The sequence below is a fragment of the Sutcliffiella sp. NPDC057660 genome (assembly GCF_042800035.1).
Classification (GTDB): domain Bacteria; phylum Bacillota; class Bacilli; order Bacillales; family Bacillaceae_I; genus Sutcliffiella_A.
Genome location: NZ_JBHVHV010000011.1, coordinates 1 through 115,343 on the forward strand (window position 1 = coordinate 1; position 115,343 = coordinate 115,343).

Genomic DNA, 115,343 nt, shown 5'->3' on the forward strand with positions numbered 1-115,343 from the left:
AAAGGTCTGCTTCCCCTTCAATATGGACACTGAACCCGTCAGTTTCAGGACTAATAGCCACGTCAAATTTTGGACATTGTAAAACGTCATTAACACCAATAATAAGTGAAAGACTTGATCTTTTTGTTTGATATTCAAAGTGAAAGAATTTTTGTGTATTTCCGGTTTGTAATTCTTTTTGTTATTGATGGATCCTCCAGCAAGATTTTGTATGTATTCAAGTAATTCTATATCTGTGGAGGAAATTGTAATGCAGGGTCTACGATTCTCATGAGCATGCATTCTGGTTAATGTAATACTACCTCCTTCATCGATAATACCCGCAATATAGGCAGCTTCCCATTTTTCCAAAAGTAACACCCCTTCTTTTTAAATTTGTTCTTTATTGAGAATTGGAAGGTGGAAATTTATACCCTTTATAAGCTCTTTAAACCGCATAAAGGGGTAGTATGTGTTTAGTGGAACGCTTCTTTTGTATTCCCTCTTCCTAGCCTGTATACTTTTCTCAACATGAGTAAAAAAGGAGGAAAAAAACCATGAACTTCCAAAACAAAGTCGTCATCATTACCGGTGCAGCAAACGGTATCGGAAAAGGAATCGCCAAGGAATACGCAAAAAAAGGTGCAACAGTTGTACTCGCAGATATGGAGGAAAAGGCAGGAGTAGAGCTTGAACAGGAACTGAAATCACAAGGCGCGGAAGCCCTCTTCATCCAGACGGATGTCCGCAAAGAAGGGGATATTGTCCACCTCATCAACAAGACAGTGCAGCAGTATCAGAGAATAGACATCCTGATTAACAATGCAGGCATTTCAACCTTTACATCCCCGTATGAACTGACAATCGAGGATTGGGATAACGTCATCCAGACCAATCTTCGCAGTGTATTCATCGCCTCCCGCGAAGCGGCCAAAGTTATGAGGCAGAACGAAAAAGGTGGATCCATCGTTAATATTGCCTCCACGCGAGCGGCGATGTCGGAGCCGAACTCGGAGGCGTATGCTGCATCTAAAGGTGGAATTGTGGCCATCACCCATGCAATGGCTGCCTCATTCAGTCCTGATAACATCACTGTCAATGCCGTTTCACCAGGCTGGATAGAAACAGGAGATTACGAAAAGTTACGTGATGTAGATCATGAACAGCACCTCTCCAACCGTGTCGGAAAGCCTTCTGACATCGCAAGAGCTTGCCTATATCTGACTGATGGTGAGAATGATTTTGTCACTGGGGAGAATCTGACCGTAGATGGTGGGATGACCCGAAAAATGATATACGAGCATTAACCAAAAAAGAAGCTTACCGATAATCGGAAGCTTCTTTTATCTTTTATTTTTGAAGATTCAAGTCCCATGTAATACCAAATTGATCCTTTACTTTTCCGTAGCGTGCGCCCCAGAATGTGTCTTGAAGCTCCATCACGACTGTACCGTTATCGGATAAACGGTTGTACAGCGTTTGTATCTCCTCTTCATTTTCAGGCTCAATTGTCAGGGAGACTTGGTCGCCCATTGCAACGGAGTGTCCAGGGAAAGCATCGGAAAACATCAATACAAAGTCGCCTTTTTCGAATCGGGCATGCATGACAAGGTTGTCTGCTTCAGGGGGAGTAGGGAAGTCTGCTTCTCCAAATGTTTGGATTCCCACAATTTCGCCTTCGAAAACCGTTTTGTAGAACTCCAGTGCCTCTTTTGCATTTCCATTAAAAGATAAGTAAGGTGTTACTTGCTTCATTTTGAACACTCCTTAATATATTAGTTTAATCCAACACATTCATTATAAAATAAAACCTTATAATAAGTAAAGAACGTTTGTTCGTATTTATAAATATATTGAAAGCGAATACATACTTCCTTTATACTGGTAATATTCGAAACGTTTCAATAACTCTAAAATTATTTAAGGATGTGATTCCAATGGCACTTATTCAATGCAATTTCTTTTCCGAGGCCCTTCAATGCTCCACCTCGATGACTGTCATATTGCCGCAGACAACCTCCCATATCGGAGTGGAATCCAAAGCGGAGCAAAAGAAGCATTCAACCTTATATCTGCTGCATGGCTTGTCGGACGATCACACGATTTGGACCCGGTTTACTTCCATAGAAAGATATGTTGCACCTCTTGGCCTTGCAGTTGTGATGCCTGCTGCTGGAAGAAGCTTTTATACGGATATGGAAAATGGCTACGATTATTATACATATGTGAGCGAGGAGCTGCCGCAGACTGCAAGGTCGTTTTTTAATCTTTCCGAAAAAAGGGAGGATAATTTTGTTGCAGGGCTATCCATGGGAGGGTATGGTGCGCTGAAAACGGTCATGCGTAATCCAGATAAATTTGCAGCAGGGGCGAGCCTTTCGGGGTCATTGGATATTGTGGATCGGATTTCTGCTTTTCCGCGTGACTTCCAGCATATTTTTGGCGATCGTCCGATAAAAGGGAGTGATGACGACCTTTTTCATGTAGCTGAAAACTTGGCCAAGAGCGAAGGGCCGATGCCAAGATTGTACCATTGCTGTGGAACGGAGGATCATAACTACCAGGCTAATCTGAGGTTCCGGGATCATCTTGACAGATTGTCCATTGAGAGTACGTTTGAGGACGGGGCAGGTTCTCATGAATGGGGCTATTGGGATCAACAGATACAGCCGGCATTGAAATTTTTACTTGAAAAATAATGGGGAAGGCAGGTCATTTTGGTCCTGTCTTTTTACTTAGAATGGAAAATTTAACTTGTAAACTAGTAAAGATAATCTATAATGTTATATAAATTAAATGAATTAATTAAATAAAAAGGTGGAGAAGGGTTTACATGCCAATATTAGAAGCGATTCCCGATAGGATCAAACCGGCGGGTGATATGTTGTATTTTTCCAAAGCGGACATGGACGAGAATGGAAGATTTGTAGACAGTTGGCTCGCCATCACAGAAAGTCATATTTTTGTCTATGACGAGAATGGAAGCGTTATTAAATCATTGGAAATATCAGAATTGAAGGGTGCGAAACTGGATTCCTATATAGGTGGCGGCTCACTGGTAGTGGATAGCGAAGATGGTGGTATAGTTGTTGTTCGTTTTTCCGCTCCGTTGACAAGCAAGTTTACGGTTGCAGTAAAGGTGATTGAAAACCTGATAAACGGAAAGCCGTTGCCTGTTTTATCGAAAAATGACCTGCCGCGCCATTGCCCGACCTGCCAGCGCCCGCTTCAGGAAGGAACCAATGCGTGCTCGATATGTGTAGATAGAAAGAAAGTGGTCGGTCGACTGCTGGGGTACACAAAGCCTTATCGCATCAAGATGGTCTTTGCGATGGTCATGCTGATTCTGGCAACCCTTTTGGAACTTGCACCTCCATACATTACAAAAATAATTGTGGATGAGGTACTGGAGCCAAAGGACATCGGCGGAGGATTGCTTGTATTGGTGGCTCTTCTCGGTGTAACGAGCATTGTCCTTGCCCTGATGCAGATTGTCAGAGGGATGCTCGGCGTCTGGATCGGAAGCAAAGTGATGGGGGATTTGCGTAAAGAGGTCTATCAATCACTGATGCGGCTTTCCTTAAGTTATTTCGATCGCAGGCAGACGTCGCAGTTCATAGGCCGGGTAAATAGGGATGTGGAGGATACCCGTCAGTTCTTAACCGACGGTGTCCTCTGGGTAGTAGGCCAGGCACTGATGCTGGTCGCAATTCTGATTATGATGTTCAGCCTTGATTGGAAGCTGACCCTGTTCGCATTATTACCAACACCGGTTGTCATACTCTTCTCTGTCATGATCTGGCCAAGAGTCCATCAGATGTGGTACAAGCAATGGCAGGCAATCAACCGTCTGAACATGGTAGTGGGAGATACCCTGCAAGGGATACGGGTAGTAAAAGCTTTTGGACAGGAAAAACAGGAGCATTCCCGCTATATGAAGGGGAATGAAATATTGATGGCGCAGACAATTAAAACCGATGGAATGTGGCAGGGCGTATTCCCGATATTTTCTTTCATCACTGGAACAGGGATGCTGCTTGTCTGGTACTTTGGAGGCATGTCGGTTGTCAGTAACGACCTCAGTTTAGGGACCTTAATGGCATTCATCGCTTATCTTGGTATGTTTTTTGGACCGCTTCAATGGTACAACCAGATGATCACATGGGTCAGCCGCGCGATTTCATCTGCAAACCGGATTTTCGAAATCATGGATACCCCATCAGACGTGCCAGACAGCAAAAAAGCCGTCTCGGTAAAGGATTTGAAAGGAAAGGTGGAAATCTCGAATGTAACGTTCGGCTATGAGAAACATAGTCCCGTGATAAAGGATTTGAATCTCATCGTACAGCCGGGGGAAATGATCGGATTGGTCGGTCATTCGGGAGCCGGGAAATCGACCTTGATCAACCTGATCAGCCGATTCTATGATCCGACAGAAGGGACCATTTCGATTGATGGAATAGACCTGAAGGATATCAGGCAGGAAGACCTGCACAAACAGATTGGGGTGGTATTGCAGGAGACGTTCCTTTTTGATGGATCAATCTCTGACAATATTGCGTATTCCAATCAGGGTGCAACGCCAGACGAAATCATGCGGGCTGCGAAAATAGCGAATGCCCATGAGTTTATCGTGAAAATGGCTGATGGATATGAAACGCAGGTCGGCGAGCGTGGCCACCGCTTATCAGGCGGACAGAAGCAGCGGATTGCCATCGCCCGTGCCATTCTGCATGATCCACGGATTCTGATTCTCGATGAGGCTACAGCGTCAGTTGATACGGAAACCGAGCACAAGATACAGGAAGCGGTCAGCAGACTGGTGCAGGGTCGCACCACTTTCGCCATTGCACACCGCCTTTCCACATTGCGAAATGCCAATCGTCTCGTCGTGATTGACAAAGGGCAGATTGCAGAAATTGGGACACATGAAGAGCTTCTCGCTGAAAAAGGAATCTACTATAAGCTTGTGGAAGCGCAAAAGGAAATGTCGCAGATCAAAGGAGTAGAGGTTGGATGAGTGATTTATTTGAAATAACCTATATCAATCCTGGTGTTACATCCTTTACCAGAAGTGCCGGCGGAATGTTGCAGATGAAAACCGCCCGGGAGCTGTTTGCCGAGATAACGGTCAGGCGTACGTATCCGATGTCCAGACCCTACGAATACTTGTCTGTCTGGACCAAGGATGATAAGGAGATCGGAATAATCCGTGATATCGAGGAACTGGACGATAAAAGCAGGGAGGAGCTGGTGGCGGAGCTGAAACTTCGCTACGTCATTCCCGCAGTGACGCAGATCATTTCCATCAAGGAGGAGCCGGGATTGTGGTCCTTCCAAGTGAAAACGGACAGAGGCGACCTCAAGCTTCTGATGAGAAACATTCATGAGCATATCCAGATGATCGGGGTGAATAGACTGATCATAACGGACATGGAAGGCAAGCGCTGTGAAATCGAGGATATCGAATCTCTTGATGCAGCAAGCCGCAAGCAGTTGAATAAAGTCATTTAGAGGAGGAATTGGATGATTACTTTAACCGGCTTTGCAGATGAAATCTCCCCTGAACTCGACGTACAGCTTGATGTCCTGGAGTCGCAGGGGATCCGGCATCTTGAGCTCCGGAGTGTGTGGGGGACGAATGTTGCACATCTGACGGGTGAGGAACTGTTGACGATTAAGCGGACTTTGGATGCCAGAGGCTTTTCTGTCTCTTCCATTGGTTCGCCAATCGGGAAAATAGGAGTGTTGGAGAATTTTGACGTACATATGGAGGATTTCCAGCGGGTTGTGCATGCGGCTCATGTACTGGGATCCCGGTACATCCGAATCTTTTCCTTCTTTATTCCAGAGGGAGAGGACCCTGGAGATTACCGGGACGAGGTGTTGAGAAGGATGAACGAGCTTGTCCGGGTTGCAGAAGCGGAAGAAGTAGTACTGCTGCATGAAAATGAAAAGGACATTTATGGGGACAATGCAGAGCGCTGTCTAGAAATTCTTGAAAGCTGCGAATCTCCCAATCTTCGGGCAGCTTTCGACCCGGCCAACTTTGTACAATGCGGAGTGAAGCCATATACGGAGGCTTACCCATTATTGGAAAAGTATGTGGAATATATGCATGTAAAGGATGCACGGTTTGCTGATGGTCATGTGGTGCCAGCAGGTGATGGCGATGGCGAGATGAAGGCGTTGTATCAGGCGTTACTTGATCGGAATTATGCCGGATTCGCTTCCATTGAGCCTCATCTGGCGGCTGCAGGAACATTTTCGGGATTCAGTGGACCTGATTTGTTTGTCACGGCTGTCGAGCGGTTCAAGGAGCTGCTTGTGGATGTGGGGATGCCTGTGAAAAGTTCATCGAATTCGAATTGTTAGAATGATTTGGAATTCTGTTAGAATGATTGGAAAAGTTGTTAGAATCACGTCATTAATTGTTAGAATGTTCTAGAAATCTGTTAGAATCGAGTCGAAAAACACCAATCAACCTAGTAAAATTGCCGTTGTGAAAAGCAAAAAACGCCCTCAACAGAGTGAAATGAAGTAAAATCATGCTCTAAACAGTGTTTTTTGTTCAGAATATACAGTTTTTCACCTGGAATACACAAATAGCCCTACGCCGCCATAAAGATACTACCAAACCCAAAGGAGGACCAACCAATGACCCAGTCCAATACTCAATATACCCAAAACAAAGAACTGCGCTTCGCCCTCATCGGCTGCGGCTCCATCAGCGCCACACACGCTGAACAGATCCACGCTATACCAAATGCCAGATTAGTAGCAGTTGCAGACATTGAAGAGGATCGTGCCAAAACCTTAGCATCCAAATACAACACAGACTTCTACACCGACTACCAGGAGATGCTTCAAAGAGACGATATCGATATCGTCAACATCCTTACCCCGAGCGGTATGCATGCCGATATGGGAATCCATGCAGCCAAAGCCGGTAAACACATCATTACGGAAAAACCGATGGACATCTGCATGGATAAAGCAAAAGCAATGATCAAGGCGTGCAGAGATGCCGGGGTCAAGCTGTCTGTCATCTCCCAACACCGTTTCGACACGGCAACCGTCCAAGTGAAAAAGGAAATGGATGAGGGCAATTTCGGTAGCATGATCCTTGGTGAATGTGCAGTGAACTGGTATCGCACACAGGAGTATTATGACAGTGGCGAATGGCGCGGTACTTGGGCACTTGATGGCGGAGGGGCGCTGATGAACCAATCGATTCATACGATTGATCTCCTTCAATATTTGATGGGACCGGTTGAAAGTGTGTTTGCCAGAACAGCCACCCTTGCCCATGAGAGAATGGAGGTCGAGGATGTGGCGGTCGCGACGGTGACATTCAAGAACGGAGCACTTGGCACAATCGTTGGTACAACCAGTGCATTCCCTGGGTTAAGCTGCCGCCTTGAAGTTTTTGGAACGAAGGGATCCGCTGTTATTGAAAATGATCGATTGACCCACCATTTCCAGAAAACGCAAGATAGCAAGGGTGAGTGGTACAGTGGGGGCAAGGTGGAAAATCTGGCCAAGACCGGACAAACCGACAGCGGAACTGGTGCGAGTGATCCGACAGCCATCTTCGGTGGTGCACACCGCATTCAGATAGAAGATATGATGCAGGCTGTCACCTGGGATCGTGAGCCTCTTGTTAATGGAGAAGAAGGACTGAAACCGTTGGAAATAATCCTGGCCATCTATGAATCTGCCAGAACCGGGAAGTCTGTGACTCTATCAGAATAAGGAGGAACAAATAATGATCAATTTTGCCATTGTGGGAGCGGGGGCGATTGCTCCTATTTATGCAGAGGCCATCACCCTGCATCCTGAAGCCACATTAGTTGCGGTCTGTGATAAGAACCAGCAAACGGCATCAGGCTTCGTCAAACAGTATTCCACCAACAAATTCTATACAGCATACGAGGATTTGCTACAGGACTCCTCCATAGATGTGGTCTGCATCTGCACACCAAGCGGCCTGCATGCAGACATGGCCATCAAAGCCATCGAAGCCGGCAAGCATGTAATTATCGAAAAACCGCTTGCGATGACGCTTGAGGATGCGGACCGGGTAATCGCAGCGGCTAAAAAGTTCAAGGTCAAAGCCACCGTTGCTTTCCAAAAACGCTACAATAGACCGATTCTTCAAATGAGGGAGAAGCTGGAAAAAGGAAGCTTCGGAAACATGATGCATGCAACGACAGCAGTCCGCTGGTACCGGGACCAGAGCTATTATGATCAGGATCCATGGCGTGGAACTGCCGCCATGGATGGTGGTGCCCTGATGAATCAGTCCATCCATAATATCGATCTTTTAAGATGGATGATGGGTCCTGTCCGAAAGGTCTCCGGGTTTACTGCTACAAGGCGCCACACGATGGAAATGGAGGATGTCGGTGTGGCGATCCTCGAGTTCGAGAGTGGTGCGCTTGGAATCATCGAGGGCTCGACTGCGATTTATCCAACCGACCTGGAAGCATCATTAAGCCTTTTCGGCACAAAAGGAACGGCGGTTGTCGGTGGAAAATACATAGATGAGATAAAAAGCTGGCATTTCCTTCACGAGGATAATGAATTACATAAAGAAGATTCTACGTTTTCGACATCGCAAGAAGGTCACTATCCAATCATAGAGGACATGGTCAAAGCCATAAAAAATGACAAGGACCCTGCAATTTCACTCCAGGACGGAAGAAATGCTCTGGAAATCATACTAGCCATCTACGAAAGTTCAAAAACTGGTAATGCTGTAAATATAAAGTAATTATGTATATAGAAAGTAACGGAAGAAAATCTTACAAGAATCGAATCGATTCTATAAGCATTTCTTCCGTTATTTTTTGTATTTTAATCATAAAATGAATTGAGCAAACGGTTGCTCTCTCTAGGATGATTGAGAATTCCCACTATTAAAATACGTTTCGAAAATTTTCTTCAAAAATGGAATTGTAATCGGTTTCAAGGTGGAGTATAATGATTTTAGTGAAACGTATCAATTAATTGTAAGTATTCAGTCAATAGCTTTTTGAACCCAAGTGAATCTTCACTTTATTTTTTGAAAAGAAATTGAAACGTTTCGAAATTGGGAAAGGGGTTGTTGTTTCTTCTTCAATTGATGTAGTTAACCTCAGCTTCTTGTAATCTATCAGTCTAGTGGACAAGCTAACGCATTTGAGATCTAAACTTAGAAAAAAGTTTTTATCTAATAAAACAAAAAAATAAGGGGTGTATGAGATGAAATTGTTAAAACCTTGGATCGCAATTTTAACTGTTTTTATGTTAGTAGTTGGTTGCAGCAATGATGCTTCAAATGATGAGAAAAAAGACGATAAAGCTTCAGATAAAGAGCAAGTGACACTTACTTTCGCTAGCTGGGCATTAGGTACGGAAGAGGAAATGAACATCGAGCGTCTTCTAATTAAAGAATATGAAGAAGCAAACCCGAATGTGAAAATCGAAATCGATGAGAGCATCACTGGTGACTGGAACGACGCATTATCTGCAGCGGCAAGTGCTGGATCGATGCCAGATGTTTTCAATCTTGCACAGGTTCCTACAGGACTTGCTAACGACTGGTTATTGGATATCACAGATTTAACAAAAGAAGATGAAGATTATGCGAAAATCGCAGATGCGGTAAAAGAATCTGCAACATATGGTGGTAAAGTATTCGCGGTTCCAAGTGGACAGCATTTCTTAGGCTACTATGTTAATAAAGACCTTTATAACCAGGCTAACCTGGATGTTCCTGAGTATGGATTGTCTGTTGACGAATTTACAGAAGCAGTTCGCTCCATCTCGAATGTAAACAATGGTGTAGTTGGAATGAACAACCCATTTGCAATTGTTGACTGGTACCCTACTGCTGTTAGCGAGACAGCTGGCTGGTACACATACAGCGAAGATGGCTACAACCTTGATAGCAACGAATTTATCGGTGGTGTCAACTTGGCTAGCAATTTCGTAACAAACGGTTATTCTTATGAAAATCTTACTGACGAGCAAAAAGCGAACTTCAGTGGAGAAAATGGTGGGGAAGTTTGGGCACAAGGCGGTCTTGGAACTGTATGGGATGGAACTTGGGCTGTAACGAACTTTACAGATAACCTTGAATTTGAATGGGATTTCATCGGGATTCCTGGTGGAAGAACAGTTGTTGTAAACGACTTCATGGGAATCTCTAAATCTACTGAGCATGCAGAAGAGGCTTACAAATTCGCTAAATTCATGGGCTTCGGTAAAGAAGGATACATGAAACGCCTGGATGTTGCAGTTGAAAACGAAAAAGCAGTGAACAACCTTCCTGTAATCAACGACGAGGAAGTATTGGATGCTTTCTTTGAAATCCAGGATATACCTGGTCTGCGCACAGCGTATGACAACTTGGACAATGCAGTTATAGAGCCATTCAAAACGGTTCCTGGCTATGTTCAATCCAGATGGGAAGCTCCAACTGGTGTAGCGGTTGGTGACAACCCGAATGCAAACATCGCAGGTATCATTGATGCAAGTGTAAGAGGCGAAATCAAGATTGAGGATTACATTTCTCAAATCAATGAACTAGCTAACCAAAAGCTGCAAGAAGGTAAAGAAGCGATTGGTCAATAATTAAAATTTTCATAGTGAAGCGCAAAACCGGTGGGGGTGGAGTCTTGCTCCCGACCGCTTGCGCTTTTCTTATAACTGTTGAGGGGGATAAATGATATGAAACGTAAGATGTTGTTCTGGCCGCTATTACTGCTTTTATTGATTCCGAATCATATCGCTTTCGCCGATGAAAAGAATTCTCCTGAACAATTGGCCGAACAAGTCATTGAACCTAGCTATCTTTATATCCTGAAACAGTGGAAAGAAGTGGGAATCGATAACGCGTCTCCGTATGAGCGTGCTATCAGTCCCACTGATTTTTTATCCGTTCCTGAAAGTGATTTACTGCCTTTGAATGAAAGTAAGGGGTATGAGGATCAAGTTTTCTCCTGGAAAGATCAAAAATCAATCACCGTTGAAGTGGATGTAGAAGAAGAGGGTCTATATGAGCTTGGCTTTGATTATTTTCCTTTAGGAGAAGGGATTGTACCGATAGAAGGTTCCATCGAAGTGAATGGAAGCTATCCTTATTATGAAAGTCGCCGAATTCTTTTCCCGAAAGATTGGAAAAGTGCATCAACGAAGTTTGAGAAAGACCGTTTTGGAGATGAAATCATTCCAAAGCAGGTGCCCATTGAGGAATGGCATTATGTAAAAGCGGAGGATTCCAGTTATCTGCACTCAAGACCATTGAAATTCCATTTGAAAGCAGGAAAGAACACGATCAAGCTTTCCAACCTAAGAGGGGAAATGCTTCTTGGAAACGTCTATGTGGACAGTGTGGGAACGATACCTTCTTATAAAGAATACTTAGAACAAAACAAGGGTGAGCTCATAGAGGATGCAATGGTGACTATTGAAGCCGAGCATCCAACGAAGAAAAACAGTTCATTCATCAGACCTGTCAATAGACAGGATGCTTCGGTTGTTCCTTACAAAAGAGACAGCCGCCTTTTGAATGTAATCGGCGGGGAGTCCTGGGAGCAGAGTGGGCAGAGTGCAACATGGAATATTGAAGTAGAAGAAGACGGGTACTACAACATAAGTTTAAAGGTATTGCAGGAGAAGCAAACAAGTTTTCCGGTTTACCGTACAGTCATGATTAATGGAGAAATACCATTTGAAGAAGTGGAACATTACGGCTTCCAGCAGGAAAAGAACTGGAAGAACGAAACGCTGAGTGATGACAAGGGAGAAGCCTACTCGTTTTATTTGAAAAAAGGGACAAATACCCTGACCCTGAAAGTGGATGCTTCGCCAGTCAATCGAACACTCTTTGAAATCGATCAGGTTATGCAGGGTATCGAGGAGCTTTCCTTATCGATCAAACAATTAACAGGTAACAGCCAAGATCGTTCACGTGGATGGAGAATCACGGAGTACCTGCCGGATATCGAGGACCGCCTGCTAAACTGGGCAACTGCACTTGACAAGGAAAGTGAGTATTTGCTTGAGTTGAGTGAAGGACAGGAAGCAGTGGAAGTGGTGTCCTTGAACATTGCATCCGAAAGACTTCGAACGCTAGCAGAGTCACCGGATGAAATACCTTCGAGATTGACGCAGCTATCTGAGGGTTCCAGCTCTGTTGCACAGATTCTTGGAAATGCAATATTGGACTTGAAAAAACAGCCATTATTTATGGATCGAATATATATTCATGGTGACGAAAAGTTGCCAAAAGCAGAATTGGGCTTTTTTGCAAAAACGAAAGAATCTGTCTTGAAGTTCTTCCATTCCTTCCAATCGAATACGCTTGCCACTGAAGACGTGGAAGACGATGTTGTGGATATCTGGGTGAATCGACCAAGACAGTATGTGGAATTGATGCAGAACATGGCCGATCAGCAATTCACTCCTGAAACAGGGATCAAAGTGAGATTTTCGATCATGCCATCGGAGCAGAAGCTCATCCTGGCGAATGCGGCAAACAGCCAACCAGATCTTGCACTTGGAATCAGTACGTGGCTGCCATATGAATTGGCAATCCGTGGAGCTGCCTATGATCTTCGACAGTTTGATGATTTCGGTGAAACGGTCGGCCGTTTCTCACCGGGTGCATTCCTTCCGATGATCATTGATGATTCGGTTTATGCATTGCCAGAAACACAGGATTTCTTTGTACAATTCTACCGAAAAGATATTTTGAATGCATTGGATGTACCGGTACCGGATACATGGGACGATGTGGTGGAGGTTCTGCCTGAACTGCAGCGCTTCGGACTTAACTATTACACGCCTATCGCAGGTGCTGTCGCATTCAAGCCGTTCCAGGCCACTGCACCTTTCATCTATCAGAATCAAGGTGACCTGTACGTGGAGAACGGAATGGGAACATCCATTGATAGTGATGAGACCATCAAAGGCATTCAGTTCATGACAGACTTGAATACCATTTATAGTACGCCGCTTCAAGTGCCGAATTTCTATAATCATTTCCGATATTCGACCTTGCCTATCGGGGTTGCCAATTTCCAGACTTATGTCCAGCTGACCGCAGCTGCACCTGAGATCTCGGGCTGGTGGGATATTGCCCCTCATCCTGGCGTGATGCAGGAGGATGGCACCGTATCGAGATGGGCAACCGGATCAGGACAAGCCGGTATGATATTTAACGGAAGTAAAAATAAAGAGCAGGCATGGGAATTGCTTAAGTGGTGGACCTCAACTGAGATCCAGACCGATTTTGCAACAACGCTTCAAATCATGTATGGACCTTCTTATATGTGGAATACCTCCAATCTGGAAGCATTTGCACAGCTTCCATGGCCGGAAGAGCATAAAGAAGTAATCCTTGAACAATGGGAGCAATTAATGGAGGTACCTAAAACTCCTTACACGTATATGATTGAGCGTGAAATCAGTAATGTATGGAACCGTGTAGTATTTGACGGGGAAAATACACGATCTGCGGTGGATGATGCAGTGGTCACAATCGACCGCGAAATGCGCAGGAAAATGGAGGAGTTCGGTTATATGAAGGATGGCAAGATCATCAAGCCTTACCATATACCGACGATTGAACAAGTGGAAAGCTGGGTGGAAGAGAATGATGAATAAAGTCCAAAAGCATGCAGGAACTTCTATTTTTCTTGCACCATACCTTATCTTTTTCTTTACCTTTATTATAATCCCGGTCGTGGTTGCGATCTTTTTATCCTTTACGTATTTTAATGCAATTGAGATGCCGACGTTTATCGGACTCGCAAACTATGTAAGTGTGCTGACGCAGGACCAGGTGTTCATGCAAAAGGTATTGCCGAACACCCTTACCTTTGCTGTCATTGTAGGACCAGGAGGATATATCCTTTCCTTCCTGCTTGCCTGGATGCTGGCTCAGATCTCGAGAGTACCAAGAACCATTCTGGCGCTTATCATCTACTCCCCTTCCATGACAGCAGGGATAGCGATGGCGGTAGTATGGACCATCATTTTCAGTGGGGACCAGACAGGTTACCTGAACAGTCTCCTTATTACGATGGGGGTACTGTTCGAACCGATCCAATGGCTGCAATCGCCTGATCATCTAATGACGATCATGATTGTCGTGACACTTTGGGGAAGCATGGGAGTAGGATTCCTGGCGATGCTGTCAGGTGTCCTGAATATCAATAAAGAAATCTACGAAGCAGGTTATATCGATGGAATAAAAAATAGATTCCAAGAGATCATCTATATCACGATTCCATCGATGAAGCCGCAAATGTTATTCGGAGCAGTTATGGCTGTTGTAGGTACCTTCCAGGCCGGAGCTATCGGGGTTGCGCTATCAGGCGCCAACCCGACACCGCAATATGCGGGTCAGTTGATGGTCAACCACTTGGAGGACTATGGATTCATCCGATATGAGATGGGCTACGCAGCTGCCATTTCCGTTATTCTGCTGTTGGTTGTCTATATTTTCTCGAAGGTTGCCTGGCGACTATTTGGGGAGAAGGATTAGAATTACGTCTATTAATCTTTTATACGTAAGGAGTGAACGATGTGTCGGCATTTCATGGAACGAAAATTAATCCAGACAGGTTTCACCGGAGTCAGATGAAGTTCTATCTTTTTCTCATTCCGCTTGCCGTTTTTATGGCAATGCCCATAGTGTTTGTCTTTTCTCACGCATTCAAGCCGATAGACGAGCTCTTTGCCTATCCGCCCCGATTTTTCGTGGAAAAGCCAACATTTCAAAACTTTATCGATCTGATGAATAATACGAGCGCATCCGGGGTTCCGATGTCTCGTTACCTTTTTAATAGTATTGCCATTACGCTGATCGTGGTTTTCCTGACGGTATTGATCAGTACGATGGCAGGATATGCACTATCGAAAAAACGCTTCAAATTGAAGAAGACGATTTTCGAAATCAATACACTGGCGCTGATGTTCGTATCTGCAGCAGTGGTTATCCCAAGGTATTTGCTGATTGAAAAGGTCGGATTGCTTGATACCTTCGTGGTACACATCTTTCCTTTGATTGCCATGCCGATCGGGCTATTCCTGGTCAAGCAGTTCATCGATCAGATACCCAACGAACTGATAGAAGCTGCCCAGATGGATGGTGCGACAGACTTCCAGATTTTCCGGAAGATCATCATTCCGCTCGTAAAACCGGCAATTGCAACGATCGCCATCCTGTCGTTCCAGGTGGTATGGAACAATACGGAAACTTCCGAGCTATTCGTCAACAATGAAAACTTGAAAACGTTCGCCTTCTATATGTCCACCCTATCTTCTGCGACTACAGGTAATACGGTAGCGGGTCAAGGTATGGCAGCGGCGGCATCATTGATCATGTTTATTCCGAATCTGATCATCTTTATCATTCTACAAAGCCAGGTAATGAACACGATGGCGCATTCAGGTATCAAGTAAAGGGGAGGAAAGAAAATGAAGCAAATCTTCATCGGCTTACTATGTGTTTGGCTACTGATACTCTTTCCAGCACAATCCTCTGCTTCGCTTTCTGTTCCTTACAAAACGGAGACGGTTTCATCCGAGGGGGATATCATAGAAACACAGACAGCCTATATCCCTGTCAGTCTCTTTGGAAGTAACAGTGAGATTGTTAATCCAGAAGATGTTTACATTGATGAAAATAACAATGTGTATGTAGCGGATTCAGGAACGAAAAAGGTCACAAAATTCGATGAGAACGGCAAAAAGCTTTTAGAGGTCGGGGAAGGTCAGCTAGCCCAGCCGACAGGGGTGTATGTGGATCACAACCAGGAGATCTATGTAGCGGACTATAAAAATGAGAAGGTTTTCCGTTTCTCCCAGGAAGGCGAGATGATCCAGGAATATGGAAGGCCTGACTCTCCCTTGTTCGGAACAAGATCACCATATAAGCCTCAAAAAGTAACCGTGGACAAACGGGGGAACCTCTACATTATCGGGGAAGGTTCCAATAACGGTATCATCCAGATTGGGCAGGACGGCACATTCCTTGGATTCTTTGGAGTAAACCGCACCCAATCGTCCCTCATGTCTGTGGTGCAGGATGCACTTACGACAGAAGGTCAAAAGTCAAGAATGTTCCTTAAGGTTCCACCGGCGCCAACCAATATCGCCATTGATGAAAAAGGGCTGGTATTCACTGTTACAGCCGGTACAAAATTTGAAGTAATCCGAAAGCTGAATATTGCCGGGGGCAACATACTCCATTCTGACATCTCGGATACTTCCAATCTGAGAGATATTACTGTCGGGCCACTCGGAAACTTCTTTGTTCTTGAAAACAATGGCCGTATCTATGAATATGACAGCTATGGGAATCTTCTCTTCATTTTCGGGGGCAAGGATGATGGGACGAACCGTCTCGGCTTGTTCAAGGATCCAACAGGAATAAGCGTGGATAATCTTGGCCGCCTTCTTGTAACAGATCGTGAAAGAGGAACAGTTCAGATGCTCGAGCCGACCGCATTCGCGGAAATGATGCATGGAGGTATCTCCTTATATGCAGAAGGGCTCTATGTAGAAAGTGGAAAGTACTGGAGCGAGGTTCTGCGCCTGAACTCCTCCATCGGTCTTGCCCATTATGCAATGGGAGAAGCTTACTACAAGCAGCAGCAGTATGACGATGCAATGGAATCCTTTAAAATTGTCAACAGCAAATATGGGTATTCCGACTCGTTCTGGGAGATCCGGAACATCTGGATGCAGGAGCACTTGAGCAAGGTCTTCGCAGTGATCCTCGGTCTCTTTGCGATACGGGCTTCTGTCCTGTATGTGGATAAAAAGAAGGGGATTCTCACAAAGCCGCGGAAAAGATGGAAAGCGATCAAAGCCAAGACCCTGATCAGCGAGCTTCTGTTCCTTGGCAAATTCCTGAAGAAGCCTGTAGACAGCTTCTATTATGTAAAGCGGGTCAGAAAGGTATCTCTGCTTTCTGCCACTATTCTTTACTTTGTTCTATTTCTGGAATATCTCATCATGAAATATTTCACCGGCTTTATTTTCAGAGGGTCAAACGCAGACCAGATCAATTTTGCATTCGAGCTTGTGACACTCTTCCTGCCGATCCTGTTGTTCATCGTCTCCAACTATCTGGTAAGTACGATCAGTGACGGAGAAGGAAGATTCCGGGACATCTACATAGGAACCATCTATAGTTTGGCTCCCTATCTGGTGTTCATCATTCCGGTCACGCTATTATCCAATGCCTTGACTCTGAATGAAGCATTCCTCTATACCTTCTCGATGCAGGTCATGATCGGCTGGTCGCTGGTTATCCTGTTCATCATGGTAAAAGAGATACATGCCTATGAATTCTTTGAAACAGTAAGAAACATCCTGATCACGATATTCTGCATGATCATCATCGTGCTCGTGTGCTTCATCATTTACGTATTAATGGATCAAGTAGTAGACTTTGTCACAGCGATCATTCAGGAGGTGATTCTCCGTGTATAAAAAGATAATCCTGTTTTTGCTGATTGCCATGCTTCCCATCCACGTTATCGCGGATTCGCTGAAAGATAAGGAAGAACTGGATGAGATTGAAGTGGAATCCGAGCTTGGAGAAGAGACACTCCGATTTGATTCCAACCAATTTACGCAAACGGAAAAAGAGAATAAGCCGCTTCCCGAAGGAACCTTGGATGGATTTGAAAAGGTCACTGAAAACGAAGAACTGGCTCTTTACGTAAACAGGGCATCCCTTGCAATTAAAATCCAGAACAAGAGCACGGGATATATCTGGAACTCCGGATTGGATCAGCCTGAAAACTATCGACTGAACAATACATGGACAGAAATGGTCCAATCGGCCATCACGATCGATTACCTGGACCGCAAAGGAAACATGAAAACGGAAAGTATTCTGACATCCGAATCGGCTTCAGAGATCACGATGGAAGAAAACGGCTTCACTGCTGATATCGAATTCAAGAATTCGAGCATCGATGTCCAGCTGAAGGTGAGTCTCGAGGAAGACGATGTCCTAATCGAAGTCCCTGATGCAGGAATCAAGGATGGGAAGTACAACAAGATTGTTTCCATGAAAGTATACCCGTTCCTTGGAGCAGTCAATGAAGAAGATATCAGCGGCTATCTGTTCATCCCTGATGGAAGCGGCGCTTTGATGAGATTCGAAAAAAGCCCGTTCCGTTCCGACACTCCTTTCGTCGGCAACATCTATGGAACAGATGAAGGATTCACCCGTAATATCGAATCCCAGGATGACTACACCTATCCGACACAGGAAATATCCGTTCCTGTATATGGGGCGGTACATGGAGTGAAGCAAAATGGGTTCATCACCGCCATTGAAGAGGGGCAAAGTTATGGAAGCATTCTCGCTTATCCTTCCGGCGCTTCCACCGACTTTTTCTGGGTAACCTCCCAGTACCAGTACCGCTTCAGCTACTATCAGCCGACAAGTAAAAGCATGGGCGGCTTCAATGTCTATCAGGAGGAGAAGAACTCCTTTGACATCAAGCAGCGAGTCATGATTCTCGAGGATGAGGAAGCGGACTACGTAGGAATGGCAAAACGCTACCAGGAACGCCTGGTGGAGACGGGCGGCCTTGAAAAAGAAGAGGATGCCGTTGATGTCCGCCTTGAATTCCTTGGTGGAGAAACAAAAAAAGGCCTGCTTTGGGACACTGTGCTGCCAATGACAAGAGTGGACGAGATCCCAGGCTATGTTGAAGAACTGCAGAAAAATGAAGTCGACAACATGCACGTCGTCTACCGCGGCTATACTAAAGGCGGTCTGACAGGCACCCTGCCGCAGAAGTTCCCGCTCGAAGGCAAGCTTGGAAGCGATGCCGACTATGAGGAAACGATGAAGCAACTGAAGGACAAGGACATTCCTTTCTATCTCTATACAGATTTTACAAAAGCCTATGAAGGCGCATCCGGTTTCTCCGGAAGCAAGGATGTCGCGAAAAAGAAAAATGCACAGCCGATGACACAGAGAGAGTATGGCAAAATGAGCTACTATCTCAGCCCGGAAAAGACATTGGAAATTGCCAAAAAAGATCAAAAAGACTTCAAGGAGCATGGTGTAACTAACCTTGCAGTCGATACGACCGGCTATACCCTGTTCTCAGATTTCAACAAAGGGATGACAAGCACGAGAACCGATATGATCCAAACATATCAAGAAACCTTCGAGCTTTATCAGGAAGAGATGGGAGGGTTATCCTTCTATAAGCCGAACGATTATGCCTGGGCCTATATGGACCGATACCTCGATATGCCGATGTATTCTTCCAGCTATATGTTTGTGACAGATACGGTACCATTCCTGCAAATCGTCCTTAAAGGGTACAAGCCATACTATGCAAGCTTCTCTAATTTCTCGCATAACCCGACAGAGGAAGTGCTGAGAATGATCGAATTCGGGGCATACCCTTCTTTCTATCTGACGACGGAATCCTCCCAGGAGCTATTGAAAACTCCATCAAGAGGACTGTACACTTCCGAGTTTGATGTCTGGAAGGAACAAGTCATTAATCAATACAAGGCAGTGAAGGAAAGCCTTGGAGAAGTGGAAAACATGACCATCACCGATCGCATTGTCCACCAAAAGGGAGTGGTCGAAGTGGTGTATGAAAACGGCGTATCCATCATTGTCAATTACACGGAAGCACCTTTCAGCGTACAAGGTGTGGAAGTGGAAGCAACATCATTTGAAGTAGTAGAGGGGGGAAGATAAGCATGAAGCAGATGTCCATGAAATCAAAGAATACACTAACAGGCTTGATGTTTATCTCACCATGGATTTTAGGATTCCTGATTTTCACAGCGGTTCCCCTTTTCTACTCGCTGTTTCTAAGCTTTCAGCAAGTAAAAATTACGACACAGGGGATTCAGACGAAGTTTGTGAAATTCGACAACTTTGAATATGCCTTCACGGTGGATGCCCTATTTACCCAGAAGCTTCTGACCTTTTTACAGGAGCTGGTACTGTCGGTGCCAATCATCATCGTATTCTCGTTGATCATTGCACTGCTGCTCAACCAGCCGATCAAATTCAGAAACTTTTTCAGAACAATCTTTTTCCTGCCTGTTATCATTGCAAGCGGCCCGGTTATCAATGAACTGATCGCACAGGGAGTGACAAGCATCCCATCCATCAAGGAATACGCTATTTTTGAATCGATGCTTTCCTCAGAAGGGTTTTTCAGTACAGTGCTACTGTATCTGATGGACAACTTGATCATCATTCTATGGTTCTCAGGCGTCCAGTTCCTGATATTCCTGGCTGCCCTGCAAAAAATTGACCAGCAGGTATATGAAGCGGCAAAAATTGATGGCGCATCCAACTGGGAGTGCTTCTGGAAGGTGACCCTGCCAAGCATCTTCCCGATGATCGTCGTCAATACCGTCTATACCATTGTAATGTTCTCCGTCTTTTCGTTAAACCCGATTATCGAACATATCCAGACGAATATGTTCCAGATTGACACTGGCTTCGGCTATGCCTCCGCCTTGTCTTGGATTTACTTCCTACTCATTGCGGCAGCACTTGCCATTTCAGTAGGTCTGCTAACGTTCAGAGGGAAGAAAAAATATGCATAGGGGAGGGGAAGATTCATGGCAAGCTGGCTATCAACTAATCGGAAAAAAAGCATCCATCCATATGCAACGAAGCTGAAGAAAATGACATTCGGTGTCAAAGGGAATGACGGCTTTCTGTACAAGCTTTTCATCTATGGCCTTTTGGTCGGGATTGGATTTGTATACCTGTATCCGCTTTTGTATATGACATCCTATAGCTTGAAGAGCCTGGATGATATCCTGAATCCTTTGGTGAATTGGTTGCCGACACAATTGTATCTTGATAACTATGAAGCGGCCTATTCTGTCCTGAAGTTCATTCCGACCTTGCTGGAAACCTTGTATGTCACAGCGATTCCGGCCATTGTGCAGACCGCGGTATGTGCCGTGATCGGCTATGGCTTTGCCCGCTTTGACTTTCCATTCAAGCGTACGATGTTTGTGCTGGTTCTATCGACATTCATCATTCCGCCTCAAGTGACCGTCATCCCTCGTTATGTATTTTTTAACGAGCTGGGGATATTGGGAAGCATCCAGTCGTTCCTGTTCCCCGCGCTGCTTGGGCAAGGAATCAATAGCGCCATATTCATTCTGATATTCTATCAATTCTTTAAAATGCTGCCAAAGGCTTTGGAAGAAGCTGCCCAGCTTGATGGAGCAGGCTTTCTGCGCATCTTTTTCACCATTGCGCTTCCAATGGCCGGACCGGCAATCATCATTTCATTCCTTTTCTCCTTCGTATGGTATTGGAATGAAACGTATTTAGCTTCTATCTATTTCGGAAATGCCCTGACGACCTTGCCGCTCGAGCTCCAGAAGTTCGTGGCCACCTATCAGCAGATGTTCCCGCAGGAAGGGGATTCCTCTGAAATCAATGAGGGCATCAAAATGGCAGGAACCGTCATGACGATCCTTCCGATGCTGCTTGTCTATCTGGTCACACAGCGCTGGTTCGTGGAAGGTGTGGACCGTTCGGGGATTGCTGGGGAATAAAATGTTTATACCAACTTTGAACTCCCTGTTGATTTCCGTTCCAGGCAGCAGCGATCGCGGGGCGGTGCTTGAGCCTCCTCGGCTTGCCTGCGGGGTCTCAAGTCTACCGCTATCTCCCGCAGGAGTCTCATGCCTTGCACTCCAATCAACAGGGGCAACAGTTGAAGCATAACGACTTCATTGAATTTTCATTTTTCATAGTGTAAACCTTTTACTTGAAGATCATTGTTACAGATTTGTATTGATTTCAAGGTCGCTAGCTGTTGATTGGAGCAATAGGCGAAGACTCCTGCGGGAGAAGCGGAGTAGGGGAGACCCCGCAGGCGCAAGCCGAGGAGGCTCCGCACCCGCCCGCGGAAAGCGCAGCCTAGTGCGGAAATCAACAGCGGTGTTTAAAAGACTAATAAAATTATTTTCTTAACAAAGGGAAGGCGCAATTAAAATTGGGCATCGTAAAGCCTGTTATAGAAACGTTTCGACAAAATAACAGAATTTTACACAAAACATCTTAATAAATATAGGTTTATATGCATAAAAACGTTTCAGTACATGTAAGCCAAGGAGGGAACCATAATGGGGAAAGACGTAAAAGCTCTTTTAGATCAAATGACACTGGATGAAAAAATAGCACAACTCTTGCAATTGGCTACTTTTTTCTACAAAGGTGCTGCCGGAGAAGGCGAAATTACTGGTCCAATGGCCAATATGGGAATCAATGAGGACGTTGTAACAAATACCGGCTCCGTTTTGGGAGCATCAGGGGCAAAAGAGGTTCAAAACATCCAGAAAGAGCATTTGGCAGAAAACCGATTAGGTATCCCTTTGCTTATCATGGCTGACATCGTTCACGGATTTAAGACGATCTTCCCGGTACCACTCGCAATCGGGTGTTCCTGGAATATGGAGCTGGCCGAAAAAAGCGCGGAAATAGCGGCAAAGGAAGCAGCTGTATCCGGTGTTCATGTGACATTCGCTCCGATGGTGGACCTAGTTCGTGACCCGCGCTGGGGACGTGTGATGGAATCCACTGGTGAGGATCCTTACTTGAACAGCGAGTTTGCTAGAGCGTTCGTTCGAGGATTCCAAGGTCAGGACCTGACAAACGACCTTCATCGCGTAGCGGCTTGCGTGAAGCATTTCGCCGCTTATGGGGCAGCGGAAGGCGGACGTGACTATAACACGGTAAACATGTCAGAAAGACAGCTTCGTGAATCCTATCTGCCAGCATACAAGGCGGCTTTGGATGAAGGCTGTGAAATGGTGATGACGGCATTCAATACGGTGGATGGCATTCCGGCAACAGGAAACAAAAAGCTGATGAGAGAGCTTCTTCGCGAAGAATGGGGCTTTGATGGCGTCATCATTTCCGACTGGGGCGCAGTGAAGGAGCAGATCTTCCACGGTGTTGCAGCGGACGAAAAGGAATGTGCACAAAAGTCGATCGAGGCTGGTGTGGACATCGAAATGATGACCTCCTGCTATCCGAAGCATTTGAAGGAGCTTGTGGAAAGTGGGGATGTATCAGAGGAAACTATCAACGAATCCGTACTTCGAATCCTGACATTAAAAGAGAAGCTTGGACTTTTTGAAAACCCATACCGCGGGGCATCGGAGGAGCTGGAGGCGGAAGTCATCCTGTCAGAAGAGCATCGCAAGGTATCAAGGGAACTGGCGACAAAATCTTGTGTTCTATTAAAAAATGAAAATGTCCTTCCTCTGAATAAAGAGCAAAAGATTGCACTGATCGGACCGTTTGCTGCAAGTGGAGATATCATGGGCGCATGGTCGTGGCATGGCAGACAGGAAGATGCGGTTCAGCTTCAGGAGGCTTTCAAAACGAAAATGGATTCCTCCAACTTAACGATTGCACAAGGCTCCGACATAGAAACGATTACGGAAGAGCAGATCCAGGAGGCGGTAAAAGCAGCACGGGACGCAGATGTAATTGTACTGGCTGTCGGGGAGAGAGCGGATATGAGCGGAGAGGCAAAGTGCCGCGCTGACATTCGTTTACCACAGGCACAGCTTGAACTGATCGAAAGTATGAAAGAATTGCAGAAACCGATCGTTACCGTGCTTTTCAACGGTAGACCACTGGATCTTCACGGTGTGATTGATAGAGTGGATGCCTTACTTGAAGCATGGTATCCGGGGACAGAAGGTGGCGCTGCCGTTGCAGATCTGCTGTTTGGCGATGCCAACCCTTCAGGTAAACTGACGATGAGTTTCCCGTATTCCGTTGGTCAGGTTCCTGTCTATTACAACCACTTCAATACAGGCAGACCAAACAGACCGGATGCACCAGACCACTATGTGTCCAAATATCTCGATATTCCGAACGAACCGCTTCTACCATTTGGCTACGGCTTAAGCTATACAAGCTTCACATACGGTGAGATGAGGCTTGCAAATGAAACGGTAACGGCAAACGAACCGATTACAGCGTCCATTCAGGTGACCAATTCCGGTCCAATGGCTGGAGAGGAAATCGTTCAGTTTTATGTTCGGGATATTGCCGGTGAAATCGTTCGTCCGTTGAAGGAACTGAAAGGCTATCAAAAAGTATGGCTGGAGCCTGGTGAAACGAAGGAAGTCAGCTTCACGATTTCGGAAGAAGCCCTTCGCTACTACCATGCAAACCTGGCGTTTACAAGTGATAATGGGGAATTCCATGCCATGATCGGACCAAACAGCACGGAGCTCACAATTCGTTCATTCAGATTAGAAATATAGAAGAACTAAAAGGAGGACTTTCCATGCACACTCAAACTAGAAATGACGCAAAGATTAATATTCAGGCAGGAAACTATCGCTTTACGTTTTTAAACAGTGGAGATATCTTCGAGGCGACCCATAAAGAAATCATGATCAACCAATGGATGTCCAACCCGGTAGACGGAGCGCTTAACAACATTTTTTTACGCTTGCATCAAGAAGATGGGATAAAAGCATTTCCTCTTTTAGGCGTTAGATCTACAAGCAAGGTGAGCTATTCCGAATCCCGCATGGTCTGGGAAGGCACAGTGGAAAACGTATCCTATCAGGTCATCTTCCACCTATCGGACAAAGGCATCTGGTTCTGGGACGTAACGGTAGAAGGCCAAGGCCAGAAGGTTGACATTGTCTATGGACAGGATGTCGGGATCGGAAGCAAAGGCCTGATCCGGTCCAACGAATCCTATCTATCTCAATACATCGACCACAAAGTGTTTGAAGAGGAGAGCAGAGGCTATGTTGTCTGCTCCCGCCAGAACCAGCCGCAGCCGGGAGGGTTCCCTTATCTGCAGCAGGGCTCTTTGACAAAAGCGGTGGGCTATTCAACGGACGGATTCCAATTCTTTGGCCTATCCTTTAAAGAGACAAACAAGCCGGAAATCCTTTCACAAGCTTCTCTTCCGAATGAAGTGTATCAGTATGAATTCGCCTACACGGGATTGCAATCGGAAAAGGTGACACTGGACGGCAGCAAGCAGTTTGTTTTCTACGGTCTCTTCAAGGAAAACCAGGAGCAGGCGGTAACAGCACTTGAGTTTGAAGACGAAGTAGAGCAGGCATGGCAGGAGGTTCTTCCAATGGGAGCGGCTGAACTGAAGTCCCTCGAAAAAGTGAGCATCCTTCCATCTATCGGAGGAACTCTTTCTGGTGATGCTTGGACAAAAGAAGAAGTGGATGCGCATTATCCTGTCCGCCATCAGGAGGAATGGGAAGGAGATACCTTGCTTTCCTTCTTTACCGACACGCATGAGCATGTCGTGCTGAAAGAGAAGGAACAGCATGTGGAACGTCCTCATGGCCACATCATCATGTCCGGTAACAACGACGAAATGACGGAAAATGTTATCACTTCCACATTGTACATGTACGGAATTTTCAACTCCCAGCTGGTGGTTGGGAACACAAGCTTCAACAAAATGATGACCAATGCACGTAACGCCCTGAACGTAATGAAAACTTCCGGTCAGCGCATCTATGTAGAGGTGGAAGGCAGCTACAAGCTGTTGACCATGCCATCCGTGTTTGAGATCGGCTTCAACTATGCACGCTGGTTCTATAAGACAGCGGATGATACGATTGTCATCACAAACTATACAGTGGTTGATTCACCGGAAGTTCACCTGACTGTCCGTTCCGAAAAAGGGGAAGCGTACCGCTACCTTGTAACCAACCAGATCAGTATGAACAATAACGAGCTTGATAAAGATTTCGGCATGCATGTTGATGGAAAGACTCTAACCTTCCATGCAGCAGAAGGATCTGATTCGATTCATACGTATCCGAACCTCGCTTACAAGCTGACAGTTGATGGTGCAGAATTCACGGTGGAGAACGAGAGCAAGCTTGCGCAAAATGTTGTGCCAAATTCCGCATCCCTAGTGGTGCTTGAGCTTGGTGCAACTTCCGAGTGGCACATGGCGGTTCAAGGTTTGCTTCACGGAGAAGAGCTGCCATTTGTTCAACGTGACGTTTCGGCGGAAATCGATCGTTACCGTGTATTCTTTGAAAATGTCATGAATGGCTTTAAGCTTTCCAAGAATGGCGAAGCAACAGAAGAGCTGGAAAAAGTGAATGCATTGGCATGGTGGTACACCCACAATATGCTAGTCCACTACTCCGTCCCTCACGGCTTGGAGCAGTACGGCGGGGCAGCATGGGGAACTCGTGACGTATGCCAGGGGCCGACCGAATACTTCATGGCTACACAAAAATACGACAGCGTAAAGGAAATCATCAAGAAGGTCTATTCCCACCAGTACGAGGATACAGGAAACTGGCCGCAGTGGTTCATGTTCGATAAATACTTCCGTATCCAGCATGATGAAAGCCATGGCGACATCATCGTTTGGCCGTTGAAAGTCTTAAGTGACTATTTGACCATCACGAAGGACTACAGTATTCTGCAGGAGCAGGTTCCTTATACAATCCGTAAAGCCTATCAGTTCACCGAAAATACTGCAACGGTATATGAGCATGCAAAGAAAGAAATCCAGTTCATCAAGGACAACTTCCTGCATGATACGTATCTATCTTCCTACGGAGATGGGGATTGGGATGACACGCTTCAGCCTGCGAACGCACAGTTGAAGCAGTACATGGTGAGCAGCTGGACCGTTTCCTTGACCTATCAGGTGCTGAACACATTATCCAAGGCATTGGAAGAGGTGGATCAGACAGAAGCGGCTGAATTGAAACGCTTAGCGGAAGGAATCGAAAAGGACTTCAATAAATATATGCTTGGCAACGATGTGATTCCAGGATTCGTCTACATGGAGGAGCCAGGAAAGCCTGAATTGATGGTGCATCCAGAGGATACGAAAACAGGCATCCATTACCGCCTATTGCCGATGACCCGCAGCATGATCAGTGAGCTGCTGACACCGGAGCAAGCTGAAGCCCACTATAGTGTCATCAAGGAAAAACTGTTCTGCCCGGATGGAGTAAGACTGATGAACCGCCCGGCCAAATACGCAGGCGGAGTGAGCACCCACTTCAAACGTGCCGAGCAGGCTGCAAACTTCGGCCGAGAAATCGGATTGCAGTATGTACACGCCCACATTCGTTTCGTGGAAGCAATGGCGAAGATCGGCAAAACGGATGAGGTATGGAACGGCTTGAATGTCATCAACCCGATCGGCATCCAGAACGCGGTACCAAATGCGGAGCGCCGTCAAAGCAATGCATATTTCAGCTCCTCAGACGGACAATTCAATACGCGCTATGAAGCACAAGAAGGTTTTGATAAGTTACGCGACGGTTCCGTGAAGGTGAAAGGCGGATGGAGAATCTACTCTTCCGGCCCTGGAATCTACATGAACCAGCTGATCTCCAACTGCCTGGGCATCCGTCAGCACGGAGGCAATCTTGTCATCGATCCTATACTTCCCGAAAAGTTGGATGGACTGAATTTTGAATTCAAGGTGAACAGTCACGAAGTAAGCTTCGTCTACCGCCTGAACCAGGATGAGAAAAAGGTATCGGTGAACGGGCAGTCGGTCGAAGCGGCTGCGTTATCGAATAGATACCGTGAAGGTGGATTTACGATCAGTAAGTCGGTGCTTGAGAATGTGTTAACTGAAGGTAAAAACGTGATTGAGATTTTTGTTTAAAACAGAAGTAACGGCTGACCCGAAAAGCAGATTATGCTTTTCGGGTCTTTTTTTATGGCGCTATTAAAGACCGCTGTTGATTTCCGCACTAGGCGCAGCGACCCAAGGGGCGGTGCTGGAGCCTCCTCAGGCTTCGCCCTGCGGGGTCTCCAGCCTACCGCTACCTCCCGCAGGAGTCTTCGCCTATTGCTCCAATCAACAGCTAGATTCTAAAAAAATCAACACTTTAAATAACTAATCCTTTTTTACGTTTTAAACGAATTATAAAATAAAAATCGATGAATTATCCAAACTGCATGTTTTTGTTAATTGTCTCGGCTGTTCTTTTCAGTATAATTCTAGGAAAGATAGTTTTTCAGAATATTCTAAATTAACGTGAAAGGAGCGTGTGCTTATAACCGTTTTCTCTCTTTAAGTGAATGTCTTTTCTAAAGCTACAATCCCCCATTCATTAAAGGTACATTCACAAACAAGACCTGCATAATGTAGTTTCTTTATCCTTGAATAAAAAATTGTGTAATACATGGAGGTAAAAAGAATGAAATATACAATTGCATCTTATTCATTTCACGGAATGATGAACGAAGGGAAAATGGATGTTTTCGGCTACCTGGAAAGCGCCAAGTACCGTTATCACCTTAATTCAGCTGATATTTGGAACATGATGCTTGATAGTTTCGATGTAGATTACTTGAAAAAAGTGAAAGAAGCCATGGATGAGAAAGACATGTACCTTGCCAATCTCTGTGTCGATTGCGCGGAAGTTTGGGACCCGAACCCGGAAGCAAAGGAACAGTGGTATCAGAATGCACTGAAAAACTTGAAGGCGGCGGAGATCTTAGGTGCAGAGACAGTCCGGATCGACATGGGTGGCAGGGATTTGGAAATGACGGAGGAACAGTTTGAATATACCGTGATGCGATATAAGGAATATGCGAAAATTGCCCATGATTGCGGGTTTAAGATTGGTCCTGAAAACCATTGGGGAGCTTCTCGTGTACCGGAAAACATTAAGAAAGTATATGAAGCAGTAGACCATCCGTCCTTTGGAATCCTGTTGCATTTTGACAATTGGGATGTCGACAAGGAAAACGGGGATAGACTTTGTGCACAATATGCTTTCCATACCCACCTGGCTGCCTGGGTTATCCCACAATGTGAGGAGAAATTGAGGATTCTCGACTCAGTTGGATATCAGGGACATCTTGGAATCGAGCATCACTCATCAATAAATGAATACAGCCAGGTAGCATGGCAGCTTGCAACAGCCCGTAACACTTGGGAAAATATGAAAAATCAACAATTAAGAAAGATTGGTGTATAATCCTATGGGAAAAATACGAATCGGCGTTATTGGTGTCGGTATCATTGGTAAAGATCATTTGGATAAATACGCAAATGTGACCGGAGCGGAAGTTGTGGCAATCTGTGACATCAATGAAAATGAATTGAGAAAGGTATCCGAGCAATATAAAATCCCTGATACGTATATAGACTTCCGTGAGATGTTAAAAAGAGAGGACATTGACGCTATTGATGTCTGCCTGCATAACAATCTTCATGCTCCAGTGACCATAGAAGCACTGGAGGCCGGGAAGCATGTGTACTGCGAGAAACCAATTGCAGGTTCATATGTAGATGGAAAGAGGATGCTGGATGCTGCAAAAGAATACGGGAAGAAATTGCACATACAATTGAGTTTCCTCTACTTAAAAGAAACAAAAGCTGCTAAAAAGCTGATAGATGGAGGGAAGCTAGGAACCTTATACCATGCCAGGTCCACCGGTTTTAGAAGGAGAGGACGTCCATATGTAGATGGATATGGAACAAAGGAATTTCTTCAGAAGAAGATGGCTTCCGGGGGAGCTTTGTTTGACATGGGAGTCTACCGCATCTCACAACTTCTTTATATCATGAACATACCAAAAGTGAAAACCATTACCGGGAAAACGTATCTCGAACTGGATATGGATGAAAAGAGAAAACAGATCAGCGGATTCGAAGTAGAGGAATTAGGGGTGGGTTTTGTCAGGTTTGAGGGTGGAGTAACGCTGGACATCATCGAGTCCTGGGCCATTCATCTAAATGGCTTCGAAGGCAGCTATCTTGTAGGTAATGAAGGTGGTATCCAGTTCCCTGGCTACACCAACGGAGTCAGCACCCCTTTCAGCTACCACACATCAATTGAAGGGATGGATATGGACGGAACCTTTGATTTAGGGGCAGCGGACTATCGCTGGCATCAGCTTGAGGAAAATACGGATGCCTACGACTCCTCTCAGCACCATTGGATTGCAGCACTTCAAGGCAGGGTGGAACTGTTGCCAACAGCAGAAATTGCCCTTCAGACCATGCTTATCAGCGAAGGAATCTATCTCTCAAATACTTTGGAGAGAGAAGTAACGGCAGAAGAGGTCATTTCCATGTCCAAGACACAGGCTTTAGAGCCAAGCAATGTATATTGACAGTTTAGATAAAAAGAATTGTAACCGATTACAACGTGAAGTATAATAGTTTTATCGAAACGTATCAATAAGGTAATCAGTAAATATTATATATTTTTTTACAAAAGAGAGAAACGTTTCGATTTCGTTGTGGGTTCTGCAAAAGAGGGATTTTAAAGTTAGAAAAAATTCTAGTATGTTATCTACCAGTGTCTATGATCCAAAAGTGTGTGTTCGAAAAGAAAGAGAAAATGTGCAGAAAGCTCTTCGAATTTGTAAAAACAAAAGGACCATACCTCATAGGACATATTGACATCGCAGATTAGCCCGACGTTTTCGCATCCATTAGCTCAAGCATTTTCCCATAGCTTTTTGAACACCCTTTTATACCTATCAATCAAAGGGGTGCAGTTCATGAAAATGTTAAAATCCTTGGTGGCAATCTCCACCAGTATGATGCTTCTGATCGGTTGCAGTAAAGATACATCAACGGAAAAGGAATCAAATAAGAAAGAGGTAACCATTTCCTTTGCAAGCTGGGGCCTTGGTACCGAAGAAGAGCGAAACCTGGATAGAATAATGATAGAAGAGTTCGAAGCGAAATATCCTCACATAAATATCGAGATCGATGAATCAGTCATCGCGAGTGAGCAATGGAACGACGGCTTGGCAGCTGCAGCTAGTGCTAATAAAATGCCGGATGTTTTCTCGCTTGCACAGATTCCTCCTGGTATTGCAAACAATTGGCTATTGGATCTCACTGAAATGGCTGCAGACGATGAAGACTTCGCAAAAATCCCGGAAGTGGTGCGGGAATCCGCCACTTACAATGAAGTTCTTTACGCATTACCTGCTGGTCAGCAGCTATTAGGATACTATGTCAATAAAGACCTGTTCAATCAGGAAAACCTGGATGTTCCGGAAAATGGCTATAGCATCGATGAGTTTGCTGATGCGGTAAGAAGTATTACGGATATCAGCAATGGACAGGTGGGAGTAAACAACCCTAACGCCATTCTTGACTGGTATCCCGCAGCGGTAAGTGACACTCTCGGCTGGTATACATACACGGAGGAAGGGTATCACTTGGATAGCAATGAGTTTATCAACGGGTTGAATTTTGCCAACAACTTAGTCACAAACGGCTATACGTATGAATCCTTGTCGGACGAACAAAAAAGCAATTTTACAGGGGAAAATCCTGGTGAGGTTTGGACTGCCGGCGGTATGGGACTTGTATGGGATGGAACATGGGCACTCTCCTCCTTTGAGGAAAACCTGGACTTTGAATATGATTTCATCGGGATTCCAGGCGGAAGAACAGTGGTTGCCAATGACTATATGGGAATCTCCAAGACTACAAAACATGCAGAAGAAGCGTATCTTTTCACAAAATGGATGACGTTTGGAAAAGAAGGATACTTGAAACGAATTGAAGTTGCAGTAGAGGAAGAAAAGGGCTTAAACGGTCTGCCAGTTACAACAGATGAAGAGGTATTGGATGCCTACTTTGAAATTCAAGACCTTCCTGGATTGCGTATTGCTTATGAAAAACTCGACAATGGAGTAATTGAACCATTCAAATTTGTTCCAGGGTACGTACAGTCCAGATGGGAAGCTCCAACCGGGGTAGCGGTGGAAGACAATCCGAATGCCAACATCACGACGCTATTGGAAGCGGCTGTTAAAGGTCAAGTAAAGATAGAAGACTACATTTCCCAAATCAATGATTTAGCAAATCAGAAGCACCAAGAAGGAAAAGAAGCAATTGGGCAATAATTGAATTAATAGTATAAAAATGAGTGCGGCGATCGTTTCATGGTCGCCGCTTTTATTCATCTAAGATGGGAGTTTTAGAGTATGGAAAAAGTGAAGGTTGGAATTATCGGAACAGGAACAATAAGCGGCATCTATCTGGAGGCACCAAAGAAATTCTCGATTTTAGATATTGTGGCAGTTGCCGATATTGATATCGAAAGGGCTCGGGAAAAAGCAGCAGAATATCAAGTGGAAAAGGTGTATACCGTTGAGGAGATGCTCGCAGATCCTGAAATTGAAATGGTCATCAACCTGACCATTCCAAAAGCTCATGCGCAGGTAACCTTGGCTGCTTTGAATGCAGGCAAGCACGTATTTGTGGAAAAGCCTTTGACAATCGAAGTCGAAGAAGGCAAGGAGATACTTGAATTGGCTGAGAAAAAAGGCCTGAGAGTCGGATGCGCACCTGACACATTTCTTGGAGGTTCCCTGCAGACATGTCGCAAGCTGATTGATGATGGCTGGATCGGACAACCGGTTGCAGCAACAGGTTTTATGCTTGGCGCAGGTCCGGAAGGCTGGCATCCAAATCCTGATTTTTATTACCAAAAAGGCGGTGGCCCGATGTTTGATATGGGCCCATACTATATCACGGCCATGATTCATCTGCTTGGACCGATCAAACGGGTGACAGGTTCTGCTCAAATCTCATTCCCCGAACGAACCGTCACAAGAGCCGAGGACTATGGGCGCAAAATTCCGGTAGAGACGCCGACACATGTGACAGGTATTCTGGACTTTGAAAGCGGAGCGGTCGGAACCCTTATCACAAGCTTCGATGTAAAGGGCGGAACAAGTCTGCCTTGTATGGAAATCTACGGAACCCTGGGAACGTTAAGCGTACCGGACCCGAATAACTTCGGTGGGACGATCACCATCAGAAGAGCGGGGGAAAACCATTTTACGGAGGTTCCATTGGCATACGGCTACAGCGAAAACAGCAGGGGAATCGGTGCAGCGGATATGGCCCATGCCATCCGGAGTGAACGCCCACATCGCGCAAGCGGACAATTGGCACTGCAGGCGCTAGAGACGATGCATGCCATTCATGGATCCTCCCGGGACGGAAAGCATATTGCAATCCAGCATGCCTGCCAACGCCCTGCCGCATTCCCGGTAGGATTCTCCCAGGACAGACAGGACCTTTTTAATAAGTAAAATCAATATCTATTGATTATTGTAAGTGTTTACATTATGCTATAAATAAGGTATTGAAACGTTTCAAAAGAGTTGGACCCGGTAGTTTCAAAACCTGAAACTACCAGTCCACCTTGATATATAGGGGTCAGAGAAAACATATTGGAGATGTGAAGAAGATGGCAACAATCAAAGATGTTGCAAAGCTAGCTGGAGTAGCGGTCTCTACAGCTTCTTATGCACTGAATAATGTAAACAAGGTAAGCCCTGCCACCATGAAAAAGGTGCAGGAGGCCGCACGTGAACTGAACTACATGAAAAATGGATTTGCGTCCGATTTAAAGCGGACCAAGACCAATACCATTGCACTGATTCTGAAGGATCTATCCGGACCCTTCTATTCCGAACTGATAAAAGGTGTTCAAGAGGTCACCATCAGGAACGGCTATGATCTGATCGCCTGCAGCTCAGTCGGAGGCGCGCAATCCACAGCTGTTAAATTTCTGAAGGAAAAGCGCGTGGACGGCGCCATTATCCTGGCCCATAACATCAGCGACGACATCATTCTCGATTCTGCAAGAGAAGGCTTCCCAATCGTCGTTCTGGACCGGAAAATAGATCATCCATTTGTCTATCAGGTGGAAGTCGATAATATCCATGGAGGCTATTTGGCCACCGAGCACCTTATTGAAAAAGGACACCGTGAGATAGCGTTTGTCAGTGGACCGATCGATTCCCATGATAATTCGATGCGCTTTGAAGGCTATCAGGATGCGTTAAGGCATTACGGAATCCCTTATCAATCCAAATGGAAAGTGTACGGCGACTTTACACGTGAGGGCGGCTACCGTGCAACCAAGATGCTGATTGCCCAACGTGACCTGCCGCAAGCATTCTTCTATGCGAACGATGAAATGGCGATCGGAGGCCTGCAGGCATTCAAAGAAAACAAGATCAGCGTACCAAACGACATTTCCATCATCGGGTATGACGATATCCAGCTTTCCGAATACGTCAGTCCTCCTTTAACGACCATCAGGCAGCCGAAATACGAAGTCGGTGCATTGGCAGTCCATGTCGTGTTCCAGGCCTTATCCAAAGAAAAAGTCGAACAGTCCTACAAGCTGTCGACCGAACTTATTGCAAGAAATTCTGTCAAACATACGTAGAAGCCATTCTTTCTTCCGATACTTTATGGAGAAGGAAGAGGGCTTCTTTTTTGTTCAGTCTTTCTTATTCCTGTTCATTTCCTACCTGTACCATAATAGGAATAGACATGCATACTGTTAATAAAAGCCTGACAATAGGAATAAAAATGACACCTTCTCCTAATGACCGTTGAAAATAATTTTTATACTAAATCATTCCCATAAAACTGGTCCTGAGTTATTTTGGAAGGAAAAGGAATTTTACTCAAGAAGAGTTTGTATTTACACATAATTATTTCAAACCTATAATGGTAAAAGGGGATTTTTGTTTAAAAAGATTAGAAAAAGTCAAAAAAATACGGTCTTACCCGTTTTTTCTTGTATTTGTCTAGGAGTCTAGTTTTTATTTTTTGAAAATTGCCACTTTTTAGTTTTGTGGTAATTCTACTAATCTTCACATTAAATCAACACTAGATTCATAATAGGGCTATACAATAATGACTGGGAAACAATTGTTGCAAATTTCCCCTTATTACTACGTAAGACACGCTAAATCACCATGATTCAACAAAAGGGTCAATAATATTTTAGAAAATGGGAGGAAGAAAATGAAAAGACGACACAAGAGGGTTATAAGTATTGTCACATTGGTTTTCTTGATCACAAGTTTATTTGCACCAGTGGCTAATACTAACGTTAAAGCTGAAGCTGTTGTTGCTACTGATCTCATTATTTCGGAATATATTGAGGGATCCAATTCTAATAAGGTTATTGAGCTTTTTAATGGAACAGGAGAAGAGGTCGACCTCAGAGGCTATACTCTCGAACATTACAATAACGGTAATTCAGCAACAACAGGTACTACAACCACAGATAAGGTTTTAACACTAGATGGAAAGCTTGCAACTGGAGATACATACGTTATTTCTCGTGCGGATGCGCATGCTGATATTGTTGCTGTCGCGGACAAAATTGACAGTAGCACGCAAGTCATTAATTTTAACGGAAACGATCAGATTGTCCTGAAAAAAGATGGACAAGTAGTAGATTCAATTGGCCAAGTCGGTTCAGTTGAAAATGTACTAGCTGATGTTTCTCTTGTTAGAGACAGCGATGTTACAACAGGCGATACAGTCATCAACGACGCTTTTGATAAAAACACAGAATGGTCGAACCAAGGGAACAATGTTTTCACTGACCTAGGAAAACATACTTTCGGAGCTGCCGATCCTGGTGAGCCTACCGATCCAGAACCAGTTCCAACAACCACTGTTGCAGAAGCTCGCAAACTAGGCGAGAACAACACAGTAACGATTGAAGGAATTGCGACAACGAACACAGGACTTTGGGGCGGAGATTCATTCTACATGCAAGATGAAACTGCTGGAATGTTCATTTATGGAAGTCCGAAGAGTGTAAAGCCTGGTGATGAAATTAAAATTACCGGCACTTTGAAAACATATAACAATGAATTAGAAATTGTGGATATTACAAATCTAGAAATCATCTCATCCGGAAACGAACTTCCTGCCACACAAGCTGTGACAAAAGTTGATGAGAGTACACAAGGTGAATTATTAATATTTGAAAGCGTTACCATTTCTGAAATGACAAAAGATACTTATGGAACGGCTTCTTTCCAAGCGGTTTTTGAAAGTGGAGAAAAAGTAACTGTCATTCACGATAATCGTACAGGGTCCAATTATGATGAACTGATTAAGCACTACAAAGAAGGCGATAAAGTTCATCTAACAGGAATTGGATCTATTAATGATACCGGCTATCATTTAAAAACTACTGGTTTAGAAAGCTATGACTTAGTTAACAAACCAGACGTATATGCAACTCAGGCACAAGGAGTTGTAGAAGCAGGTACAAAAATCGAATTGAAATCGGGTACTGAAGGTGCTGAAATCTACTACACTACGGATGGCTCAGCTCCAAGTTCAGCTAGTACAAAATATTCGGAACCAATTGCTTTAGAAACTGGAGAAACGACCATTAAAGCAATCGCAGTTACAGATGGTACTGAGAGCGAAGTATTCAGCTTCACCTACAAAATTTTGGATACAGAAGGCATTTTTATTCATGATATCCAAGGAAAAGGACATGTTTCCGAATATAATGGATCTTCTGTGACAGATATCACAGGTGTGGTAACTCATGTCTTTGGTACAAGCAGCTTTGTCATGCAGGATGTGGAGAATGCAGATGATGATAGCGCTACATCTGAAGCAATTGAAGTATTCCTAAGAACTCATGGAGTTTCTGTTGGTGAAAAAGTTTCTGTAGATGGAACAGTTACAGAATATGGTGGGGGCGCTAACCTCTCCAGAACACAAATTACTGGAACTTCAGTAGAAAAAACAGGTACAGCCGAACTTCCAGCGCCACTTGTTGTTGGGGAAGATATCATCCCTCCAAACAAAATCATTGATAACGACAAAATGGAATCTTTTGATCCTGAAGAAGACGGCATTGATTTCTGGGAATCTGTTGAATATATGCGCCTTTCCTTCCCGGATGCTCTTGTAGTAGGACCGCCATATACAAGCGATGTTCCAATCATTGTGGAAAGCACAACAAATAATGAGTTGAACGTTATGGGTGGATTAAATATCGCAGCAGACGATTATAACCCTGAAAAAATTATGCTTGATAACGTTGGTAACAACTTTAAATCAGGCGATCAATTTGATGGAGATGTCATTGGTATCCTTTCTTATGCAAGTGCAGGCTACCAACTGGTAACAGACAAGAGCACATTGCCTGAAGTGATCCCATCCACCATTAAACCAGAAGTTACACATATTGAACCTGCAGACGACAAATTGACTGTAGCAAATTACAATATTGAAAACTTCTCTAACAACAAAGCTAATACACCAGATGAGAAAGTGGCAAGAATCGCTAACTCTTTTGTGGAAAATATGAAATCTCCTGATATTATTACGCTTGTAGAGGTTCAGGATAATGACGGCCAGACGGATTCTGGTAGTGCTGATGCATCGGAAAGCTATGAGCGCTTGATTGACGCAATCAAAGCTGCTGGTGGTCCAGAGTATGATTGGATTGATGTTGCACCTGAAAATAATACAAACGGTGGTGCACCAGGCGGAAATATCCGTGTTGGATACCTGTACAACCCTGAACGAGTGGATTTAGTTGATGCTACTAAAGGTACAGCAACTCAAGCAAACGCTTGGTCAGAAGAAGGCAACTTAACGTTAAATCCAGGGGTTATCAACCCTGAAGCATTTACAAACACACGTAAACCGATTGCGGCTGAATTTGAATTCCAAGGTGAGCGTGTCGTAGTTATCGGAACTCATCTGAATTCTAAAGGTGGAGACGAATCTCTATGGGGAGCAAGTCAACCTCCTAAATTGGGTTCAGAAGCTGAGCGACTTCAATTAGCACAAGAAATTAACAGTTTCGTTGCTGCTGGACTTGCTAAAAACCCTGCTTTAAATGTGGTTGTTGCAGGAGATATGAATGATTTTGAATTCACTCCAGTACTTAAAACATTAAAAGGCGGAGTTCTAACTAATATGGTTGATCTCGTTCCTGCCAAGGATCGTTTCTCTTACTTCTTCCAAGGAAACAACCAAGTGTTAGACCATATCTTAGTTTCTAATAATCTAGTATCAAATACAACAGTTGATATGATTCATATCAATGCGAATTTCACGGAAGCACAAGGTCAGGCATCTGATCATGACCCTGTGTTGGTACAACTTGATTTAACGGGACCAGACCTTACAATCTTCCATACGAATGACACGCATTCCGCATTGGATTTGATGCCAAGGACTATCACTAAGCTAAATGAACTTAGAGAGGTTACGCCTAATGGACTCCTTCTTCATGCAGGTGATGCATTTACCGGGACATTGTATTTCAATGAATTCCAAGGTAAAGCTGATCTAGCCATGATGAAGCTGATGGACTTTGACGCAATGACTTTTGGTAACCATGAATTTGACTTAGGTTCTTCCTCAGAAGGCCATCAAGCATTGGTTGACTTTGTTAAGGGAGCAAACTTCCCATTAATAAGTGCAAACGTTGATTTCTCAAAAGATGCAAAATTCGACGGTTTATACAATGACTCCATTGAATCAGCATATGAAAACGGAAAAATTTATGACGGTATCATTAAAGAAGTAAATGGTGAGAAAGTTGGTATCTTCGGTTTAACGACAGAAGAAACAGCGGATATCTCCAGCCCAGGCTCCATTGAATTCCAGAACTATCTGGAAGAAGCAAAAAAAGCCGTTGAATATTTAGAAGAACAAGGTGTCAATCGAATTGTCGCTTTAACGCATATCGGATATGACGACAATGCAGCAGTCGACAATGACCTAGTTCTTGCTGAAGAAGTAGAAGGCATTGACGTAATCGTAGGTGGACATAGTCATACAGCATTGAAAGAGCCGGTAGTGGTAGATAATGATGCAACACCAACCCTAATCGTTCAAACTGGTAATGCAAACAATAACCTTGGTGTTTTGAATGTTAATTTTGACAAAAATGGTGTTATTTCCACACATGATGGTCACATTATCGCAATCACGGATAAAATTGAAGAGGATCCAGAAGCGGTAGAAGTGCTTGCTCCATTTAAAGCACATGTGGATGAGGTAGCGCAAACAGAAATCGGCGTGTCTACACCTAATGCTTTAGAAAACCCACGTACAGGCGGAGACAATACGAAACCAAGTGTACGTAGAAATGAAACAATCCTTGGTAACCTGATCACTGACGGAATGCTTGCGAAAGCGAAAGATTTCACTGGCAAGGATATCATCATGGCATTGCAAAACGGTGGAGGAATCCGCGCGGCAATCAATGCAGGGGAGATCACTGTAGGAGAGGTCATGACCGTTCTTCCATTTGCCAATACACTGGCAACGATGGAGTTGACTGGTGAGGAGCTTAAAGAAGCATTTGAAATCAGTTTAGGTCAATATCCAGGGGAAAATGGCGGATTCTTACACGTAGCCGGAGGTAAAATCGAGTTTGATTCTACAAAACCTGCAGGCGAGCGCGTAAAATCCATCAAGTTTTTAAATGAAGATGGCAAATATGTAAAAGTGAAAAATAGTGAAACGTACACGATTGCAACGAATGCATTTACAGCAAAAGGCGGAGACGGCTATGACGTATTCGCAAAAGTTTATGCAGAAGGCCGTGTAACAGATCTAGGCTTATCTGATTGGGAAAACTTCCGCGACCACTTAGTAAGTGTTGGCAGCGAAGGAATCCCAACTGAAACTGAAGGCAGAATCACAGATATAAAAGGTCTATTCGACCTAACGGTTATGCATACAAATGACACACATGCAGCTTTGGAAAATATGCCGAAAACCGTTACAGCCGTAAAAGAAATCAGAGAAGAAAATCCGGATGCACTTCTACTAGACGCAGGAGATGTATTCACTGGAACGCTATATTTCAATGAGTTCAAAGGACAAGCGGAACTTGCTTTAATGAAACTGTTGGGCTATGACGCCATGACATTCGGTAACCATGAATTTGACCTAGGTTCTTCAGCAGAAGGCCATCAAGCATTGGTTGACTTTGTTAAGGGAGCAAACTTCCCATTTGTAAGTGCGAACGTTGATTTTTCAAAAAATGCGAAGTTTGATGGCCTATTCAATGACTCCATTGAAGAAGCATATGAAAATGGTGAAATCTATAATGGTATCATCAAAGAAGTGAACGGCGAGAAAGTGGGTATCTTCGGTTTAACAACAGAAGAAACAGCGGATATCTCAAGCCCAGGCTCCATAACTTTTGAAAATTATTTAGAAGAAGCAGAAAATGCAGTTGCTTCCTTAGAGGCACAAGGTGTTAACAAGATTATTGCATTAACGCATATCGGATATGACGACAATGCAGCAATCGATAATGACCTAGTTCTTGCAGAAGAAGTAGAAGGCATCGACATCATCGTCGGAGGACATAGCCATACTGCATTATCCAAACCTGTAATGGTGGATAAAGATGCAACGCCAACTGTCATCGTACAAACTGGAAACGCTAATAGCAATCTGGGTGTGCTGGACGTAAGATTCGATGAAAATGGTGTAGTAATTGAAAATGACGGACACTTAATCAAAGTCAGCGGCAAAGAAGCTGATCCAGATGCAGTAGAAGTATTGGCACCATTCAAAGCGCATGTTGATGCGAAAGCAAATGAAGAAATTGGCGTATCAACTCCAATTGAATTAGAAAACCCAAGAACAAATGGCGACAATACTAAGCCAAGTGTACGTAAAAACGAAACAATCCTGGGTAATCTGATTACCGACGGAATGCTTGCAAAGGCTAAAGACTTCGTTACTGGTAAGAATGTCATCATGGCACTGCAAAACGGTGGCGGAATCCGTGCGGCGATTGATAAAGGTCCAATCACTGTAGGTGAAGTCATCTCAGTTCTACCATTTGCCAATACTTTGGCAACGATGGATTTGACTGGTGCAGAACTTAAAGAAGCATTCGAACACAGCTTCAGCCAATATCCAGGCGAAAATGGCGGTTTCTTACACGTATCCGGAGGGATAGTAGAATTTGATTCTACTAAGCCTGCAGGCGAGCGTGTAGTGTCCATTCAATATATGGATGAGAATGGTCATTTGGTGGAAATTAAAGACGATGAAACTTACTCCATTGCTACAAATGCATTCACAGCAAAAGGCGGAGACGGTTATGACGTCTTTGCAAATGCTTATGCAGAAGGCCGGGTAACTGATTTAGGCTTATCAGATTGGGAAAACTTCCGTGAGCATTTAGTGAATATTGGAAGTGAAGGAATCCCAACTGAAATCGAAGGTAGATTTGTAGATGTAAGTTTAAATCCGGGTGAAGGACCAGGAGAAGAACCGGGAGAAGAACCGGGTGAAGAACCAGGAGAAGAGCCAGGAGAAAATCCAGGCAATAAACCGGGAGAGAATCCAGGTAATAAACCAGGAGAAAATCCAGGCAATAAACCGGGAGACAAACCAGGTAATAAACTTCCGGTTACTGCAACAAATACTTTTACGATCATTTTGACAGGATTAATGTTAGTTCTGGCTGGTGGGGTTTTATTCTTCTTTAATAAGAGAAGAAGAACTGTTTAATTGCTCACTGGTAACTATCCTGTAATAGTTGATAGGCTTTAAAAAGAAAGCAACTGACCCCTGTGGCAGTTGCTTTTTTGTTTTAGATCTTTTCCTTGTTAATTTTTCAGCATTTCAAAGAAAAAGTCGGAATTATCCTATCCAGTTCGGACATTAACATTGAAAACGCTTTTATATCCATTTATAATAGAAAAGTACTTGTTGAAACGTTTCGTAGAGCTATTTATGGAAACGTTCTCATATCGCAATTCATAGTTTGATATTTTAATAAAATCAGAAGCAGATTATATAAGAGAGGAGCAATTTTATCATGATAAAAGTAACAGTTTGGAATGAAAACCGTCATGAACAAACGAATGAAAAGGTTAGAGAGGTTTATCCGGAGGGGATTCATGGAGCGATTGCCTCATTCCTGAAAGAGGACAACTTTGAAGTAAGAACTGCAACCCTCGATGAGCCGGAGCATGGCCTGACAGAGGAAGTTCTGAACAGTACCGATGTTCTTGTATGGTGGGGACATATGGCGCATGACGATGTGAGTGATGAAATTGTGACTCGTGTGAAAAATAGAGTACTAGATGGCATGGGATTGATTGTCCTGCATTCCGGACACTTCTCCAAAATCTTCAAAACCTTGATGGGTACGACGTGTGACCTGAAATGGAGAGAAGCGGACGAGAAGGAAAGAATCTGGGTTGTATCTCCGGGTCATCCGATTGCTGAAGGCATCGGAGAGTATATCGATATTGAAAGAGAAGAAATGTATGGCGAGCACTTTGACATTCCAGATCCGGACGAGCTAGTATTCGTCAGCTGGTTCGAGGGCGGGGAAGTGTTCCGCAGCGGATGCACATACAAGCGTGGAAAAGGAAAGGTATTCTACTTCCGTCCTGGACATGAAACCTACCCGACGTACTACCACGAAAAAGTGCAAAAAGTGATCAGCAATGCCGTAAAATGGGCAAAGCCGACAGAATGCGGACCTGTGCACTACGGAAATGCAAAACCATTAGAGGAAATCAAAAGCAAATAAATAGAGCATATCACTTAGGAGGTTTCTTTTATGAAAAAATTGAGAGTTGGAGTGGTAGGCTGCGGAAGCATCGCGAAATACCGCCATTTACCTGAATACCATGCAAACCAGAATGTCGAGCTTGTAGCACTTTGCGATATCGTACAGGAGCGCGCTGAACATGCTTCCGAGCAGTATGGTGGAAAAGTATATACGGATTACAAAGAAATGATCGACCGTGAGGAATTGGATATCGTGAGTGTCTGCACACCTAACTATCTGCATGCACCTGTTTCCATCTACGCATCCAAAGCGGGAATAAACGTATTATGCGAAAAGCCGATGGCAACATCAAAAGAAGAAGCGGATGAAATGATTGCAGCGGCTAAGGAATCCGGCAAAAAGCTGATGATTGCGCACAACCAGCGCTTTGTTCCTTCCCATCAAAAAGCGAGACAGCTTATTGAAAGTGGCGAAGTAGGAAAAATCTACAGCTTCCGTACAGCTTTCGGACACCCTGGGCCTGAGGGCTGGAGTGTAGACGGCAAGGACAGCTGGTTCTTCCGTAAAGAGGAAGCGTTCATTGGTGCGATGGGTGACCTTGGTGTCCATAAATCCGACCTGATGCGCTACCTTCTTGGAGAAGAAATCGTGGAAGTGGGGGCATTCATCGAAACGTCTGCCAAACAAAACACAGATGTAGATGACACTGCTGTATGTGTACTGAAAACGGAAAACGGCATTGTTGGAACGCTTGCAGCAAGCTGGTCCTATAAAAGAGAGGACAACTCCACAATCATCTATTCGGAAAAAGCGGTATTGCGTCTAGAGGACGATCCGACTCATTCTTTGGTTGTCCAATATGCTACAGGGGAAACAGTTCGCTATGAACTAGGAAGAATTCAGAGCAACGAGAGCGGCGGCCAAACGGGATCTCAAGTGATCGACCACTTTGTGGCGAGCATCATAGAAGACACTGAAGTGCTTGTAGATGGAAACGAAGGAAAGAATTCCTTAATGGTTATCCTGGGTGCACTTGAATCAAACGAAACGAAAAAAATCGTAAATATTAAAAACGACTTGAACTAAGGGAGCGTGAACTGCAATGAAACTAGGCGTGTTTACAGTACTTTTTGCCAATAAATCATTTACGGAAATGCTGGACTATGTGAAAGGTGCAGGGCTTGATGCAGTCGAGATCGGAACGGGCTGCTACCCTGGCAACAACCATTGTCCACTTGACACACTTCTTGAAGATGAAGGTGCACGAAATGCATACATGGAGGAAATCCACTCCCGTGGCCTTCAAATCAGTGCGTTCAGCTGTCATGGCAATCCGATTTCCCCAGATGAGGCTTTTGCAAAGGATTCCCATGAAACACTATTGAAGACGATTGACCTTGCAGCACTGACAGGTGTGGAAGTAGTCAACTGCTTCTCCGGAGTTCCTGGGGACAGCGAAAATGCAAAAGCGCCAAACTGGCCGGTAGCACCTTGGCCGAACGAGTACGGTGATGTATTGAAATGGCAGTGGGAAACAAAGCTGATTCCTTATTGGAAAGAGGTTGGAAAGTACGCAGAAGAGCGCAACATCAAAATCGGCCTTGAGCTTCATGGCGGATTCCTGGTGCACACTCCTCATACGCTATTGAAGCTCCGTGAGCTGACATCTCCTGCAATCGGTGCAAACCTGGATCCGAGTCATCTCTGGTGGCAGGGAATCGATCCAGTGGCAGCGATCAAAATCCTTGGAAAAGCTGGAGCAATTCATCACTTCCATGCAAAAGACACTTATATCGATCAGGACAATGTCAACATGTACGGCTTGACCGACATGCAGCCATATGGAGAAATCCAGACTCGTGCATGGAGCTTCCGTTCTGTAGGCTGCGGCCATAGCGTCCAGGAATGGTCTGACATGATGAGCGCACTCCGCACATACGGCTATGACTATGTGGTAAGCATCGAGCACGAAGACCCAATCATGTCCATTGAAGAAGGCTTCGCCCGCGCAGTGACAAACCTTCAATCCGTATTGATCAAAGAACAACCAGCAGAATTATGGTGGGTGTAAACCTACAAAGTTGACCAGAAGGGGCACAGAGTTGCCTCTTTTGGTTAGCTATTTTTCTATAAAAATAGATATTGTTTCGGTATGATTAATTAAATTATTCAATTAATGTACTCTGTTAATCTCTAGAGTTGATTAGCTGTTGATTGGAGCAATAGGCGAAGACTCCTCGAAAATGCGAGCATTTTCTTCGTGCGATGTATCGCTGCCGCAGCCTTCCTTGTCCTGCGGGAGACAGCGGTAGGCTGGAGACCCCACAGGCGAAGCCGAGGAGGCTCCAGCACCGCCCCGCGGAAAGCGCAGCCTAGTGCGGAGATCAACAGCGGTGTTATATAGGAATAATTAACAAGAAGATACATAGGGGAGGAAAAACAGATGGCTGATTTAAAATTAGGGGTAATTGGAGCAGGAAACATTTTTCGTTATGTGCATGCACCTGCATGGAAAGACAACAAGGATGTTGAAATCGTGGCAGTTTGTGATATCGACCGCGAAAAAGCCGAAGCAGTAGCAAAAGAATTCAACATTCCTCATGTTTACACAGACTACAAGGATGTATTGGCTCATGAAGAAATCAATATTGTGGACATTTGTACACCAAACCTTTTCCACTCCGAGTATTCTGTCGCAGCACTTGAAGCAGGAAAGCATGTTCTTTGCGAAAAGCCGGATGCAGTAAGCCCGGAAGAAGCGGAAAGAATGGCAGCGGCTGCTGAAAAATCCGGAAAAACATTGATGGTCATGAGAAACAACCGTTTCAGTGCAGCATCGGGCTACATGAAGCGTTTTGTGGAAAAAGGCCATATGGGCGAAATCTACACAGGTCGCTGTGGCTGGATACGCAGAAGAGGTATTCCTGGTAAAGGCGGCTGGTTCACGACAAAAGAACTTTCCGGAGGAGGTCCGCTAATCGATCTTGGCGTTCACTTCATTGACCTTGCGATTTGGATCATGGGCAATCCAAAGCCTGTATCCGTGGTTGGGTCCACTTACACAAAATTTGCAGACACAGATTTAGCAGATTCCGTTCATAGCCAATTCGGAACAAAGCAGGACGATGGAACATTCGATGTTGAGGACCTTGCAACAGGTTTCATCCGCTTTGATAACGGAGCTAGCCTGCAGATTGAATTCAGCTGGGCTTCCAACATCGAAGAAGAGGTGAACTTCTACGAGCTTCGCGGAACAAAGGCTGGAGCAAGCTTCAAAAACGGAAAACTGAAGATATTTACGGAAGTGGAAGAAAAGCTATGGAATGTCGAGCCGGAAATCGGGAACCATCATACTGGCGACCATGCGAATAATATCAATCATTTCGTCGACGTTGTTCAAGGCAGAGCGGAAGCGATCTTCACACCAGAACAAGGTGTCGACATGATCAAGATTTTGGATGCAATCTACAAATCTGCAAAAACTGGCCATGAGGTAAGATTATAAAATCGGAGAGGCGTGAATAGGATGAAGCATAAAATTGCTGCTCAGCTTTATACAGTGCGTGACCTTTTAACAGATGATTTTCCAGGAGTGTTAAGAGAATTGAAGGAAATGGGTTATGCGGGAGTGCAGATTTCCGGAATGTTCGGCCACGATCCAAAGGAAATCGCTGCTGTGATGAAAGAGCTTGGACTGGGAGCTGCGGGGATGCATGTCGATTTGAACAGCTTGAGTAACGAGCTGCCAAGTGTTTTGGAGCAAGCTGACATTTTTGGCACTAAGGATCTGATTCTTCCTTACTTAGGGGAAGATGAAAGAACTGTTGAGAACTATATTGCGCTAAAAGCAGAGCTGAACGAGATTGCTAGAAAAGTGCAAGCGGACGGATACCGCATCAGCTACCATAACCATGACTTTGAATTCGAAACGGAGATTGACGGTGTGAATGCACTGGAATACCTGTTGGAGCCTAGTGAAGATAATCTTCTATTGGCGGAACTGGACGTATACTGGGTGAAAAAAGGCGGCAAAGAGATTGTCAGCTTTTTGGAGCCTTATGCCAACAGAATGCCAATCATCCATTTGAAGGACATGGCGAATGACGAGCAGAAATCCTTTGCAGAGGTTGGTACCGGGTCCATCGACTTTGAACCGATCTTACGCTGGGGAGAAGAGAATGGTATCGAGTGGTACGCGGTGGAACAGGATGAATGTCCGGGGAACCCGTTGGACAGCTTGAGAGTAAGTGTTAATAATTTGCATAGATTGATAGATGAGATGAAATAATTTCAATTGGGATGCCTTTGAAAGCCGGTTTTGATCCGGCTTTCGGAGGTTTTTTTAATTTTGTCCAGTTAGCTCATTGGGTTTTTTTCGGAATGCCTATTTGGGTAATAGGTTTCTCACAAGTGAAGGTTACTCAAAAAGCTCATTGTAAGAGTGATGAAGGGCATTTCGGCTGTGAGTGTTGCTCAAAAAGCTCATCATAACCTCTATGAAGGGCATTTCGGCTGTGAGTGCTGTTCAAAAAGCTCATCATAACCTCTATGAAGGGTATTTCGCCAGTTAGATTTGCTCAAAAAGCTCATCATACCAACAACCCAAAGGTGAAATCTCCATAATGTACTAAAACTCGCTTTATGCAAATAAAAAACCAGATCGTAACATCAACAGCTACGACCTGGTTTTGTCTATATACTTATCTATCAAATCTCACAACTAGCTTGTCATCCACTTTCGCATGCTTTTTCGAGGTGACAACAGTTCGATCCCCAAGCTTCTCCACCGTAAAATCATCACTCTTAGCAACCGTACGCTTCGTAACAAGACAAATCGTATCCGCACTCTGGGTCAGTCTGAACTCAATCGCATCAGCAGCTACATCGATAATCTCAGCAGTGGAATAGGCAATCGTCACATCATGATACGTCACATTGACCGGAAGCATGACGCCATCCTTGCTTTGCAATGTAATCTTTTTGCCCTCCAAGAGCTTTACACCATCATGAGTCAAATGGATGTCCTTATCAAATCCATCCAGGTTCAACAGGTGGATAAAGCGCTCGTCCCCATTGGAAACCGATGTAGAGAAAATACCATGATACTCGCAGTCATGCGTCAAACCGGCTGTTGCTCCCAGATGCTCCAATGCTTTCTTGAACAGGTCCAGGTCACAGCGATAAGCTGTTGAAAGGACGATTGCTCTTCCCTTGCCGACCTGCACATCGAATCCGCAGATCTCGTCTGTTTCGGTTACACGCATGATCGGCTGGACGTTTTCGCCAACTTTGAATGTCTGTGTAAAATACGTGCGAATTTCCGGACGTGGTGCTGCCCAGCCGTCTGCAGTCAGGGACATGTTATGACCGTGCTTGTTGAATTTTACTTCAAAAGGCTCCACGCCAAGTTCATCGGCAAGTGCTTGGAATGGCTTACCTTCCATATCAAAAGTAGGTACCTCGCCGTATAGAAGTACACCACCACCGTCTTGCAGATACTTCACAAGCTTTTCCTGAACCTCTCTATCCATGTATCTTGCAGAAGGGACGATAATGGAAGGTGTCACTTCAGGATTCAGCTCTTTATTTTGAATATCGACCGATCCGAATCGATAGCTCGCAAGAAGGATTGCCCGCGCCATGATCTCCCAAGCGCCTGCACCACGATGCATCGTGATATTATCGATGATATCCTTCATTTTCGTGCTCGACGGATAGCGGTATTCGGTCATATAGTAGTCTGGAATGAAGGCGAAGGAAACCGGATCGCGATCTTCATCCATGGCTGCCAATTTATCTGATACGGCCATCATCGTCCTGATGGATCTCGCCATTCTAGGGAAAGTATAGTTCAGCTTACCTTCCGGATTGACCGGTGCAGCAAAGCCGTGGCGTTCTCCAGTGGAAGCGATACGCCCATTTCCATCGCCTGTCGCTTCGTCGATCTGATAGTTGTAGCCGCCTGTAAATAGATAGTAGTTAATTAGACGGTTACCCTGAGCGACACACATCCGTGTCTTGAAATCCGCAGCGGAAACATCATAACGACCGCCATAGGTTTCCCCGAAGTTTCCGTCTCCGCAGTTGAACTCAACGGATGTTAGTGGCTGATCTGGATTGTGAACCGCATCCATGAAGCCGTTTATCAAATATAGGTCCTGGAAGGTGGACACATCCAAGTCGCCAAAATAGATGTCGGAACCGGACATATAGCCATCATCCTGTGTATAGGATTCGTAAAGCTGGCTGATGCCGATCGGATAGGTCAAGCCGCGTCCTCCACCTGTTCCATGGATATTGACGATAAAAGGTACGTCCTTTACGCCATATTCCTCTGCATAGTCGCGCAAGACAGCTACATAGCGGGCAAAGCGGTTCCTCATATAGTGCCCTAGATCACGCAAAAGCTCGGCAGCATATTGTTCCGATGGAGAACGGAAGCTGGAGACACGGACCTCGGGATTGGATAAATCAAATGGATAGCGGGATTCCAATGTCGCGGCATCGTATTTTTCCATAAGCCATCCGGAAAAGTCTTCAATCACATGCTCAGTCAAATCCGGGCAGTTGCTCACCCAGGAAAGCATGCCGATCTCGTTATCCAGCTGCACACCTATGATTTTCCCATTATTTGTGTAAAGGCGTGGAGCGATGACACCGATGATAGCTTTGTACCATTTCTTTGTCTCTGCTAAAAATCCTGGAGCAAGGTAGTCGATTGTCGGTGTAGTTGCGTCATTACCGTCCCAGCCTACAGGAATGATTTCCGGATGCTTTTCGTATACCCAATAAGGGATCCCTTCGTTTTTCATCTCAGCCATGATGAATGGACCCGGACGAACAAAGAAGTACAGGTCATTCTCTTCACAAAGATCGATGAATGCTCCCAAATCAAGCTCTGGTCGTGTATGGCCGTCAAGATCGATCTGGCCTTCAACCGGCTCATGGCAAAGCCAAGGAACATAGGTTGCAACTGCATTACAACCTGCATCCTTCAATTTATCGATCCGGTCCTGCCAATCCTTGCGTTCCAAACGGTAATAGTGAATTTCCCCGCACATGATCAATACAGGTTTTCCATCGATGATGATCTGCTTATTTTTAATCTCAATCAATTTTCTCCATCCCCTCAAAAATAGATTTAATTCATTTCTTTATCCCGCTCTGACCCTGAGTGGGCACTAGTATAACAGCGCTTACAAAAATAAAGTTGAAACGTTTCGTGTATTAATAATATAGTGTAGACAAATATTACCCTTGTTACAAAGCATTTTAAGTAGTAATTACAGAGTAATAGTATCACATTTCAAATATTGTTGAAACGTTTTTATTGAAATGAAGTCGTCCATCTCTATAACACTGCAGGATAATGGAGGCCTTAATGCGTTAAAATTATTATTGAGGATTTAATAGGAAAATGTTATGCTAGATTTATAATAAATTTAATGAATTAATCAATTAAGAGTTTTTTCGAAATCTTAAGGAATGAGGTGTACAGTCATGGGGTTACGGATCGGGATTATTGGAACAGGCCAAACAATTGGAGTGGCGACGGACCATCTTAAAGGGATCCAGGCAGTTGCCGAGTGGGAACTGACGGCAATTTATGATATCAAATTTGAAAATGCCAAGCGGTGGACGGAAAGGAACAATCTTTCAGAGAACATCATCTGTTCGAGTTTGGAGGAAGTTTTTAAAAAGGTGGATGCCATCACCATCTGTACCGATAACTTATCGCATGGAATCATTGCAAGGGAAGCAATGAAACGAAAGGTGCCCGTGTTATGCGAAAAGCCTCTCTCGATTGATTACTACGAGTCCAAGATCCTGGCGGAGGAAGCGGAAAAGGCTGGGATTGTAAACTATATGGGCATGCAATACCGCTATCATCCCTATGCCCAGCTTATCAAGGAAATCATCGGAGAGGGAAGACTGGGAGAGGTCTTTTCCTACCGGCATAAGCTTGGAGGCTGGAGAATCGGAAACCCTAATGTGGGAATGGAATGGCGGATGAACAAGAAGACTTCAGGACCCGGTGCAGTCGCTGATTTTGGCATCCATCAAGTCGACCTGATTCATTTTTTCCTTCAAGAAATATGTGGAGCAGTACAGGAGGTGCAGGCGGAGCTCGCGACATTCATTCCATATCGCAATGGTGATGATGGAGAAGGCGTGGTCACCAATGATGACCTCGCTGCTGTTATTTTAAAACTGCAAAATGGCGCAATTTGTACATTGAATAATTCCCGTCTTTTGCCGCCTGAAGGAGATGGTATTGAAATCGTAGGGACTAAGGGAGCGGTTTCGATGAATCAGCAGGGGGAGGTCTTTTTCCGAAATAGGACAGAAGACGGTTCGTGGGCTGCCGAAGCAGTTCTAATGGAATTACAGGAAAAGCACAAATTTCCTGGATTGGCACGAGGGAAACAGTACGAGGAGTTTTATGAAGCAATTGCAAATGGCAAGGAACACGAACTATCCTTCGCCTATGGAGCAGCAATGGCAAGGGTGATTGATGCGGCAGTCCTTTCTAGCGAGCAGGGCAGAAGAGTGAAGATATCAGAAATCTAAATTGATGACAGTGAGGAGAATGAAAAATGGCGAAAACGGAAGTAGTGACAAATCAAATAAAATTGGCACCACTATTCAATCCAGAGGAAGGGAAGGCAGTGGTGTCGCCTCTTGGAAACGAAACAGGCTATTGGGCAGGAGCGCCTACGGTTCTTTTTGATGAAAAGGATGAAACCTTCTATTTATACTATCGCTTAAGAAACCCCCGTGGCCATGGGGAAAACGAGCGTGGCTTTGAAGTGAGGATTGCAAGCAGCAAGGACGGCGAAAACTTCACGGATGTGTGGAGTTTGCACAAAAAGCAATTGAATTCCAGTTCGATCGAGCGTTCATCTCTTGTAAAAGTGAAGGATGATCTTTACAGACTGTATATCAGTTATGTCGATCCTGCTGACAACCGCTGGAGAATCGACGTGGTGGAGGCGGAGACGCCTGCAACCTTCGATGTGGATAAACGCCAAAAAGTGCTGACAGCATCCGAGCTAGAGGGAGTGGAGGGTGTCAAGGATCCTTACATCGTGAAGCATGATGATTTGTACTATATGTATTTCGTTTACGCTCAAGGATTGAAGGGAGCGGAGGATAAAGGAATGCATAGAACAGGTGACGTCCATAATACCGGGCTTGCCGTTGCACCGACAGGTCTTGCGGTGAGCAGCGATGGTGTGAATTTTGAATGGAGCCAAACCGTACTGCCGGTAAGTGAAGCAGGATGGGATCAATACCAATCCCGAGTGACGACAATCATACCTTTTGAAGGTACCTACACAGTCCTATGGGATGGAAGTGTTGGGGTGGAGCAAAATTACGAGGAAAAGGTTGCGTTGGCCGTAACTGCCGACCTGAAAACTTTTGCAAAAATAAATGTCGATGGACCGGTTCTTGAAACCAGCTTGAAAAAGGCTGTCCGCTATGTGGATGCCATTATTCATGAGGGGCAAATATGGTATTATTATGAATATACAAGAGCAGACGGGGCACATGAACTTCGATTATGTAAGGTAGGATTATAAAAGGCATCATACTTGGCAGGTTAACTTTTCAAACCCCTGAGTAGTAGGAGTGCAGGAGCAGGCCCTCCTTGCCGTACAAATCCGTCACAACCTTGAGCTACCGAGGAAAAGGGGATTTAGGAAATGTCATTTATAGGTCAGAATACGTTAAGAACGAAACAATTAAATAGAACGCTTGTCTTTCAAACCCTACTGAGGCTCGAGGCGCCGACCAGGCAGGAAATTGCTGCCTTCACCAAGCTTACACCTGCAACCATCACCAATATTGTCAATGAACTGATGGAGTACGGTTATGTCGTAGAGCTTGGGAACGGTGTCAGTGAACTGAAAAGGGCAGGACGCAAAACAGTGGTTCTTGGATTAAATGAAGAGAAAAAAAGGGTCGCCGGCGTTCATATCAGAAGCGACCGTGTGGAATTGGGCATCGTGACACTAAGAGGAAAAGTGCTGAAGTCCACAAGCTTTGATCTGCCTACAACTATCAAACAGGACGATTTCTTAAAGCTTTTGACGACAAAATTAGAGAGCTTTTTGCAAGAAAACAAAGCACTCCCCGTTTCCTGCATCGGTGTGGGATCTGTCGGCTTGGTGGACTATGAAAATGGGACGATACTGGAAGCGGAGCACCTTGGCTGGGAGAATGTCGAGATTGCCGCAGAGCTATCGAGAACGCTGAAACTTCCAGTCCACGTGGACCATCACGTTCGCGCCATGACATTAGCCGAGAAGATGTTCGGAGCATGTAAAAACCAAACGGATTTTTTATGTGTCTATATCGGACAGGGGATAGGTTCGGGACTTTTTCTAAGGGATCAGCTCTATCGGAGTGAAACAACCGGTGCAGGTGAATTTGGTCACATGACCTATCAGCCGGAGGGAAGAGTCTGCTGGTGTGGCAAAAAAGGCTGCTTGGAACGGTATGCCTCAGAGGAAGCAGTGCTACACGAGCTTAATGTTGATTCAATAAAGAGTGTAATGGAAGCATGCCAAAATGGGGAAGCTGACGCATTGGAATCCCTTCGTTCCGCCGGTAACAAAATTGCGGTAGTACTCTCTTCCTTCATTAATATGTTTCACGTCCAGAAAATCGTCATTGGTGGCGATTTTGCACAGGAGGATTGGCCGCTGCTTCAGGAAATCAGAGAAAAAGCAAACAAAAATTCCTTCTTGGCTAAAAAGAGGAAGGTAGAAGTCATCACAACTGGATTAGGAGATCAGCAAGGAATAATTGGGGCTGCGAGTATCGCCTTATTGGAGAGTATCTTTACAGTTTCGATAAATAAATAAGGAAAAAATAAATAATAAGTGCTCGGTTAAAACGACGCTTAGCTTTTGATTGGAGCAATAGGCGAAGACTCCTGCGGGAGGAAGCGTTTAGTGGAGACCCCAAAGGCGAATGCCGAGGAGGCTCTCGCAAGCCCCGCGGAAAGCGCAGCCTAGTGCGGAAATCAACAGCGGTTTTTACAAAGTCAAAAAATGAAAAAGAGTGATGATCAGATGAAACTCGGTTATTTGACGAATTCGATTGTGCATCATGGAATAACGGATATAAACAAAATAGTAGAATGGTCACTGCAGCAAGGCTTTGGTCATTTGGAAATTGGACCGAATATTCCTTTTTACCACTTGGAGAAAGTGGTTTCAGAAGGAAAGATCAATATTGCGGCATTGACATACTGCCGGAATTTTTTAAGTGAAGATGCGGAAATTGCAGCTGCTCATCGAGAGGAACTGATGACGAGAATAAAAAAAGCGGGGGAACTCGGTATTCCGACGGTTGTCACTTCAACCGGCATCTCGAACCTTGCTAAGGGTGATCGCTATGACAGCTACGACGCCATCCGTTCCAAGCCGGAGAATAGTTTAGATCAGGTGGAAGCCTTTTTTGAAGAAGTTATTGCCTTGGCAGAGAGGGAAAATGTAAAAATCGCGTTTGAGAACTGTCCTTTGATGGGGAACATTGCAATTTCACCTGAGCTGATGAGGCTCCTGTTAAAACGCCTGGACTCACCAAATGTCGGACTGGCGTATGATCCGTCACATCTGATTTGGCAGTTCATTGATCCTTATCTTCCTATTAAAGAGTTCGGCAGCAAAATTTTTCATGTGCATGCAAAGGATACCGAAATTAATGCGGACCGCTTGAAGAGAGTAGGCTTCCTGACGGACTTCAGCTGGTGGCGGTATCGTCTGCCTGGTCTTGGAGCTCTTGATTGGACCAGATTTATTTCAGAGCTTCAGGAAGCGGGATATGATGGGGTAATCAGTATTGAGCACGAAGACCCGGTCTGGGGCGGAGATTTGCAGAAAACCCAAAAGGGAATTTTGATTGCGAAGCGCTTTTTGGAACAGGTACCCGGACTAGTTAGCGCAAGATAAAAAAAGAGCGTCTTTCTCCAATATGAAATGGAGGAGCGCTCTTTTTTACTTATCACTGCTATGAGATCTATGCTGCTTCTGGAACTCCTTTAATGCAAAAATGATCTGTTCCTCAAAGGCATCTGAAATCATTTCTACCCCATACTGGTATGATGGGTACACCTTCTTCTGCCAAACAATGTTGCCGATAAGGGCGATTTCCCGACTGCCGATGGTCATATGCATCGTCAGCTCGACCTCCTGATTGGTTGGGATGTCCAGGGAGGTTTGCATTCTTAAGCCGCTTGGACTGATGTCCAGCACCGTGCCCTCGCCTTCGGAAGATGCAGTGGTCTTTCCATTGATCCTGCTGATATAGAAATTAACCCTCACCGGCATTCCAAATTCATATCGAAACGGCTCATTCCGTTTATACTTCATACATACGCCTCCACACTTAAAGCTGTTTTAGAGTAGATTGTTGTTTTCGACTATTATTGCATCAACCTTCACAACTAGTCATCGTGCTCAATACCTATAAACAAGGAATTCCAACACAAAACAAGCAAATCACATACAAAAAGAGCCTACATAAAACATCGAGCATACAACCAAAATAACAAAAAGCTTTCGACGTGTAAATCAAAATCCCTGCCAGGGTCTGGCCCTTTATTTTTTTGCTCCTTAAATTTACTCCCTTATTTTGCTACCATTTTTATTCAAATCGCAGCTGTTGACAAAATACCTACAGGGGTATATTATAAGGACATGGAAGTTGTGAGTGAGGGCATACCTCATTCAAAGATTATATTGGAGGTGTTAGGATTATGGAGTATAACTCTCAAGTGAAGAATCGTTTGAAACGGGCTGAGGGCCAGATTCGCGGAGTGCTTCATATGATGGAGAAGGGCGAGGATTGCCGCGATGTGGTAGCGCAGTTGAATGCAGCTAAAACGGCGATTGACCGTGCAATTGGCGTCATTGTCAGCACCAACCTGGAGGAATGCGTCCGCCAGAATGTACTGAATGGTGAAGACACTAGTGAAGTAGTTAAACAAGCTGTAGATTTATTAATCAAAAGCAGATAATTTGAAAGCTAAAGATCGATAGTATACCTTCATGGGTATATTATTATTCCGAAAAATACCGGGATGGGTATAAAAAAACTTTACAAAATACCCTAATGGGTATATAATGAACACAAGTTATTTTTTTACAAACAATAATACCCCTGCTGGTATATTATTTTTAAATAAAAATATACCCCTGTATGTATATAAGATAAACAACATTAAAACAATCAAGGAGGAAATTAAAAATGAATGCAAACAAAGTATTAGATGTTAAAGGATTAGCTTGCCCGATGCCACTAGTAAAAACAAAGAAGGCTTTAAACGAATTGAACTCTGGTGAGATCCTGGAAGTAATTGCAACAGATAAGGGTGCTAAAACCGACTTGGCTGCATGGTCCAAATCTACAGGTAACGAATTAGTGGACATGAAAGAAGAGCAAGACATATTTACATTTTTTATCAAGAAAGCCTAAGGAGGAACTTAATCTATGACAATCGAAAAAAAGAAAACAACCATCGTATTATTCAGTGGAGATTATGATAAGGCAATGGCCGCTTATATTATTGCAACTGGTGCAGCAGCTTACGATCATGAGGTGACGATTTTCCATACATTCTGGGGATTGAATGCATTACGTAAAGATGAGCTTGTACCTGTGAAGAAGAATTTCATCGAAAAAATGTTCGGGAAAATGATGCCGCGTGGAGCAAACAGATTAGGCTTGTCCAACATGCATATGGCAGGAATGGGTCCGAAGATGATCAAGGGAATCATGAAAAAGCATAATGTAGAGTCTCTTCCTAACTTGATTGAATTGGCGAAAGACCTCGACGTGAAATTGGTTGGATGCCAGATGACAGTGGACTTATTAGGCTTGAAGCATGAAGAGATGATCGATGGAATCGAATATGCAGGAGTAGGAGCATATTTAGCGGATGCATCCGAAGGTAATGTCAATCTATTCATATAGGATGTGAAACAATCGATGGAAATCATTCAATACGTTCTAATTGGGGCAATCGTTGTATTTCTTTTATTGAAAATGAAACCAGCTTCCGGAGTAAGGCAGCTTACAACAGCTGATCTGAAAAAGGAACTGAACGACAACAACAAGCAATTCATTGATGTCCGCACACCGATGGAGTACAAGGGAAATCATATAAAGCAATTCAAGAATCTGCCGTTGGCTACCTTGCACGCAGAGACAGGTAAGCTATCCAAAGAAAAAGAGATCGTGGTCATCTGTCAAAGTGGCATGCGTAGCAATGCAGCTGTTAAAAAGCTGAAAAAGCTTGGTTTTACAAAGGTTGCAAATGTAAAGGGCGGCATGAACGCCTGGTAAAAGAGAAAGGGGGGAACTGTAATGAAGCAAATTTCTACGAAAGAATTAGAAAACAAGCTGGCTGCCGGTGAGGAAGTTTCGATCATTGATGTAAGAGAAGCGGAAGAGGTAGCTGCAGGCAAGATCCCTGTAGCAACCAACATTCCATTAAGCTTATTGGAATTCCGTACACAGGATATTGATAAAACGAAAGCGCATATCATCGTTTGCCGTTCGGGAGCAAGAAGCGCTCAAGCTACGATGTTTTTGGAAGCACAAGGCTTTGATGTAACGAATATGGTTGGCGGAATGCTCGATTGGGAAGGCGAAGTAAAATAATTTTGGCAAGGGAGCTGTTTATAGATGAAAGTAAATTTAACACTTGATGCAATGGGATTGGCATGTCCAATGCCAATCGTACGTACAAAAAAATCAATCGACCAGATCGAAGCTGGGGAAGTCCTGGAAGTATTGGCAACAGATAAAGGCTCCAAAGCGGATATTGCTGCTTGGGCAGAAAAAGTGGGCCATCAGTATTTAGGTACGATGGAAGAGGGCGATGTGCTGAAGCATTACATCCGTAAGGCTCGTTCTGAAGAAGAAAAAGAGGAACAGAAGCACCCGCATACAGCAAGCAATGATGAGCTACAAGCAAAATTAAACGATGATGTAACAGTTATTGATGTTCGTGAGCCTGCAGAATATGCTTTTGGCCATATTCCTGGCGCTGTTTCCATGCCTCTTGGTGAATTGGAAGCACTAGCGGAAAGCTTAGATAAAACAAAAAAAACGTTTATTATTTGCCGTACAGGCAGCCGCAGCGATCTAGCTGCTCAAAAGTTGACGGAAAAAGGCTTTACTAATGTTATCAACGTTATTCCTGGGATGTCCAAGTGGGAAGGTCCTACTGCCTAATTTTTTTAACTAAAATTATACCATAGGGGGTATTTGAATATGTTGAACGCAATGACTACTAAAGAAGTAACGAAGAAAATTTTAAACAGTGAGCCATTATTTATTTTGGATGTACGTAATGAAGATGCATTTGCTGATTGGAAAATCGAAGGCGCTTCTGTAAAGCATAAGAATATTCCTTACTTCGATCTGATGGAAGGCGTGGAAGAAATCTTAGGAGATATTCCGCTTGAGAATGTTCTTGTAGTTTGTGCAAAAGAAGGCTCTTCTGTGTTCGTTGGTGAAATGCTGGTGGAAGCTGGAGTGAAGAATGTATCCTACCTAAAAGGCGGAATGAAGGCGTGGAGTGAGTACTTGGAGCCTGTGAAGGTGGCTGATCTGACCGACGGTGGAACATTATATCAATTCGTGCGTATCGGAAAAGGCTGCTTATCCTATCTTGTAGAATCTGATGGCGAAGCGATGATCATCGATTCCACTCGCATGGTTGATCAATATGTATCCTTCATCGAAGAAAAAGGGTTGAAACTTGTGCATGTTGCGGATACTCATTTACATGCCGATCACATCTCTGGGGGACGTATGCTGCGTGAAGCAACAAATGCAACATACTGGTTGCCTCCGAAAGATGCGGAAGAAGTGACATTTGCGTATGAAAAGCTGGAAGACGGTGTAGAAATTACTGTTGGTTCTACAAAAGTGGCGGTTCAAGCCATCTATTCTCCAGGTCATACTATCGGTAGTACATCTTTTGTGGTGGATAACCGGTTCTTATTAAGTGGAGACATCCTGTTCGTAGAATCCATCGGCCGACCTGATTTAGCCGGTAAAGCGGAGGACTGGGTAGCAGATCTTCGTGAAACTTTATACGCACGCTATAAAGAGCTTTCAGATGAATTGGTTGTCCTACCTGCACACTTCGGGAACATGTCTGAAGTAGGCGAAGGCGGTCTTGTGGCAGCACGCTTAGGTGACCTGTTCCAAAACAATGCCGGACTGAACATTGAGGACGAAGAGGAATTCCGCAAGCTGGTTTCCGAAAACCTTCCTCCACAGCCGAATGCATACCAGCAAATCCGTGAAATGAACATGGGTAAAATCAACCCTTCAGACGACGAGAAGCGCGACATGGAAATCGGTCCAAACCGCTGTGCGGTTCACGGATAATAACCATAATAGCGATGTAATTCGAAATTATGGCAGGTGATGAAATTCCCGAAAGGGGCCAGACCCCGGCAGGAATTTCAATCACCATGTCGTACTGAAGGAGGGGAATGAATGATGGAGTTTGATTTAATGTGGATTGTGACGTTGTTTGCGATTGGGTTTGTTGGATCGTTTGTTTCTGGAATGGTCGGGATTGGCGGGTCGATTATTAAATATCCGATGCTGCTTTATATTCCACCGTTACTTGGATTGTCTGCTTTGACTGCCCATGAGGTGTCCGGTGTGAGCGCGGTTCAAGTGTTCTTCGCAACCATTTCCGGTGTATGGGCATACCGCAGAGGTGGCTTCCTGAATAAGGACTTGATCATCTATATGGGTGTCAGTATCCTGCTTGGAAGTTTTATCGGTGGTTATGGCTCAGGCTTTATGAATGAGAATTCTATTAACGTGGTGTATGGAATATTAGCTTTGATTGCTGTTATAATGATGTTTATCCCTAAAAAAGGTATAGATGATATTCCATTCGATCAGGTGACATTCAACAAGGCTGTTGCAGCGATATTGGCATTTATTGTCGGGATCGGCTCGGGAATTGTTGGAGCGGCAGGTGCGTTCCTGCTTGTTCCGATCATGCTTGTGGTGCTGAAAATCCCTACAAGAATGACGATTGCCACTTCTCTTGCCATTACGTTTATTTCCTCCATAGGTAGTACAGTGGGGAAAATCACAACGGGTCAAGTATTGTTAATTCCGGCTATCGTGATGGTGGTAGCGAGTATCATTGCTGCCCCGATCGGAGCAAAGCTTGGACAGAAGATGAATACAAAAGTGCTGCAATGGACTTTGGCACTTCTGATTTTAGCGACAACCGTGAAGATCTGGTTGGATATTTTATAAAAATGAAGAAATGCCTGACCGGCAGATGCCGGTCAGGTTTTTTCATATTTCTTTCACATCCCATCACTGTTTTTCCATAAACTCCATCAACAAGTCATGTATAATAAATGTAACTAAAGGCATTAGATAAAGAGGGTTATCAATTTGATGTGGGAAATTGTGCTGTTCTTCTTATTCATAGTTCCGGTTGTCCATCTGATTCATGAGATGGGGCATGTTCTTTTTGCCAAGCTGTTCGGCATTAAGGAAACGGAAATTGTTCTCGGGATCGGGCCGGAGTGGTTCCATTTTTCCTATGCATCCATCAGTTACAGTGTTCATTATCTTGTATTCCTTGGAGGATATTCGACCAATAGCAGGGAAGGAGTACTCTCTCCTGTAAAAGTGGCTTTCATTTCGCTTGGTGGTCCCTTGTTCAATATAGCCTCCATTCTTTTGGTGCTTCCACTTCTAAGCGAGTACGACCTTCTTCTGTTGCATTTATTTATCCTATTTAGCTCCTGGGTCGGCTTGCTAAATCTGGTTCCTTTTAAAATGGGCAATCGCAGGTCGGATGGCTGGCAAATTGCAACTTCATTATATAGACTGGTAAAAATAAGGAGGAATAAGCGATGAACTTTTTTATTGTAACAGGCGCCTCCAAAGGCCTGGGTGAAGCAACTGCACAGCTTCTATTAAAGGAAAACAACGAGTTGATCTGTATCGCAAGAAACGATAACGAAGAATTGGTTCGACACGCTCAAGAAGCAGGGGTAGCGTTACAGTTTCTGAATGAAGATTTAAGTGACCATGAAAAGATTCCGGGAATGGTCAAGATAATCATAGATTCCATCAATAAAGAAAAGGTGGAAGGGATATATTTTATCAACAATGCCGGCACGGTGGATCCAATCAAACCGGCAGGAAAATCGGATCCGGAAACTATGACGAAAAGTGTCCATTTAAACCTTCTGACACCAATGCTCATTACCAATGAATTTTTAAAGCTGACGGAAGACTGGGATTGTAAAAAAGTAATAGTCAACATCAGCTCTGGAGCTGCAAATCGTCCTATTTACGGCTGGAATACATATGGAACGACCAAAGCGGGGCTTGATATGTTCACAAATTCTGTCGGACACGAGCAGGAGACGGCGGCAAATCCCGCAACCATCATCTCATTCTCCCCAGGAATCATGGATACGGATATGCAGGGGACCATTCGACAAGCGGATAAGGAAGACTTCACAAATGTAGAAGTTTTTAAGAACTACCATGAAAAAGGGGAGCTCCGTTCACCAGGCTTTGTGGCACAAAAAATGCTGGATTTGGTTCTGTCTGATGCAATGGAGAATGGAAGAGTTTACGATATAAAAGAGTTTGTGTAAATAGTAGAACATAAAAAAGGAGGCAGCCACAGCTGTCTCCTTTTTACATAACTTCTTATTTTTCAAGAATGATTTTTTCGATGTCATCCAGCATCAGGTTAGCTGCAAGAACGCCGCCAGCTGTGTTCCATACTGCATCACTTACTTCGTGTACGTTACCGGCCTTTACCACTTCAAGGTTTTGGAATAGAGGGTCTTTCAACCACTCATCCTTCACTTTAGTGGCTTCACCGTCACCAGTTTCAAAGGAGAAATGGAACATAATATCGCCTTCCATCGCTGGAATTGTTTCTTTTGTAGCTTCTACCATAAAATTATCCACGTTTTGAGATTCAGGACGTGCAAAACCTAATTGATCCAAGATGATTCCGGAGAAAGAATCTTTTTGATAGATACGGACGTTACCCGCAGTGAAACGTATGACAGATACTTCCTGCTCCAGTTTATCGCCAAGCTCTTCGCTCATGCTTGCAACACGTGAATCGAAGTCGTCCATTACTTTCTTACCTTCTTCTTCTTTGTTCAATGCTTTTGAGTAAAGTGCAAAGTTTTCTTTCCAGTCACCTTTTAACGTCTCAGCGAAAACAGTTGGTGCGATGGCATTCAGTTGCTCGTAAACGTCCTCTTGACGAAGTTTGTTACCGATAATAAGGTCCGGTTTAAGAGCGGCAATCGCCTCCAGGTTTACTGCGCTTTCAGTACCGACAACTTCTACGCCTTCCATATCAGATTTGATATGATCGTACCAAGTGTCGCCCAACCAAGATTGAACCGCTCCAACAGGTTTAACTCCCATCGCAAGAAGCGCTTCTGTTCCTTCGTTTGTTAAAATAACCACTTTTTCAGGAGTGCCTTTGATTTCAGCGGTTCCCATTGCATGTTCCACTGTGTAGGATGTTTCTTCTTTTGGTGCATCCCCGTTGCCTTCGTTATCTTTGCCAGCATTATTGTTTCCACTATTATTGCCACAAGCAGCCAATAACAATGAAGTAACGATGCTTAATAGAAATAGTGTGAAAATCTTTTTGTTCTTAAACATTATGTAATTCCCCCGTTAATAGTGATAATGATTTTCATTTACAAATATGATATTACTGGGAATGAGAATGGTTGTCAATATATTTTTGAGAATGATTTTCAAAGTCATTGACACAATGGGTGTATTCTCCTAAACTTATAGTGGATATAAAAATGGTATATAGATAGAAGGTACTCATTATGTTATTACGGACAACAAGTCAAAAAATAATAGGGTTACTAGTGGGTTCCATCCTATTATTTCTCTGTTTTGTTGCAAGCATTATATATGGATATACAGATACAAGTATTGGCTTGGCCTTAGATGCATTCAGAAATTTCGATGGATCGAATGAACACATCATTGTTCAATCGGTAAGGCTGCCAAGAGCCATCATTGCCGCCATTGTGGGTGCGAGCTTGGCTTTATCAGGTTTATGGATGCAGGCTTTAACGAAAAACCCGCTAGCATCACCCGGTATCTTCGGAATTAATGCAGGCGCCAGTTTTTTCGTTGTTGTGGCAGTTTCCTTTTTTTCAGTTACATCACTACAAACATATACTTGGCTGGCATTCCTTGGAGCAGCCGTTGCAGCCTTTGCTGTTTATTTTATCGGTTCGATCGGGCGTGAGGGCCTGACCCCGATGAAGCTGACGCTTGCCGGCGCCGCTTTTGCCGCGATGTTCTCATCCCTGACGCAGGGGCTATTGGTAATCAATGAAACTGCACTCGATCAAGTATTGTTCTGGCTAGCCGGATCTGTCCAAGGGCGTAAGCTGGATGTTGTCACTGCAGTAGGCCCATATATTGCCGTAGCGTTCATCGCCTCTTTTTTCATCGGCAAAAAGATGAACCTATTGGCCATGGGAGATGATGTTGCAACCAGCTTAGGTGTAAAAACAGGCTTGGTGAAGCTTGTTGCAGCTGTCGTCATCATTCTATTGGCGGGAGGATCGGTTGCAATAGCCGGGCCGATTGTGTTCATTGGAATCGTCATCCCGCATGTGGCAAGATTTTTTGTTGGAACGGACCACCGCTGGCTTGCTCCATTTTGTACAATTCTAGGGGCGATCCTCCTTTTGGTGGCAGATATCGGAGCACGTTATGTCATCATGCCTCAAGAAGTTCCTGTTGGTGTCATGACGGCAATTGTCGGAACTCCATTCTTCATCTATATAGCGAGAAGGGGGTTCCATGGCAAATGAAAAAGTATAAAACATTCAGGCTTGGACAAAGTTCGGTTTCATTCTTTCTCGATAAAAAAGCGATGCTTGCCATACTCGGATTAGCCTTATCGGTGATTGCACTGTTTATTATCAGCACTGGAATGGGGGACATGAAAATCTCCCCCTGGAATGTGGTGAAGGTGTTTTTCGGATATGGAGATCAAATGGAGACACTAGTGGTCCAATCCTTCCGGTTACCGAGAATCATCATTGCTCTATTGGTGGGAATATCCCTCGCGGTTGCAGGAGCCATTTTACAAGGCATAATTCGGAACCCGTTAGCATCTCCTGATATTATAGGATTAACGGGTGGTGCTTCCACTGCGGTTGTCCTCTTTCTGGCACTTTTCAGTGATGACAACAATTCACTGACAGTCAGCATTCAATGGCTGCCATTGAGCGCCTTTATCGGTGCAACGGCAATAGCTATCGTAGTCTATACCCTTTCGTGGAAAAATGGTCTGTCTCCCGTACGCCTAGTGCTGATCGGGATCGGAATTTCCACGCTGATGCAGGCACTTACGACATTATTTATGATACTTGGCCCGATCTACCGCGCAAGCCAGGCTAATATATGGATCACCGGAACTGTTTACGGTTCCAACTGGGATCACGTGAAAATCCTTCTTCCATGGACGTTATTACTGTTACTGGTAAGCATCATGGTAGTAAGGCATCTGAATGTTCAAGAGCTTGGGGATGAAATTGCCACAGGTGTTGGTGGAGCGGTCCATAAACACCGGATGGGACTTTTGTTCCTTAGTACAGCACTGACAGGAGGTGCTGTTGCATTTGCAGGCGGAATCGGATTTGTCGGGCTGATGGCTCCTCATATTGCACGCAGGCTGGTGGGCTCCTCATTCGGGGTATTGATTCCGACTTCAGCCTTGATCGGTGCATTCCTGGTGATGCTTGCGGACCTGATCGGAAGAACCATGTTCTCGCCACTTGAAATTCCTGCCGGCGTATTTACAGCATCCATCGGCGCACCATATTTTATCTATCTGCTTTATAAAACGAGAAATGCATAACGAAAGGTGGAAAAAACATGAACGCATTAGAAACTCAGTCCCTGACATTATCCTACGGTGATTCCATTATTATCGAGGAATTAGATCTGAAAATCCCAAAAGGGGAAATTACCGTATTCATTGGAGGAAATGGTTGCGGGAAGTCCACTCTACTTCGTTCATTAGCTCGTTTGTTAAAGCCTGCTGAAGGGAATGTGCTCCTGGAAGGAAAAGCGATCTCCAAGCAGTCGACAAAGGAAATCGCAAAACAGCTTGCTATCTTGCCGCAGGGACCGGTCGCACCGGAAGGGTTATCGGTCCTGCAACTCGTCAAGCAAGGCAGATATCCTTACCAATCGTGGCTAAAGCAATGGTCCGATCATGATGAAAAAGTCGTATGGGATTCCCTTCGTGCAACCGGGATGGAGGAATTGGCGGAGCGTACGGTCGATTCCCTGTCAGGCGGGCAGCGCCAAAGAGCCTGGATCGCCATGACACTTGCACAGGAAACGGATGTCATCCTGCTCGATGAACCGACCACCTATCTGGACATGACACATCAGATTGAAATATTGGATCTCTTGTTTGAACTGAATGAAAAAGAAAACCGTACGATCATCATGGTCCTGCATGATCTGAATCTGGCTTGCCGCTATGCCCATCATATTGTTGCCATTCGTGATAAGCAGATTTATGCCCAAGGGAAACCTGAGGAAGTCATCAACTGTGATCTTGTGAAAAATGTCTTTGATATGAGCTGCCAGGTGACAACCGATCCGCTTTTCGGAACACCACTATGCATCCCTCATGGCAGAGGCCGATGCATCGTACCAAATCTGGAAGGGTTAAGGGCATGAGGATAGAAACAACAATCCTCACACACACTGAACAGAGGTTTTTGGAGGAGAATGGACGATTGGTGGTAGGCCGGTCTTCATCCCCGAATTCGGTGAAGCTTGCCTCGTTATTGGAAGAGGGAGCGGTTTGTGCCTATCTTGATACGATACGGGAAGATCTTGGCACCGATAAAAATGATGTTGCTGCATCCATGCTGCTGAAAAGACTAGGTTTTCTTGCAGTCAATTGTCTCTTAAGCATGTCAGCATTTAATAAGACCCTGAAAATCGACCCGGAGAATATTTGGCTGGATTCCTTCTATGACAAAGGAACCTGGCTGCCAAAAATCCGTTTCTATGAAATAGAGATGGAGGAGGCTCTATCGGAAGGTCGTAGTGATTGGAGAACAAGGCATTTTAATTCACTTTTCCAGGGGCTGTTTGTACCGTTAATCGAGCAAGTTGCGAAGGAAGCGAAAGTTTCAAGGCAGACCTTATGGGAAAATGTCATGCTCTATGTGTACTGGCTGTATGAAACCATCCTGCCGAAATTGGATGTGACCGAACATGCAACTGAAGATTTTCAGGCGCTCTTGGATGCACCTTCCTCTTTATTCGGAATGAACCGGAATCCAGCAGAAACCTTCTACAGTGAGAAAGTGTTTGTGGAGAAGCATCAAGCGAATATAAGGGTGAGGAAAACATGCTGCTTCTATTACCAGACCAATACTTCTGGCGCGCGTTGTTCAACCTGTCCACTCGAATGCAAAGTCTAGAGAGCAAGGTGAGGAGGAAATACGATGAATGAAAAATTGGAGCAACAGCTTGATGGATTACTTGAAAAATATACGGAGCTTCTTTTAGGGGAGTGCTCGGATGAACAAAAGGAAAACGTCAAGGCCTGGGTACTCTACACCTACATCGCAAAGTCCATGCCACCACTGGTTAAGCACTGGAACGAGCAATACCCGGATGCCAAGCAGGACATGATGACCCTGATCAAAGAAATTAAAGAATTGAATGATGCTCATCGTGCGGGCAGCGCAAAGAAATAGGACCGTCTTCCTTATCGGGAGATGGTTCTTTTTTTTTGTTAGTGCTACTGTGGGAGGAGAGTAAGCTATTGTTCGGGCGGAAATTGGTTAAATATGTAAAGTGGACAGATTATGACTTAGTTTGGACAGATTATTGCACCTTTCGGATAGATAATAGTAAGATTCCGACAGAATAATGCCCGGACCCGACAGAATACAACTCAAAGTGGACAGATTAAAACAAAATAGATACCAGGAAACAATCAATCAAAAAGAAAAAAGCAGCATCCATCGCTGCTTTTCCTCACTTATTGCATCATGCCGTTATTTCCATAAGGAAACTGGTTTGTATAGCCCTGGAATTGTTGGTATTGCTGCTGAAGTTTCTGCTGGTCAGCCTGTTCCAAGGCATACCAGCCCTTCTGGAACATAAGGTTGTACAATTCACGCTGGCAGTTCTGCGTTTCATTGAAGATTGCCAGTAAATCCGTATAGATCTGCTGATTGCTTGCCTCATTCAGTGCTGTGCTGTAGGAAGCGGTCATGTATTTTTCCGTTGCGAGCATATCATTGATGAAATCACGGTCATTCATTTGTGGTGTTTTTGGAACTTGCGTCTCCTGGTTTTGAATCTTCTGCTGGTTCATCCAGATTCCCCTCCTTTATTGAAGTGGCGATTGTTGTTGTTGCATTTGATTTTGGCCTTGAACATGGGATAGTACTTTCTGGTAATGGCGCTGGTGCATTTGGCCGGCTTTTTCAATGGCCTGTACCACTTCCTGGTCCTGACATTGACTTGCAAAAAAATGTGCCTTTTTCATCGCAAGCAGATTCCAAGAAAGCATATCTGCAAAATATAATGAGTCTTTGGTAGTGACAATTGCTGGTGGCTGTGGATAATAGCCTGTCTGCTGCGCAGTTGATGGCTGCTGTTGCTGTTGTTGTTGCATACAACGACCTCCTGATTTTCAATATCACTTGTATAATGTCCCGATTCTGCATTTCTATGTACGAAAACAGTTCTTTGTTGAAAAATAACTCCAAATAAAAAGCGACATAATTAACTATTTCCCGACAAATATTTTGTATTCAAACTTTTGAAAAGGTGATAAAATGAGGATGAGATTTATTTTTCCGCAAGGGTTGAAAGCGTTTACCGGTTTTTCGGAATAATATTAATAGGCTTGCACCTAAGTTTATATAGAGAGAACATCTAGAAGCAATGGGAGGAACAACATCATGGAACAAGTTATGCGCAATGCGTTTTTATTTTTATCAAAGAATAAAGCGTTAACAAAAATGGCAAGAAAATATGGCCTGCGATTCGGAGCGGGACGATTCGTAGCCGGGGAAAGAATTGATCAGGCAGTCCAAAGCATCAAGGAATTAAATGAAAAAGACCTGTGTGTGACCATTGATTATCTTGGTGAATTTATTGATACGGAACAGGAAGCAAATGAGATGGCAGACAACAGCATCGAAGCGATCCGTGCTATCGGAAGAGAAAAGCTTGATTCTCAGCTATCTTTAAAAATGACATCCATGGGTCTGGACATTTCCGACGAGATTGTTATGAAAAATATGCGCAGAATTTTGACTGCGGCCAAGGAAAACGGTGTATTTGTCACCATTGATATGGAAGACTATTCCCGCTGCGGCAAGACAATTGAAATCTTCAAGAGGCTGAAGGAAGAATTCGATAATGTAGGAACAGTCATCCAGGCTTACCTTTTCCGTACCGTTACGGATATCGAGGATTTGAATCAATACAATCCAAATCTTCGTCTGGTAAAGGGAGCATACAAAGAGTCACCAAATGTTGCTTTTCCTGAAAAGAAGGATGTAGACGATAACTTCAAAAAAATCATTGAAATGCATCTTTTGAACGGCAACTACACAGCAGTTGCGACGCATGATGATGCCATGATCGAGTTTACTAAAGAATTAGTAAAGAAGCACAATATCCCGAATGACCAATTCGAATTCCAGATGCTGTACGGAATTCGTCCGGAGCGTCAGCTGGAGCTAGTAAAAGAGGGCTACAAAATGCGCGTCTACGTTCCATATGGTACGGACTGGTACGGCTACTTCATGCGCCGTCTGGCGGAGCGTCCTGCAAACGTGGCATTCGTCCTTAAGGGTATGATAAAAAAATAATGGAACAAATGTAAAAGGGGGAGCGCGAACAATACGCTCTCCCTTTTAATATTATTCAGGAGAGAATTGGCTGATTAATCCTCCATATTCGCTTTCCCATACTGCTGATTATTGCTCGTCTTCTTCCCGCTATAATCCATCTCAACCGTCGGACCTGAATTTCCTTTCACGCTTGCTGCACTTTTAGCCGCATGTGAGGGTTGTTTTTTCATCTTTGCCATCCTTATCACCTCCGTCTTTCATATTTTTACCTCCAAGGAAAAACACATGCAGGTTGATCATGTAAAATAAAATGGAAAAACCTAATTTATTTATTGCGAAAATTCTATAAATACTTTATGATTGAAATCAAAGGAACTCTTGTAAAGGAGATATTTTTTTGGAGTAAAAATGAATGAGTATTCATTCAACAAATGAAATCAAATCAAATTCAACTATCAAGGGGGAGGAAGAATGAAACATAGTATTAAAAAGGCTGCTGTCATCGGATCTGGTGTGATGGGGTCCGGAATTGCGGCACATTTAGCAAACGTTGGTATTCCTACAATCTTGTTAGATATCGTTCCTAACAAACTAACGAGTGAAGAAGAGCAAAAGGGCTTAACACTCTCTGATAAAGCAGTACGTAATAAATATACGAGCACAGCTCTGCAAAAATTACTCAAACAAAAACCGGCACCACTGACAACCAAATCCAACCTGCAATTAATTGAAGCAGGCAACCTGGAAGATGACATCGCAAAAATTGCAGAATGTGACTGGGTGATTGAAGTCATCGTGGAAAACCTGGAAATCAAAAAGCAATTGTTTGAGAAAGTGGATGCTCATCGTAAGCAGGGCAGCATCATCAGCTCCAACACTTCGGGTATTAGCATTGAAGCAATGGCAGAAGGACGCTCGGATGATTTCAGAAAGAACTTCCTTGGTACACACTTTTTCAATCCACCACGCTACTTGAAATTATTAGAGGTCATTCCGACACAGGATACAGACCCTGAAGTGGTAAGCTTTATCAAAAGATTCGGGGAGGATGTCCTTGGAAAAGGAATCGTGCTTGCCAAAGATACGCCAAACTTTATTGCCAATAGAATCGGAACATACGGTTTGCTTGTTACGGTGAAGCAGATGCTTGAAGGCGGCTACAGTGTCGGTGAGGTTGATTCTGTTACAGGTCCGGCAATCGGAAGACCGAAAAGTGCAACATTCCGTACATTGGATGTAGTGGGACTTGATACATTCATCCATGTAGCAAACAATGTATTCGACAAAGTGGAAGGTGCGGAGAAGGAAGTTTTCCAAGTACCTGATTTTATGAAGAAAATGCAGGCGAACGGCTGGCTTGGAAGCAAATCCGGGCAAGGATTCTACCTGAAGCAGGGAAAAGAGATTCTCGAGCTGAATGCCGAGACATTTGAATATGAGCAAAGAAAAAAATTGAAAACGCCGGCATTGGAAATGAGCAAGCAGGCAAAAGGCTACAGCAATAAAATGAAAGCGCTTGTATACGCGGACGATCGTGCAGGCAATCTCCTTTGGAGCATCCTTGCGCCGGTTCTGAGCTATTCTGCAGAACTTCTTGGGGAAATTGCGGATGATATTGGGGCAATCGACCAGGCGATGAAGTGGGGCTTCGGCTGGGACCATGGACCTTTTGAAACATGGGATGCAATCGGTGTCGAAGAGTCCGTCATGAAAATGAAGGAAGACGGAATCCCGGTTCCGAAGTGGGTGGATGAGCTATTGGCAAATGGCCACCGCACTTTCTATAAAAAAGACAACGGGACCACTTCCTACTATGACAATGGCACATACAAAACAATGAATGTGAACAAAAAGGTTATCCACCTTAAAACATTGAAAGAAACAAAGGGCGTCATCAAAAAGAATTCCGGAGCAAGCCTGATCGATCTTGGGGATGATGTTGCACTACTGGAATTCAACTCGCCTAATAACGCAATAGGGCTTGATATCATCCAAATGGTCAATTACGCGATTGAGGAAGTGGATAAGAATTATAAAGGTCTTGTCATCGGCAACCAGGGCAAGAACTTCTGCGTAGGGGCAAACCTTGCAATGATACTGATGGAAGCGCAGGATGACAACTATTTCGAAATCGATATGGTTGTGAAGCACTTCCAGCAAGCGATGATGAAAATCAAATACAGTCCTAAGCCGGTAGTCGCTGCACCATTCGGCATGACACTCGGCGGCGGTACGGAAATATGCCTACCGACAAGCCAGCTTCAGGCATCCAGCGAAACGTATATGGGCCTTGTGGAAGTGGGAGTAGGACTCATCCCTGGTGGAGGCGGTAACAAAGAGCTGTATATCAAGCACTTGAACAGCATGCCAGAGGGATTGGACTATGACCTGCAAAAAGTGGCAAACAAGGTGTTCGAGCAGATTGCGACTGCAAAGGTATCCACATCAGCTGCAGAAGCGAGAAATCTGCACCTGCTGAATAACAAAGATCAAATCAGCTTTAACGGCGATCATCTCATACATGATGCAAAGCAAGCGGCACTTCATTTGTTTGAAGCAGGCTACACTCCACCGGTACGCAAAAAGATCCCAGTGGTAGGGGAAACAGGCTATGCCACACTGATGCTTGGTGCCTATAACTTGCAGTATTCAGGATTCATCTCTGAGCATGACCTGAAAATAGCCAAAAAACTGGCACATGTCATCGCTGGCGGAAATGTACCATATGGCACGGAAGTAGATGAACAGTACCTATTGGATCTTGAGCGCGAAGCATTCCTGAGCCTTGTAGGGGAAGTGAAATCCCAGCAGCGGATGCAGCACATGCTTGTAAAAGGAAAACCATTACGCAACTAATCTATTCATAGAATACTAAACTACTAGAAAAGCGAGGGGAGCACTTTGAAAGAAGCGGTGATAGTTGCTGGTGCTAGAACACCAGTAGGCAGAGCGAAAAAAGGATCTTTAGCTACAGTACGACCAGACGATCTAGGGGCATTGGTAGTAAAAGAAACATTAAGAAGAGCTGGCAATTACGATGGTCCAATCGATGACCTCATCTTTGGATGTGCGATGCCGGAAGCGGAGCAAGGATTGAACATGGCAAGAAATATCGGTGGATTGGCAGGACTTCCATCCAGTGTTCCAGCCATTACCATCAACAGATACTGCTCTTCAGGGTTACAAACAATTGCCTATGCTGCAGAGCGGATCATGCTTGGCCATTCTGAAAGCATCCTTGCAGGCGGAGCGGAATCCATGAGCATGGTGCCGATGGTCGGCCATACGGTGCGTCCAAACGCAAGACTTGTAGATTCAGCGCCGGAGTACTACATGGGTATGGGGCACACAGCCGAGCAGGTTGCGTCCAAATATGGTGTGAGTCGTGAAGATCAGGATGCTTTTGCTGTGAGAAGCCATGAAAGAGCGGCAAGAGCGATCCAGGAAGGCAAGTTTGTCGACGAAATCGTTCCTGTTGATGTAGCCGTACGAAAAGTTGGTGCTAATCACAAACTTCAGGAATCAAGCTTCACCTTCAGCCAGGATGAAGGTGTGCGACCAGGTACCACTCTTGATGTTTTAGGAAAACTGAGACCTGCTTTCAATATAAAAGGGTCAGTCACAGCCGGTAACTCTTCCCAGACTAGTGACGGTGCGGCATCCGTACTTGTTATGGAAAGGGAAAGAGCAGAGGCGTTGGGCTTGAAGCCAATCGCAAAATTCCGTTCCTTTGCAGTTGGAGGGGTTCCACCGGAAGTGATGGGTATCGGACCGGTAGTCGCGATTCCAAAAGCGTTAAAGCTTGCAGGACTCGAGCTTTCCGATATCGGATTGCTTGAACTGAACGAGGCCTTTGCTTCCCAGGCGATCCAGGTTATGCGTGAGCTTGGGCTTGATGAAGACAAGGTGAATGTAAATGGTGGTGCCATTGCACTCGGACATCCACTGGGTTGTACGGGATCTAAATTAACACTGACGCTGCTTCACGAAATGAAGCGCCGCAACGAGCAGTTCGGAATTGTCAGCATGTGCATCGGCGGCGGTATGGGTGCTGCTGGCGTGTTCGAATTATTAGCATAGAAAAACCATTTCAAGGAGGAAAATGATATGTCAAATACATTAGAAAATGTAGTAAAAGGCGGTAGCTTTCTGCTGGATGATATTGCAGCTGAAAAAGTGTTCACACCTGAGGACTTCACGGATGAGCATAAACTGATTGCCAAAACGACTGAGGAGTTTGTGGTAAATGAAGTGGTCCCGAATCTGGAGCAGATCGAGCACCATAACTTCGATATCTCTGTAAAGCTTTTGAAAGAAGCTGGAGAGCTTGGACTTTTAGGAGCGGATGTACAGGAGGAATACGGCGGATTCGGGCTGGATAAAATCAGTTCTTCCCTCATCACGGAAAAATTCTCAAGAGCGGGCGGATTCTCTTTATCCTATGGAGCACATGTAGGAATCGGTTCACTGCCAATCGTCCTCTTCGGAAATGAAGACCAAAAGCAAAAATATCTGCCAAAGCTTGCATCCGGTGAATTATTGGCAGCCTATGCATTGACAGAGCCTGGTTCAGGTTCTGATGCACTTGGCGCAAAAACAACCGCTAAATTGAACGCAGAAGGCACTCACTATGTCCTGAACGGTGAAAAGCAGTGGATTACCAATGCAGGATTTGCAGATGTGTTTGTTGTCTATGCAAAAGTGGATGGCGAGCATTTCTCCGCTTTCATCGTGGAACGTGAGTATGAAGGGGTATCCACTGGGCCGGAAGAAAAGAAAATGGGTATCAAAGGCTCTTCTACTCGTACCTTGGTTTTGGAAGATGCGAAGGTTCCGAAAGAAAACCTGCTAGGTGAAATTGGCCGCGGCCACGTTATCGCATTCAATATCCTGAATATCGGCCGTTACAAATTGGCGGTAGGGACTGTTGGGGGCTCCAAGCGTGGAATCGAGCTGGCTGCCACTTATGCCAACCAGCGTCAGCAATTCAAAACGCCAATCGCCAAGTTCTCTTTAATCCAGGAGAAGTTGGCAAACATGGCGACAAAAACATATGCAACGGAAAGCTCCGTTTATCGTACAGTTGGTCTTTTTGAAGACAGCATGGGCAGACTGACGAAGGAAGAGGAGAAAGATCCTAATGCTGTTGCAAAAGCAGTAGCGGAATACGCAATTGAGTGTTCCCTGAATAAAGTATTCGGTTCTGAGACACTGGACTTTGTAGTGGATGAAGCGGTTCAAATCCATGGAGGCTACGGTTTCATGGCTGAATATGAAGTGGAAAGAATGTACCGTGACTCCCGTATCAACCGTATCTTTGAAGGGACAAACGAAATCAACCGCCTATTGGTGCCAGGCACATTTTTACGAAAAGCATTAAAAGGGGAACTTCCACTGATCCAAAAAGCTCAAAGCCTACAGGAAGAATTGATGATGCTTATGCCTGAGGAAGTTGGCGATGGCGTATTGGAACAGGAAAGATATCTTGTAAAGAACGCGAAGAAAATTGCCATCTTAATGACAGGCTTAGCTGCACAGAAATATGGAAAAGCGTTGGAAAGAGAACAAGAGTTGCTTGTCAACATCGCTGACATCATCAGCAATGTCTACTCCATGGAGTCTGCAGTCCTTCGTACAGAAAAGGCGATTGCCAAGTCAGGTGAAGAAAAGAACAAGCAAAAGATCCTTTACACGCAAGTATTCTGCCAAGAGGCATTCAACCAGATCGAAGCGGATGCAAAAGAAACGTTGATTGCAGCAGAAACCGGCGACACATTGCGCATGATGCTTTCCGCGCTTCGCAAATTCACACGCCACACACCAATCAATGTAGTAGCAAAAAAACGCGAAATCGCAGCTGCAGTATTGGATGCACAGAAGTACACTGTATAACCATTCTTACCATAAGGCGCTTGGAATTCTCCAAGCGCTTTATTTTTTTTGAAGAAGGATTTATGCAAAATAGGTCGAATAATAGAAAATAGCGTGTTGAAAATTAGGAGTAATCTTCTCCTTTGTGCTACAATATATGAGTAAATTCTTGTATGTAAGGTGGTGCAAAACGTAATGAATGTGACATTTTACTGGTATCCGAAATGCGGCACTTGCAGGAATGCAAAAAAGTGGTTAGAGCAGCATAATGTAGCACTGAATGAAGTACATATTGTTGAAAATCCGCCTTCCAGCCAAGAGCTGGAGGAACTATACAAGAAAAGCGGATTGGAATTGAAGAAGTTCTTCAACACCAGCGGCATGAAATACCGCGAACTGGGCTTGAAGGACAAACTGAAGACCATGTCCGAAGCTGAAATGCTGGATACATTGGCAACAGATGGCATGCTGATCAAACGCCCGATCACAACCGACGGCAACAATGTGACTGTTGGTTTCAATGAAAAGCTGTTTGAAGACACCTGGAAATAAGAAAGCTCATTTCTTACCGCAATTTTTGCGGTATGAGTTCTAAATACTATCACTTTTATGGAGGTCAAGAATGATGAACACACCTAAAGAATTGCGCTATTCCGAAGAACATGAGTGGGTAAAAGTAGAAGGCGAAAAAGTACGCGTTGGTATCACTGATTTTGCACAATCCGAGCTTGGAGATATCGTATTTGTGGAACTTCCTGAAGTTGGAGATGAAATCTCTGCAGATGAGCCATTTGGAAGTGTAGAATCGGTTAAAACGGTTTCTGAACTTTACGCTCCTATCAGTGGGAAAGTGGTAGAAGTAAACGAAGACCTGAATGACAGCCCTGAGTTTGTAAACGAGTCCCCTTACGAAAAAGCTTGGATGATCGTTGTTGAGCCAACGGAAGCAGGCGAAGTGGACAAGCTTATGACTGCTGAGCAGTACGAGGCAATGACAAAAGAAGACTAATAACCAGACACCATTCCGGGCACCATAAATTTAGCTGCCAATACAGTCTAAAAGGGTGATATGGAATGACTTTGGAAAATAAACGGTTAGACATCACAGATCGAGTTGTCGGGAAGTTGTCGGATCAAGGATTCAATCTTTACGTGGAGAACGAATCCATCGGTCAAGTGACTTTCACGGAACGAGGGAACCAATATTCGTTGAAAAACGGGTACGAACAGGAAGGAAGCCATATTTTCCAACAGGTTCAGGTACCGTCTGAAAAAGATGCCAAATATGTAGATTGCGACGACGAAAATGGATGGTGTTAGCCATCGGTGGGGTTGGGACCTTATAAAGTTCCGCCCCTTTTTTCTATTAACTGCACTTATATTCAATAAAAAGGGGAACATTCATAGTAAGCAGAATATGAATAGTATAAAGAATGGTTGCTTTATACACTTTTAAGAACAGGTGATGGGTATGGAAATGATCGATGTAGACAAAATCATCATTGTCGAGGGGAAATCGGATAAAAAAAGGATTCAGCAGATTATCAACGAACCCGTTCATATCATATGTACGAATGGCACAATAAGTGTGACACGATTAGACGAATTGATGGAAGACCTATATGATAAGGAAGTGTATATTTTAGTGGACTCCGATGATTCCGGGGACAAACTGCGGAGGCTTTTCAAGCGGGAATTCCCGGAAGCGGAGCATCTCTATATCGATCGCATGTATCGGGAGGTAGCAAGCGCTCCCTACCAGCATATTGCGACTGTATTGCTAAGTGCAAATATCGATATTCATACACACTATTTATAATAAGCATTATGCAACGAGGATGAGGAAATGAAGGATTGGACAAAAGAACAGCTATTAGATGAAATAGAGAAAGACCAGGTGACAGTTGTGTACTTTTACACTCCCATGTGCGGAACATGCCAGGTAGCCAGGAGGATGCTTGAAGTGACAAAAGAGCTTTTTCCGTCCTATCAGTATGGCATGCTCGATGTCAATTACATTCGGGAGCTCGCGATCCAATGGGAAATAGAAAGTGTTCCCTGCCTGATGATATTCAGAAAAGGAACCATCCATGAAAAATTGTACGCGTTCCACTCGGTGGAGCACCTCTTTATGCTATTTCAAAAATATAAGAATGAGTAAGTAAAAAACACCTTTAGCGGGGTGTTTTTTTATGTGTGTTTACGTTTGATTTACTGTTACAGGTAATTTATAATTAAGAACACCAGTTCGTTGAAGGAGGATTAATATATGAGCAATCAAAGCAGAGTGCTATTTTACGGAGCAATCAGTGTGGATGGCTACCTAGCACGTGAGGATCATTCATTGGATTGGCTGATCGGTACGGAAGGGGAGGAGGACACCACCTATCAAGAATTCTACGACAGCATAGATACCATTGTGATGGGGCGTAAAACCTATGAACAGATTCTGATTCTTTCACCGGATGAATTTCCGTATAAAGGAAAGGAATGCTATGTTTTCTCCCGTACTATGACAGGATCAAATGAGAACGTCACTTTCATCAATGAAGATGTAGCAGAATTCACTAAATCCTTAAAGAACAAGCAAGGTAAAAGGATATGGATTGTCGGTGGCGGAGAGGTATTGGACCCGATTCTAAAAGATAAGCTGGTGGATGAATTCATCATTCAAATTGCCCCTTCCATCATCGGTCGCGGTATTCCCTTGTTCATGCCAGGAGACCATGAAAACAGATTGAAGCTATTGGATGTAAGACGCTATAAGCAATTTGCCGAAATGCATTATGAAACAATCAGATAAATATAAAAGACGCTGTTAATGAAATTTATGTAACTAGCTGTTGATTGGAGCAATAGGCGAAGACTCCTGCGGGTGGTAGCGGTAGACTTGAGACCCCGCAGGCAAAGCCGAGGAGACTCAAGCACCGCCCCTTGGATCGCTGCGCCTAGTGCGGAAATCAACAGCGGTGTTTTATAGAACCGACATATAATGCATTGGATAGAATTGAATTGCAGGAAATAGAAAGTAAAGATTATAGCCACTAATAGAAGAAGGCAAGAAACAGTAAAATGTTCCTGTCTTCTTTTCTTTGATTTCGCCCCAAAAGATGAACGTAAACCAAGTAATTTTTCTCTTGCCATTTTTCAGAAAAAGGAGTAAATTTGTTTAGGGATGCGAAATAAAAAACACAAGGGGCACAAGATGAAAAACTTTCGATGGCTTCAGTCATTCAAACAATATAACCGCAATATCCAATTGTTATTTATGGTCAATATCCTCACCCAGATAGGGTTGGGGATTTTCATGATCGTCTACAATTTCTACATCAGGGAACTGGGATACAGCGAAACAGTGAATGGAAGCATGATTGCAATGGCTTCCTTGGCGGCAGCCATTATCCTCATTCCTGCAGGGATTATGAGCGATAAGCTTGGCAGGCGTAGAATGATGATATATGGAGTGCTGTTTACCGGCATCTTCATGCTATTTCGGAGCATTTTTGAACTACAGTCCCTCCTTCTGATCAGTTCCTTCATTTCCGGGATTGCGATGGCATTTATCCAGGTTACAGGTGTACCGTGGCTTGCGGAGATCTCCACAAAGTCCGAAAGAGTCAAACTGTTCAGCTACCATTTCGCAGTGATGATGGGAGCGAATGTGGTCGGTAATCTCCTTGGGGGTACTTTGACAGATCTATTCCTCCATCTTGTTGGATTAAGTCCGGTATGGAGCGTCAGGCTTACATTGCTGATAGGTAGCGTCATTTTCTTTATCGGTTTATTCCCACTCCTTAAAACAACAGAAACTCCTAGGAAAATAGAAAAAACCGGATTTTCTTTAAAAGGGCTTTTTACCTCTATGCCAAAGGGCCAATTGAAGTTGATCATTATGTTTGCTGCAGCACAGATTCTCATTGGTTTCGGGTCGGGGCTCGTCATTCCTTATCTCAATTTATATTTTGCGGATCGTTTCCATACTTCCAATTCCTCGATCGGGCTTGTACTGTCATTGGGTCAAGCGGTGACGGCAGTTGCTATGATCATCGGTCCCGCGCTGGTGAGACGCGTAGGAGATATACGGGCAGTCGTGATTCTCCAGCTATTGTCGCTTCCGTTTATGATGATTACGGCATTTACGCATACCTTCTGGCTGGCCGCGCTGGGATTTCTGTTCCGACAGGCACTGATGAACGCAGCCAATCCAATCATTTCCTCCATGATGATGGAAAAAGTGGATGATAAGCTTAAGGGTTTTGCGAATTCCATCAGCCAGATGGTATTCTCTCTTGGTTGGGCAAGTATGGGACCGGTTTCGATGACCATCGTATTGATGTACGGGGATTATTGGGGTTATGCTATCGTGTTCTCCATTACTGCTGTCCTTTATTTGACAAGTTCGACTTACTTTTATTTGGCATTCAGAGGAAAATCGACGGCAACCTATCAAAAAGCAAGGCTTAAGACATCATAGATTGACATATTTCTTGGGAAATGAAACCCGAAAAGCAAATAACCACGATATTTGTTGGAAAGCACATGCAGGATTTCCCCTCTTTTTCATGAATATTGGTAGTATAAAAAGGGGGAAACACAATGAAAAGCATGTTGGAGGTATTTCTAGATAGAGTAAGAAAGAAAGCGCATATCCACGAAATATTGCCTGCTTATTCACTTACCTGTTGTTTGGTATCAGAAAATGACAGTTCGATATTTATCATAAGCCGAGATAAAATAGAATTGATTGACAGCTTTGAATCCTTGGATATCAAGGTGGAGGGACCATCAGACATTCTTTGTGAACTCCTTAATGGAGCGGTAAAGCTTACGAATGATAAACTGATTTTCCGGGGGAGCTTTCGTCAATTTCTTTTGCTGGATTCCCTTTTGATTCTATCTAAGGAAGCCCATTCATAAGGTTTGAGCCGCTCTTCTGTCCCAAATAGAGGATTATGCTTTGATGCTGGCGAAATTGTTGTTTACAGAATGGAGAAGCAGATGTGGAGCGGAGTGGTAATATGTATTATTTTATTGTGAACAAGACTTCGGGCAATGGAAAAGGCTCTGTTATATGGAAGAAGGTTCAAAATCTCTTGGAAGCCAAGAGGGTTGATTATAAGGTTCTGTTTACTGATGGTTCCGACCAGGATGCTATGCTTGTGGAAAGCATCATCCATAAGGATATTTCAGCCATAGTGGTAGTTGGTGGAGATGGAACGATCCATGGGGTAGCTAATTCAATAGCAAATAGGGATGTGCCGATGGGAATAATTCCGGCAGGGTCCGGCAATGATTTTGCAAGAAGTCTGCAGATTCCAAAGCATCATGAAAAAGCGTTGAACCGAATACTGACAGGTAAAGTGAAAAAAATGGATTTGGGAAGGGTCGGTCATGAATTTTTCATTACAATTGCCGGAATAGGCTTTGATGGCAAAGTTGCCAAGGTAACGAACGAATCCAAGGTAAAGAAGCTGCTTAATAAATTGAACTTGGGCAGTTTTTCTTACATATACAGTTTGATAAAAGTATTGTTTACATATGAACCTACCTCAGCAACCATCAAAATAGATGAGGATATCCATCATTTCAAGGAAGTGTGGATGATTTCCGTTGCCAATCTTCCCTATTATGGGGGAGGCATCAAAATTTGTCCGGACGCAGAAGCGGATGATGGCTTATTGGATATCTGCGTCCTGCATGGAGTAAACCGATGGGAGTTGTTGATGGTGTTCCCTAGTGCTTTTTCAGGGAAACATATTACCCATAAAAATGTTACGATGCTAAAAGGTAAAGACATCTTCATTACACCGGAGAAAGAATTGGTCATTCAGTGTGATGGGGAGATTGTGGAGCAAAAAACGATTGCCCTTACGGTAGAAAAAGAGGCTTTGCAAATTTTATAGTTTTTTTGTTTGACAGACCAATATCACCGTGATACGATTACACTCGTTACTTAAAAAATAATCTGATTTACCCAAATACTTAATTGAATATTGTTATCTCTTATCGAGAGAGGTGGAGGGACGTGCCCTATGAAACCCGGCAACCGTCAACAAGGAATTGTTGAAATGGTGCCAATTCACACAAAGCATACGATTGCTTTGATAGATGAGAGAAAGGACTTTTTTAATATTTAATCCTTTCTGCTCATTGCTGCGGAAAGGATTTTTTGTTTTCTATTAACTTGTGTGGGTAAGCTAAGAAAAGCTAGATAGAAGGAAGGTGTTCGTATGATCTCATTACAGGGTGTAAAAAAGATATTCCAAACGAGAAATGGAAAAGTTACCGCTGTGGATGATATAGATTTATCGATTAATCAGGGAGAAATTTTTGGCATCATCGGTTATAGTGGTGCAGGGAAAAGCACATTGATCCGGATGCTGAACGGATTGGAGACTCCAACAAGCGGAGTGGTGGATGTGGCTGGCCGTGATCTAGGAAAGGTCAGAGGCAGGCAGCTCCGAGAAGCACGGCAGGAAATCAGCATGATTTTCCAGCATTTCAATCTGCTGTGGTCAAGAACGGTGAAAGAGAACATCGCATTTCCATTGGAGATTGCCGGTGTAAAGCGTGAAGACAGAAACAGGCGTGTTGCTGAACTTGTGAAGCTTGTCGGCCTGGAAGGAAGAGAGGATTCCTATCCGTCACAGCTCAGTGGAGGGCAGAAGCAGAGAGTAGGTATTGCAAGGGCGTTGGCAAATAACCCAAAAGTACTTCTGTGTGACGAAGCAACTTCAGCTCTTGATCCACAAACAACAGATTCCATCCTGGATCTGTTGGTGGATATCAATAAGAGATTAAAACTGACGATCGTATTGATAACACATGAAATGCATGTTATCAGGAAAATCTGTCACCGGGTAGCTGTGATGGAGGCTGGAAGAATCGTGGAGCAAGGAAATGTTCTGGAGGTATTCCGTAAGCCTGAACAACCGATTACAAAGCGTTTTGTGAAACAGGTCACGGAACCTGAGGAAACCCAGGAAACGATAGAGCATCTTTTGGCCGAGTTCCCGCAAGGCAGAGTGATTCAGCTCACTTTCGTCGGGGCATCTGCCGAACAGCCTATCATCACGAATCTGATTCGCAAATTTGCAATAGATGTCAATATTCTGCAAGGGAAAATCTCTCAAACCCAAAATGGAGCCTATGGCACGTTATTTGTCCACTTGGATGGCGAAGAATCAGAAGTGGATAAGGCGCTTGCATACATTCGTGAACAGCAGGTGGAGTTGGAGGTGATGACGAATGTTTGAACGCGTTAACTGGGATAAGATGTACGATGCAACAATGGAAACACTTTATATGAGTAGTATCTCGGTACTAATTACATTCTTCCTAGGTATTATTCTTGGCCTTTTATTATTTTTAACAGCTAAGGGAAACATATGGCAGAACAGATTCATCAATGGATTGGTAGCAGCCGTTGTTAATATATTTCGTTCCATTCCGTTCGTGATCCTGATCGTATTGTTGATTCCATTTACAAGAACGATACTGGGTACTATTATCGGAGCGGATGCTGCATTGCCGGCCCTGATCATCGGAGCAGCACCTTTCTACGCGCGTATGGTGGAAATCGCCCTGAGGGAAATTGACAAAGGTGTGATTGAAGCGTCCCGTTCCATGGGGGCGAAAACCTCCGAAATCATTTGGAAAGTATTGCTTCCGGAATCAATGCCAGCCCTTGTTTCAGGGATTACGGTAACAGCCATTGCAATAGTAAGCTATACAGCAATGGCAGGCTTTGTCGGAGCTGGCGGGTTAGGAAATCTGGCCTTTCTTGATGGCTTCCAGCGTAACAACTGGGATGTTACCTTTGTATGTACGATCATCATTTTAATTATTGTGTTTGTTATCCAATTTATTGGTGACTTTATAACAGCTAAATTAGACAAACGATAGGAAAGCGGGGATTTTACAGATGAAAAAATTATTAAGCTTTGCAGTCATTTCTTTATTGGTTTTAGTATTGGCAGCTTGTGGTTCCAGTGATGAAGGCGGGAACGGTTCAGGTGACGGAAAAGGTATAAAAGAAGGTAAGCTGGTTGTAGGTGCATCCAATGTACCCCACGCTGAAATTCTTGAAGAGGCGGCTCCTTTATTAGAAGAAAAAGGGATCGAGCTAGAAATTAAAACATTCTCTGACTATGTTATTCCTAACCAAGCTTTAAGAGATAAAGATCTTGATGCTAACTTTTTCCAACATGAGCCTTACCTGAAATCTCAGATTGCTGATAACGGCTATGAGTTTGAAAGTGCAGGCGGTGTTCATATCGAGCCGATCGGTGTTTACTCCAAAAAACATGACAACCTGGAGGACCTTCCAAAAGGTGCGGAAATCTTGATGAGTAACTCTGTTGCTGACCACGGCCGTATCCTTTCCATGCTTCAAGAAAAAGGATTGATCACACTGAAAAAAGGTGTGGAAAAAACTGCTGCAACTGTGGAAGATATCGAAGAAAACCCGAAAGATTTGCAGTTCAACACACAATTCGAAGCGGCATTCCTTCCTCAAGCATACTTGAATGGTGATGGAGATGCGGTTCTAATCAACGGGAACTATGCACTTGGTGCTGATATCGACCCTGCGAAAGAAGCGATTGCCCTTGAATCACCGGAAGACAACCCGTATGTGAACCTTGTAGTTATACGTTCTGAAGACAAAGACAATGAGCAGATCAAAGCATTGGTGGAAGTTCTTCAATCCGAAGACATCAAAAAGTTCATCGAAGAGAAATATCAAGGTACTGTTATTCCTGCTGGGGAGTAATGGTTATGAAAAAGCGTCCTTCATTGGACGCTTTTTTTTGTTGGATGGTGATGCGGATGAATACATTCCTCCTTCCTAAACAAATACTAACACTGTGAAAAATTAGGATGGGAGTTGTCACGAATGGAAGAACAATATGAACCGAAAAACTATGCGGAAGCAGCGCTTCATGACTATAAAGCGGGCTTAGGGGTATTCACCGAAAAAATGCCGGAGCTTGCACATCACTACAATGAGTTTACTGAAGCATGTTTCAAGGCAGGTGTGCTCGATAAAAAGCAGAAGCAGCTCATAGCGCTTGGCGTGAGTGTCTATTCACAGGACGAGTACTGCATCGTTTACCACACGAAAGGTTGCTTGGACCAGGGAGCAACAGAACAGGAAATTCTCGAGGTATGCGGTGTGACTGCAGCATTCGGCGGCGGTGCGGCGATGAGCCAGTCGGTGACATTGGTGCAGTCTTGTATTGCGGATTTTAATGATTTGAAGCGTTGAATAAAAGAACTGCCCGACTTATATTTTCGGGCGGTTTTTTTAATTGGAACGGGGGGAAAGTCCATCATCGAGCTTATGAAGGACCTTTTCAAAGGGAGTGGAGGCCAAAAAGTCCATCATTGAGCTTATGAAGGACCTTTTCAAAGGGAATGGAGGCCAAAAAGTCCATCATCGAGCTTATGAAGGACCTTTTCAATGGGAGTGGAGGCCAAAAAGTCCATCATCGAGCTTATGAAGGGCTTTTTCAATGGGAGTGGAGGCCAAAAAGTCCATCATAACAAAAAGAATGAACGCCTCCATCAGTACAACCTCCATCAGTACAACCTCCAATCAGGACTAATTTCGAGGTATTATAGGAACGCCTATCACCTCTCCCTGTAATGAAGGATTATAACGGAATACGCCGATATTCGAGTGTTTTTCCGCTTTGGTTCATTTTCCCACCCATGCTATGATTAAATATGTGTTTAATCCAAATACTTCGAGGGTATCTACAAAACTGGATACACAAAATTAAACACATATAAATAAGAAGGGATTGGTTTATTATCCATCAAGTACACGTGAAATACACTGGCGAAATGGAAAAGGCAATGTATCAGGCTTATGGTTTTGGTTATGAGGAATACTCGCGTAAGCTTTCCAAGCGTATGGAAGTAGAAAAGCATCGAGATGCAGAATACAAGAAAAGCTTGGAGATTGTTGCAGAATTAGACCGTAAATTCCACCCGTAACGAACTTGTTTGATAAGGATAGGTTCTATATAATAGAAGACAGCAAAAGGGTAAGTGATTTTCTCCGACATGAATGGAGGTATCACATACCCTTTTTTATTTTAAAATTAGGATGATTCCTATTGGAATGTGTAAGATAAACTATGTACTTAATTCGACATGAACCCTTTATTTTCGATATAATTTGAGAGGGCTTGTCACAAATCGGAAAAGGTTGCTAACACTTTCTATTTGTTATAAGATTGTAATGAGAATAAAATGAGAATTAAAACAAGAATGTGTTTTCATATAGAAGCACAGATCATTGGAGGTATAGAGTAATGGGTTCAACGTTAACAATAAAGGATTTACATGTATCTATTAACGGCAAAGAGATTTTAAAGGGTGTAAATCTTGAAGTAAAAGGCGGAGAGATTCACGCTATCATGGGTCCGAATGGTACAGGTAAGTCAACGCTTTCCTCTGCTATCATGGGTCACCCTAAATATGAAGTAACCAGCGGAAGCATCACGTTTGATGGCGAAGATGTGCTTGAAATGGAAGTGGATGAGCGTGCGAAAGTAGGTTTATTCCTTGCGATGCAATATCCAAGTGAAATCAGTGGGGTAACAAATGCTGACTTCCTTCGTTCTGCAATCAATGCCCGTCGTGAAGAGGGCGATGAAATTTCCTTGATGAAGTTCATCCGTAAAATGGATAAGAACATGGACTTCCTCGAAATGGATCAGGCAATGGCACAGCGTTACCTGAACGAAGGCTTCTCTGGTGGGGAAAAGAAGCGTAACGAAATTCTTCAATTAATGATGATCGAGCCTAAGATCGCTATCCTTGATGAAATCGACTCCGGTCTTGATATCGATGCTTTGAAGGTCGTTTCCAAAGGAATTAACGAAATGCGCGGAGAAGACTTTGGCTGTCTTATCATCACTCACTACCAACGTCTATTGAACTACATCACTCCTGACCATGTTCACGTTATGATGCAAGGTCGCATCGTGAAGTCTGGTGGCAAGGAATTAGCACAGCGCCTGGAAGCAGAAGGTTATGATTGGATTAAGCAAGAATTAGGTATCGAAGACGAAACAGTCGGTCAAGAAGCGTAAGCAAGGAGGATTATCATGACGTTAGAGACAAAATTACCGTTTGATCAAGACTACCTCAGCAACTACTCCAAGGAATTAGGGGAGCAGCAGTGGATGTCGGATCTTCGCTTACAAGCTCTTGCATTGGCGGAAGAACTTCCGTTACCAAAGCCGGATAAAACGAAGATTACCAACTGGAATTTCACAGGATTCCAAAAGCATACTGTTGAAACTTCCATTACTTCTGTAGACCAGTTGCCACAAGAGGTAAAGGCTCTTGTAGATGTTGAGAATATATATGTTCAAGTTGACAATACACCTGTCGTTTCTTCTTTGACAGAAGAGTTGACTTCCCAAGGTGTCATTTTTACCGATATTTTAACTGCAGCAAAAGAACACAGTGACCTTGTTCAAAAGTACTTCATGAAAGATGGAGTGAAAGTGGATGAGCACAAACTGACGGCTCTTCATGCAGCATTGATGAATGGCGGAGCTTTCCTATACATTCCTAAGAATGTTGTGATTGAAGAACCGATCCAGGCAATCTATGTCCATGATAAAGCGGAAGCGGTATTCAACCATGTACTGATTGTAGCAGAGGACAATAGTGCTGTTACGTATGTGGAAAACTACCTAAGCACAAATGATGGAGAAGGATCCATTTTCAACATCGTTTCTGAGGTTATTGCGAATGGCAACTCCAAGGTTCTTTATGGGACTGTGGATAACCTTGGTAAAGGTGTTACTACCTATGTAAACCGTCGTGGAGTAGTAGGACGCGATGCAACATTGGAGTGGGCACTTGGCCTGATGAACGATGGAGACACGATTTCAGAGAATGTCACGCACCTGATCGGTGATGGCTCTACTGGTGACACAAAGACTGTAGTAGTTGGACGTGGCGTGCAGAAGCAGAACTTCACTACAATGGTGGTGCATCATGGCAAGAACTCTGAAGGACAGATCTTAAAGCACGGTGTAATGAAGGACAGCGCAAGTTCCGTATTCAATGGAATCGGTAAAATCGAGCATGGAGCTTCCAAGTCTAATGCCGAGCAGGAATCCCGCGTATTGATGCTTAGCGAAAAAGCTCGTGGAGATGCAAACCCGATTCTTCTTATTGACGAAGATGACGTAACAGCAGGTCACGCAGCTTCTGCAGGCCGTGTGGATCCGCTTCAGCTTTACTACCTGATGAGCCGCGGTATTTCCAAGCAGGAAGCTGAACGCTTGGTTATTCACGGATTCTTGGCACCGGTAGTACAACAGTTACCAATCGAGAAGGTAAAGAACCTGTTGATTGATGTAATTGAAAGGAAAGTTAAGTAATGAATATCCAGGAGATTCGTCAGCAGTTTCCTATTTTGCATCAAGAGGTCAATGGAAATCCGCTTGTGTACTTAGATAGTGCTGCTACTTCTCAAAAGCCCCTGGCGGTTATTGAGGCCTTGGAAAAGTACTACAAAGGGTATAACTCCAATGTGCATCGCGGCGTTCATACACTGGGTACAAGAGCGACAGATGGTTATGAAGGCGCACGTGATAAAGTGAAGAACTTTATCAATGCAGCTTTCAGAGAGGAAATCGTATTCACCCGTGGAACGACAACTGCCCTTAACCTTGTAGCGAGCAGCTATGCCCGTGCGAACCTTAAAGAGGGCGACGAAATAGTTATTACCTATATGGAGCACCATAGTAATATCATTCCTTGGCAGCAGGCGGCTAAAGCGACAGGTGCTACCTTGAAGTATATCCCTCTGACCGAAGATGGTTCGATTTCCTTGAAGGATGTAGAGGAAACTATTACGGAAAACACGAAAATTGTTTCTGTGATGCAGGTTTCCAACGTATTAGGTTCAATCAATCCGATTAAAGAAATCGCTGCGATTGCCCATAAAAATGGCGCAATTATGGTGGTGGATGGTGCCCAGAGTACTCCGCATATGAATGTGGATGTACAGGATTTGGATTGCGATTTCTTCGCACTATCCGGTCACAAAATGGGTGCACCCACGGGTATTGGTGCCCTATACGGGAAAAAACACCTTCTCGAGAATATGGAACCGATCGAGTTTGGCGGGGAAATGATCGACTTTGTCGGGTTGCAGGATTCCACATGGAAGGAGCTGCCTTGGAAATTTGAAGGCGGTACCCCTATCATCGCTGGTGCAATCGGACTCGGAGCGGCTATTGATTTTCTTGAACAAATCGGGATGGAAAATATCCTGGCTCATGAGCATAAGCTTGCTGAGTATGCCATGAACCGCATGTCTGAAATAGAAGGTATCACCATTTATGGTCCGAAGAAGCGTGCAGGATTGGTTACCTTTAATATAGAAGATGTACACCCTCATGATGTAGCTACTGTATTGGATGCAGAAGGAATCGCTGTTCGCGCGGGACATCACTGTGCACAGCCTTTAATGAAGTATCTGAATGTTTCTTCCACTGCCCGTGCTAGTTTTTACCTTTATAACACAGAGGAAGAAATTGATAAACTGGTAGCATCATTAGTGAAAACAAAGGAGTACTTTAGCAATGTCTTTTAATAATTTGGATACACTTTACCGTCAAGTGATCATGGATCATTACAAGAACCCCCGCAACAAGGGAAAGCTTGAGGAAAATGGAATTACCATCGATATGAATAACCCGACATGTGGAGACCGCATTCACTTAACGCTGAAAGTGGAAGATGGAAAAGTTGCAGACGCAAAGTTCGATGGAGAAGGCTGTTCCATCTCCATGGCCTCTGCATCCATGATGACACAAGCGGTCAAAGGATTGGAAGTCGAGAAGGCTTTGGAGCTTTCCCAGATCTTTTATGATATGATGTTAGGTAAAGAATACGATGACGAAAATTTGGACTTAGGGGATATTGAAGCACTGCAAGGTGTCGCTAAATTCCCTGCACGCATCAAATGTGCCACCCTTGCATGGAAAGCCATGGAAAAGGGCGTCAAGTCGGAATAAATTTTTAGGATAGGGAGCTTTAGGAACCATGTTTCTAGAGCTCACCTCTTGAATGGAGGGAAAGAGAAAATGGCAAAAAAAATGCCTGAAATCGGCGATTACAAGTATGGTTTTAAGGATAAGGACGTATCCATTTTCCGTTCCGGCCGTGGACTTACGAAAGAGATCGTAGAAGAGATCTCCCGCATGAAGTCCGAGCCTCAATGGATGTTGGATTTCCGTCTTAAATCATTGGAACATTTCTATAACATGCCAATGCCTCAATGGGGCGGCGACCTGAACAGCTTAAACTTTGATGAAATTACGTACTACGTAAAGCCATCAGAAAAGTCTGAGCGCTCTTGGGATGAAGTGCCTGAGGAAATCAAACAGACGTTTGATAAGCTTGGTATTCCTGAAGCGGAGCAAAAGTATCTTGCTGGAGTATCCGCTCAGTATGAGTCCGAGGTTGTATACCACAACATGCAGACTGACTTGGAAGACCTAGGTGTAGTTTTCAAGGATACTGACACAGCGTTAAAAGAAAACGAAGATATCTTCCGTGAGCATTTCGCGAAGGTAATCCCGCCAACTGACAACAAGTTCTCAGCATTGAACTCTGCAGTATGGTCCGGTGGTTCTTTCATCTATGTTCCAAAAGGTGTAAAAGTGGAAACTCCACTACAGGCATACTTCCGAATCAACTCAGAAAATATGGGTCAATTCGAGCGTACGCTTATCATCGTGGACGAAGGCGCGCATGTACACTATGTAGAAGGCTGTACAGCACCTGTTTACACAACCAACTCCCTGCACAGTGCAGTAGTTGAAATCATCATCAAAAAAGATGCTTATTGCCGTTACACAACGATCCAGAACTGGGCTAACAACGTTTACAATCTTGTAACGAAGCGTGCAGTCTGTGAAGCGAACGCGACAATGGAATGGATCGATGGCAACATCGGTTCCAAGCTGACGATGAAATACCCAGCGGTTATCCTTAAAGGTGAAGGCGCTCGTGGTATGACTCTTTCCATCGCATTAGCTGGTAAAGGGCAGCATCAGGATGCAGGTGCGAAAATGATCCACCTTGCACCAAACACGTCTTCCACAATCGTTTCCAAATCCATCTCCAAGCAGGGTGGTAAGGTAACATACCGTGGTATCGTGCATTTTGGTAAAAAAGCTTCCGGCGCTCGTTCCAACATCGAGTGTGACACACTGATCATGGATAACCAATCCACTTCCGATACGATTCCTTACAACGAAGTGTTCAACGATAACGTATCTCTTGAGCATGAAGCAAAGGTATCAAAAGTATCCGAAGAGCAATTGTTCTATCTGATGAGCCGTGGTCTTTCCGAAGAAGAAGCAACAGAAATGATCGTAATGGGCTTCATCGAGCCATTCACAAAAGAACTTCCAATGGAATACGCAGTAGAAATGAACCGTCTGATCAAGTTCGAGATGGAAGGTTCTATTGGGTAATCGATAGAAATAAATAAACCCACACGAAGGTGTGGGTTTTTGTTTTGTGATTTTTGGTTTATTTTGTCGAAATGTGCGGTTTGTGCATAAGTGACCCTTTTTTGTACATAAAATGAAATTTTTCACCGCAAACAGTTGTTTTGTGCGTAAATCAATATTTTTGTGCATAAAGTGCCGAAAATTGTGCATAAGCGTCAATCCTGCCAAAGCTCAACCAAAGCTGCCCCAATGCTACACCAAGATTTCCTGACTCAAGTGACAATCCCTACACCAATTCTTCTCCAAATTCCTCTTTGTCTTCCGTTTTTGCTTCCTTCTGCTTCTGCTTTTCCAAATAATCATTGATCTTCAAGTTAACATAGATGAATCCAGCTGCAAGGAATGCAGAGAAAACCCAGCCATTGACCTTCATGAAGAATAGGATCCGGTCATAGCCTGCCACTCCATACACACCGATCAGATATTGCTTCAGTCCAGCAGAGAATAGGCCCCTCAATGCAAAAATGCCTGTAATAATATAAAAGGCAGGCAATAATTCCTTCTGACGATACAAACGAAGGCTGTCCTCTCTTTTGTGGCCCTGCAGGTATGCGATATCTGCCAGGAAGTAGAGACCCAATGGCTTTCTCGCAATCATCGTCGCTATGAAAAATAGGGCGAATCCAGCACCGACGTATACGGAGTTCTGTAGCATATTGAATGCGGTCCCTGACAGTATGTCTACAATGGTAGAGATGAATAGTGAAGCAAGAATGAACATACCAGTCACATTATATTGCTTTTCTATCAAAAACCTTACTATCGTATAAACAAACCCTGGGACTGTGGATAGTAGAATGGCAAAATAGTCTCCCAGAGGGTCTTGTCCATATTTCCAGATCATATAAGGCATTACCAGGTAAAACAGCAGGTCAAAAAAGACAATCTTATTCTTCATATATCCCCCTCCTCTTCTTATTCTATTTTCTTCATTGTACCAATTAACTCCAAACCCAACACTATATATTTTAGTATGGCTGCAAGATTATGATAAAATGAAAAAAATGAGGTGATACGGATGATTTATATCGGGGTTACAGGCTGGGGAGACCATGATTCCCTCTATAGCTCAGGGGTTGCAGCCAGGGATAAATTAATGGAATATGCTGCTCACTTTCCGGTGGTGGAGGTGGATTCCTCGTTCTATGCCATCCAGCCCAAACGGAATGTGGAGAAATGGGTGGCTGATACCCCGCCAACTTTTCAATTCATTGTAAAGGCCTATCAGGGGATGACCGGTCATCAGCGTGGGGATATTCCGTTTGAGACGAAAGATGCGATGTTTGAAGCTTTTCTACAGTCGATCGAACCATTTAAAGAGTCTAATAAGCTTGCCATGGTGTTGTTTCAGTTTCCACCCTGGTTTGACTGTAATAAGGATAATGTGAGCTATATCCGCTGGTGCAAGGAAAAGATGAAAGATACAAGAGTGGGGCTTGAGTTTCGCAATCAATCCTGGTTTTCGGAGCCTTTTCGAGAGCAGACTTTGACGTTTATGGAGGTTGAGGGCTGGATACACAGCATTTGCGATGAACCCCAGGCTGGAAAAGGATCCATCCCTACCGTGCTTTATCCGACTGATAAGGAACGCACTCTGGTAAGGCTGCATGGGCGAAATGTGCACGGGTGGACAAAGGCGGTTTCCGGTAAAGACTGGCGGGAGGTCCGTTATCTTTACGACTATAATGAGCAAGAGCTGTTGGAATGGAAGCGGAATTTGGAGAGTATAAAGGACTCCACAAAGGATATTTATGTGCTTTTCAACAATAACTCCGGTGGGCATGCTGCTGATAATGCCAAAAGGATGATAGAAATGCTGGAGCTGGAATATGAGGGATTGGCTCCCAAACAACTGGATTTATTCTAAGCTATCAATGTGCGTAAATGAAAGAGGAGAGAACAAGATCGTGCAGATTCGGATATTACATACCAACGATACACATAGTCATTTTGAGGCTTACCCTAAAATAGCTGCTTTTCTGAAAGAGAATAGTAGTGAGATTCCATCTGCGCTAGTGGATATCGGCGACAATATGGACCGCTTTCACCCCATCACCGAGGCAACACAGGGACAAGCGAATACCGCCATGCTGAATCTATTGAAATATGATTTTGCCACGATTGGAAACAACGAGGGAATCACCTTGGATTATCAGGCTCTGTCAGGGTTATACCGGGAGGCTGATTTTCAGGTGCTGGCGGCAAACCTGTTCGAAACCAGTGGAGAATACCCGGAATGGGTAAAACCTTACTTCTATAAACAGATGGGTGATATAAAGGTTTGTTTTGTTGGGGTGACCGTCTACTATCAACATTTTTATGAGCTCTTGGGCTGGAAGCTGGAAGACCCTTATATGATGCTGGGAAAAATCCTGCCAGAGGTGAGGGCCGAGGCGGATGCTGTGGTCGTGCTGTCCCATCTCGGAATTTCTGATGATGAGGAGATGGCTAGAAGGTTTCCGGACATCGATGTCATTCTCGGTGGACACACCCATCATGTGCTGCCTGAAGGGAAACTGATCGGGAATACGCTCGTTTGTGGCGCGGGGAAGTATGGGCAATTTATCGGAGAGGTCTCTATTGGTTTTAATGAGCAGAAGAGGATAACACAGAAAACGGCTAAGCTGCATTCCCTGGAAGAGACACAACCCAATAGCGAAGTGAAAAAGGTGATTGATCGGATGGAAGAGGAAGCGTCAGGAGCTTTGCAGTACAAGCTGGCTGAATTGCAGGAACCTTTGAACATCGACTGGTTCGCCCCATCCCCCCTTGCAAATTTTCTGGCAGAAGCATTAAAAGAATGGTGTGATGCAGATATCGGAATGGTGAATGCCGGGGTGCTGCTGGAGTCCATTCCAACAGGTGCTGTTACAAGAGAGGCATTGCATCGCATATGCCCCCATCCAATCAATCCTTGTCGAGTAACGCTGACCGGTGAGGAGCTTCGGGAGGTCCTTCAACAATCAATCCAGCCTGAAATGGAAGAACTGAGGGTGAAAGGCCTCGGCTTCCGGGGGGAAGTGATGGGGAAGATGGCGTTCAGTGGATTGGAGCTGGAAAGTGAATTTTTCTCAGATGGTACTTTGCAGATCAAAGCCATTCGTGTAAAGGGGAAAGAGATCCAAAGCCATGATGCCATTTCCATTGGAACAATCGATATGTTTACTTTTGGGCGCATGTATCCAAGCATTGTGCGTGCAAAAGACAAGAAGTTCTACATGCCAGAGCTGCTTCGGGACGTTTTAGCAGAAAAGCTTTCACAGGTTTAAGCTATGCTAAGCTAATACCCATTTTTCACACTCTTTTCCCCTCCTGTCATAAATTGATAGGAGAAGGGAGCGTGACAACTATCTATGATTGAAATGACGCCAATCAAAATTAATGACTTTACTTTTACAGCAATCACTGTCAGATTGCCTAAAACCAACTTTCTTGCTGTAACCAGTGACAAAGGATATATCATGTGTGGTGCCCTCGATGTTGCCCTTTTGAATGAAAAGCTGAAAGATCGTCGGATCATTGCTGGGCGAGCGGTGGGTGTCCGGACAATTGAGCAATTAATAGATGCCCCTTTGGAATCGGTTACGTATGAAGCGGAAAGTCTGGGTATCACAGTTGGAATGTCCGGAAGGGATGCTTTGTTGAGAATGATATAAAAGACCTTCGATGCAAGGTCTTTTTTTATTTGTCGAAAGTTATATTAAATTTTTCATAAAAAATTTGTTAATAATGAAGTTTTCTTTCATTGTTTTTACTATAATGGAAAATATATAGATTTTGTCGAATTATGAAGATAGGAGAAACTATGAGATTATTACCCACTAAGTCCATGAAGCCGGGAATGAAGCTAGCGAAAACTATCTATAATGAGCAGGGAAGAGCCTTGTTAAGTGCGGGAATCCCTGTAACCGCACGTATGATTACACGGTTGCAGCAGTTGAATGTTACATATGTTTATATAGAAGATGCCAGAACAAGCGATCTGGAAGTTCCGACTATGATTTCGGATCAAACAAGAAAAAAGGCGATCACCACTATTACCGATACCTTCAAGCTGCTGGAGAGCGAAAAGAAGCTCAGCAAATGGTTTGTGATGGACCAGTCAACCAAGGACCTGAAGAGCCTTATCCATACTTTGCTTGCAGATATGAAAACCAACCAGGAAGTGGCGACACTTTTAACAGATGTTTATATCCATGACAACTATGTTTTCACCCATTCATTGAATGTCACGTTATACGCGCTCTCCATCGGGATCAAATTGGGGTTGCCGCAAAAGGACCTTGAGATTCTGGGGCTTGGCGGGATTCTTCATGACATCGGAAAGATGATGATACCTTCCGAGATTTTATTCAAGCCTGGGAAACTGACAAGTGAAGAGTTCAGTGAAATGAAAAAGCACACCACTTATGGATATGATATTCTACGGAATATGCACACCATTCCACTTCTTGTCGCTCATTGCGCTTTCCAGCATCACGAAAGACTGAATGGCAGCGGATATCCGAGAGGGATCAAAAATGAGGATATTCATCTGTTCGGCAAAATCCTGGCAGTGGCAGATGTCTTTGATGCGGTAACCTCGCATCGAATCTATCGAAGTGCGATGCTTCCTCATGAGGGATTGGAGATCCTGTATGCGGGTTCTGAATCCCTTTACGAGCCGGCAATCATCGAGGCTTTCCGAAAATCAGTCGCAATCTATCCTTTCGGGCTTGCTGTGACGCTCAATGACGGCCGAAAAGGGCTCGTTGTAGGGCAGAATAAGGATATAACGGAACGACCGATCATCCGGATCATAGAGGCGGAGGGAGCGGAACTGGACTCGCCATATGATGTCAATTTAAAAGATAACCTGGATGTCAGTATCGTGGATTGCGATAATCAGGGGAGCATGTCAGCAGTAAGCTGATACTAGCAAAATATTTCCTTTGTCGCTGTGTAATTTTTGTGATATAGTAAAACAATAAAATCATATACTTCCCTTATCATACGATGAGGTAGAGGCTGCATAGCATAAGAGTAAAACTACTGGAGGGTGACACCTAAGATGGTAGAAGAAAGGATGCTGTGCCGAAGCGGAATGAGTCGTCAAGCTTATTTTGCTGGGGTTATCTTGAATAAGGATAACACTGCCATTATGACCGGTACGGACGGGTTTGTAATGGAGGGCTACTGATCGGATGGAGGATAACATACATTACATACAAGTAATGATAGTTATTTTCTATCATTGCTTTTTATTTTGCACTCAGAGCCCCCGTTATTGTAAACCGTTTGGACAGGTCAAACCAATTACAATTTTTTGGGGGTTTTTTGTATGGAAGGAACAATTTATACTTTGATTCCTCCGGTGCTGGCAATCCTGATGGTTATTTTGACCAGAAGGGTATTGCTATCACTTGGAGCAGGGATCCTGGCATCTGCACTATTACTGGCAGATTTCAATCCGATTACGATGTTTGTCCTGATTTGGGACACGGTGCTTGGCCTATTTTATTCCGTGGAAGATAAAGAATTGAACTTATGGAATATTTATATCTTAATTTTCCTGATCATCCTGGGAATCATTACGGCGTTCATCTCACTTACAGGCGGCAGCCGTGCATTTGGAGATTGGGCACAGCAAAAGATTAAAACTAGAAGAGGCTCTAAAATCTTAACCGCAATACTAGGTGTTATCATTTTTATTGATGACTATTTCAATGCATTGGCAGTTGGTCAGATCAGTAGACCACTGACAGACCGTCATAAAGTATCACGTGCAAAACTTGCCTATTTGATTGACTCCACATCTGCACCTATCTGTGTTATTTCTCCAATTTCAAGCTGGGGTGCGGTAATTATCGGGACAATCGGTACTGAGGTACTTTTAAAGCAGGGCATAAACAATATTTCGGCATTCAGTGCATTTATGCAGATCATTCCAATGAACTTATACGTATTTTCCGCACTATTGATGGTTTTTGTTGTATGCTTTTTCAATTTTAACATCGGGCCTATGAAAAAACATGAGGACCGTGCCATGGAAACGGGTCAATTATACGATCCGGAAAAAGAGGTTCCTGGAGAACTTGCTGATGATCTTCCGACAAGTACGAAAGGAACAATCGGCTACCTGATATGGCCTATCGTTTCTCTCTTTGTCGGTGTAATCGGTGCAATGTTCTATACTGGGGCAACTGCTATTGATGGGGATATTACACTGCTTGGCATTTTTGAAAACACAGATCCTTCCGCATCCTTGTTCTATGGTGGGATGTTTGCATTGCTTGTTTCTTTCCTTTTCTTGTTCAGACAAATTTCCAAAGGTGGAATAAGCGGGAATGTTGTTGGAAAAGGAATTTGGGCTGGTACCAAATCCATGCTTCCAGCCATTTATATCTTAATATTCGCTTGGACCATTGGCGGGCTGATCGGGGAGCTTGGAACTGGCGATTATCTTGCTGGTGTTGTAGCTGACTCCAATATGAACATTGCGTTCCTGCCGGTAGTCATCTTCATTATCGCAGGATTTACAGCTCTTGCTACAGGTACATCCTGGGGAACTTTTGGCCTGTTGCTTCCAATCGCAGGTCAGATAGCGGCTGCGACTGACGTCAGCCTTCTTCTGCCGGCCCTGGCTGCAGTGCTTGCAGGTGCAGTTTTCGGAGACCATTGTTCTCCGATTTCCGATACAACCATCCTATCCTCTACTGGAGCAGGGTGTAACCATATCGACCACGTAATGACGCAGCTTCCTTATGCGTTGATCTGCGCCGTCATTTCAATTGTCGGTTATGTTGTACTTGGTTTGACAGGTAGCACATTATTAGGTTTATTAGTTGTATTGATAGCATTTGTCATTTTGGTATTTGGAACTAGAGCGATGAAAACCGCTTAAAGAGAAAATACTTTTCAGATAACGTAAAAACACACTTTCCTATTGTGCTATATCTTCTAGCATATAAGAGAGTGTGTTTTTTTATAATTTTTTCTATAATCTCTTAAAGAATAATTATTCACGGATAAAAGCTTATTTGGCGGTATATTGATGGGATGCCCCCTAATATTATGAATATTTATTCATTATCGAACTTTGTCGACTTTGCTCGAAAAGTATAAATGAAAATAATGTTTTGACATAGTCATAAAGTCTAGTTATACTATGTATAAATTATATTAAATAGTCTGAAAAAAGAAAAGATTTGGACTCTTTCAACTATTTTTTGGAAATTTTATGAGTTCAACGGGGGAGGATATTACAATGGAAAATCGACCGCAATGGGGGACAAGGGCAGGATTTATTATGGCAGCGGTTGGATCGGCCATCGGATTGGGAAACATATGGCGCTTTCCGGCAGTTGCCTATGACAATGGAGGAGGAGCTTTCTTTTTACCTTACTTATTTGCTCTTCTGACAGCAGGTATCCCACTATTGATACTTGAGTTCACACTAGGTCATAAGTATCGTGGATCTGCTCCGCTTTCTTATGCTAGATTAAGCAAAAAGTTTGAATGGCTCGGATGGTGGCAGGTTGCAATAGCATTTGTTATATCCACTTATTATGCCGTCATTATCGCATGGGCTATGTCTTACTCTGTATTCTCTTTAAAATTAAGTTGGGGAGACGACACAGTAGGATTCCTGGTAGAGGATTATCTTCAATTAGCAGCTCCGGGTGAATTCGGAAGCTTGGTGCCTTCTGTTCTTATACCATTAATACTAGTTTGGGTCATAACATTAGGGGTTCTATTCAAAGGAATCAAAAAGGGAATTGAAGTAGCGAACAAAATCTTCATTCCAACATTGGTAGTACTATTCCTGATCATTGTTGTGCGCGCTTTGATGCTTGACGGTGCAGTGGAAGGCTTGAACGCTTTCTTTAAGCCGAATTGGGACGTTCTGACAAGCGGTAAGGTATGGGTGGCAGCCTATGGACAGATTTTCTTCAGTTTATCCATTGCTTTTGCCATCATGGTAACCTACTCAAGTTACCTTCCGAAAAAGTCCGATATTACAAACAACGCCTTTATTACGGGCTTCAGTAACTCAGGATTTGAGCTATTGGCTGGTATCGGGGTATTCAGTATTTTAGGTTTCATGGCGATGCAGCAGGGTGTAGGTGTGGATGAAGTTGTTAAAGGCGGAGTCGGGCTTGCGTTTATGGTATTCCCGCAGGTTATCAACGAGTTCCCCGCTTTCAACCAATTTTTCGGATTCCTTTTCTTCACTTCGTTGGTACTAGCAGGATTAACGTCCTTGATTTCCATCGTGGAAACCTTTGTTGCAGGGGTACAGGATAAATTCAACATCTCCCGTACAAAAGCGGTACTTTTTGGTGGAGGACTTTCCGCTGTCCTATCTTTATTCTTTGCGACTCAAGGCGGTTTGAACCTACTGGACGTAGCGGACTACTTCATCAACCAATTCGGGGTAGCACTTGCAGGTCTTGTTCAAGTTATCGTTGTAGTTTGGATTGTAAGACAACTAAAGCCTCTTCAAGACCATGCCAATATGGTTTCTGATATCAAATTGACAGGATTCCTTGGATCATGGTGGAAGATTTCCTTAGCATTCATCACACCTTTGGTTCTAGGTTACATGATGTTCGATCTAATCCGTACAAACATTGCGGAAGTGTATGGAGCGGAAGATAGCGGATATTCTCGCTTGTTCACCATTCAGTACGGCTGGATTGTTGCTTTGGGAGCGATCTTGATAGGAATCGTATTCTCCTTATTGAAATGGAAAAAAGCTGAGGTAGTTTTACCATCTTCCTCTTCTAAGGAGGTCAATAAATAATGGAAACTAGTGCAGTTGTCATGATGATAGTGGGTATTGTGGTCATCTGGGGTGGAATGGGTGGCAGTATCTACTGGGCAGTAAAAAAATCTAAAGAACAAAAAGAAGTGCAGAACTAAAAAATGAAAGCTGTTGGCAATTTCATCCGCCAGCAGCTTTTTTCTGTTCATCTTTTTCTCCGGTCCACTCGTTCCCATGATTTCAAATGCGGAAACGGATCAAAAGACCATTCTGTATACCCATTATCCTTGTACATACCGTAATGCAGATGCGGAGGGAATTTCCCTGCTGTTCCAGGTGGTCCATAGCCGGAACTGCCGACGGAACCAATCATCTGCCCGGGTTCTACCACTTGTCCCACTTCCAGGTCCTTCGCAAAGCCGTTCAGATGGGCAAAATAATGATAGGTATTATTGATGTCCCGGATTCCGAGGCGCCACCCTCCGAATTTATTCCATCCCTTGATTTCGATGATTCCATAACAGGTGGAGCGAACCGGAACGCCGTAGCTTGCAAAAATATCCGTTCCCTCATGCATTCTTCTGCCACCCCAGCCCCTGGCATCCCCCCAAGTATTCTTATAGCTGAAATTGGATCGGATCGGCAGAGGGAAAGCATGTTTATCAAGCTTCAGCGTTTGATAAGTTTGATACAATTTCAGATGACCCATGATAAGACCAACAGTTTTGTCTCTTTGATAGTAATCCCATAATGCAATTTTAAGGTTTTCTTTATCTGTTCCGTAGGATTGGAGATAGGTGGCGAAAGTATAAAGGACATCCTCATCATTGGTGGAATCGGCTATGCCATCACCATTTCCATCCTGGCCGACTCCACTGAAAAACTGAATGCGGCTAGGGTTCGTATCTTTTGGATTCGGATTCAACGGTCCAGCCCAAATTTCCGGTTTATAGTAGATGCCGATGACACCTGAAGATTTTGGAATATCTCTTCTGGCACGCCTTACATTGCGCTCGTATTGATCGACGGCTGCAAAGTAGTGCCAGGGTATTTGTGTGATGGATTGCATTTTTGTATATAACTCATTTCTCTTTTCGTAAATCTGCTCGTCCGTCATATTCTCAAGTGTTGTGGCGGATGCTGGGTCAGGTAAATATCCTATTAATAAAATGCAACATAGAAATAAACGTATCACTGGGGGTTTCTCCTTTCCAATCATGTTAAAAGACCTTCATTACTTTCTTGTCTACTGTTAGTTTGGTGTTTTTTTCATAATTAATAAATACTAATTCATGGAAGTGGATTGTTGGAAGCTTTTGCACTTGTGTAATGGAAGGATGTTTGGTAAAGTGACATGGTAGAAACATGTCATTTTCCCTATGGGTTTAATAAGGATATCTGTCGTCTTTGGAATAATAAGACAATTTGGAGTTGATCATATGGCAAAAAAAGAAGACTACATAAGAAAACCTGATTGGCTAAAAATTAAGCTGAATACTAATGAAAATTATACCGGCTTGAAGAAGCTGATGAGAGAACGTAATTTGAATACAGTGTGTGAAGAGGCAAAATGCCCGAATATCCATGAATGTTGGGCTGTAAGACGTACAGCAACCTTCATGATCCTTGGAGCCGTATGTACACGTGCATGCCGTTTCTGTGCAGTGAAAACAGGATTGCCAACGGAGCTTGACACACAAGAGCCGGAACGCGTAGCAGAATCCGTAAAGCTGATGAACCTGAAGCATGCGGTAATCACTGCAGTTGCCCGTGATGACTTGAAAGATGGTGGGGCAGCAATCTTTGCTGAAACAGTAAGAGCGGTTCGACGTGAAAACCCATTCACGACGATTGAAGTGCTTCCATCAGATATGGGTGGGGTGTATGAAAACCTCAAAATGCTCATGGATGCAAAGCCTGATATTCTGAATCACAATATCGAGACAGTGCGTTCCTTAACGCCTAGAGTTCGTGCGAGAGCAACCTATGACCGTTCCCTGGAATTCCTGAAGCGTGCAAAAGAAATGCAGCCGGAGATTCCAACCAAATCAAGTTTGATGATTGGACTTGGAGAAACGAAAGAAGAAATTATTGAAACAATGGATGATCTCCGTGCCAATAATGTGGATATTATGACAATCGGACAATATCTGCAGCCATCCAAAAAGCACATCAAGGTGCAGAAATACTACCATCCGGATGAGTTTGAAGAATTGCGCCAAATTGCCATGACAAAAGGATTCAGCCATGTAGAAGCTGGACCTCTTGTACGCTCTTCCTACCATGCGGATGAGCAGGTCAATGAAGCGGCCAAAGCAAGACAAGCTCAAGCATAATAAAAAGGGTCAGGCCGATATTAGGGGCCTGACCCTTTTCACTTTTATTGGTTGTTCCTCATTTTTCTCACATGCTCACTGTATTCCTGTTCGAGGTCCTCGTTCCTTTCGCCTTTACCTTCCCCATTGGCATTTTCGCCTTTGGTCAAATCCTTACCTTGGGGAGATTCGAGCATGGTATCGATTGTACTTTCAAGAATCTTATCGATGTTAGGGCTCGACACAGTCAATGTACGGAATCGTTCTATGTCGGCAATCATCTGTGGATTGTCTGAAACATAGACATGATAGAAACGTGGAACAAAGGATAATCCTGTTTTGCTTACTTGGTCTGCTATCTGTTCTCTGTCCTCGCCACTTGTTTTATAGGCGATAAGCACCTCTTCATCTGTCACAAGAGTCGCAACATCGTCAATCTCTGGAAGCTGTACCACCATTTTTGAAATGATATTGGCCAATTCCTCATAATCGACTGCTGCGATATTCTCATTGTAGCGTTGTGAATTTTTCACAGGTGAAGCCTGCTCGCGGACAAATCCAAATTTTTCATGATCTTCCGAGCGGCCGTTTCGGACGTCATACAATTCATACCTGTCATGATGACCAGTATTCATCGGATTGCCATCTCTATCGGTATATCCGCTTCGGGCCTGTCGTTCTTCAGGCGTCGTATCGAATTGGCAGGCAGTTGTAAGTGCAGCGGATAAGCCTAAAACAGCAATTAGCTTAAGCGACTTGTTCAATGGTAACACCCCCTTATCTATAGCATGACCTTTAAGAAATATTTTTGTCTTAGAAATTGATGGAGAATGGTCTATAATGTAAGTAAGAGAAGAAATGGAGGATCGGAAAATGATTTGTATAGGGAACCATTGCTATGAATTGATTGAAGAGGAAAGAAATGGGTTCAATGAAGAAGCGTTCAAAGGCAGATACATTGAGGTCCTGAATAAATACGATTATATTGTAGGGGATTGGGGCTACAATCAACTCCGCCTGCGTGGATTCTTTGAGGATCAGAACCAGAAGTCCACACATGATACAAAAATCAGTACACTCCCGGATTATATACTGGAGTATTGTAATTTCGGCTGTGCTTTCTTTGTATTGAAAAAAGTGAAAAAGGCATGAGAAAATAAAAGCCCGACAGCAGATAATATTCTGATGTCCGGGCTTTTATTATTAGTGCTCTGTTAAGCGCCGCTGTTGATTTCCGCACTAGGCAGAGCGACCCGCGAGGCTTGCGTGAGCCTCCTCGGCTTCGCCTGTGGGGTCTCCACTAAACGCCATCTCCCGGATGAGTCTCCGCTTTTTCTCCAAGCAACCGCTATAATACACAAAGACAATCTTTTTGTTTTACACAGCCATCATGAATGCTTATTGTCTGCTGGCTCTTCCTTCTGGTCCGGATGATCGTGTGTCGGATGTGCCCCGGGATATTTCCTTGGTAGGTCGTCATGCAGGGATTTATTTTCATAATTAAATGCACTGTAATAACGCTGGCCCTCTTCCCAGGGAGTACTCTTATTTTCAACAGGAGTATTCTTCCCTCGGGGTGAGCCATAAGGTCCTTCAGGCAGCGTCTCAGGAATCAAATAGTTGTGTGAGTTTTCCACATTTGTAAAATCACTGTATTGTTCCTTGTCTTTTTTACTCAAGTCCATCATCCCTTTTCATGAGGTTTTTCTTAGCTTTACCAACATGGAAGGGATTATGATGACTAAACTACTTCGTACAAGAAAGACCGTAATTCCTCGGCTTCGTCTTCTGGCAGCTGGTAGGCATGCTCGATATAACCGGGCTCATCGAGGTCATCACTGCCGATAATCGCGAAACGGTTGCTCTGAATGTTAAGGACAAGGCTTTTGCCGTAATAGCGGTCCGATTTGACAATAGCAAGATCAAAGCGTGTATGTTCCCCCATGAAGCTTACAAAACGTGTTTTGGTTTCCACCATATCATCATATAGAAAAAATCTATCTGCCATCATTGCTTCCTCCTAAATGTAACGATTGTTATACTTTTTTTAGTATAACAAATACAAACGCTTTCTTGTTATAAGTTATTTCTTATTCTGCTTTTGAAAATGGGACAATTTTCTTATTTTTTATGATAAAATAAGAAAAAACACCAGAAGTATTCAACGATGGAAGAAGGGAGCCAATCAATGGGGCGAAGCTGGAATCACATACAGAACTTCTATAGAAAAAAAGGCTCACATCTTGTTAAATTCGTGCTTCCATCCAAATATTTACGTTACTATCCGCCCGTTTACATCCTTAGAAACCCGATTGAAGAGCGTGTCAAATATACGTTGAAGAAAGGCTTTCAAGTAGCAGTCATTTCTTTTTATTTTCATAGCCTCGATCAGATCATCACGAAAGTGGGGAGACGTAAGTTTATACGTTGCCGCGAAATTGTAAAGGCAAGACTTCAAAAGGCAGTAGACCAGATATTTCCCAGCGACCAAATCGTGTGTTTGCATGACCAATATAGCGATGGGATTTCTTTATTGATTCGAGTGGACGAGCATGCTTACAGCACTGCAGATCTAGCAGAAAAGCTAAGTCTTGTTAAGAGAGCAATGGAACAGAAGCGCTATCGACTGTTGGACAATAAAAACCTGATGCTCGAATATGGTTATGTGTTTCTCCAGCCAGATCGCTACTCCTTGTCTGAATGTATGCTTCGTGCGCATCTTCTGGCCATGGCGATGGCAGAAAAACAGGATAAGCTGCAATATCATCAGCTCTTATTTACCATGAATCAGATAATCGCTTTTAAGAAAATCACTTTATTGGCACAACCGATTATCGATGTATCGAATGGTGGAATCAAAGCGTGGGAGCTGCTGACCCGTGGACCTAAACAATCGCAGATGGAAAGTCCCCTGCAGCTGTTCTCCATTGCCAAGCAAACGAACACTTTATTTGATTTGGAAATGATTATTCTCGAGAAAGCTTTTCAGCTTATAGAACAATGTCAGATGAAAGAGGCAGTTTTTATCAATTTCACCCCTACCACCTTAAATGAAGTAGAGCTGCTTGAAGAAGTGCAAGCTCTTATGAGAAAATATCCGGAGATAAATCCAAAGAATATTGCGATTGAAATAACCGAACAGGACTCTACGGAGGGATTGATGCAATTTGAGGAAAATATTGCTGCCTTAAGGAAATTGGGCTTTCAGATTGCGGTGGATGATACGGGTGCAGGATATGCCAGCTTACATACCATAAGCCGAATCATGCCAGACATCATCAAGATTGACCGATCTGTCATAAAGGATATCGATACAAGCCTTGTCAAAGAGAAAATGCTGCAGGGACTTCTCATGATTGCCAATGAAACGGGCTCTGTTGTAGTAGCCGAAGGCATTGAAAAGCAGGAGGAAGTGCACATACTATCGAAGCATAAAGTTGACATGGCGCAAGGTTATTTCTATGCAAAGCCTAAGCTTCTCCATCCAATCACATAAAAATTTCAGCATAAAGGGGATGTTTGTATGTACTTTGTCGACCGAGAAAAGATGGAAAAAACACTTGCTTATATAGAAGAGAGTATGACAATTTTTTCCAATCACCCAACATGGGATACACCAGTGGAGCTTAAAGCTCTTGAACGGATAATGGTGTCTGTAATCGAAGGGATATTGGACGTGGGAAACGCGATGATAGATGGATTTATCATGCGCGATCCTGGCAGCTATGAGGATATCATAGATATTCTCGAGGATGAAAAGGTGGTTTCCAAATCCTTGGCTGAACAGTTGAAAGTGCTCGTTCGATTGCGCAAGGTGCTTGTTCAGGAATACCTAGACATTGATCATCAGGACTTAAAGAATAAGCTATCCAAAGGGAAAGACGCGGTAATGTCCTTCTGTCCATCTGTCCGTCATTACCTGGAAAATGAACTCGGGCCGGTTTCAGCTTTTAAGAAATAATCATTTCATATTGATGTTGGAGCAGGCGAGTCGGCTGAAAGGTCGATTCGCTTGTTTTTGTGTTTGAGCACCGCTGTGGATTTCCCCAAAGGATGCGCTTTCCGCGGGGCGTTAATGGAGCCTCCTCGGCTTCGCCTGCGGGGTCTCCACTAAACGCCACCTCCCGCAGGAGTCTTCGCTTATTGCTCCAATCCACAGCTAGCAAGGTAGAGGTACATTCTACTCTAATCTTTACCAGTGACCCTATATAGAGATTTACACCAGAGAAAGGAAGATATAGTGTAGATGTGTTACCGCGGCCCCTGTTGATTGGAGTGCAAGGTGTGAGACACCTCGAAAATGCAAGCATTTTCTTCGTGCGATGTATCGCTGCCGAAGCCTTCCTTGTCCTGCGGGAGATAGCGGTAGACTTGAGACCCCGCAGGAGGCTCAAGCACCGCAGCGATCGCTGCCAACTGGAACCGAAATCAACATGGAGTAAATTGAACACACACTTACTTTCAGGATAGCCCTGTTTAATAAAAAGTCCAACAGAACGGGCACACTATTTTATTAAATGGATGGATTATGCTAACATGAACTAGTCAATCAACCATCATGATAATAAATGGAGCGTGAAATAGATGAAAAAATACCAAGGTTACCTAATCGATTTAGACGGGACGATGTATCGCGGGAAAGAGAAGATAGAAGAAGCGAGCGATTTTGTTCAGCATCTTTACGACAAGAAAATACCGTACTTGTTTGTAACAAATAATTCCTCCAGAACACCTCAGCAGGTGGCACAAAAGCTGAGAGACTTCGGAATTCCCACTTTGGATGAACAGGTCTTCACCACCAGCAATGCAACTGCCAACTACATATATGAGTATAAGGCAGATGCAAAAATCTATGTAATCGGGGAAGAGGGTATTCGCACAGCACTGACTGAAAAAGGATTTGAGCTTGTTGAAGAACATGCTGATGTCGTGGTAACCGGTATCGACCGCACCATATCCTATGAGAAGCTGGCACTAGGAGCAATTAATATCCGTAACGGTGCAAGATTCATCTCCACTAATGGAGATATTGCAATCCCAACCGAACGTGGCTTGCTTCCTGGTAATGGATCCTTGACTTCGGTGTTGACGGTTTCCACCGAAACCCAGCCTACCTTCATTGGGAAGCCTGAAAAAGTAATCATGGAGCAGGCTTTGAAGGTACTAGGAATTGCTCCGGAAGAAACGCTGATGGTCGGAGACAACTATCATACAGATATTAAAGCCGGCATGAATGCAGGAATGGATACGCTTCTTGTTCATACAGGCGTGACCACAAAAGCTCATCTGGAAACATATCAGGAGAAACCGACGTATACTGTCGATTCCTTAAAAGATTGGATTCAATATTTATAAAAAATACTGGCGTCCCCATTCAAAAGGGAACGCCAGTATTTTTGTTATTCCGTATTCGCTGCACGGTGTGCCAAACGGCTTGATGCTGCAGCGGCGATTGCCCCTACAATGTCATCCAGAAATGTATGCACCTTGCCTGAGCTCTTGTCATTTAAGGTTCCGAGTATCCCAGGCTTTTGCTTATCAATATAGCCGTAGTTGGTAAAGCCGATGGAACCATAGACATTTACAATGGACAAAGCCAATACTTCATCCACTCCATATAATCCCTCATCCTGCTGAAGGATTCGTAAAAGAGGCTCTTGAATCTGTCCCTGTTCCGCAAGTATATCCAGTTCAATTCCCGTCAATATGGTATTTTGGACTTCACGCTTGGCAAGCACTCGATCGATATTTTCCAGGCATTCCGATTTCTCCAGAGCGGGATGGTATTTTGATTGCAGAAAATAAACGAGATCTGCAATGTCATCCATGGTAACTCCACGTTCTTCCAAGAGTTTTCTAGCCTTTCTTTCTACTTCATCCATTTCCTTGAAATTCTTCATGCGCTCACCCATCTTTTATAATATAGTGAAAATTATTTTTTTTAGAAGAATCACTCTTAAGAGAAAATGATTACCCCTATACAGTACCCTCATTCATTTGATTCTTATACATAATTGCCTAGAAAGGAAAACTTATACTTTTTAGGGAATCCTTACGTGAAATAAAACAACTTAACAAGTTTTCTTTCTTATTCTCATATATTTAGGTTATGAGAGAGAAGGAGGGAGCAAAAGTTGAAGCAGATAATCTATGAACAATATGAATTGAGGATGGAAAGAAAACAAAAAGTACGACACTATGATGCTTTCTGGGCGAATCGAGTGATGTACATTTTAGTGCCGGTTGGTCATCTTGAGGAGGCCGAGATAGAAGAGCTGCAAAAGCTGAGTGAGTATATGATACGCACCCATCAGGATATATATGTTAGTTCTTTTGTGAAAAATAAAAGTGAATCCTACACAACGGAAATAGAAGGCAGGAAAATGGCACTATTCCGCATGCCTTATGATTATAGCTCCAGAAAACTGGTTGTTGGAAAGGAACTTGCACTCTTTCATTTAAACGCCAGAAGCTTCCCCGCAAAAGTAACGTCCATCAATCGTATCGGGCAATGGAAAAGCCTTTGGGTAAAGCGGATTGATCAGATGGAACTCTTTTTCCGCGAAAAAGTAAGAAGCAATCCGGTTGATCTCTTTGATACGTTGTTTGTTGAATCCTTTCCCTATTATATGGGTCTGACAGAGAATGCCATTCAATATTTGGTGGATACGGAGCTTGATGATAGTCCGATGATAAATGATGCAGCCACCTTGTGTCACCACAGGTTCACCAACTTGACCTGGCAGCAGTCCAAATGGATGAAGCTCCCTACCGATTGGATATTTGACCATGCTGCACGAGATCTTTCCGAATGGATCCGGGCTGAATGCAGGAAGGGTCCTGACATGAATCCCGGTCATATTCAAACTTTCTTAAAAGACTATGAAAGAGTATCTCCCCTCTCCAGCTTTTCATGGAGGCTTCTGTATGCACGGCTTGTTTTCCCAATCCATTATTTCGAATGTGTAGAGGATTATTACACGAGCGGGCCAGTTGCGGATAAAAAATGGCATGAAGACCGGCTCCGAGGTATTCTCCAATCCTCTGACACGTATGAACAAGTGTTGGGAAATTTCTATGACCTGGCAGGTGTACCAGCCAAAACATACGGTATTCCTGTATTGGAATGGGTGAAAAAATAAAAGAGTAAAGTTGGTTATTTTTCTATATAGGTATGTAAGAATAGGGAAAACAGTGATAAAATACTTACTATTCACACCATTCATTCAACGTTTACTTAAAACAAGGAGTGTAGCAAATGTCCAAGCCGTATGTATTTATCACAAGAAAGATATCGGAGGAGGTACTTACTCCTCTGAAACAGATAGCTGATGTGCAAATGTGGAACAGTGAAAGCGAAGCAGTACCTAGGGAAGTGCTGTTGAAGGAAGCGGAAAATGCGGATGCGCTCTTGACGATGCTATCCGACTCTGTAGATGAGCAATTGCTAGAGAACGCACCTAACCTGAAGGTGGTCGCGAATTTGGCGGTCGGCTATGACAATATCAATTTGGAAGCGGCTGTACGGAACGAAGTCATCGTTTGCAATACACCGGATGTGCTGACCGAGACGACCGCAGATCTGACATTCGGACTTATGCTCTCAGCGGCAAGAAGATTGACTGAGGCACATCACTTTGTTAAAGAGGGGCAATGGCAAAGCTGGAGTCCCTATCTGCTTGCAGGAACCGACGTGCACCATAAAACAATCGGTATCGTTGGAATGGGAAGCATTGGGACTTCAGTCGCAAGAAGAGCAAAGGGGTTCGGGATGGAAATCCTTTATCACAACCGAAGCAGGCATGCTGCAGCGGAGAATGAACTCGGAGCAACGTATATGTCTTTTGAAGAATTGCTTGAGGGATCTGACTACGTGGTATGCTTGACACCCCTTACGGCAGACACGAAGCATCTCTTTGACGCAGATGCATTTAAGCGCATGAAGTCCTCCGCAATCTTCGTCAACGTAGGAAGAGGCCAGGTAGTGGATGAAGAAGCGCTGATTCACGCTTTGGAGCAGAAAGAAATAGCAGGAGCGGGTCTTGATGTTTTCTACAAGGAACCTATTGGAGCGGACCATCCGCTGCTCCAGTTCCCTCAGGTGGTTGCCCTGCCTCATATCGGAAGCGCAAGTGTGGAAACACGCACCACCATGATGGAACTATGCCGAGATAACATCATCGCTGTACTCGAAGGTAGAAAGGCGAAGAGTGTTGTGGGCGGGAAGTAAGAGAATATAGAAATGGGGCCTGACACTCGCCGCGTTAAAGCAATAACGCAGCGGGGGTCAGGCCCTTTTGCTGTTTAATTATGAATATCTTGAGTCAGAACCCGCCAGATCCACCCCCGCCTCCACCAGCGCCGGATCCCCCACCTGAACCTGCACCGCCCCCGCTGTCACCTGTTGTGCTTGCTGCTTTTCGGCTTGCGGAATGAAAGCTGGATGAGGTGGCATTCCCTATCAACAGTAGAGTGGTTACATCCATACCTGAGTAAGCAGGGCTGACTGGGTGCGATCTGTCCATTGGTATTTGGAAACCGGATACGAAGCTTTCATTTTTCTTTCTCATCGATTTTTCGTTAATACCGAGCGCATAGATGAAGGCGCGCATTTTCTGGTCCTCGGTCCAGGAGTCCCAGTCCTTTTGGGACAATGAGGGAAATCGTAGTTTTAACTGTCTCCATTCCAACATTATAATAAAGCCTTTGACCGTTTTTGGATGAAAGGCAATTGCATAGAGAATGGTTGCAAAGAACAATACAAGAGAGATGAAGAAAGCAGGAAACAAGTCATAGATTGGGAACAGAAATAAAAATGGGACAAGAAGGATACTGGAGAGTCCAACTGCAATTCTGTAACCCTCTTTTTTATCATAGAGTTCCTGTTCCTTCACTTCTTCTTTGATGGCCTGCGTCCACATGGATTGGTATTTAATGAATTCCGCATGATTCTTCTGATTTTTCATATAGCTGTTCAGGTCCCCGAGGCTGAATTCATTATGGGAACCCATTTTGTCAAAAAGCCAGGTGATAAGGATCATTTGATGCTTCAGGGGTACGTCACGCTCTATTGCAAGAAACCTCTCATTTGATAGCTTTTTTACATAACCGAGTCTTACCAGATCCAACAATGCGGCAGCAATAGCTTGGCCTGGCAGCTGGTGATGGGTGAACAGAATGGTGGCGGGCATGCTGAGCCGCTGCTCTGGTGTGCCTGAAAAGGATGCCATTTCCCTTTTCGCTGAGTTCCTGGTATTCCTTCCTTTTATCATCGCTGCAACGATAAGTAATCCCAATACGAATGAGAATAGTGGTAATAGAATATAGGTTGTAATCGAAAGAATCTCACGAACCTTTTCGTATTGCAGCGCCTTGTTAATTCCTTCCTCTTTTGCCGATACTATCTTTTCCTTCATCGGATCACTACCACTTAAAGGAGCGGAAGGGAAAAGTTGTGCATCATAGGCTACCCGGATATCACCGTTTTCATGGCTTGGCACATAGCCAAGCTCAAAGTGCACCTTTCCTTCCGAATCAAGCTTTTCTGTCCCAAACGCTTCGTCGTAGCCAAATGCGATAGCTTCACTTGCTGGAGAAGGCGGATAGACAGTTACGGAAAAACTTTCATAGTCGGATTCATTGCTCTCATCGAAAAAAGGCCAATAGAATTCCGCCACGTCAGGATAAACATCAACACCTTGCAAAATTTCGTACGTAATGAGAACTGTAAAAGTCTCCGAGTCTCCACCACGGTAAATGCGGTAAAGATTATCTTCCTGCTCCATTTTAAGCAACACTTCATTTTCTCTTGCCTCGAGATTTCTTATCTGAGTGCCTCTTTTTGGAATGATGGTCCTTGTGATACCGTTAAACTCTCCCTCAAACGTATACGTATGGGCTTCATAGACTTTTACATTTCCATTCTCCTGGAGGTAAGCATCTATTTGTACGTCATTGATCTGGAACTCCACTGCAAGAGCCTGAGTGGGAATCAATAGCAGACTAATTAATAAGAATGGGATTAAAAAGTAGTTGAATTTCATGTTCCTCCACCTCGTTTCTACTAGTTAATACGTCATCCGCGATAAAAGGTTTCATCCGGCATCACCTGTCTTTAAGAATTTTCAAAAAAATATCCCTTACTCCCCCAGTAGGTAAAACGCTTACACGCAAAAAACGCCTAAAATAACCCCTTGTCAGTCAGTAGAAAGCATTCTATAATGTCCATTATATAAAAACAAATGTACACGCTGAAAATACAAAGAGGGCTGGACCCTCAAAAGGGAGTAGATTTGATTGAAGGAGATTTCATTGGGATTGCTTGGTTTAGGGACGGTTGGCTGTGGGGTAGTGAAGATTGTGGAAAATCATCAGGATAAACTGAAGCATCAAGTAGGCTGTGCTGTGAAGGTGAAAAGGGCGTTGGTAAAGGATCTACATAAGGAACGGCTTGTGGATTTCGATGAAAAGCTGTTAACCTTGCATGCCGAAGAGGTGCTTGAGGATCCGGAGATTGATGTAGTGATCGAAGTGATGGGTGGAGTGGAAGAAGCGAGACACTATATTCTGAGAGCATTGAAAAACAAGAAACATGTGGTGACTGCCAATAAAGACCTGATGGCTGTCTATGGTTCGGAGCTTTTGGCCGCAGCGGCAGAGAACAATTGCGACCTCTTCTATGAAGCAAGTGTTGCTGGCGGAATTCCAATCCTGCGCAGTCTGGTGGATGGGCTTGCATCCGATCGAATTACAAAAATGATGGGGATTGTGAACGGGACGACCAACTTCATCCTGACAAAAATGAACAATGAAGGATCCTCCTATGAAGAAGTGCTGCAACAGGCACAGGTGCTTGGATTTGCTGAGGCAGATCCCACTGCCGATGTGGAGGGGATTGATGCTGCAAGGAAGATGGCAATACTTGCTACACTCGGTTTCTCGATGAATATTGAACTGAAGGATGTCCAGGTAAAAGGTATCTCGGCTATCTCTGAAGAGGATCTGGAATACAGCAAAAAGCTTGGCTATACAATGAAACTGATCGGGATTGCACACCGAGAAAACGACAGGGTGGAGGTGAGCGTGGGACCGACGCTCCTGCCCAAGGATCACCCGCTGGCAAGTGTGCAAAATGAATACAATGCGGTTTATGTGTATGGCGAGGCAGTGGGAGAGACGATGTTCTATGGACCTGGTGCTGGCAGTCTCCCAACAGCAACTGCGGTTGTATCGGATCTGGTTGGGGTCATGAAGAATATGAGACTTGGAGTAAACGGAAAGAGTATGGTATCCCCGCAGTTCCAAAAGACGCTGAAGGAAAAGGATGAAGTACAGGCAAAGCATTTCCTGCGTGTCCATGTGAAGGATGAAGTGGGTGTGCTATCCCATATTACAAATCTTTTTTCCAATAAAGGAGTAAGCTTTGAAAAGATCCTGCAGCTGCCATTGAAAGAAGAATCATTGGCGGAAGTAGTGGTTGTCACGCATCATGCCTCACTAAAGAGATATGAGGATCTGCTGGAGGAGCTTTCAAGTATGCCGATGGTTCAGGAAATCAAAAGCAGCTATCGAGTGGAGGGAGAAGTTCTGGTATGAAATGGAAAGGATTGATAGACAACTATAGCAGGTTCCTACCAGTTAGTGAAAAAACGCCGAACGTCAGTCTTCACGAAGGTCATACACCTCTTTTGTTTTTAGAAAATCTCTCCAACGATTTGGGTGTTGAACTATATGTAAAAGTAGAGGGAGCGAATCCAACCGGTTCTTTTAAGGATAGAGGGATGGCCCTGGCTGTGGCAAAAGCGAAGGAGGAAGGAAGCAGCACCATCGTCTGTGCTTCAACGGGAAATACATCCGCTTCTGCAGCAGCATATGCAGCCAGAGCGGGGATGAAATGTGTTGTCGTGATTCCAGACGGTAAAATAGCACAAGGGAAATTAGCGCAGGCAGTCATGTACGGTGCCGAGGTCTATTCGATAAAAGGAAACTTCGATGAAGCCCTACAGCTCGTCAGAAGGTTGTCGGAGGAATTGCCAATCACACTTGTGAACTCTCTTAATCCATACCGGATCGAGGGGCAGAAAACAGCGGCGTTCGAGGTGTGCGACCAGCTGGGTAAGGCGCCTGATGTACTGGCTTTACCCGTGGGGAATGCCGGAAACATTACTGCCTATTGGAAAGGATTTAAAGAATACAATCAACAGTTTCAAACTGGTCTTCCTGAAATGAGGGGCTTTGAGGCGGAGGGTGCAGCAGCAATTGTGAAAAATAGCATCATTCCTGATCCAGAGACGATAGCCACTGCCATTCGGATCGGAAATCCTGCAAGCTGGAAACAGGCAGTGAGTGCTGCGGAAGAATCAAAAGGAAAGATTGATTTTGTCACAGATGAAGAGATGATAATGGCGTACCGGCTGCTTGCCAAAAGGGAAGGCATCTTTGCTGAACCGGCTTCAAGTGCTTCCTTGGCAGGTATCATGAAGCATCTGCAGCATAAGGAGCTGGCGAAGGGGAAAAGAGTGGTGGCGGTATTAACAGGCAACGGCTTGAAGGATCCCGTTACCGCAACAGAGCATGCAAATGTGAAGGTGCAGAGTCTGGAGGGCTATAAGCAGCTGGCAGCATCCTTTGAAGGTGTGTCTGTATGAAGGAGTATAAGAATGGATATGTCATAAAGGTTCCGGGCAGCTCTGCCAATCTTGGCCCTGGGTTCGATTCTATCGGGCTTGCAGTTTCGAAGTATGTAACACTTTTCGTGCAATATGCCAATGAGTGGAGATTCACCTCAGTCCCCCCATTATTGCTGAATGAGGAGGATAACCTGCTCCGAACTGTCTGTATGGAGCTGGAGAAGCTTTGGGAGCTAAAAGCACCTCCTGTTCATGTGCATATTATGAGTGAGATCCCGATGGCACGTGGATTAGGCAGCAGTGCAGCCGCCATTGTAGGTGCCATTGAGGTCATGAATATCGTATGTGGAAAAAATCTGACGCCGGATGAAAAGCTTCAACTCGCAGCAAGGTTTGAGGGACATGCCGATAATGTAGCAGCCTCTCTCTATGGCGGGCTCATTGTATCCACCTTTCGAAATGGCAGCTTTGAGTATATTAAGTTACCGGTTCCGAAAATGGAACTGGTGGTAGTGGTGCCGAATTTTGAAGCAAAAACGAGTGAATCCCGGCAACTTTTACCGGATGTGCTTCCATTCAAAGAAGCGGTGCTTGGAAGCAGTCATGCCAATGTACTCCTTGGTGGCCTGATGATGCAGGACTGGAAGCTGGCAGGAAAAATGATGGAAAGTGATGTGTTCCATGAGCCTTACCGGTTGAAACTGTTTCCGCAGCTCTCCAACGTTCGGGACAGGGCAAAAAAAGCCGGAGCCTTTGGGGTAAGCATCAGTGGAGCGGGGCCGACCATCATCTGCTTTTGCGAGCGTGGCTTAGGACGGAATGTACAAGAGAAACTGCAGGGAGAATATCCTGACTTTGCTGTAGATTATTTGGAAATCAGCAGCGTGGGAAGCGAGGTACACTCCAATCATTTTACATGTGTATAAAACATAAAAAAACCGGGAGCGGCTGCAAGCCATCCCGGTTTTGCTTTATAGGCTGTATTAAAATACCTGTTCTACTTCCACGATGCCTGGAACTTCTTCAAGAAGTGCGCGTTCGATACCAGCTTTTAGCGTGATAGTTGAACTTGGGCAAGATCCGCAAGCTCCCAATAGACGAAGCTTTACAATTCCATCCTCCACATCTACAAGCTCGCAGTCTCCTCCGTCACGAAGAAGAAATGGACGCAATTTATCTAATACTTCCTGTACTTGTTCATTGATTTCTGGGTTAGACATATTTATCGCTCCTTTCCATACCATATTTATATTATATAGCGAATGTAATAAAAAATCTATTGCCTTGCACTGGGTGTTTTTAGGAATTCTCTATTTTTTTTGTCACTTTAAACACCGCGGTTGATTTCCGCACTAGGCTGCGCTTTCCGCGGGGCGTTTGTGGAGCCTCCTCGGCTTCGCCTGTGGGGTCTCCACTAAACGCTACCTCCCGCAGGAGTCTTCGCCTATTGCTCCAATCAACCGCTAGATTCTAAAAAAATCAAAAAAATGCACTATCAGTATTCCTCATGTAAAGGATTTACAGCATAATATATAAATATAGTGCTGACGTTATGCGTCACTTGCCGCCCCTGTTGGTTGGAGTGCAAGGTGTGAGACTCCTGCGGGAGATAGCGGTAGGCTTGAGACCCCGCAGGCAAGGCCGAGGAGGCTCGAGCACCGCCCCGCGGAAAGCGAACACCTGGAACGGAAGCCGACAGGGAGTCAAACGCAGACACTTATTTTCAGGGATCCTATGAAAAAGTAAGCGTTTTACGGTAAAATGAAAGAAAAAGAGTCATGGAGGCCGAGTCATGTCCAAACAGGCAGTAGAAATAAGCGTATATGGGGCAGAAGTGCTTTGTCCAAGTTGTGTAAACCTTCCATCATCCAAAGAAACCTATGAATGGCTGCAGGCGGCAGTCGCAAGAAAATTTCCAG

At 44.1% G+C, this 115,343-nt stretch carries 105 protein-coding genes, 1 pseudogene and 2 riboswitches (1 of these 108 running past the window's edge); of the genes and pseudogenes, 89 read left to right on the forward strand and 17 right to left on the reverse strand.

All coding sequences use genetic code 11. The annotated features are described in order from the left end of the window. Positions 1-360: hypothetical protein (locus ACFVAD_RS13630; protein WP_386640882.1), on the reverse strand; the 360-nt coding region annotated here is incomplete at its 3' end. A 176-nt stretch (positions 361-536) separates the two neighbouring features. Here ACFVAD_RS13630 and ACFVAD_RS13635 point away from each other — a divergent pair. Next, positions 537-1,286: a glucose 1-dehydrogenase gene (locus ACFVAD_RS13635; protein WP_386640885.1), complete on the forward strand. Its 750-nt coding sequence runs from the start codon at positions 537-539 to the stop codon at positions 1,284-1,286. 43 nt (positions 1,287-1,329) lie between these two features. Here ACFVAD_RS13635 and ACFVAD_RS13640 read toward each other — a convergent pair whose 3' ends face one another. Further along, positions 1,330-1,734 (reverse strand): VOC family protein, encoded by a 405-nt coding sequence (locus tag ACFVAD_RS13640; RefSeq protein ID WP_386640888.1) that lies wholly within the window; start codon positions 1,732-1,734, stop codon positions 1,330-1,332. A 182-nt stretch (positions 1,735-1,916) separates the two neighbouring features. Between ACFVAD_RS13640 and ACFVAD_RS13645 the strand changes: the two genes are divergently transcribed. From ACFVAD_RS13645 to ACFVAD_RS13780, 28 genes are all read left to right on the forward strand, one after another. Continuing rightward, on the forward strand, positions 1,917-2,678 hold the full coding sequence (locus ACFVAD_RS13645) for an alpha/beta hydrolase (RefSeq protein ID WP_386640891.1): 762 nt from the start codon (positions 1,917-1,919) through the stop codon (positions 2,676-2,678). A 134-nt stretch (positions 2,679-2,812) separates the two neighbouring features. Further along, entirely contained in the window at positions 2,813-4,999 is a 2,187-nt protein-coding gene (locus tag ACFVAD_RS13650) for an ABC transporter ATP-binding protein (RefSeq protein WP_386640894.1), read from the forward strand. After that, complete coding sequence (locus tag ACFVAD_RS13655; protein WP_386640896.1) at positions 4,996-5,493, forward strand: DUF1854 domain-containing protein; 498 nt, start codon at positions 4,996-4,998, stop codon at positions 5,491-5,493. The genes ACFVAD_RS13650 and ACFVAD_RS13655 overlap by 4 nt, the downstream gene beginning before the upstream one ends. Before the next feature lie 12 nt (positions 5,494-5,505). Then, positions 5,506-6,354, forward strand: coding sequence for a sugar phosphate isomerase/epimerase family protein (locus ACFVAD_RS13660; RefSeq protein WP_386640899.1), 849 nt, complete (start codon positions 5,506-5,508; stop codon positions 6,352-6,354). A gap of 282 nt (positions 6,355-6,636) precedes the next feature. After that, complete coding sequence (locus tag ACFVAD_RS13665; protein ID WP_386640902.1) at positions 6,637-7,734, forward strand: Gfo/Idh/MocA family protein; 1,098 nt, start codon at positions 6,637-6,639, stop codon at positions 7,732-7,734. A gap of 13 nt (positions 7,735-7,747) precedes the next feature. Next, entirely contained in the window at positions 7,748-8,755 is a 1,008-nt protein-coding gene (locus tag ACFVAD_RS13670; protein ID WP_386640905.1) for a Gfo/Idh/MocA family protein, read from the forward strand. Positions 8,756-9,225: 470 nt separating this feature from the next. Further along, positions 9,226-10,599 carry an extracellular solute-binding protein gene (locus ACFVAD_RS13675; RefSeq protein ID WP_386640907.1) on the forward strand — a complete coding sequence of 458 codons (1,374 nt, stop codon included), beginning with the start codon at positions 9,226-9,228 and terminating at the stop codon, positions 10,597-10,599. Between the two features lie 96 nt (positions 10,600-10,695). Beyond that, the gene (locus tag ACFVAD_RS13680) at positions 10,696-13,635 is read left to right on the forward strand and encodes an extracellular solute-binding protein (protein WP_386640910.1); all 2,940 of its coding nucleotides are present in this window, start codon (positions 10,696-10,698) and stop codon (positions 13,633-13,635) included. Next, positions 13,625-14,518: a carbohydrate ABC transporter permease gene (locus ACFVAD_RS13685; RefSeq protein WP_386640913.1), complete on the forward strand. Its 894-nt coding sequence runs from the start codon at positions 13,625-13,627 to the stop codon at positions 14,516-14,518. Before ACFVAD_RS13680 ends, ACFVAD_RS13685 begins: the two co-directional genes overlap by 11 nt. Positions 14,519-14,559: 41 nt before the next feature. After that, positions 14,560-15,438: a carbohydrate ABC transporter permease gene (locus tag ACFVAD_RS13690; protein WP_386640916.1), complete on the forward strand. Its 879-nt coding sequence runs from the start codon at positions 14,560-14,562 to the stop codon at positions 15,436-15,438. A gap of 15 nt (positions 15,439-15,453) precedes the next feature. Continuing rightward, entirely contained in the window at positions 15,454-17,475 is a 2,022-nt protein-coding gene (locus ACFVAD_RS13695) for a YIP1 family protein (protein WP_386640919.1), read from the forward strand. Continuing rightward, positions 17,468-19,726 carry a DUF5696 domain-containing protein gene (locus ACFVAD_RS13700; protein WP_386640922.1) on the forward strand — a complete coding sequence of 753 codons (2,259 nt, stop codon included), beginning with the start codon at positions 17,468-17,470 and terminating at the stop codon, positions 19,724-19,726. Before ACFVAD_RS13695 ends, ACFVAD_RS13700 begins: the two co-directional genes overlap by 8 nt. Positions 19,727-19,728: 2 nt before the next feature. Further along, positions 19,729-20,592, forward strand: a complete 864-nt coding sequence (locus ACFVAD_RS13705) for a carbohydrate ABC transporter permease (RefSeq protein WP_386640925.1) — start codon at positions 19,729-19,731, stop codon at positions 20,590-20,592. A gap of 15 nt (positions 20,593-20,607) precedes the next feature. After that, entirely contained in the window at positions 20,608-21,564 is a 957-nt protein-coding gene (locus ACFVAD_RS13710; protein WP_204412370.1) for a carbohydrate ABC transporter permease, read from the forward strand. Between the two features lies 1 nt (position 21,565). Then, positions 21,566-21,736: a hypothetical protein gene (locus tag ACFVAD_RS13715; protein ID WP_386640928.1), complete on the forward strand. Its 171-nt coding sequence runs from the start codon at positions 21,566-21,568 to the stop codon at positions 21,734-21,736. A 401-nt stretch (positions 21,737-22,137) separates the two neighbouring features. After that, the gene (locus tag ACFVAD_RS13720) at positions 22,138-24,297 is read left to right on the forward strand and encodes a glycoside hydrolase family 3 N-terminal domain-containing protein (protein ID WP_386640931.1); all 2,160 of its coding nucleotides are present in this window, start codon (positions 22,138-22,140) and stop codon (positions 24,295-24,297) included. A 23-nt stretch (positions 24,298-24,320) separates the two neighbouring features. Next, positions 24,321-27,668: a GH36-type glycosyl hydrolase domain-containing protein gene (locus tag ACFVAD_RS13725; protein WP_386640934.1), complete on the forward strand. Its 3,348-nt coding sequence runs from the start codon at positions 24,321-24,323 to the stop codon at positions 27,666-27,668. A gap of 538 nt (positions 27,669-28,206) precedes the next feature. Beyond that, a complete protein-coding gene (locus tag ACFVAD_RS13730; protein ID WP_386640937.1) occupies positions 28,207-28,992 on the forward strand; it encodes a sugar phosphate isomerase/epimerase family protein in 786 nt (261 codons plus the stop codon). Between the two features lie 4 nt (positions 28,993-28,996). After that, positions 28,997-30,133: a Gfo/Idh/MocA family protein gene (locus ACFVAD_RS13735; protein WP_386640940.1), complete on the forward strand. Its 1,137-nt coding sequence runs from the start codon at positions 28,997-28,999 to the stop codon at positions 30,131-30,133. A gap of 393 nt (positions 30,134-30,526) precedes the next feature. Then, a complete protein-coding gene (locus ACFVAD_RS13740) occupies positions 30,527-31,891 on the forward strand; it encodes an ABC transporter substrate-binding protein (RefSeq protein WP_386640942.1) in 1,365 nt (454 codons plus the stop codon). Between the two features lie 81 nt (positions 31,892-31,972). Continuing rightward, positions 31,973-33,088: a Gfo/Idh/MocA family protein gene (locus ACFVAD_RS13745; protein ID WP_386640945.1), complete on the forward strand. Its 1,116-nt coding sequence runs from the start codon at positions 31,973-31,975 to the stop codon at positions 33,086-33,088. Between the two features lie 158 nt (positions 33,089-33,246). After that, positions 33,247-34,236, forward strand: coding sequence for a LacI family DNA-binding transcriptional regulator (locus ACFVAD_RS13750; protein ID WP_386640947.1), 990 nt, complete (start codon positions 33,247-33,249; stop codon positions 34,234-34,236). A 587-nt stretch (positions 34,237-34,823) separates the two neighbouring features. After that, positions 34,824-41,339, forward strand: a complete 6,516-nt coding sequence (locus ACFVAD_RS13755; protein WP_386640951.1) for a 5'-nucleotidase C-terminal domain-containing protein — start codon at positions 34,824-34,826, stop codon at positions 41,337-41,339. A 310-nt stretch (positions 41,340-41,649) separates the two neighbouring features. After that, the gene (locus tag ACFVAD_RS13760) at positions 41,650-42,372 is read left to right on the forward strand and encodes a ThuA domain-containing protein (protein WP_386640954.1); all 723 of its coding nucleotides are present in this window, start codon (positions 41,650-41,652) and stop codon (positions 42,370-42,372) included. Positions 42,373-42,402: 30 nt separating this feature from the next. Then, entirely contained in the window at positions 42,403-43,440 is a 1,038-nt protein-coding gene (locus ACFVAD_RS13765; protein WP_386640957.1) for a Gfo/Idh/MocA family protein, read from the forward strand. Between the two features lie 16 nt (positions 43,441-43,456). Then, positions 43,457-44,425 carry a sugar phosphate isomerase/epimerase family protein gene (locus ACFVAD_RS13770; protein ID WP_386640960.1) on the forward strand — a complete coding sequence of 323 codons (969 nt, stop codon included), beginning with the start codon at positions 43,457-43,459 and terminating at the stop codon, positions 44,423-44,425. Positions 44,426-44,797: 372 nt separating this feature from the next. Next, entirely contained in the window at positions 44,798-45,859 is a 1,062-nt protein-coding gene (locus tag ACFVAD_RS13775; protein ID WP_386640963.1) for a Gfo/Idh/MocA family protein, read from the forward strand. Positions 45,860-45,880: 21 nt separating this feature from the next. Next, entirely contained in the window at positions 45,881-46,642 is a 762-nt protein-coding gene (locus ACFVAD_RS13780) for a sugar phosphate isomerase/epimerase family protein (protein ID WP_386640965.1), read from the forward strand. Between the two features lie 412 nt (positions 46,643-47,054). On the opposite strand, the gene ACFVAD_RS13785 is transcribed toward ACFVAD_RS13780, so the two are convergent. Next, complete coding sequence (locus tag ACFVAD_RS13785; RefSeq protein ID WP_386640968.1) at positions 47,055-49,469, reverse strand: beta-galactosidase; 2,415 nt, start codon at positions 49,467-49,469, stop codon at positions 47,055-47,057. Between the two features lie 385 nt (positions 49,470-49,854). Between ACFVAD_RS13785 and ACFVAD_RS13790 the strand changes: the two genes are divergently transcribed. The 4 genes from ACFVAD_RS13790 to ACFVAD_RS13805 all read left to right on the forward strand — a co-directional run bounded on the left by ACFVAD_RS13790 (position 49,855) and on the right by ACFVAD_RS13805 (position 54,317). Then, positions 49,855-50,925: a Gfo/Idh/MocA family protein gene (locus ACFVAD_RS13790; RefSeq protein ID WP_386640971.1), complete on the forward strand. Its 1,071-nt coding sequence runs from the start codon at positions 49,855-49,857 to the stop codon at positions 50,923-50,925. 26 nt (positions 50,926-50,951) lie between these two features. Continuing rightward, positions 50,952-51,938 carry a glycoside hydrolase family protein gene (locus ACFVAD_RS13795; protein ID WP_386640974.1) on the forward strand — a complete coding sequence of 329 codons (987 nt, stop codon included), beginning with the start codon at positions 50,952-50,954 and terminating at the stop codon, positions 51,936-51,938. Positions 51,939-52,061: 123 nt separating this feature from the next. Then, positions 52,062-53,225 (forward strand): ROK family transcriptional regulator, encoded by a 1,164-nt coding sequence (locus tag ACFVAD_RS13800; RefSeq protein WP_386640977.1) that lies wholly within the window; start codon positions 52,062-52,064, stop codon positions 53,223-53,225. Between the two features lie 210 nt (positions 53,226-53,435). Further along, positions 53,436-54,317, forward strand: coding sequence for a sugar phosphate isomerase/epimerase family protein (locus ACFVAD_RS13805; RefSeq protein ID WP_386640980.1), 882 nt, complete (start codon positions 53,436-53,438; stop codon positions 54,315-54,317). A 45-nt stretch (positions 54,318-54,362) separates the two neighbouring features. Here the strand turns inward: ACFVAD_RS13805 and ACFVAD_RS13810 are convergent, their stop codons facing one another. Beyond that, the gene (locus tag ACFVAD_RS13810) at positions 54,363-54,737 is read right to left on the reverse strand and encodes a PilZ domain-containing protein (protein WP_386640983.1); all 375 of its coding nucleotides are present in this window, start codon (positions 54,735-54,737) and stop codon (positions 54,363-54,365) included. Positions 54,738-55,123: 386 nt separating this feature from the next. Here ACFVAD_RS13810 and ACFVAD_RS13815 point away from each other — a divergent pair, with 386 nt between their 5' ends. The 10 genes from ACFVAD_RS13815 to ACFVAD_RS13860 all read left to right on the forward strand — a co-directional run bounded on the left by ACFVAD_RS13815 (position 55,124) and on the right by ACFVAD_RS13860 (position 61,037). Continuing rightward, on the forward strand, positions 55,124-55,384 hold the full coding sequence (locus ACFVAD_RS13815) for a metal-sensitive transcriptional regulator (protein WP_386640985.1): 261 nt from the start codon (positions 55,124-55,126) through the stop codon (positions 55,382-55,384). 230 nt (positions 55,385-55,614) lie between these two features. Continuing rightward, positions 55,615-55,842, forward strand: a complete 228-nt coding sequence (locus ACFVAD_RS13820) for a sulfurtransferase TusA family protein (RefSeq protein ID WP_386640988.1) — start codon at positions 55,615-55,617, stop codon at positions 55,840-55,842. A gap of 15 nt (positions 55,843-55,857) precedes the next feature. Further along, the gene (locus ACFVAD_RS13825; protein ID WP_386640990.1) at positions 55,858-56,340 is read left to right on the forward strand and encodes a DsrE/DsrF/DrsH-like family protein; all 483 of its coding nucleotides are present in this window, start codon (positions 55,858-55,860) and stop codon (positions 56,338-56,340) included. A gap of 15 nt (positions 56,341-56,355) precedes the next feature. Further along, positions 56,356-56,712, forward strand: a complete 357-nt coding sequence (locus tag ACFVAD_RS13830) for a rhodanese-like domain-containing protein (RefSeq protein ID WP_386640993.1) — start codon at positions 56,356-56,358, stop codon at positions 56,710-56,712. Between the two features lie 21 nt (positions 56,713-56,733). Then, positions 56,734-57,030, forward strand: coding sequence for a rhodanese-like domain-containing protein (locus tag ACFVAD_RS13835; RefSeq protein ID WP_386640996.1), 297 nt, complete (start codon positions 56,734-56,736; stop codon positions 57,028-57,030). A 24-nt stretch (positions 57,031-57,054) separates the two neighbouring features. After that, positions 57,055-57,606 carry a sulfurtransferase TusA family protein gene (locus tag ACFVAD_RS13840; RefSeq protein WP_386640998.1) on the forward strand — a complete coding sequence of 184 codons (552 nt, stop codon included), beginning with the start codon at positions 57,055-57,057 and terminating at the stop codon, positions 57,604-57,606. A gap of 39 nt (positions 57,607-57,645) precedes the next feature. Further along, a complete protein-coding gene (locus ACFVAD_RS13845; RefSeq protein WP_386641001.1) occupies positions 57,646-58,773 on the forward strand; it encodes an MBL fold metallo-hydrolase in 1,128 nt (375 codons plus the stop codon). Positions 58,774-58,887: 114 nt separating this feature from the next. Then, positions 58,888-59,670: a sulfite exporter TauE/SafE family protein gene (locus ACFVAD_RS13850; RefSeq protein ID WP_386641436.1), complete on the forward strand. Its 783-nt coding sequence runs from the start codon at positions 58,888-58,890 to the stop codon at positions 59,668-59,670. A gap of 147 nt (positions 59,671-59,817) precedes the next feature. Continuing rightward, positions 59,818-60,285: a site-2 protease family protein gene (locus ACFVAD_RS13855; protein WP_386641439.1), complete on the forward strand. Its 468-nt coding sequence runs from the start codon at positions 59,818-59,820 to the stop codon at positions 60,283-60,285. Beyond that, positions 60,282-61,037 carry a (S)-benzoin forming benzil reductase gene (locus ACFVAD_RS13860; protein ID WP_386641004.1) on the forward strand — a complete coding sequence of 252 codons (756 nt, stop codon included), beginning with the start codon at positions 60,282-60,284 and terminating at the stop codon, positions 61,035-61,037. The genes ACFVAD_RS13855 and ACFVAD_RS13860 overlap by 4 nt, the downstream gene beginning before the upstream one ends. A 55-nt stretch (positions 61,038-61,092) precedes the next feature. Here the strand turns inward: ACFVAD_RS13860 and ACFVAD_RS13865 are convergent, their stop codons facing one another. Then, positions 61,093-62,076, reverse strand: a complete 984-nt coding sequence (locus tag ACFVAD_RS13865; RefSeq protein ID WP_386641007.1) for an ABC transporter substrate-binding protein — start codon at positions 62,074-62,076, stop codon at positions 61,093-61,095. A 179-nt stretch (positions 62,077-62,255) separates the two neighbouring features. Here ACFVAD_RS13865 and ACFVAD_RS13870 point away from each other — a divergent pair, with 179 nt between their 5' ends. Genes ACFVAD_RS13870 through ACFVAD_RS13890 form a run of 5 tightly spaced genes read left to right on the forward strand, consistent with a single transcriptional unit; the run spans position 62,256 to position 66,182 of the window. Beyond that, the gene (locus ACFVAD_RS13870; RefSeq protein WP_386641010.1) at positions 62,256-63,260 is read left to right on the forward strand and encodes a FecCD family ABC transporter permease; all 1,005 of its coding nucleotides are present in this window, start codon (positions 62,256-62,258) and stop codon (positions 63,258-63,260) included. Continuing rightward, positions 63,257-64,312, forward strand: coding sequence for a FecCD family ABC transporter permease (locus tag ACFVAD_RS13875; RefSeq protein ID WP_386641013.1), 1,056 nt, complete (start codon positions 63,257-63,259; stop codon positions 64,310-64,312). The genes ACFVAD_RS13870 and ACFVAD_RS13875 overlap by 4 nt, the downstream gene beginning before the upstream one ends. Before the next feature lie 17 nt (positions 64,313-64,329). Continuing rightward, a complete protein-coding gene (locus ACFVAD_RS13880) occupies positions 64,330-65,148 on the forward strand; it encodes an ABC transporter ATP-binding protein (protein ID WP_204412328.1) in 819 nt (272 codons plus the stop codon). Then, on the forward strand, positions 65,145-65,903 hold the full coding sequence (locus ACFVAD_RS13885) for an IucA/IucC family C-terminal-domain containing protein (protein ID WP_386641017.1): 759 nt from the start codon (positions 65,145-65,147) through the stop codon (positions 65,901-65,903). Before ACFVAD_RS13880 ends, ACFVAD_RS13885 begins: the two co-directional genes overlap by 4 nt. Positions 65,904-65,927: 24 nt before the next feature. Next, a complete protein-coding gene (locus ACFVAD_RS13890) occupies positions 65,928-66,182 on the forward strand; it encodes a YusU family protein (RefSeq protein ID WP_386641020.1) in 255 nt (84 codons plus the stop codon). Between the two features lie 287 nt (positions 66,183-66,469). Here ACFVAD_RS13890 and ACFVAD_RS13895 read toward each other — a convergent pair whose 3' ends face one another. Continuing rightward, positions 66,470-66,808, reverse strand: coding sequence for a spore coat protein (locus ACFVAD_RS13895; RefSeq protein ID WP_386641023.1), 339 nt, complete (start codon positions 66,806-66,808; stop codon positions 66,470-66,472). Between the two features lie 15 nt (positions 66,809-66,823). After that, positions 66,824-67,111 (reverse strand): hypothetical protein, encoded by a 288-nt coding sequence (locus ACFVAD_RS13900; RefSeq protein WP_386641026.1) that lies wholly within the window; start codon positions 67,109-67,111, stop codon positions 66,824-66,826. Between the two features lie 289 nt (positions 67,112-67,400). Between ACFVAD_RS13900 and ACFVAD_RS13905 the strand changes: the two genes are divergently transcribed. Next, entirely contained in the window at positions 67,401-68,318 is a 918-nt protein-coding gene (locus ACFVAD_RS13905; protein WP_386641029.1) for a proline dehydrogenase family protein, read from the forward strand. A gap of 74 nt (positions 68,319-68,392) precedes the next feature. Here ACFVAD_RS13905 and ACFVAD_RS13910 read toward each other — a convergent pair whose 3' ends face one another. Beyond that, positions 68,393-68,539, reverse strand: a complete 147-nt coding sequence (locus tag ACFVAD_RS13910) for a YuzL family protein (RefSeq protein WP_386641032.1) — start codon at positions 68,537-68,539, stop codon at positions 68,393-68,395. Positions 68,540-68,771: 232 nt separating this feature from the next. On the opposite strand from ACFVAD_RS13910, the gene ACFVAD_RS13915 reads away from it, so the two are divergent. The 16 genes from ACFVAD_RS13915 (at position 68,772) to ACFVAD_RS13990 (ending at position 83,439) form a co-directional block, all read left to right on the forward strand. Further along, positions 68,772-71,156: a 3-hydroxyacyl-CoA dehydrogenase/enoyl-CoA hydratase family protein gene (locus tag ACFVAD_RS13915; RefSeq protein ID WP_386641034.1), complete on the forward strand. Its 2,385-nt coding sequence runs from the start codon at positions 68,772-68,774 to the stop codon at positions 71,154-71,156. Positions 71,157-71,201: 45 nt separating this feature from the next. Then, positions 71,202-72,380 carry an acetyl-CoA C-acetyltransferase gene (locus tag ACFVAD_RS13920; RefSeq protein ID WP_386641037.1) on the forward strand — a complete coding sequence of 393 codons (1,179 nt, stop codon included), beginning with the start codon at positions 71,202-71,204 and terminating at the stop codon, positions 72,378-72,380. Between the two features lie 27 nt (positions 72,381-72,407). Then, positions 72,408-74,192: an acyl-CoA dehydrogenase family protein gene (locus ACFVAD_RS13925; protein ID WP_386641040.1), complete on the forward strand. Its 1,785-nt coding sequence runs from the start codon at positions 72,408-72,410 to the stop codon at positions 74,190-74,192. 174 nt (positions 74,193-74,366) lie between these two features. After that, entirely contained in the window at positions 74,367-74,723 is a 357-nt protein-coding gene (locus tag ACFVAD_RS13930) for an arsenate reductase family protein (protein ID WP_386641043.1), read from the forward strand. A 73-nt stretch (positions 74,724-74,796) separates the two neighbouring features. After that, the gene (gene gcvH / locus ACFVAD_RS13935) at positions 74,797-75,180 is read left to right on the forward strand and encodes a glycine cleavage system protein GcvH (protein WP_386641441.1); all 384 of its coding nucleotides are present in this window, start codon (positions 74,797-74,799) and stop codon (positions 75,178-75,180) included. Between the two features lie 65 nt (positions 75,181-75,245). Continuing rightward, positions 75,246-75,491: a YusG family protein gene (locus tag ACFVAD_RS13940; RefSeq protein WP_386641046.1), complete on the forward strand. Its 246-nt coding sequence runs from the start codon at positions 75,246-75,248 to the stop codon at positions 75,489-75,491. Between the two features lie 151 nt (positions 75,492-75,642). Further along, positions 75,643-75,990 (forward strand): toprim domain-containing protein, encoded by a 348-nt coding sequence (locus ACFVAD_RS13945; protein WP_386641049.1) that lies wholly within the window; start codon positions 75,643-75,645, stop codon positions 75,988-75,990. Between the two features lie 27 nt (positions 75,991-76,017). Continuing rightward, positions 76,018-76,332 (forward strand): thioredoxin family protein, encoded by a 315-nt coding sequence (locus ACFVAD_RS13950; protein WP_386641052.1) that lies wholly within the window; start codon positions 76,018-76,020, stop codon positions 76,330-76,332. 108 nt (positions 76,333-76,440) lie between these two features. After that, positions 76,441-76,974 (forward strand): dihydrofolate reductase family protein, encoded by a 534-nt coding sequence (locus ACFVAD_RS13955; protein WP_386641055.1) that lies wholly within the window; start codon positions 76,441-76,443, stop codon positions 76,972-76,974. A 402-nt stretch (positions 76,975-77,376) separates the two neighbouring features. Continuing rightward, complete coding sequence (locus ACFVAD_RS13960; RefSeq protein ID WP_386641057.1) at positions 77,377-78,645, forward strand: MFS transporter; 1,269 nt, start codon at positions 77,377-77,379, stop codon at positions 78,643-78,645. Between the two features lie 122 nt (positions 78,646-78,767). Then, complete coding sequence (locus ACFVAD_RS13965) at positions 78,768-79,088, forward strand: hypothetical protein (protein ID WP_386641060.1); 321 nt, start codon at positions 78,768-78,770, stop codon at positions 79,086-79,088. Between the two features lie 83 nt (positions 79,089-79,171). Next, a complete protein-coding gene (locus tag ACFVAD_RS13970) occupies positions 79,172-80,074 on the forward strand; it encodes a diacylglycerol/lipid kinase family protein (RefSeq protein ID WP_386641063.1) in 903 nt (300 codons plus the stop codon). Positions 80,075-80,171: 97 nt separating this feature from the next. Then, positions 80,172-80,286, forward strand: a riboswitch (SAM riboswitch). 115 nt (positions 80,287-80,401) lie between these two features. After that, positions 80,402-81,427 carry a methionine ABC transporter ATP-binding protein gene (locus tag ACFVAD_RS13975; RefSeq protein ID WP_386641066.1) on the forward strand — a complete coding sequence of 342 codons (1,026 nt, stop codon included), beginning with the start codon at positions 80,402-80,404 and terminating at the stop codon, positions 81,425-81,427. After that, positions 81,420-82,076: a methionine ABC transporter permease gene (locus tag ACFVAD_RS13980; protein ID WP_386641069.1), complete on the forward strand. Its 657-nt coding sequence runs from the start codon at positions 81,420-81,422 to the stop codon at positions 82,074-82,076. The genes ACFVAD_RS13975 and ACFVAD_RS13980 overlap by 8 nt, the downstream gene beginning before the upstream one ends. Positions 82,077-82,095: 19 nt before the next feature. Beyond that, entirely contained in the window at positions 82,096-82,944 is an 849-nt protein-coding gene (locus ACFVAD_RS13985; protein WP_386641071.1) for a MetQ/NlpA family ABC transporter substrate-binding protein, read from the forward strand. A 123-nt stretch (positions 82,945-83,067) separates the two neighbouring features. Beyond that, positions 83,068-83,439 carry a carboxymuconolactone decarboxylase family protein gene (locus tag ACFVAD_RS13990; RefSeq protein WP_386641074.1) on the forward strand — a complete coding sequence of 124 codons (372 nt, stop codon included), beginning with the start codon at positions 83,068-83,070 and terminating at the stop codon, positions 83,437-83,439. A 192-nt stretch (positions 83,440-83,631) separates the two neighbouring features. On the opposite strand, the gene ACFVAD_RS13995 is transcribed toward ACFVAD_RS13990, so the two are convergent. Next, on the reverse strand, positions 83,632-83,754 hold the full coding sequence (locus ACFVAD_RS13995; protein WP_386641077.1) for a hypothetical protein: 123 nt from the start codon (positions 83,752-83,754) through the stop codon (positions 83,632-83,634). Between the two features lie 266 nt (positions 83,755-84,020). On the opposite strand from ACFVAD_RS13995, the gene ACFVAD_RS14000 reads away from it, so the two are divergent. The 6 genes from ACFVAD_RS14000 to sufB all read left to right on the forward strand — a co-directional run bounded on the left by ACFVAD_RS14000 (position 84,021) and on the right by sufB (position 89,695). Then, positions 84,021-84,173 (forward strand): YuzK family famiily protein, encoded by a 153-nt coding sequence (locus ACFVAD_RS14000; RefSeq protein WP_386641079.1) that lies wholly within the window; start codon positions 84,021-84,023, stop codon positions 84,171-84,173. A 320-nt stretch (positions 84,174-84,493) separates the two neighbouring features. Further along, positions 84,494-85,276 carry a Fe-S cluster assembly ATPase SufC gene (gene sufC, locus ACFVAD_RS14005; protein WP_386641082.1) on the forward strand — a complete coding sequence of 261 codons (783 nt, stop codon included), beginning with the start codon at positions 84,494-84,496 and terminating at the stop codon, positions 85,274-85,276. Between the two features lie 15 nt (positions 85,277-85,291). Further along, entirely contained in the window at positions 85,292-86,584 is a 1,293-nt protein-coding gene (sufD, locus tag ACFVAD_RS14010) for a Fe-S cluster assembly protein SufD (protein ID WP_386641085.1), read from the forward strand. Next, on the forward strand, positions 86,584-87,804 hold the full coding sequence (locus tag ACFVAD_RS14015) for a cysteine desulfurase (protein ID WP_386641088.1): 1,221 nt from the start codon (positions 86,584-86,586) through the stop codon (positions 87,802-87,804). Before sufD ends, ACFVAD_RS14015 begins: the two co-directional genes overlap by 1 nt. Then, on the forward strand, positions 87,794-88,228 hold the full coding sequence (sufU, locus tag ACFVAD_RS14020) for a Fe-S cluster assembly sulfur transfer protein SufU (protein ID WP_483887610.1): 435 nt from the start codon (positions 87,794-87,796) through the stop codon (positions 88,226-88,228). The genes ACFVAD_RS14015 and sufU overlap by 11 nt, the downstream gene beginning before the upstream one ends. Positions 88,229-88,297: 69 nt before the next feature. Continuing rightward, positions 88,298-89,695 (forward strand): Fe-S cluster assembly protein SufB, encoded by a 1,398-nt coding sequence (sufB, locus tag ACFVAD_RS14030; RefSeq protein WP_386641090.1) that lies wholly within the window; start codon positions 88,298-88,300, stop codon positions 89,693-89,695. A gap of 265 nt (positions 89,696-89,960) precedes the next feature. Here the strand turns inward: sufB and ACFVAD_RS14035 are convergent, their stop codons facing one another. Beyond that, a complete protein-coding gene (locus tag ACFVAD_RS14035; protein ID WP_386641092.1) occupies positions 89,961-90,632 on the reverse strand; it encodes a VC0807 family protein in 672 nt (223 codons plus the stop codon). Positions 90,633-90,752: 120 nt separating this feature from the next. Between ACFVAD_RS14035 and ACFVAD_RS14040 the strand changes: the two genes are divergently transcribed. The 7 genes from ACFVAD_RS14040 (at position 90,753) to ACFVAD_RS14070 (ending at position 98,638) form a co-directional block, all read left to right on the forward strand. Then, positions 90,753-91,601, forward strand: a complete 849-nt coding sequence (locus ACFVAD_RS14040) for a DUF72 domain-containing protein (protein WP_386641095.1) — start codon at positions 90,753-90,755, stop codon at positions 91,599-91,601. Between the two features lie 40 nt (positions 91,602-91,641). Then, on the forward strand, positions 91,642-93,003 hold the full coding sequence (locus ACFVAD_RS14045) for a bifunctional metallophosphatase/5'-nucleotidase (RefSeq protein WP_386641098.1): 1,362 nt from the start codon (positions 91,642-91,644) through the stop codon (positions 93,001-93,003). Positions 93,004-93,087: 84 nt separating this feature from the next. After that, positions 93,088-93,390, forward strand: a complete 303-nt coding sequence (locus ACFVAD_RS14050) for a YunC family protein (protein ID WP_386641101.1) — start codon at positions 93,088-93,090, stop codon at positions 93,388-93,390. Between the two features lie 149 nt (positions 93,391-93,539). Beyond that, entirely contained in the window at positions 93,540-94,646 is a 1,107-nt protein-coding gene (locus tag ACFVAD_RS14055; RefSeq protein WP_386641104.1) for an HD-GYP domain-containing protein, read from the forward strand. An 81-nt stretch (positions 94,647-94,727) separates the two neighbouring features. Then, positions 94,728-94,917, forward strand: a riboswitch (Lysine riboswitch). A 137-nt stretch (positions 94,918-95,054) separates the two neighbouring features. Then, the gene (locus ACFVAD_RS14060; protein ID WP_386641107.1) at positions 95,055-96,617 is read left to right on the forward strand and encodes a Na+/H+ antiporter NhaC family protein; all 1,563 of its coding nucleotides are present in this window, start codon (positions 95,055-95,057) and stop codon (positions 96,615-96,617) included. Positions 96,618-96,980: 363 nt separating this feature from the next. Continuing rightward, positions 96,981-98,519, forward strand: a complete 1,539-nt coding sequence (locus ACFVAD_RS14065) for a sodium-dependent transporter (RefSeq protein ID WP_386641111.1) — start codon at positions 96,981-96,983, stop codon at positions 98,517-98,519. Then, positions 98,519-98,638 carry a methionine/alanine import family NSS transporter small subunit gene (locus tag ACFVAD_RS14070; protein WP_386641114.1) on the forward strand — a complete coding sequence of 40 codons (120 nt, stop codon included), beginning with the start codon at positions 98,519-98,521 and terminating at the stop codon, positions 98,636-98,638. Before ACFVAD_RS14065 ends, ACFVAD_RS14070 begins: the two co-directional genes overlap by 1 nt. A 47-nt stretch (positions 98,639-98,685) precedes the next feature. Here ACFVAD_RS14070 and ACFVAD_RS14075 read toward each other — a convergent pair whose 3' ends face one another. Continuing rightward, positions 98,686-99,675, reverse strand: a complete 990-nt coding sequence (locus ACFVAD_RS14075; RefSeq protein WP_386641117.1) for a M23 family metallopeptidase — start codon at positions 99,673-99,675, stop codon at positions 98,686-98,688. Between the two features lie 244 nt (positions 99,676-99,919). Here ACFVAD_RS14075 and lipA point away from each other — a divergent pair, with 244 nt between their 5' ends. Beyond that, on the forward strand, positions 99,920-100,816 hold the full coding sequence (gene lipA, locus ACFVAD_RS14080; RefSeq protein WP_386641119.1) for a lipoyl synthase: 897 nt from the start codon (positions 99,920-99,922) through the stop codon (positions 100,814-100,816). Between the two features lie 44 nt (positions 100,817-100,860). Here the strand turns inward: lipA and ACFVAD_RS14085 are convergent, their stop codons facing one another. After that, complete coding sequence (locus ACFVAD_RS14085; RefSeq protein WP_386641122.1) at positions 100,861-101,559, reverse strand: YhcN/YlaJ family sporulation lipoprotein; 699 nt, start codon at positions 101,557-101,559, stop codon at positions 100,861-100,863. 109 nt (positions 101,560-101,668) lie between these two features. Here ACFVAD_RS14085 and ACFVAD_RS14090 point away from each other — a divergent pair, with 109 nt between their 5' ends. Further along, the gene (locus ACFVAD_RS14090) at positions 101,669-101,947 is read left to right on the forward strand and encodes a YutD family protein (RefSeq protein ID WP_204418723.1); all 279 of its coding nucleotides are present in this window, start codon (positions 101,669-101,671) and stop codon (positions 101,945-101,947) included. A gap of 236 nt (positions 101,948-102,183) precedes the next feature. Here the strand turns inward: ACFVAD_RS14090 and ACFVAD_RS14095 are convergent, their stop codons facing one another. Both ACFVAD_RS14095 and ACFVAD_RS14100 read right to left on the reverse strand, forming a co-directional pair. After that, a complete protein-coding gene (locus ACFVAD_RS14095) occupies positions 102,184-102,480 on the reverse strand; it encodes a cytosolic protein (protein ID WP_386641443.1) in 297 nt (98 codons plus the stop codon). 56 nt (positions 102,481-102,536) lie between these two features. Next, positions 102,537-102,803: a DUF3055 domain-containing protein gene (locus ACFVAD_RS14100; protein ID WP_386641446.1), complete on the reverse strand. Its 267-nt coding sequence runs from the start codon at positions 102,801-102,803 to the stop codon at positions 102,537-102,539. Between the two features lie 159 nt (positions 102,804-102,962). Here ACFVAD_RS14100 and ACFVAD_RS14105 point away from each other — a divergent pair, with 159 nt between their 5' ends. The 3 genes from ACFVAD_RS14105 to ACFVAD_RS14115 all read left to right on the forward strand — a co-directional run bounded on the left by ACFVAD_RS14105 (position 102,963) and on the right by ACFVAD_RS14115 (position 106,150). Beyond that, positions 102,963-104,291, forward strand: coding sequence for an EAL domain-containing protein (locus ACFVAD_RS14105; protein ID WP_386641126.1), 1,329 nt, complete (start codon positions 102,963-102,965; stop codon positions 104,289-104,291). A gap of 27 nt (positions 104,292-104,318) precedes the next feature. Next, entirely contained in the window at positions 104,319-104,756 is a 438-nt protein-coding gene (locus ACFVAD_RS14110) for a DUF86 domain-containing protein (protein ID WP_386641129.1), read from the forward strand. A gap of 623 nt (positions 104,757-105,379) precedes the next feature. Then, the gene (locus ACFVAD_RS14115; protein WP_386641132.1) at positions 105,380-106,150 is read left to right on the forward strand and encodes a TIGR01457 family HAD-type hydrolase; all 771 of its coding nucleotides are present in this window, start codon (positions 105,380-105,382) and stop codon (positions 106,148-106,150) included. 44 nt (positions 106,151-106,194) lie between these two features. Here ACFVAD_RS14115 and ACFVAD_RS14120 read toward each other — a convergent pair whose 3' ends face one another. Then, positions 106,195-106,695 carry a phosphatidylglycerophosphatase A family protein gene (locus tag ACFVAD_RS14120; RefSeq protein ID WP_386641135.1) on the reverse strand — a complete coding sequence of 167 codons (501 nt, stop codon included), beginning with the start codon at positions 106,693-106,695 and terminating at the stop codon, positions 106,195-106,197. Positions 106,696-106,929: 234 nt separating this feature from the next. Between ACFVAD_RS14120 and yutH the strand changes: the two genes are divergently transcribed. Continuing rightward, positions 106,930-107,937: a spore coat putative kinase YutH gene (gene yutH / locus ACFVAD_RS14125; protein ID WP_386641138.1), complete on the forward strand. Its 1,008-nt coding sequence runs from the start codon at positions 106,930-106,932 to the stop codon at positions 107,935-107,937. 116 nt (positions 107,938-108,053) lie between these two features. Beyond that, entirely contained in the window at positions 108,054-109,025 is a 972-nt protein-coding gene (locus tag ACFVAD_RS14130) for a 2-hydroxyacid dehydrogenase (protein WP_386641141.1), read from the forward strand. Between the two features lie 94 nt (positions 109,026-109,119). Here ACFVAD_RS14130 and ACFVAD_RS14135 read toward each other — a convergent pair whose 3' ends face one another. Beyond that, positions 109,120-110,838, reverse strand: coding sequence for a DUF2207 domain-containing protein (locus ACFVAD_RS14135; RefSeq protein WP_386641143.1), 1,719 nt, complete (start codon positions 110,836-110,838; stop codon positions 109,120-109,122). A gap of 253 nt (positions 110,839-111,091) precedes the next feature. Between ACFVAD_RS14135 and ACFVAD_RS14140 the strand changes: the two genes are divergently transcribed. Genes ACFVAD_RS14140 through thrB form a run of 3 tightly spaced genes read left to right on the forward strand, consistent with a single transcriptional unit; the run spans position 111,092 to position 114,350 of the window. Continuing rightward, on the forward strand, positions 111,092-112,390 hold the full coding sequence (locus tag ACFVAD_RS14140) for a homoserine dehydrogenase (protein ID WP_386641146.1): 1,299 nt from the start codon (positions 111,092-111,094) through the stop codon (positions 112,388-112,390). Then, on the forward strand, positions 112,387-113,442 hold the full coding sequence (thrC, locus tag ACFVAD_RS14145; RefSeq protein WP_386641149.1) for a threonine synthase: 1,056 nt from the start codon (positions 112,387-112,389) through the stop codon (positions 113,440-113,442). Before ACFVAD_RS14140 ends, thrC begins: the two co-directional genes overlap by 4 nt. Next, the gene (gene thrB / locus ACFVAD_RS14150; protein WP_386641151.1) at positions 113,439-114,350 is read left to right on the forward strand and encodes a homoserine kinase; all 912 of its coding nucleotides are present in this window, start codon (positions 113,439-113,441) and stop codon (positions 114,348-114,350) included. The genes thrC and thrB overlap by 4 nt, the downstream gene beginning before the upstream one ends. Positions 114,351-114,407: 57 nt before the next feature. On the opposite strand, the pseudogene ACFVAD_RS14155 reads toward thrB, so the two are convergent. Beyond that, positions 114,408-114,680 (reverse strand): annotated as a pseudogene (locus ACFVAD_RS14155) (NifU family protein); the annotation flags it as partial. A 536-nt stretch (positions 114,681-115,216) separates the two neighbouring features. On the opposite strand from ACFVAD_RS14155, the gene ACFVAD_RS14160 reads away from it, so the two are divergent. After that, positions 115,217-115,343 carry the start of a YuzD family protein gene (locus ACFVAD_RS14160; protein ID WP_386641153.1) on the forward strand. 203 nt of this gene lie beyond the right edge of the window, so only the first 127 of its 330 coding nucleotides appear in the window; the start codon lies at positions 115,217-115,219; its stop codon lies off the right edge, out of view.

Coding starts and splice junctions, on each gene's coding strand:
- ACFVAD_RS13635 (WP_386640885.1), top strand. CDS start 537: ATGAACTTCCAAAACAAAGTCGTCATCATTACCGGTGCAGCAAACGGT.
- ACFVAD_RS13640 (WP_386640888.1), bottom strand. CDS start 1,734: ATGAAGCAAGTAACACCTTACTTATCTTTTAATGGAAATGCAAAAGAG.
- ACFVAD_RS13645 (WP_386640891.1), top strand. CDS start 1,917: ATGGCACTTATTCAATGCAATTTCTTTTCCGAGGCCCTTCAATGCTCC.
- ACFVAD_RS13650 (WP_386640894.1), top strand. CDS start 2,813: ATGCCAATATTAGAAGCGATTCCCGATAGGATCAAACCGGCGGGTGAT.
- ACFVAD_RS13655 (WP_386640896.1), top strand. CDS start 4,996: ATGAGTGATTTATTTGAAATAACCTATATCAATCCTGGTGTTACATCC.
- ACFVAD_RS13660 (WP_386640899.1), top strand. CDS start 5,506: ATGATTACTTTAACCGGCTTTGCAGATGAAATCTCCCCTGAACTCGAC.
- ACFVAD_RS13665 (WP_386640902.1), top strand. CDS start 6,637: ATGACCCAGTCCAATACTCAATATACCCAAAACAAAGAACTGCGCTTC.
- ACFVAD_RS13670 (WP_386640905.1), top strand. CDS start 7,748: ATGATCAATTTTGCCATTGTGGGAGCGGGGGCGATTGCTCCTATTTAT.
- ACFVAD_RS13675 (WP_386640907.1), top strand. CDS start 9,226: ATGAAATTGTTAAAACCTTGGATCGCAATTTTAACTGTTTTTATGTTA.
- ACFVAD_RS13680 (WP_386640910.1), top strand. CDS start 10,696: ATGAAACGTAAGATGTTGTTCTGGCCGCTATTACTGCTTTTATTGATT.
- ACFVAD_RS13685 (WP_386640913.1), top strand. CDS start 13,625: ATGATGAATAAAGTCCAAAAGCATGCAGGAACTTCTATTTTTCTTGCA.
- ACFVAD_RS13695 (WP_386640919.1), top strand. CDS start 15,454: ATGAAGCAAATCTTCATCGGCTTACTATGTGTTTGGCTACTGATACTC.
- ACFVAD_RS13705 (WP_386640925.1), top strand. CDS start 19,729: ATGAAGCAGATGTCCATGAAATCAAAGAATACACTAACAGGCTTGATG.
- ACFVAD_RS13710 (WP_204412370.1), top strand. CDS start 20,608: ATGGCAAGCTGGCTATCAACTAATCGGAAAAAAAGCATCCATCCATAT.
- ACFVAD_RS13715 (WP_386640928.1), top strand. CDS start 21,566: ATGTTTATACCAACTTTGAACTCCCTGTTGATTTCCGTTCCAGGCAGC.
- ACFVAD_RS13720 (WP_386640931.1), top strand. CDS start 22,138: ATGGGGAAAGACGTAAAAGCTCTTTTAGATCAAATGACACTGGATGAA.
- ACFVAD_RS13725 (WP_386640934.1), top strand. CDS start 24,321: ATGCACACTCAAACTAGAAATGACGCAAAGATTAATATTCAGGCAGGA.
- ACFVAD_RS13730 (WP_386640937.1), top strand. CDS start 28,207: ATGAAATATACAATTGCATCTTATTCATTTCACGGAATGATGAACGAA.
- ACFVAD_RS13735 (WP_386640940.1), top strand. CDS start 28,997: ATGGGAAAAATACGAATCGGCGTTATTGGTGTCGGTATCATTGGTAAA.
- ACFVAD_RS13740 (WP_386640942.1), top strand. CDS start 30,527: ATGAAAATGTTAAAATCCTTGGTGGCAATCTCCACCAGTATGATGCTT.
- ACFVAD_RS13745 (WP_386640945.1), top strand. CDS start 31,973: ATGGAAAAAGTGAAGGTTGGAATTATCGGAACAGGAACAATAAGCGGC.
- ACFVAD_RS13750 (WP_386640947.1), top strand. CDS start 33,247: ATGGCAACAATCAAAGATGTTGCAAAGCTAGCTGGAGTAGCGGTCTCT.
- ACFVAD_RS13755 (WP_386640951.1), top strand. CDS start 34,824: ATGAAAAGACGACACAAGAGGGTTATAAGTATTGTCACATTGGTTTTC.
- ACFVAD_RS13760 (WP_386640954.1), top strand. CDS start 41,650: ATGATAAAAGTAACAGTTTGGAATGAAAACCGTCATGAACAAACGAAT.
- ACFVAD_RS13765 (WP_386640957.1), top strand. CDS start 42,403: ATGAAAAAATTGAGAGTTGGAGTGGTAGGCTGCGGAAGCATCGCGAAA.
- ACFVAD_RS13770 (WP_386640960.1), top strand. CDS start 43,457: ATGAAACTAGGCGTGTTTACAGTACTTTTTGCCAATAAATCATTTACG.
- ACFVAD_RS13775 (WP_386640963.1), top strand. CDS start 44,798: ATGGCTGATTTAAAATTAGGGGTAATTGGAGCAGGAAACATTTTTCGT.
- ACFVAD_RS13780 (WP_386640965.1), top strand. CDS start 45,881: ATGAAGCATAAAATTGCTGCTCAGCTTTATACAGTGCGTGACCTTTTA.
- ACFVAD_RS13790 (WP_386640971.1), top strand. CDS start 49,855: ATGGGGTTACGGATCGGGATTATTGGAACAGGCCAAACAATTGGAGTG.
- ACFVAD_RS13795 (WP_386640974.1), top strand. CDS start 50,952: ATGGCGAAAACGGAAGTAGTGACAAATCAAATAAAATTGGCACCACTA.
- ACFVAD_RS13800 (WP_386640977.1), top strand. CDS start 52,062: ATGTCATTTATAGGTCAGAATACGTTAAGAACGAAACAATTAAATAGA.
- ACFVAD_RS13805 (WP_386640980.1), top strand. CDS start 53,436: ATGAAACTCGGTTATTTGACGAATTCGATTGTGCATCATGGAATAACG.
- ACFVAD_RS13810 (WP_386640983.1), bottom strand. CDS start 54,737: ATGAAGTATAAACGGAATGAGCCGTTTCGATATGAATTTGGAATGCCG.
- ACFVAD_RS13815 (WP_386640985.1), top strand. CDS start 55,124: ATGGAGTATAACTCTCAAGTGAAGAATCGTTTGAAACGGGCTGAGGGC.
- ACFVAD_RS13820 (WP_386640988.1), top strand. CDS start 55,615: ATGAATGCAAACAAAGTATTAGATGTTAAAGGATTAGCTTGCCCGATG.
- ACFVAD_RS13825 (WP_386640990.1), top strand. CDS start 55,858: ATGACAATCGAAAAAAAGAAAACAACCATCGTATTATTCAGTGGAGAT.
- ACFVAD_RS13830 (WP_386640993.1), top strand. CDS start 56,356: ATGGAAATCATTCAATACGTTCTAATTGGGGCAATCGTTGTATTTCTT.
- ACFVAD_RS13835 (WP_386640996.1), top strand. CDS start 56,734: ATGAAGCAAATTTCTACGAAAGAATTAGAAAACAAGCTGGCTGCCGGT.
- ACFVAD_RS13840 (WP_386640998.1), top strand. CDS start 57,055: ATGAAAGTAAATTTAACACTTGATGCAATGGGATTGGCATGTCCAATG.
- ACFVAD_RS13845 (WP_386641001.1), top strand. CDS start 57,646: ATGTTGAACGCAATGACTACTAAAGAAGTAACGAAGAAAATTTTAAAC.
- ACFVAD_RS13850 (WP_386641436.1), top strand. CDS start 58,888: ATGGAGTTTGATTTAATGTGGATTGTGACGTTGTTTGCGATTGGGTTT.
- ACFVAD_RS13855 (WP_386641439.1), top strand. CDS start 59,818: ATGTGGGAAATTGTGCTGTTCTTCTTATTCATAGTTCCGGTTGTCCAT.
- ACFVAD_RS13860 (WP_386641004.1), top strand. CDS start 60,282: ATGAACTTTTTTATTGTAACAGGCGCCTCCAAAGGCCTGGGTGAAGCA.
- ACFVAD_RS13865 (WP_386641007.1), bottom strand. CDS start 62,076: ATGTTTAAGAACAAAAAGATTTTCACACTATTTCTATTAAGCATCGTT.
- ACFVAD_RS13870 (WP_386641010.1), top strand. CDS start 62,256: ATGTTATTACGGACAACAAGTCAAAAAATAATAGGGTTACTAGTGGGT.
- ACFVAD_RS13875 (WP_386641013.1), top strand. CDS start 63,257: ATGAAAAAGTATAAAACATTCAGGCTTGGACAAAGTTCGGTTTCATTC.
- ACFVAD_RS13880 (WP_204412328.1), top strand. CDS start 64,330: ATGAACGCATTAGAAACTCAGTCCCTGACATTATCCTACGGTGATTCC.
- ACFVAD_RS13885 (WP_386641017.1), top strand. CDS start 65,145: ATGAGGATAGAAACAACAATCCTCACACACACTGAACAGAGGTTTTTG.
- ACFVAD_RS13890 (WP_386641020.1), top strand. CDS start 65,928: ATGAATGAAAAATTGGAGCAACAGCTTGATGGATTACTTGAAAAATAT.
- ACFVAD_RS13895 (WP_386641023.1), bottom strand. CDS start 66,808: ATGAACCAGCAGAAGATTCAAAACCAGGAGACGCAAGTTCCAAAAACA.
- ACFVAD_RS13900 (WP_386641026.1), bottom strand. CDS start 67,111: ATGCAACAACAACAGCAACAGCAGCCATCAACTGCGCAGCAGACAGGC.
- ACFVAD_RS13905 (WP_386641029.1), top strand. CDS start 67,401: ATGGAACAAGTTATGCGCAATGCGTTTTTATTTTTATCAAAGAATAAA.
- ACFVAD_RS13910 (WP_386641032.1), bottom strand. CDS start 68,539: ATGGCAAAGATGAAAAAACAACCCTCACATGCGGCTAAAAGTGCAGCA.
- ACFVAD_RS13915 (WP_386641034.1), top strand. CDS start 68,772: ATGAAACATAGTATTAAAAAGGCTGCTGTCATCGGATCTGGTGTGATG.
- ACFVAD_RS13925 (WP_386641040.1), top strand. CDS start 72,408: ATGTCAAATACATTAGAAAATGTAGTAAAAGGCGGTAGCTTTCTGCTG.
- ACFVAD_RS13930 (WP_386641043.1), top strand. CDS start 74,367: ATGAATGTGACATTTTACTGGTATCCGAAATGCGGCACTTGCAGGAAT.
- gcvH (WP_386641441.1), top strand. CDS start 74,797: ATGAACACACCTAAAGAATTGCGCTATTCCGAAGAACATGAGTGGGTA.
- ACFVAD_RS13940 (WP_386641046.1), top strand. CDS start 75,246: ATGACTTTGGAAAATAAACGGTTAGACATCACAGATCGAGTTGTCGGG.
- ACFVAD_RS13945 (WP_386641049.1), top strand. CDS start 75,643: ATGGAAATGATCGATGTAGACAAAATCATCATTGTCGAGGGGAAATCG.
- ACFVAD_RS13950 (WP_386641052.1), top strand. CDS start 76,018: ATGAAGGATTGGACAAAAGAACAGCTATTAGATGAAATAGAGAAAGAC.
- ACFVAD_RS13955 (WP_386641055.1), top strand. CDS start 76,441: ATGAGCAATCAAAGCAGAGTGCTATTTTACGGAGCAATCAGTGTGGAT.
- ACFVAD_RS13960 (WP_386641057.1), top strand. CDS start 77,377: ATGAAAAACTTTCGATGGCTTCAGTCATTCAAACAATATAACCGCAAT.
- ACFVAD_RS13965 (WP_386641060.1), top strand. CDS start 78,768: ATGAAAAGCATGTTGGAGGTATTTCTAGATAGAGTAAGAAAGAAAGCG.
- ACFVAD_RS13975 (WP_386641066.1), top strand. CDS start 80,402: ATGATCTCATTACAGGGTGTAAAAAAGATATTCCAAACGAGAAATGGA.
- ACFVAD_RS13980 (WP_386641069.1), top strand. CDS start 81,420: ATGTTTGAACGCGTTAACTGGGATAAGATGTACGATGCAACAATGGAA.
- ACFVAD_RS13985 (WP_386641071.1), top strand. CDS start 82,096: ATGAAAAAATTATTAAGCTTTGCAGTCATTTCTTTATTGGTTTTAGTA.
- ACFVAD_RS13990 (WP_386641074.1), top strand. CDS start 83,068: ATGGAAGAACAATATGAACCGAAAAACTATGCGGAAGCAGCGCTTCAT.
- ACFVAD_RS13995 (WP_386641077.1), bottom strand. CDS start 83,754: ATGGAGGTTGTACTGATGGAGGCGTTCATTCTTTTTGTTATGATGGAC.
- ACFVAD_RS14000 (WP_386641079.1), top strand. CDS start 84,021: ATGGAAAAGGCAATGTATCAGGCTTATGGTTTTGGTTATGAGGAATAC.
- sufC (WP_386641082.1), top strand. CDS start 84,494: ATGGGTTCAACGTTAACAATAAAGGATTTACATGTATCTATTAACGGC.
- sufD (WP_386641085.1), top strand. CDS start 85,292: ATGACGTTAGAGACAAAATTACCGTTTGATCAAGACTACCTCAGCAAC.
- ACFVAD_RS14015 (WP_386641088.1), top strand. CDS start 86,584: ATGAATATCCAGGAGATTCGTCAGCAGTTTCCTATTTTGCATCAAGAG.
- sufU (WP_483887610.1), top strand. CDS start 87,794: ATGTCTTTTAATAATTTGGATACACTTTACCGTCAAGTGATCATGGAT.
- sufB (WP_386641090.1), top strand. CDS start 88,298: ATGGCAAAAAAAATGCCTGAAATCGGCGATTACAAGTATGGTTTTAAG.
- ACFVAD_RS14035 (WP_386641092.1), bottom strand. CDS start 90,632: ATGAAGAATAAGATTGTCTTTTTTGACCTGCTGTTTTACCTGGTAATG.
- ACFVAD_RS14040 (WP_386641095.1), top strand. CDS start 90,753: ATGATTTATATCGGGGTTACAGGCTGGGGAGACCATGATTCCCTCTAT.
- ACFVAD_RS14050 (WP_386641101.1), top strand. CDS start 93,088: ATGATTGAAATGACGCCAATCAAAATTAATGACTTTACTTTTACAGCA.
- ACFVAD_RS14055 (WP_386641104.1), top strand. CDS start 93,540: ATGAGATTATTACCCACTAAGTCCATGAAGCCGGGAATGAAGCTAGCG.
- ACFVAD_RS14060 (WP_386641107.1), top strand. CDS start 95,055: ATGGAAGGAACAATTTATACTTTGATTCCTCCGGTGCTGGCAATCCTG.
- ACFVAD_RS14065 (WP_386641111.1), top strand. CDS start 96,981: ATGGAAAATCGACCGCAATGGGGGACAAGGGCAGGATTTATTATGGCA.
- ACFVAD_RS14070 (WP_386641114.1), top strand. CDS start 98,519: ATGGAAACTAGTGCAGTTGTCATGATGATAGTGGGTATTGTGGTCATC.
- lipA (WP_386641119.1), top strand. CDS start 99,920: ATGGCAAAAAAAGAAGACTACATAAGAAAACCTGATTGGCTAAAAATT.
- ACFVAD_RS14090 (WP_204418723.1), top strand. CDS start 101,669: ATGATTTGTATAGGGAACCATTGCTATGAATTGATTGAAGAGGAAAGA.
- ACFVAD_RS14095 (WP_386641443.1), bottom strand. CDS start 102,480: ATGGACTTGAGTAAAAAAGACAAGGAACAATACAGTGATTTTACAAAT.
- ACFVAD_RS14100 (WP_386641446.1), bottom strand. CDS start 102,803: ATGGCAGATAGATTTTTTCTATATGATGATATGGTGGAAACCAAAACA.
- ACFVAD_RS14105 (WP_386641126.1), top strand. CDS start 102,963: ATGGAAGAAGGGAGCCAATCAATGGGGCGAAGCTGGAATCACATACAG.
- ACFVAD_RS14110 (WP_386641129.1), top strand. CDS start 104,319: ATGTACTTTGTCGACCGAGAAAAGATGGAAAAAACACTTGCTTATATA.
- ACFVAD_RS14115 (WP_386641132.1), top strand. CDS start 105,380: ATGAAAAAATACCAAGGTTACCTAATCGATTTAGACGGGACGATGTAT.
- ACFVAD_RS14120 (WP_386641135.1), bottom strand. CDS start 106,695: ATGAAGAATTTCAAGGAAATGGATGAAGTAGAAAGAAAGGCTAGAAAA.
- ACFVAD_RS14130 (WP_386641141.1), top strand. CDS start 108,054: ATGTCCAAGCCGTATGTATTTATCACAAGAAAGATATCGGAGGAGGTA.
- ACFVAD_RS14135 (WP_386641143.1), bottom strand. CDS start 110,838: ATGAAATTCAACTACTTTTTAATCCCATTCTTATTAATTAGTCTGCTA.
- thrC (WP_386641149.1), top strand. CDS start 112,387: ATGAAATGGAAAGGATTGATAGACAACTATAGCAGGTTCCTACCAGTT.
- thrB (WP_386641151.1), top strand. CDS start 113,439: ATGAAGGAGTATAAGAATGGATATGTCATAAAGGTTCCGGGCAGCTCT.